Annotated in this window: 103 protein-coding genes and 1 tRNA gene (1 of these 104 running past the window's edge); 55 read left to right on the plus strand and 49 right to left on the minus strand. The window is 32.5% G+C overall.

All coding sequences use genetic code 11. The annotated features are described in order from the left end of the window. The 7 genes from AST99_RS02030 to AST99_RS02060 form a co-directional block, all read left to right on the plus strand. The coding region (locus AST99_RS02030; RefSeq protein ID WP_057778613.1) for a redoxin domain-containing protein at positions 1–1,054 on the plus strand (1,054 nt) is incomplete at its 5' end. A 131-nt stretch (positions 1,055–1,185) separates the two neighbouring features. Then, a complete protein-coding gene (locus tag AST99_RS02035; RefSeq protein WP_157486277.1) occupies positions 1,186–2,355 on the plus strand; it encodes a DUF6438 domain-containing protein in 1,170 nt (389 codons plus the stop codon). 216 nt (positions 2,356–2,571) lie between these two features. Beyond that, entirely contained in the window at positions 2,572–3,717 is a 1,146-nt protein-coding gene (locus AST99_RS02040; RefSeq protein ID WP_057778617.1) for an SMI1/KNR4 family protein, read from the plus strand. Positions 3,718–4,071: 354 nt separating this feature from the next. Continuing rightward, entirely contained in the window at positions 4,072–4,734 is a 663-nt protein-coding gene (gene ribB / locus AST99_RS02045; protein ID WP_057778619.1) for a 3,4-dihydroxy-2-butanone-4-phosphate synthase, read from the plus strand. Then, positions 4,735–5,316, plus strand: a complete 582-nt coding sequence (locus AST99_RS02050) for a Crp/Fnr family transcriptional regulator (RefSeq protein WP_057778621.1) — start codon at positions 4,735–4,737, stop codon at positions 5,314–5,316. 357 nt (positions 5,317–5,673) lie between these two features. Beyond that, positions 5,674–5,880, plus strand: a complete 207-nt coding sequence (locus AST99_RS02055) for a hypothetical protein (protein WP_057778623.1) — start codon at positions 5,674–5,676, stop codon at positions 5,878–5,880. Between the two features lie 3 nt (positions 5,881–5,883). Continuing rightward, a complete protein-coding gene (locus AST99_RS02060; RefSeq protein WP_157486278.1) occupies positions 5,884–6,621 on the plus strand; it encodes a hypothetical protein in 738 nt (245 codons plus the stop codon). Between the two features lie 52 nt (positions 6,622–6,673). On the opposite strand, the gene AST99_RS02065 is transcribed toward AST99_RS02060, so the two are convergent. Next, positions 6,674–7,618: an IS110 family RNA-guided transposase gene (locus AST99_RS02065; RefSeq protein WP_057778628.1), complete on the minus strand. Its 945-nt coding sequence runs from the start codon at positions 7,616–7,618 to the stop codon at positions 6,674–6,676. A 662-nt stretch (positions 7,619–8,280) separates the two neighbouring features. Here AST99_RS02065 and AST99_RS02075 point away from each other — a divergent pair. The 6 genes from AST99_RS02075 (at position 8,281) to AST99_RS02105 (ending at position 15,761) form a co-directional block, all read left to right on the plus strand. Then, complete coding sequence (locus AST99_RS02075; RefSeq protein WP_057778630.1) at positions 8,281–8,790, plus strand: CPBP family intramembrane glutamic endopeptidase; 510 nt, start codon at positions 8,281–8,283, stop codon at positions 8,788–8,790. Between the two features lie 933 nt (positions 8,791–9,723). Further along, a complete protein-coding gene (locus AST99_RS02085; RefSeq protein WP_057778634.1) occupies positions 9,724–10,746 on the plus strand; it encodes a hypothetical protein in 1,023 nt (340 codons plus the stop codon). Between the two features lie 15 nt (positions 10,747–10,761). Then, entirely contained in the window at positions 10,762–11,367 is a 606-nt protein-coding gene (locus AST99_RS02090) for a YbhB/YbcL family Raf kinase inhibitor-like protein (RefSeq protein ID WP_057778636.1), read from the plus strand. Between the two features lie 7 nt (positions 11,368–11,374). Continuing rightward, a complete protein-coding gene (locus AST99_RS02095; protein WP_057778639.1) occupies positions 11,375–12,679 on the plus strand; it encodes a YHYH protein in 1,305 nt (434 codons plus the stop codon). A 218-nt stretch (positions 12,680–12,897) separates the two neighbouring features. Continuing rightward, positions 12,898–14,694: an AMP-dependent synthetase/ligase gene (locus AST99_RS02100; protein ID WP_057778641.1), complete on the plus strand. Its 1,797-nt coding sequence runs from the start codon at positions 12,898–12,900 to the stop codon at positions 14,692–14,694. Positions 14,695–14,861: 167 nt separating this feature from the next. After that, entirely contained in the window at positions 14,862–15,761 is a 900-nt protein-coding gene (locus tag AST99_RS02105) for a DUF6892 domain-containing protein (protein ID WP_057778643.1), read from the plus strand. 170 nt (positions 15,762–15,931) lie between these two features. Here AST99_RS02105 and AST99_RS02110 read toward each other — a convergent pair whose 3' ends face one another. The 3 genes from AST99_RS02110 to AST99_RS02120 all read right to left on the minus strand — a co-directional run bounded on the left by AST99_RS02110 (position 15,932) and on the right by AST99_RS02120 (position 17,720). Then, complete coding sequence (locus tag AST99_RS02110) at positions 15,932–16,261, minus strand: hypothetical protein (protein WP_069727787.1); 330 nt, start codon at positions 16,259–16,261, stop codon at positions 15,932–15,934. A 10-nt stretch (positions 16,262–16,271) separates the two neighbouring features. Continuing rightward, positions 16,272–17,279: a permease gene (locus AST99_RS02115; protein ID WP_057778647.1), complete on the minus strand. Its 1,008-nt coding sequence runs from the start codon at positions 17,277–17,279 to the stop codon at positions 16,272–16,274. A gap of 105 nt (positions 17,280–17,384) precedes the next feature. Further along, positions 17,385–17,720, minus strand: a complete 336-nt coding sequence (locus tag AST99_RS02120; protein ID WP_057778902.1) for an ArsR/SmtB family transcription factor — start codon at positions 17,718–17,720, stop codon at positions 17,385–17,387. 346 nt (positions 17,721–18,066) lie between these two features. On the opposite strand from AST99_RS02120, the gene AST99_RS02125 reads away from it, so the two are divergent. The 4 genes from AST99_RS02125 to AST99_RS02140 all read left to right on the plus strand — a co-directional run bounded on the left by AST99_RS02125 (position 18,067) and on the right by AST99_RS02140 (position 23,778). Then, a complete protein-coding gene (locus AST99_RS02125; RefSeq protein WP_057778649.1) occupies positions 18,067–18,804 on the plus strand; it encodes a DUF3667 domain-containing protein in 738 nt (245 codons plus the stop codon). Between the two features lie 209 nt (positions 18,805–19,013). Continuing rightward, positions 19,014–19,937 (plus strand): hypothetical protein, encoded by a 924-nt coding sequence (locus AST99_RS02130; RefSeq protein ID WP_057778651.1) that lies wholly within the window; start codon positions 19,014–19,016, stop codon positions 19,935–19,937. A gap of 222 nt (positions 19,938–20,159) precedes the next feature. Next, the gene (locus AST99_RS02135; RefSeq protein WP_057778653.1) at positions 20,160–22,634 is read left to right on the plus strand and encodes a TonB-dependent receptor; all 2,475 of its coding nucleotides are present in this window, start codon (positions 20,160–20,162) and stop codon (positions 22,632–22,634) included. A 529-nt stretch (positions 22,635–23,163) separates the two neighbouring features. Beyond that, positions 23,164–23,778, plus strand: coding sequence for an ATP-binding cassette domain-containing protein (locus tag AST99_RS02140; protein ID WP_232301564.1), 615 nt, complete (start codon positions 23,164–23,166; stop codon positions 23,776–23,778). A 406-nt stretch (positions 23,779–24,184) separates the two neighbouring features. On the opposite strand, the gene AST99_RS02145 is transcribed toward AST99_RS02140, so the two are convergent. From AST99_RS02145 to AST99_RS02165, 5 genes are all read right to left on the minus strand, one after another. Further along, positions 24,185–25,027 (minus strand): hypothetical protein, encoded by an 843-nt coding sequence (locus AST99_RS02145; RefSeq protein WP_057778658.1) that lies wholly within the window; start codon positions 25,025–25,027, stop codon positions 24,185–24,187. A 44-nt stretch (positions 25,028–25,071) separates the two neighbouring features. Next, entirely contained in the window at positions 25,072–25,992 is a 921-nt protein-coding gene (locus tag AST99_RS02150) for a 1-phosphofructokinase family hexose kinase (protein ID WP_057778660.1), read from the minus strand. 83 nt (positions 25,993–26,075) lie between these two features. After that, a complete protein-coding gene (locus tag AST99_RS02155; RefSeq protein WP_057778662.1) occupies positions 26,076–26,366 on the minus strand; it encodes an antibiotic biosynthesis monooxygenase family protein in 291 nt (96 codons plus the stop codon). A gap of 1 nt (position 26,367) precedes the next feature. Continuing rightward, positions 26,368–26,562, minus strand: coding sequence for a hypothetical protein (locus AST99_RS02160; protein WP_057778664.1), 195 nt, complete (start codon positions 26,560–26,562; stop codon positions 26,368–26,370). Further along, positions 26,562–27,770, minus strand: coding sequence for a retropepsin-like aspartic protease (locus AST99_RS02165; RefSeq protein ID WP_057778665.1), 1,209 nt, complete (start codon positions 27,768–27,770; stop codon positions 26,562–26,564). The genes AST99_RS02160 and AST99_RS02165 overlap by 1 nt, the downstream gene beginning before the upstream one ends. 129 nt (positions 27,771–27,899) lie before the next feature. Between AST99_RS02165 and AST99_RS02170 the strand changes: the two genes are divergently transcribed. Then, positions 27,900–28,559 carry a class I SAM-dependent methyltransferase gene (locus AST99_RS02170; RefSeq protein WP_057778667.1) on the plus strand — a complete coding sequence of 220 codons (660 nt, stop codon included), beginning with the start codon at positions 27,900–27,902 and terminating at the stop codon, positions 28,557–28,559. Positions 28,560–28,569: 10 nt separating this feature from the next. Here AST99_RS02170 and AST99_RS02175 read toward each other — a convergent pair whose 3' ends face one another. From AST99_RS02175 to AST99_RS02215, 9 genes are all read right to left on the minus strand, one after another. Further along, the gene (locus AST99_RS02175) at positions 28,570–28,938 is read right to left on the minus strand and encodes an SdpI family protein (protein ID WP_069727782.1); all 369 of its coding nucleotides are present in this window, start codon (positions 28,936–28,938) and stop codon (positions 28,570–28,572) included. A gap of 115 nt (positions 28,939–29,053) precedes the next feature. Continuing rightward, positions 29,054–29,761, minus strand: coding sequence for a hypothetical protein (locus AST99_RS02180; RefSeq protein WP_057778669.1), 708 nt, complete (start codon positions 29,759–29,761; stop codon positions 29,054–29,056). 113 nt (positions 29,762–29,874) lie between these two features. Continuing rightward, a complete protein-coding gene (locus AST99_RS02185; protein ID WP_232301565.1) occupies positions 29,875–30,333 on the minus strand; it encodes a GNAT family N-acetyltransferase in 459 nt (152 codons plus the stop codon). 143 nt (positions 30,334–30,476) lie between these two features. Further along, positions 30,477–31,226: a YoaK family protein gene (locus AST99_RS02190; protein ID WP_057778671.1), complete on the minus strand. Its 750-nt coding sequence runs from the start codon at positions 31,224–31,226 to the stop codon at positions 30,477–30,479. A gap of 89 nt (positions 31,227–31,315) precedes the next feature. Beyond that, on the minus strand, positions 31,316–31,678 hold the full coding sequence (locus tag AST99_RS02195) for a methylglyoxal synthase (RefSeq protein WP_057778673.1): 363 nt from the start codon (positions 31,676–31,678) through the stop codon (positions 31,316–31,318). Continuing rightward, complete coding sequence (locus AST99_RS02200) at positions 31,678–32,544, minus strand: N-acetylglucosamine kinase (RefSeq protein WP_057778675.1); 867 nt, start codon at positions 32,542–32,544, stop codon at positions 31,678–31,680. Before AST99_RS02200 ends, AST99_RS02195 begins: the two co-directional genes overlap by 1 nt. Before the next feature lie 85 nt (positions 32,545–32,629). Further along, on the minus strand, positions 32,630–33,634 hold the full coding sequence (gene gap / locus AST99_RS02205) for a type I glyceraldehyde-3-phosphate dehydrogenase (protein ID WP_057778677.1): 1,005 nt from the start codon (positions 33,632–33,634) through the stop codon (positions 32,630–32,632). A gap of 22 nt (positions 33,635–33,656) precedes the next feature. Further along, complete coding sequence (pfkA, locus tag AST99_RS02210) at positions 33,657–34,643, minus strand: 6-phosphofructokinase (protein WP_057778679.1); 987 nt, start codon at positions 34,641–34,643, stop codon at positions 33,657–33,659. 155 nt (positions 34,644–34,798) lie between these two features. After that, positions 34,799–39,196: a translocation/assembly module TamB domain-containing protein gene (locus AST99_RS02215; RefSeq protein WP_232301566.1), complete on the minus strand. Its 4,398-nt coding sequence runs from the start codon at positions 39,194–39,196 to the stop codon at positions 34,799–34,801. Between the two features lie 100 nt (positions 39,197–39,296). Between AST99_RS02215 and tsaD the strand changes: the two genes are divergently transcribed. From tsaD to AST99_RS02255, 8 genes are all read left to right on the plus strand, one after another. Then, positions 39,297–40,319 (plus strand): tRNA (adenosine(37)-N6)-threonylcarbamoyltransferase complex transferase subunit TsaD, encoded by a 1,023-nt coding sequence (gene tsaD, locus AST99_RS02220; protein ID WP_057778681.1) that lies wholly within the window; start codon positions 39,297–39,299, stop codon positions 40,317–40,319. 85 nt (positions 40,320–40,404) lie between these two features. Next, positions 40,405–41,046 carry a peptidylprolyl isomerase gene (locus AST99_RS02225; RefSeq protein WP_057778683.1) on the plus strand — a complete coding sequence of 214 codons (642 nt, stop codon included), beginning with the start codon at positions 40,405–40,407 and terminating at the stop codon, positions 41,044–41,046. Positions 41,047–41,049: 3 nt separating this feature from the next. Further along, the gene (locus tag AST99_RS02230) at positions 41,050–41,754 is read left to right on the plus strand and encodes a 16S rRNA (uracil(1498)-N(3))-methyltransferase (protein ID WP_057778685.1); all 705 of its coding nucleotides are present in this window, start codon (positions 41,050–41,052) and stop codon (positions 41,752–41,754) included. 6 nt (positions 41,755–41,760) lie between these two features. Next, positions 41,761–42,402, plus strand: coding sequence for a DUF4159 domain-containing protein (locus AST99_RS02235; protein ID WP_057778688.1), 642 nt, complete (start codon positions 41,761–41,763; stop codon positions 42,400–42,402). A 7-nt stretch (positions 42,403–42,409) separates the two neighbouring features. Next, a complete protein-coding gene (locus tag AST99_RS02240) occupies positions 42,410–42,913 on the plus strand; it encodes a TrmH family RNA methyltransferase (RefSeq protein ID WP_057778690.1) in 504 nt (167 codons plus the stop codon). Between the two features lie 21 nt (positions 42,914–42,934). Next, positions 42,935–44,020: an AI-2E family transporter gene (locus AST99_RS02245; protein WP_057778692.1), complete on the plus strand. Its 1,086-nt coding sequence runs from the start codon at positions 42,935–42,937 to the stop codon at positions 44,018–44,020. 4 nt (positions 44,021–44,024) lie between these two features. After that, positions 44,025–45,206, plus strand: coding sequence for a THUMP-like domain-containing protein (locus tag AST99_RS02250; protein WP_057778694.1), 1,182 nt, complete (start codon positions 44,025–44,027; stop codon positions 45,204–45,206). A 69-nt stretch (positions 45,207–45,275) separates the two neighbouring features. Further along, the gene (locus AST99_RS02255; RefSeq protein WP_057778696.1) at positions 45,276–45,686 is read left to right on the plus strand and encodes a DM13 domain-containing protein; all 411 of its coding nucleotides are present in this window, start codon (positions 45,276–45,278) and stop codon (positions 45,684–45,686) included. A gap of 8 nt (positions 45,687–45,694) precedes the next feature. On the opposite strand, the gene AST99_RS02260 is transcribed toward AST99_RS02255, so the two are convergent. After that, on the minus strand, positions 45,695–46,078 hold the full coding sequence (locus tag AST99_RS02260; protein WP_057778698.1) for a YchJ family protein: 384 nt from the start codon (positions 46,076–46,078) through the stop codon (positions 45,695–45,697). Positions 46,079–46,083: 5 nt separating this feature from the next. Next, positions 46,084–46,242, minus strand: a complete 159-nt coding sequence (locus tag AST99_RS18675; protein ID WP_172441721.1) for a hypothetical protein — start codon at positions 46,240–46,242, stop codon at positions 46,084–46,086. A 136-nt stretch (positions 46,243–46,378) separates the two neighbouring features. Between AST99_RS18675 and AST99_RS02265 the strand changes: the two genes are divergently transcribed. Continuing rightward, the gene (locus AST99_RS02265; RefSeq protein WP_057778699.1) at positions 46,379–47,041 is read left to right on the plus strand and encodes an HAD family hydrolase; all 663 of its coding nucleotides are present in this window, start codon (positions 46,379–46,381) and stop codon (positions 47,039–47,041) included. A 3-nt stretch (positions 47,042–47,044) separates the two neighbouring features. On the opposite strand, the gene AST99_RS02270 is transcribed toward AST99_RS02265, so the two are convergent. Together AST99_RS02270 and AST99_RS02275 are read right to left on the minus strand one after the other, a co-directional pair. Continuing rightward, complete coding sequence (locus AST99_RS02270) at positions 47,045–47,821, minus strand: GH25 family lysozyme (protein WP_083495569.1); 777 nt, start codon at positions 47,819–47,821, stop codon at positions 47,045–47,047. A gap of 253 nt (positions 47,822–48,074) precedes the next feature. Beyond that, positions 48,075–49,979: a T9SS type A sorting domain-containing protein gene (locus AST99_RS02275; protein WP_057778701.1), complete on the minus strand. Its 1,905-nt coding sequence runs from the start codon at positions 49,977–49,979 to the stop codon at positions 48,075–48,077. Between the two features lie 131 nt (positions 49,980–50,110). On the opposite strand from AST99_RS02275, the gene AST99_RS02280 reads away from it, so the two are divergent. Continuing rightward, on the plus strand, positions 50,111–52,552 hold the full coding sequence (locus AST99_RS02280; RefSeq protein ID WP_057778703.1) for an ATP-binding response regulator: 2,442 nt from the start codon (positions 50,111–50,113) through the stop codon (positions 52,550–52,552). On the opposite strand, the gene AST99_RS02285 is transcribed toward AST99_RS02280, so the two are convergent. From AST99_RS02285 to AST99_RS02305, 5 genes are all read right to left on the minus strand, one after another. Next, the gene (locus tag AST99_RS02285; protein WP_057778705.1) at positions 52,542–53,891 is read right to left on the minus strand and encodes a sigma-54-dependent transcriptional regulator; all 1,350 of its coding nucleotides are present in this window, start codon (positions 53,889–53,891) and stop codon (positions 52,542–52,544) included. The two genes, AST99_RS02280 and AST99_RS02285, sit on opposite strands and share 11 nt — an antisense overlap. 89 nt (positions 53,892–53,980) lie before the next feature. Beyond that, positions 53,981–54,319 (minus strand): hypothetical protein, encoded by a 339-nt coding sequence (locus tag AST99_RS02290; RefSeq protein ID WP_146035181.1) that lies wholly within the window; start codon positions 54,317–54,319, stop codon positions 53,981–53,983. Positions 54,320–54,341: 22 nt separating this feature from the next. Continuing rightward, complete coding sequence (locus AST99_RS02295) at positions 54,342–54,647, minus strand: hypothetical protein (RefSeq protein ID WP_057778709.1); 306 nt, start codon at positions 54,645–54,647, stop codon at positions 54,342–54,344. A 218-nt stretch (positions 54,648–54,865) separates the two neighbouring features. Next, a complete protein-coding gene (locus AST99_RS02300) occupies positions 54,866–55,171 on the minus strand; it encodes a hypothetical protein (RefSeq protein WP_057778711.1) in 306 nt (101 codons plus the stop codon). Positions 55,172–55,500: 329 nt separating this feature from the next. Then, a complete protein-coding gene (locus tag AST99_RS02305) occupies positions 55,501–56,040 on the minus strand; it encodes an acyl-CoA thioesterase (RefSeq protein ID WP_057778713.1) in 540 nt (179 codons plus the stop codon). 342 nt (positions 56,041–56,382) lie between these two features. Here AST99_RS02305 and AST99_RS02310 point away from each other — a divergent pair, with 342 nt between their 5' ends. Continuing rightward, on the plus strand, positions 56,383–57,252 hold the full coding sequence (locus tag AST99_RS02310) for a DUF808 domain-containing protein (RefSeq protein WP_057778715.1): 870 nt from the start codon (positions 56,383–56,385) through the stop codon (positions 57,250–57,252). A 30-nt stretch (positions 57,253–57,282) separates the two neighbouring features. Here the strand turns inward: AST99_RS02310 and AST99_RS02315 are convergent, their stop codons facing one another. After that, a complete protein-coding gene (locus tag AST99_RS02315) occupies positions 57,283–60,030 on the minus strand; it encodes a T9SS type B sorting domain-containing protein (RefSeq protein ID WP_057778717.1) in 2,748 nt (915 codons plus the stop codon). 362 nt (positions 60,031–60,392) lie between these two features. Here AST99_RS02315 and AST99_RS02320 point away from each other — a divergent pair, with 362 nt between their 5' ends. After that, positions 60,393–61,346, plus strand: a complete 954-nt coding sequence (locus AST99_RS02320; protein ID WP_057778718.1) for an MBL fold metallo-hydrolase — start codon at positions 60,393–60,395, stop codon at positions 61,344–61,346. A gap of 58 nt (positions 61,347–61,404) precedes the next feature. On the opposite strand, the gene AST99_RS02325 is transcribed toward AST99_RS02320, so the two are convergent. The 5 genes from AST99_RS02325 to mscL form a co-directional block, all read right to left on the minus strand. After that, a tRNA-His gene (locus tag AST99_RS02325) sits at positions 61,405–61,480 on the minus strand. Between the two features lie 77 nt (positions 61,481–61,557). Continuing rightward, positions 61,558–62,274: a bacillithiol biosynthesis deacetylase BshB1 gene (gene bshB1, locus AST99_RS02330; protein WP_057778720.1), complete on the minus strand. Its 717-nt coding sequence runs from the start codon at positions 62,272–62,274 to the stop codon at positions 61,558–61,560. 41 nt (positions 62,275–62,315) lie between these two features. Beyond that, a complete protein-coding gene (locus AST99_RS02335) occupies positions 62,316–63,488 on the minus strand; it encodes a trans-sulfuration enzyme family protein (protein WP_370875283.1) in 1,173 nt (390 codons plus the stop codon). Between the two features lies 1 nt (position 63,489). Beyond that, entirely contained in the window at positions 63,490–64,095 is a 606-nt protein-coding gene (locus AST99_RS02340) for a glutathione peroxidase (RefSeq protein WP_057778724.1), read from the minus strand. Positions 64,096–64,363: 268 nt separating this feature from the next. Further along, entirely contained in the window at positions 64,364–64,810 is a 447-nt protein-coding gene (mscL, locus tag AST99_RS02345; protein WP_057778726.1) for a large conductance mechanosensitive channel protein MscL, read from the minus strand. Between the two features lie 193 nt (positions 64,811–65,003). On the opposite strand from mscL, the gene AST99_RS02350 reads away from it, so the two are divergent. Continuing rightward, the gene (locus AST99_RS02350) at positions 65,004–65,600 is read left to right on the plus strand and encodes a hypothetical protein (protein ID WP_057778728.1); all 597 of its coding nucleotides are present in this window, start codon (positions 65,004–65,006) and stop codon (positions 65,598–65,600) included. Further along, the gene (locus tag AST99_RS02355) at positions 65,597–66,310 is read left to right on the plus strand and encodes a DUF3307 domain-containing protein (RefSeq protein WP_057778730.1); all 714 of its coding nucleotides are present in this window, start codon (positions 65,597–65,599) and stop codon (positions 66,308–66,310) included. The genes AST99_RS02350 and AST99_RS02355 overlap by 4 nt, the downstream gene beginning before the upstream one ends. A 6-nt stretch (positions 66,311–66,316) precedes the next feature. On the opposite strand, the gene AST99_RS02360 is transcribed toward AST99_RS02355, so the two are convergent. Both AST99_RS02360 and AST99_RS02365 read right to left on the minus strand, forming a co-directional pair. Continuing rightward, positions 66,317–69,511, minus strand: coding sequence for a cytochrome c biogenesis protein CcsA (locus AST99_RS02360; protein ID WP_057778732.1), 3,195 nt, complete (start codon positions 69,509–69,511; stop codon positions 66,317–66,319). Between the two features lie 112 nt (positions 69,512–69,623). Further along, entirely contained in the window at positions 69,624–70,025 is a 402-nt protein-coding gene (locus tag AST99_RS02365) for a group III truncated hemoglobin (RefSeq protein WP_244973274.1), read from the minus strand. A 136-nt stretch (positions 70,026–70,161) separates the two neighbouring features. On the opposite strand from AST99_RS02365, the gene AST99_RS02370 reads away from it, so the two are divergent. The 9 genes from AST99_RS02370 (at position 70,162) to AST99_RS02410 (ending at position 80,082) form a co-directional block, all read left to right on the plus strand. Beyond that, entirely contained in the window at positions 70,162–70,929 is a 768-nt protein-coding gene (locus tag AST99_RS02370) for a Rossmann-like and DUF2520 domain-containing protein (protein ID WP_057778734.1), read from the plus strand. Then, complete coding sequence (locus tag AST99_RS02375) at positions 70,910–71,440, plus strand: KdsC family phosphatase (RefSeq protein ID WP_057778736.1); 531 nt, start codon at positions 70,910–70,912, stop codon at positions 71,438–71,440. Before AST99_RS02370 ends, AST99_RS02375 begins: the two co-directional genes overlap by 20 nt. A 1-nt stretch (position 71,441) precedes the next feature. Beyond that, entirely contained in the window at positions 71,442–72,350 is a 909-nt protein-coding gene (locus AST99_RS02380; RefSeq protein ID WP_057778738.1) for a geranylgeranylglycerol-phosphate geranylgeranyltransferase, read from the plus strand. 2 nt (positions 72,351–72,352) lie between these two features. Beyond that, entirely contained in the window at positions 72,353–72,940 is a 588-nt protein-coding gene (locus AST99_RS02385; protein WP_057778740.1) for a Maf-like protein, read from the plus strand. Positions 72,941–73,023: 83 nt separating this feature from the next. Continuing rightward, positions 73,024–73,554 (plus strand): mechanosensitive ion channel domain-containing protein, encoded by a 531-nt coding sequence (locus tag AST99_RS02390; RefSeq protein WP_057778742.1) that lies wholly within the window; start codon positions 73,024–73,026, stop codon positions 73,552–73,554. A 17-nt stretch (positions 73,555–73,571) separates the two neighbouring features. Then, complete coding sequence (gene corA, locus AST99_RS02395) at positions 73,572–74,648, plus strand: magnesium/cobalt transporter CorA (protein WP_057778744.1); 1,077 nt, start codon at positions 73,572–73,574, stop codon at positions 74,646–74,648. 136 nt (positions 74,649–74,784) lie between these two features. Beyond that, positions 74,785–77,310 carry a PIG-L family deacetylase gene (locus AST99_RS02400; RefSeq protein WP_057778747.1) on the plus strand — a complete coding sequence of 842 codons (2,526 nt, stop codon included), beginning with the start codon at positions 74,785–74,787 and terminating at the stop codon, positions 77,308–77,310. A gap of 113 nt (positions 77,311–77,423) precedes the next feature. Beyond that, positions 77,424–79,118 (plus strand): sodium:solute symporter family protein, encoded by a 1,695-nt coding sequence (locus AST99_RS02405; protein WP_057778749.1) that lies wholly within the window; start codon positions 77,424–77,426, stop codon positions 79,116–79,118. Continuing rightward, positions 79,099–80,082 (plus strand): Gfo/Idh/MocA family protein, encoded by a 984-nt coding sequence (locus AST99_RS02410; protein ID WP_057778751.1) that lies wholly within the window; start codon positions 79,099–79,101, stop codon positions 80,080–80,082. Before AST99_RS02405 ends, AST99_RS02410 begins: the two co-directional genes overlap by 20 nt. Before the next feature lie 57 nt (positions 80,083–80,139). Here the strand turns inward: AST99_RS02410 and AST99_RS02415 are convergent, their stop codons facing one another. Then, entirely contained in the window at positions 80,140–80,985 is an 846-nt protein-coding gene (locus AST99_RS02415; RefSeq protein WP_057778753.1) for a DUF2911 domain-containing protein, read from the minus strand. Between the two features lie 542 nt (positions 80,986–81,527). Here AST99_RS02415 and AST99_RS02420 point away from each other — a divergent pair. The 6 genes from AST99_RS02420 (at position 81,528) to AST99_RS02445 (ending at position 86,488) form a co-directional block, all read left to right on the plus strand. Beyond that, on the plus strand, positions 81,528–82,394 hold the full coding sequence (locus AST99_RS02420) for a DUF4412 domain-containing protein (RefSeq protein ID WP_057778755.1): 867 nt from the start codon (positions 81,528–81,530) through the stop codon (positions 82,392–82,394). 198 nt (positions 82,395–82,592) lie between these two features. Next, positions 82,593–83,366, plus strand: a complete 774-nt coding sequence (locus AST99_RS02425) for a M90 family metallopeptidase (protein ID WP_057778757.1) — start codon at positions 82,593–82,595, stop codon at positions 83,364–83,366. Between the two features lie 17 nt (positions 83,367–83,383). Beyond that, complete coding sequence (locus AST99_RS02430) at positions 83,384–84,418, plus strand: alpha/beta hydrolase (protein ID WP_083495570.1); 1,035 nt, start codon at positions 83,384–83,386, stop codon at positions 84,416–84,418. A gap of 80 nt (positions 84,419–84,498) precedes the next feature. Next, the gene (locus tag AST99_RS02435; protein ID WP_057778761.1) at positions 84,499–85,401 is read left to right on the plus strand and encodes a DnaJ C-terminal domain-containing protein; all 903 of its coding nucleotides are present in this window, start codon (positions 84,499–84,501) and stop codon (positions 85,399–85,401) included. Position 85,402: 1 nt separating this feature from the next. Then, positions 85,403–85,696: a chaperone modulator CbpM gene (locus AST99_RS02440; RefSeq protein ID WP_057778763.1), complete on the plus strand. Its 294-nt coding sequence runs from the start codon at positions 85,403–85,405 to the stop codon at positions 85,694–85,696. Positions 85,697–85,771: 75 nt separating this feature from the next. Continuing rightward, complete coding sequence (locus AST99_RS02445) at positions 85,772–86,488, plus strand: M15 family metallopeptidase (RefSeq protein WP_083495571.1); 717 nt, start codon at positions 85,772–85,774, stop codon at positions 86,486–86,488. 60 nt (positions 86,489–86,548) lie between these two features. Here the strand turns inward: AST99_RS02445 and AST99_RS02450 are convergent, their stop codons facing one another. After that, a complete protein-coding gene (locus AST99_RS02450; protein ID WP_057778914.1) occupies positions 86,549–87,124 on the minus strand; it encodes a DJ-1/PfpI family protein in 576 nt (191 codons plus the stop codon). A 197-nt stretch (positions 87,125–87,321) separates the two neighbouring features. Between AST99_RS02450 and AST99_RS02455 the strand changes: the two genes are divergently transcribed. Next, the gene (locus AST99_RS02455) at positions 87,322–87,870 is read left to right on the plus strand and encodes a hypothetical protein (protein ID WP_069727784.1); all 549 of its coding nucleotides are present in this window, start codon (positions 87,322–87,324) and stop codon (positions 87,868–87,870) included. 65 nt (positions 87,871–87,935) lie between these two features. Here the strand turns inward: AST99_RS02455 and AST99_RS02460 are convergent, their stop codons facing one another. Further along, a complete protein-coding gene (locus AST99_RS02460; RefSeq protein WP_057778767.1) occupies positions 87,936–89,567 on the minus strand; it encodes an ABC-F family ATP-binding cassette domain-containing protein in 1,632 nt (543 codons plus the stop codon). Positions 89,568–89,824: 257 nt separating this feature from the next. Between AST99_RS02460 and AST99_RS02465 the strand changes: the two genes are divergently transcribed. Then, entirely contained in the window at positions 89,825–90,634 is an 810-nt protein-coding gene (locus AST99_RS02465; protein WP_057778769.1) for an EcsC family protein, read from the plus strand. Between the two features lie 51 nt (positions 90,635–90,685). Here the strand turns inward: AST99_RS02465 and AST99_RS02470 are convergent, their stop codons facing one another. The 4 genes from AST99_RS02470 to AST99_RS02485 all read right to left on the minus strand — a co-directional run bounded on the left by AST99_RS02470 (position 90,686) and on the right by AST99_RS02485 (position 95,302). Then, a complete protein-coding gene (locus AST99_RS02470) occupies positions 90,686–91,576 on the minus strand; it encodes a fructose bisphosphate aldolase (protein WP_057778770.1) in 891 nt (296 codons plus the stop codon). A 102-nt stretch (positions 91,577–91,678) separates the two neighbouring features. Then, positions 91,679–92,656 carry a bile acid:sodium symporter family protein gene (locus AST99_RS02475; RefSeq protein WP_057778771.1) on the minus strand — a complete coding sequence of 326 codons (978 nt, stop codon included), beginning with the start codon at positions 92,654–92,656 and terminating at the stop codon, positions 91,679–91,681. Between the two features lie 144 nt (positions 92,657–92,800). Continuing rightward, positions 92,801–94,306 (minus strand): aminotransferase class V-fold PLP-dependent enzyme, encoded by a 1,506-nt coding sequence (locus tag AST99_RS02480; protein WP_057778774.1) that lies wholly within the window; start codon positions 94,304–94,306, stop codon positions 92,801–92,803. Between the two features lie 228 nt (positions 94,307–94,534). After that, positions 94,535–95,302 (minus strand): universal stress protein, encoded by a 768-nt coding sequence (locus tag AST99_RS02485; RefSeq protein ID WP_172441806.1) that lies wholly within the window; start codon positions 95,300–95,302, stop codon positions 94,535–94,537. 180 nt (positions 95,303–95,482) lie between these two features. Between AST99_RS02485 and AST99_RS02490 the strand changes: the two genes are divergently transcribed. Then, positions 95,483–96,847, plus strand: coding sequence for a porin (locus tag AST99_RS02490; RefSeq protein ID WP_157486280.1), 1,365 nt, complete (start codon positions 95,483–95,485; stop codon positions 96,845–96,847). A 634-nt stretch (positions 96,848–97,481) separates the two neighbouring features. Here the strand turns inward: AST99_RS02490 and AST99_RS02495 are convergent. Next, complete coding sequence (locus AST99_RS02495; RefSeq protein WP_057778780.1) at positions 97,482–99,800, minus strand: chondroitinase-B domain-containing protein; 2,319 nt, start codon at positions 99,798–99,800, stop codon at positions 97,482–97,484. A gap of 324 nt (positions 99,801–100,124) precedes the next feature. Between AST99_RS02495 and AST99_RS02500 the strand changes: the two genes are divergently transcribed. The 5 genes from AST99_RS02500 (at position 100,125) to AST99_RS02520 (ending at position 106,114) form a co-directional block, all read left to right on the plus strand. Beyond that, on the plus strand, positions 100,125–101,708 hold the full coding sequence (locus AST99_RS02500; RefSeq protein ID WP_057778782.1) for a sulfatase: 1,584 nt from the start codon (positions 100,125–100,127) through the stop codon (positions 101,706–101,708). Positions 101,709–101,717: 9 nt separating this feature from the next. After that, on the plus strand, positions 101,718–103,457 hold the full coding sequence (locus AST99_RS02505) for an amidohydrolase family protein (RefSeq protein WP_157486281.1): 1,740 nt from the start codon (positions 101,718–101,720) through the stop codon (positions 103,455–103,457). 428 nt (positions 103,458–103,885) lie between these two features. After that, positions 103,886–104,494: a hypothetical protein gene (locus AST99_RS02510; RefSeq protein WP_069727785.1), complete on the plus strand. Its 609-nt coding sequence runs from the start codon at positions 103,886–103,888 to the stop codon at positions 104,492–104,494. After that, positions 104,491–104,937, plus strand: a complete 447-nt coding sequence (locus AST99_RS02515) for a hypothetical protein (protein WP_057778787.1) — start codon at positions 104,491–104,493, stop codon at positions 104,935–104,937. Before AST99_RS02510 ends, AST99_RS02515 begins: the two co-directional genes overlap by 4 nt. Before the next feature lie 58 nt (positions 104,938–104,995). Continuing rightward, positions 104,996–106,114: a peptidoglycan DD-metalloendopeptidase family protein gene (locus AST99_RS02520; RefSeq protein WP_057778789.1), complete on the plus strand. Its 1,119-nt coding sequence runs from the start codon at positions 104,996–104,998 to the stop codon at positions 106,112–106,114. A gap of 42 nt (positions 106,115–106,156) precedes the next feature. Here the strand turns inward: AST99_RS02520 and AST99_RS02525 are convergent, their stop codons facing one another. The 6 genes in view from AST99_RS02525 to AST99_RS02550 are tightly spaced (at most 52 nt apart) and all read right to left on the minus strand, a layout consistent with a single transcriptional unit that may run on beyond the window. Beyond that, positions 106,157–107,074: a glycoside hydrolase family 17 protein gene (locus tag AST99_RS02525; RefSeq protein ID WP_057778791.1), complete on the minus strand. Its 918-nt coding sequence runs from the start codon at positions 107,072–107,074 to the stop codon at positions 106,157–106,159. A 5-nt stretch (positions 107,075–107,079) separates the two neighbouring features. Beyond that, positions 107,080–108,501 (minus strand): MFS transporter, encoded by a 1,422-nt coding sequence (locus AST99_RS02530; RefSeq protein ID WP_057778793.1) that lies wholly within the window; start codon positions 108,499–108,501, stop codon positions 107,080–107,082. A 51-nt stretch (positions 108,502–108,552) separates the two neighbouring features. Continuing rightward, positions 108,553–110,061, minus strand: coding sequence for a glycoside hydrolase family 30 protein (locus tag AST99_RS02535; RefSeq protein ID WP_057778795.1), 1,509 nt, complete (start codon positions 110,059–110,061; stop codon positions 108,553–108,555). A 7-nt stretch (positions 110,062–110,068) separates the two neighbouring features. After that, positions 110,069–111,073, minus strand: coding sequence for a glycoside hydrolase family 2 TIM barrel-domain containing protein (locus AST99_RS02540; RefSeq protein WP_057778797.1), 1,005 nt, complete (start codon positions 111,071–111,073; stop codon positions 110,069–110,071). Between the two features lie 5 nt (positions 111,074–111,078). Then, positions 111,079–112,287, minus strand: a complete 1,209-nt coding sequence (locus tag AST99_RS02545; RefSeq protein ID WP_157486285.1) for a glycoside hydrolase family 17 protein — start codon at positions 112,285–112,287, stop codon at positions 111,079–111,081. A gap of 52 nt (positions 112,288–112,339) precedes the next feature. Continuing rightward, a protein-coding gene (locus AST99_RS02550; RefSeq protein ID WP_057778920.1) for a hypothetical protein crosses the window boundary here: on the minus strand, positions 112,340–115,343 show its 3' portion. Its footprint extends 443 nt past the window's final position; only the last 3,004 of its 3,447 coding nucleotides appear in the window; its start codon lies off the right edge, out of view; its stop codon occupies positions 112,340–112,342.

Consider the following 115,343-nt stretch of genomic DNA (forward strand, 5'->3'; position numbering starts at 1 on the left):
GGCTAACTTAAGATACACAATCACGTTAACAACAAGCAAACAAAAATCCGTGAGAGCATTAAAGTTTTTAATAATAATAATAATATTCATTTTGACTTCTTGTAATCAAGAAAAAAAGTCTGAATTCTCAATAAATGGAACTACCAACAAATTGAAAAATGGAACAGTCTTGTATCTGTTTGACACTTCAAAAGAGAAAATTATTGATTCTGTAACGTTGCAGAACAATAAATTCAATTTTACAACCAATTTGCAAAACTATCCTTTTCTTGCTGTTTTAAGAAACAAGGATAATTCGCTATACAAAAGGCTTTGGTTAGAAAATAGGCCAATGATATTTAATGCGTCAAACCGAAATTTCAAAAATGCCGAGATTCTTGGTTCTGATTCTGAAACAGAGTATAATAATCTATATAAAGCAGTTGACACGCTTCCAAGAAAGGAACGTGAAAAATTATTAACAGAATTTATAAAAAGTAATTCTGACAACATTTTAGGTTCTTACGTTCTTGCTGAATGGTATATTTCGTGGAAAAAAGAACGAACAGAACCATTATTCAATCAGTTCTCTGAAAAGAATAAGAATTCGATTTACGGCAAAGAAATTCGAAAATATATTGAGTCAACCCAAAATCCAAAAATTGGAGAAAAATATGTGGATTTTGAAAGTACGGACCAATATGGCAAAAAAAACAAACTTTCAGAAATTAAAGGGAAATTAACTCTTTTAGAATTTTGGGCAAGTTGGTGCGCACCTTGTAGAAAGGATAATAAAAATTTAGTTGATTATTACAATGAATATAACTCTTTAGGATTTGAAATTTTTCAAGTATCATTGGATGACAGTAATGAAAAATGGTCAGAGGCTATAAAACAAGATAGTCTTCAATGGACTAATGTGAGCGAATTGAAAGGGTGGAAAAATAACGGTGCAATGATTTACGGTATAAATTTACTTCCAACCAATTATTTGATTGACGAAAAAGGAATTATAATTAGCAAAGATTTACGAGGAGAAAAACTGAAACAAAAAATAATAGAAATTCTTGAATAATGCCAGTTGCTATCACCATATAAAATTTATTGCTAGTCCTCACAGACTTTATATTCGGTTTGTATTTGCTAAATTAGTTGCTGAAACACGCAACAAACCATATACAAACACGTTACCACCAATTACAAAATATGACGAAACTGAAATTCATATATCTTTTTTTTATTCTATTAATTTTAGGTTGTGAAACCGAGAAAAAAAACACCCAAAATAACCTAATCGGAAAATGGAGTAAAATTGAAAAAGTAGAGGATAATGATTATCCACCACCACCAGGTTTTAACAGACCTTTTGGTATTGGGTTTACAGAAGATAAAATTGAATTATTTAATGGATTTCAAAGATATGACCAAGATTCGGTTACAGGAAAACGACAACTGAATTACAAAGGAACATTTACTGACTATAAAGTTAAAAACGATAGTATTTTCATTCTAAATCCATTTAATGAAAATTGGGAGTTTAAATGGAAGATTAAAGGGCAATTAAACGATACATTAATTCTTACAAAAAATAACACGACTTTCATTAAACTTCAAAGAATAAAAGAGAAAAAGAGCAACTCATTTGACCAAATTATATTCTCAAGTTCTGGTTGTTATGGTTCTTGCCCGATAATCGACATTTCAATAAATAATAAAAACAAAATATATTTTCAAGGAGAAGGCTATGTAAAACCATTAGGATTTTACGAATCCTTAATTGATAGTATTAAAACTGATTACATATTTTCAAAGTTTGCGAAAGCAAATATTGACAGTTTAAAAAATGAATATGCAGTTGGACATACAGATGATGAAAGTATTACAACAACATTTGTGAAAAATGGACAAATAATCAAGACGATTCACGATTATGGAAAAGCAGGTCCTAAAGAATTAATTTGGGCTTATGTTCCAATCCAAAATTTACATACAGAAATTGAACTAGATAGTATAGAAAATGATGAACCTTTTTACCCTAAACTACATTACTACACTTTCGTAAAAGATTCGAAAATATTACGATTAGAAAAATCAGAAAGCTTCTTTTTATGGACAGAAATAAAAGACTCTAAAATAGTTAACACAAAATTTAATTCTAAATATTCTATTGGCTTTAGAGGCAACTATACGTATTGGGGAGCTGACCCAAACGAAAAAAGAAAACACCTGTATGAATTGGATAAAATTGAATCTGATGGGAAATTATTTAAGTTTTCATTCAAAGACCAAAAATCAATAACATATGATTTAGATTACGATTTTATCGAAAGAAATTATAAAGAAACTGATTTTAAGAATAAAACGAAATTCGATTAAAAACAGGTGTTAACACCATATAAAATTTATTACTACTGCAAGCCTATTTACAAAAGTCCTCACAGATTTTATATTCGGTTTGTATTTGCTAACTTAGTTGCTTAACCATACAACTATTCTCACTCCATACCATTAAGTATAATTAGAGCAACTCATATAATGAAATATTGGACATTTATAATCATAATTCTCTTCACTACAAATTGCACAAATAAAATGAACCTACAATCTATTCCATATAACAATCAATTAAAAAAGGTGAAGTTTAAAGATATTGCATTCCATATCGTTTCATTTGAAGAAATTCCTAAACCGTATTTTAAAGATAATTCTCATCATAAAAGTGCAACAGCAAGACACTACAAATCTTATGACACAATGGGGTTTAGAGACCTTTTATTGGACCAACTATCAAGCTCCTTAAAAAATAAGGTTTTAAAATTATTCATTATTACACCAAAAAGCGAAGGATTACCTTATGATGCTTTCGCCTATTTATCTAATAAGGAAATAGTTGGCATACAGTTCGAAAATAAAGGAAATTTCAAATTATGGATGGATTTAATATTCGAGAAACAATATCAAAAACTTGAAGAATATAAAAATAATGGTCAATTTGAAAAACAGGCGGAACTCAATCCAAATCCACAGTTTATGCTTACTCTAGGAAAAGGTCAATTTTCCCAAAACTGGGTAAATTCAGGGATGTTAATAGATATAAAACCTTATGAAAATACTGGAGCATTTTTACACAAAGAAGCACCCAAGCAATACAATGAAGTAAAAATTGCTAAAGAGAAGCAAAACTATCTTAAAAAATACATTAAAACCAATAGCGACCATCTTGATGAAGATCATTTACAGAAATTGTTTGTCGAATATATTGATAAAAAAAATCTAAAACCAAACGCACCTAAAAATAACGAGAACATTTATAAGGATTTTGAATCCTTAGCTAACTATAAATTTCCCCAAGAATTAAAAACACTTCTCACTACTCACAATGGTATCGAAAACTCAGGTTTTTTAACTGCTGAACACATAGTAACGGAATGGAAAAATTGGAAAGAAATTTATGATGATGTTAATTGGATGCTTATTGATTTAACAGGCAACAGCCAACCAGATGGGAGAAAAACCGTTGGTATGTATACTAATCCTTATTGGGTTCCTTTTTACAGTACCGGTGAGGGGAACTTCATTGCTATAGATTATGCACCAGGAAGTAAAGGAAAATCTGGGCAAATCATCGCTTTTGGGGCTGACGAAACTAAAATTAGGTTTATAGCTGAGAATATGATTGATTTTTTACAGCAACTTACAGCAGGAAATGATGTTTTGAATAACGGATTTGAAAAATAACTTTGCCCATACGGCATATTAGAAAGAGCGGTTTTAAGTCTAAACTAAAGTATAAACATAAAACTAAGGTCTCTGTTTTTATAAAAATTAGTATTTCAAAATCCGCTACTACTCCTATACTAGACCATAAGCTTTAATATCTAAAAAATTAACCATACATAAAGCACTGCTATTAATTACACCTCATTCTCTCTACACTCATTTCTCTTACTAATAACACTCTATCCTTTTATAACGTATAAATAAAGGTTCTCTTAAGAGTATATTAAATAAATTAATTTATTGACTTACGTCAAATAATTTGGTTTAAAACAGTATTAATTTTGCTTATCAAAAAACTAAAACAATTTTAAAATGCAATTAGCAGAATTACATACAATACAAACAATTAATACCGAAAGTCAACAACTGTTAGAAAAAGCCCTACTACACCTTCAAAACGGAAATGGAATCATTTTAATGGATGACGAAGACAGAGAAAATGAAGGCGATTTAATCTTCTCTGCACATAGCATGACTATAAACCAAATGGCACTTATGATTAGAAAATGCAGTGGAATTGTTTGTCTTTGTTTACCAAATACTAAAGCAGATGCATTAGAATTACCTTATATGGTAGAAGAAAATACCAGTAGTTACCAAACCCCTTTTACCATTTCAATAGAAGCAAAGGAAGGTGTTACTACAGGGGTTTCTGCTAAAGATAGACTAACAACCATTATAGCGGCTTGTAAAGAAAATGCCCATAGTAGCGATTTAGCAAAACCAGGTCATGTCTTTCCTTTAAGAGCAAAAAACAATGGTGTTTTTGAAAGAAAAGGACATACGGAAGGTAGTGTAGATATAATGAAATTAGCAGGTTTAAAACCAGAAGCTGTACTGTGTGAATTAATGAATGATGATGGAACAATGGCAAAAATGGACACCATTTTAGACTTTGCAGATGAGCATAATTTGATAGTGTTATCTATACAGGATATTATTCATTATCGTAAATTTGTAAGAGACTACAAATAGATGACAGATACTCTAGCACTCACTAATTTTATAAAAAAGAATATAAATATTGATGATGAAGATTTAAAAATCGTGTTGTCTTATTTTAAAACAATTAAAAAAAATAAAAACGACATTTTACTGTCCCATGGAAAGAATAGTCAGGTGAGTTATTTCGTAAAAAAAGGCTGTCTAAGACTATTTTACATTAATGAGGAAGGAAAAGACGTCACACGTTACATCGCCTTCGAGAATCAATTTGCAACAGAACTAGTGAGTTTTATCACCAATGAACCTGCACAAGAAACAATTCAGGTTATTGAAAACAGTGAACTTCTATACATCACTCACGATGATTTTAGACATCTTATGACCATTGTCCCAAAATGGAAAGATTTTTATAGCATCTATTTAGAAAAAGCTTATGTCAATAATGCGAAGAGATTAATCTCTTTTACTACACTAGATGCATCAGAAAGATACAAGCAATTATTCAAGATAAATCCAAATATTGTAAAGCGTTTACCTAACAAAATTGTAGCTTCTTATATTAATATATCACATGAAACATTAAGTAGGATAAAGTCTAAAATCTTATACTAAAAAATAAAAATATGCAGTTAAAAAACAAAAGTAAACCGCTCTAGTTTTATACAAAAACAGATCTTTAAGAAACAGCATATATCAACCTTAATTGAGATTTGGTAACTCCTAACACTGCATATCGCCTACTCTAAATCATTTAATTACGGCTTTCCAGTAATTACATTACAATAAATTATCTTACTTTTAAGATTATAACACTAACAAATAGTCTTTACGGGATAAACACATGTTTATTTCGTATAAAAGGAGTTGTGTGTAATGTAAGAGAAACTTTATGCTCACAAAATAAAAAATGAATAAAATTGAATTTGGAATAAAATTTGTATTATATTAGACACACTAAAACTTCTCATTATGACTACTATATTTGAAAGAAAACCTAAAAAAGAAACTGACTTTGATAAAATCAAGGTTACTTCTAATGGAACTTTTTTTATGAAAAGTGGAGATATTTTTGATGATAAAGACAAATCTTTGAAGTTAATAGCTAAATTGAGAAATTCAGTAAAAGTTCATAATAAAAGACCTGGAGCTGTTGTCAGAGTATCAAAACGCAAATAATAAATGCCAAAATTTGACTTACTCTTATTACCATTACTAGGAGGCTATATATTTTTAATAACATTTTTTCTTACAAGATTTTATCATCAAAGAATAGAAAGACAAAGGCTGATATTTAATTCTTCGATTTTAGCAGTTGCTTTGTCCTTATTAATGTTAGGAGTAGACGAATTTATTTTAAAAAAGTTTTTTCTTAATTTCAGAGAGACAATCGGTAAAATCAATCCTATTGAGTATGAAGGGTTGAATCAATCCTTATTCATCTTTTTATCTTCATTCCCTTTAGCTAAACTTCTAAATTTTTTATTACCAAAAAAACTTGCTTTAAAATACGTTGTAAACAAATGGGGCAGTGATTTTGAAAAACTTTTTTGGACTTCATTACAATCTAAGGATGATGAAGACAAGCTTCTAATGGTAACTACTAAAAGTAATAAGGTCTATGTTGGTTATGTCAATCAAATTTCAGAACCTATTGGCAGTTCTTATATAACTATAATCCCAAACTTTAGTGGTTATAGAGATAAAGAAACTCAGGAGTTTACAGTTACTACAGATTATTTAAATGTTTTAGAACATTATATAAACATCGGACAGCAAAACCAAATCGACAAAAAAATGGGAATCATAATTCCATTAACTGAAATTTGTATGGTTTCTAAATTTATTTCGGAAATTTTTGACAGATTTAATTATAATGAAAATGATGAAGATATTGCTGAAAATGAAAATACAGAATAAATAAAACACTACACACAACAAAGTACTGTGGTAAAAAACAAGTAAAACTACATTAATTTTTCACTAAAGTACTTCTATGTGAATCATCATAAACTAACCCAGATTTTGCTATGGCAAATGCTTGTTTTAATAGCTTATTACAGACTGCAATTAATGCGAGTTTTTTACTCTTTCCCTTAGCCACTATTCGCTCATAAATTTCTCTGCATGCTTTGTTATATTTACATGCATTAAAACTGCACATAAATAACAAGCTCCGTAGCTTTTGGTTCCCTATTTTACTAATCCGTGGACGACCAGTTACACTGCTTCCACTCTTCCTAATCACAGGTGTTAATCCGGCATAACTACATAATTCACTGCCGCTTGTAAAACGTTCAAACCCGTCTGTTAATACCACCAACATCAAAGAGGTTTTTGCTCCAATTCCTGGTATACTTTTTAAACGTGTTAAGACATCTTGATGCACTTCTTTTACTAATATAATAAGTTTGTCTTCTAAGGTTTTAATCTCTTTCTGAACTTGCTTTAAACTTCGTTTTAGAGAACTTACAACCACTTTACTTGGATTACCTAAAACAGCTTCTCCATGTAATTTATTTTTCAACATAGTCGTCTGTTTTGTATACACAGCAAGGAGTCTGGTCATTTGTAGACATTCTGTTTGATGTTTAGAATTACCCTTCCACAGCTTTAATTCTACTTGTTTGGCGTATTCACAGATAAGTTTAGAATCGCTCTTATCGGTCTTGATCTTAGACAACTTCATCTGTATAAATCGCTTCACTGATAAGGGATTTTCTACGGAGACTTTTATCCCTGATTCCAATAAATAATAGGCCAATTGATAATGATAATACCCTGTGGCTTCCATCACACAATAGCTATCACTTCCTAGAAGTTTTACAAACTTTCTAAAACCTGAAATCGTGTTTTTAAATTGGTAATAATTACCATCGGAATCTGTGACATCGAAAACCAAATGGCTTATGTCAATTTATTCATGTTTTATTATTTTTTTAATAGGTATTCATGATGTGCTTCGCAGTTCAAAATATTTAATATCTTTATTCATAATAAAATATGTTTTGAAAGTACCACTACGCGAGTTTCAACGACTTAAAATCGAGGTCTTATAGCCTCATAGAACTGTTCGAAATCTGTGTAGAAAAAGAGAGGGGATTTTCAATGTTGACGAGATCTGTAGTCTCTGCGTATATATTAACCTTACTCCTCTCTTTTGTGCTTTCTTTTTATAGATCTTAATTTAGTACTTTTTATTAAAATGCTAACTTAAGACGTATATAATTTATTGCTAGTTCTAGCCTACTTACCAAAATCCTCGCGGATTTTATATTCGGTTTTTATTTGCTAAATTAGGTGCTTAAAACACGCAACAAACCATATACAACAACGTTAGCAGTTATTAAAAAAAAACGAACCGAATTTGGAATAAGTAACACAAATCAGAATATAATAATGAAATTAAAAAATAAAGTTTGGAAAGTATTATCAATTATTATTGGCTTTCCAATATTGTATATTCTATTTGGAAAAACCTCAATTGCAATAGAACTTTTTGCAAATAAAAATTTGGATTATTATATTCCATTTTGAGGAGGAATTATAATACTTCATTGGCTTTCGGTATTAGTAGTTGTGAAATATCTGAAAAGTCAGAAAAAAACGCTTGTTGATATTGGATATAAACTTTCGAATAAAAAAACGTTATACCTAGTAGGTAGCTATCTTTTAGTTGCCCTTCGAATGCTAGTTGGTGTTGAAATAATGCTAAATAAAATAGAAATAGACACTTCAAGATTTGGTACTATTTCAGGATTAATTCCCAAAACAACTTCACATAGAATATTTTTCATTCTTCTTGTTTTTTCAACAGGTTTTTGTGAAGAAATCGTTTATCGAGGTTTTGCGATTACGCAACTGAATGAAATTGGTCTGAATAAATGGATTGCACTAATAGTTGCTGCTTTACTATTTATAGGAATTCACGGAATTAACGCATATACCAATCGCTTTTTCTTCTTATTTGGCGGAGGAATTATGTTTGGCATGACATTTCTATTAAGTAAAAGACTACTTCCTTCAATTCTAATACATTTAGTTATTAACTTATCGGCAATGATGGCAATAATGCAATTATCGGAATAAAGATTATGGAGCAATAACAAGAGATGTTCATCCATGCTATGTTTCAAAAACAAAGGCTACTTTATTTAGATATCTTATATTTAGCTCATGAAAAAATTCGACCCTTATATAAAAATTTCCTGCTTACTGTATATTGCAATACTGTTATATTTCTTAATAAATAATAGTGGTTACAATTTTTATTATAACTATTCACCAATAATTTCTGGTATCTACTCAATTTTGTTTTTGATTTTAGTAGTTTATAATCTCATTAAAAAATCTAACTTTAAAACACTTCTAATCAATATTGTATTTTTAATACTACTAGGCTTTATTTTTATTTGCCATATATTAAATATTTAAATTCCATGTACGTATACGCCACGTGTAAAAGCTGTAAAAACGAAATCCGTATTTTTACGAATGCGAATACGCGTGTTGAATTTGCTATGCTAGACGGAGAACATAAAATACTTACCTGTAAACAGTGCGGAACCAAAACAAAATTCAGCGTTGATGAACTCTATGCAAAAAAATCTAAAAGGGCTCAGATTATAGCTGGTCTAGTGTTCTTTATTGGTACGCCACTTATGTAGTTTTTTGTAAGTCCGGTCTTTTTAAAAAGTAATGCTCATTATGTTATATATGCTGTAGGCGGATTTTTACTTGTTCCTGGATATATTTTCGGTATTATAAAAAAACAGGACCGTATTAGAGTAAACGCTTTTAATAGAATGACATTAAAAGGTTAAACGAATCACCCAAAACATTATGATTATATTAGGATTTACAGGTTGGTTTTAACAGTCAACCTTGGTAATTTTATCATTTACGATTACAAATTGTATAGCTATATAAGATAATATTTTAAACTTGGTCTTAAATATAATTACAGTACTGTATAACATACAATACACCACCCTTTGAAAACAAACTAAAAAATTGATAAGCATGAAAAAACTAAGTCTTCTAATTTTAATAACAGTATTAACCTTTAGCTGTGGGAATAAAAAATCTAAATCAGAATCTGAACCTGAAAATATAACTCAGGTTAATCCTGCTGAAAACTACTCTGGAACAGCTAGTATTACCCAAGGCATCGCAACCACTATAACCGAAGATATTTATACTTGCGACAGAGGACGCAAAACAGATGTTGGTGAAATATCTTCTACCGACGGAAAAACTTGGATTGTTCCTGCTAAAACGCATTATCTAAATAACGATTTCCCCTTCGCTACAGATTTACATAACAGCTGCGAAGGACTAAATTATGACACTGCAGAAGAGGCTTTAGCAAATTTTAACGCTGCTAATACAATTACTATAGACAACGATGGTGAAACGTACACAGCCTATATTTTTGCCGATAATTACTTTGAAATGTATGTGAATGGTGAGCCTGTAGGAAAAGATAAAGTACCATTTACCCAATTTAATTCTAGTGTAGTAAAGTTTAAAGTTAAGAAACCATTTACCATCGCTATGAAATTGGTAGATTGGGAAGAACACCTTGGCGTAGGTTGCGAGGAAAACAGAGGAAAATCCTTTCATGCTGGAGATGGCGGACTGGTAGCCGTTATTAAAGATGCACAAAACAATATTGTGAGTTCAACAAACGACACTTGGAAAGCACAAACCTTTTACACCGCGCCTATTGAAGATTTAAGCTGTGTCTCTGAAGAGGGAAATTACAGATATTCTAAAAACTGTAGTACTGAAGGCGGACAAGATGGTGCGAATTTTTATGCCTTGCATTGGGAAACCCCTACAGATTGGATGGCTACAGATTTTGATGATTCTAATTGGCCTAACGCAACCACTTTTACCAATAAAACCATTGGTGTAGATAATAAACCTGCTTATACAAATTTCACATCCATTTTTGATGATCCCGAACAAGATGCCAAATTTATATGGTCTACTAATGTGATATTAGATAACGAAGTTTTGCTGCGTTATACTGTTGAATAATTTTAATACATCTATATGAAAATAAACACAATCGTTCCAATAGCAATATGTGTGTTAGTACTTTTAAATTCTTGTGCTAAACCAACAAAAGATGTGCCTTATATGTATGATGATTATGAAACCAAGCATTCAGATTTTACAGTACAGAGCGAAGCCATTGTAAACGGAAATTTGTTAGATGCTTTTAAATGTGAAAAGAAAATTGATGATGTAGAACATTCTATCCCTTTATCGTGGTCTTATGTTCCGGAAGGCACAGGCTCTTTAGCCATAGTCATGTATCATTATCCCAAAAAAGAGCATCAATCAGAAATAAATTCATATCTATTATTGTGGGGAATTGAACCTACGGTTTCAGAAATCCCATATAAAATGGCCAACAGTTCCAAATGGTTTATGGGGTCAAATAAGGACGGAACTGCAGTCTCTTACACCTCGCCCTGTTCGCACGGTCCAGGAAAACACGAGTACATTATTAAAGTATTTGCGTTATCAGAAATGCCTGAATCGCTTCCAAAATCGAATAGTCTTGCTGTAGATTTAAATACGTTTATGTCTGCCATTTCTAAAGATAATATCATAGACATAACAAGCCTAATATTTACAGATACTAAAAACTAATAGGACTATGAGAATACTAATATGTTTACTTTTCGTTCAGCTGTTTACAGTGCAAACTTTTGCGCACGAAGGTGGCCACGGCACACCAACAAAACAGTGGCATTTTATAAATGATACGAAAACAATACAAGCCGATTTTATACAAAAGGATGGTGATAAAGTCTATTTAGCAGATGAAAATCACAACATTTTAACGTATAACTATGCCGATTTTATAGCTAAAGATCAGCAGTATATTTTAGAGACATCAGATTGGATTACCTATCAAAATACGCTTCTTGAAACACAAAACTCATCATCAGTAGATTATACACAACTTTACCTAATATTAGGTCTGGGATTACTTGTATTTGCGGGCTTTAGTTATTCATCTAAAACAAAAAATAGTAGGATAGCCTTTAGTGGTTTTGGTGTTATCTTATTAATTATGGGCTGTAAAAACTCAACTTCAACTTCTAGCTCAAAGATGGCAGCCAATAGCATTCCTTTCTTAGAAACTATTTTTGGTCGTTTTGACAAAGTGAATACACGACATGATGATACTTATTTTTATATTGAATCTAATGGAATTCCAGATCACGAGATGATGACTGGTATTAGCAATTGGCAACAACAAGTTCCTATTAATCATGACTATTCTGGTAACAATGCGTGGGCTATTCCGTTACAACCAGAATTGGCAGAACATCCACTATCTACAAAAGATAATTTTATGAAAGGTGCCATTGCCATTGCAGTTAACGGGATTCCTATATTTAATCCGTTAAACAATCGTGGCGAAGATGCCAATGCCATTGGAGAATTAGATCAATGGGGCGGACATTGCGGTCGTGCAGACGATTATCATTATCACTTACCGCCTACGCACTTACAAGCTCAGGTTGGTGCAGATAAACCCATTGCTTACGCCTTGGATGGTTTTCCTGTATATGGTGAAACCACTGAAGCACTCGACGAAAATTTAGGTCGTTTTACTTCAGACAGTACATATCAATATCATTTTGTAAAAACATATCCGTATTTTATTGCAGCCATGCGCGGAACTGTAAAGATAAATCCACAAACACAAGCACCAGAAAACGAAATTATGCCACAAGCAAAAACTCGAGGCGTAAGACCCGATTTAAGACCTTTACGCGGTGCAGAAATTGTTGATTTCTCAAACCCAAGTCCTAACCAATACAGTTTAACGTATACCGTAGATTCGCTTTCTCATAAAATAAATTATGGTTGGGACGCCGCAAATACTTATACTTTCGAATTTGTAAATCCGGATGGGACAAGTGAAACTGCAACATATACACGAAAATAAACACATTAACACATTCACAATAAACACATTAAACATAATCGTTTTATTATCAATCTTGTTATTTATCAAGGCAAAAAGAACGTTATACTCAATATAAATTAAGAGGACAATGTAATCTAAAACGTTCAACGTAAGCAATAAGAGGACAATTATTCGTAACTTTGTGCACTTTAATTTAAGCATGGCCTTAAATTAATCTTGAAACTAATAATAGTGTAATGAATTACAAACACTTAGTAGAAGAAATTAAAGAAAATAGTGAGCGTTTTAAAGATAAAAAGGCCATCTATTATAAAAATAATGAGCGTAATACTTGGGAAGGTATTTCTTGGTTAGATTTTGAATCTCGAATAGAAGTACTTGCTAAGGCCATTATTAATTACGGGATATCTGTGCAACAAAACGTTGCAATCTTTTCTGAAAACATGCCGAACTGGATCATTGCAGATATTGCAATTATGCGTGCTAGAGCTGTTACAATCCCTATTTATGCAACAAATTCTAAGAAAGAAGTTGAATATGTTATAGACGATGCAGAAATCAGTTTACTTTTTGTTGGCGATCAGAATGAATACGATAAAGCTTACGAACTTTTAAACACTTCTAAGTATTTAAAATTAATTGTAGCTTTAACCAAAACCATTACGCTGCATGATACTGAGAGATCTGTACATTTAGAAGATTTTATAACTTTTGAAGCTAGTGAACACGTAGAAACAGAACTTAAAAAACGTTACTACGAGTGCGATTACGAAGATACGGCAAGTATTATTTATACCTCAGGAACTACTGGAGAACCAAAAGGTGTGATGTTAGATTATACTAATTTTGGAGCATCTTTAGTGGCGCACGACTTCGAATTAGACGTGTCTGAACAAGATGTATCTTTAAGTTTTTTACCATTAAGTCATATTTACGAACGTAGCTGGGTATTCTTTTGTTTGAAAAAAGGTATTGAGGTCTATTTTAATCAAGATCCTAAAAAAATTGTGGATGTGATTAAAGAAGTAAAACCAACTGTAATGTGTACGGTACCACGAATTTTTGAAAAAATTTTTGCTGCCATTCAAGACAAAAGAAAAGAAGCTTCGCCTACTAAAATGAAATTGGCCAGTTGGGCTTTAGGTATTGGAAACAATTACTATAACAAACATAAACGTCTAGAAAAAGAAGTTCCAGCAATTTTAAAATTAAAATATAAAATAGCCGACAAATTAGTGCTTAGTAAATTACGAGACGTTTTTGGTGGACGTATAAAATTTATGCCTTGTGGTGGAGCGCCTTTAGCTTCAGATATGGTATCCTTTTTTCATTCGTTTGGCTTAAATATTAAATGCGGATACGGCTTAACAGAAACTACAGCTACTGCTACCCTATTTGGAGATACGCACTTCGAATTTAATTCTGCTGGAAAACCTATTGAAGGCACACAGATTAAAATAGGAGATAATAATGAGATTCTTATCAACGGTCCTGGTGTAATGAAAGGGTATTACAAAAAACCGGAGGCTACAGCAGCAGTTTTTGAAAATGGTTGGTTTAAAACTGGAGATGCTGGTAAAATAGACGCTAAAGGGAATCTAATTATTACCGATAGAATTAAGGATTTAATGAAAACCTCTGGCGGGAAATATATTGCTCCACAAAAATTAGAAAACGCATTAATTACCGATTCTTTTATTGAGCAAATCGCGGTTATCGGAGATCAACAAAAATATGTTACTGCATTAGCCGTTCCTAGTTTTGAGAACTTAAAAAAGTACGCAAAAGAACATAAGATTAACTTTAAAGATGTTGAAGATTTAATTACGAACTTGCAAGTAATAGATCTTTTTGAAAAACGCTTTGAAGAATTACAAAAGGAATTTTCGAAATTTGAAAAAATTAAAAAGTTCACCTTACTACCTAAAGAGTTTAGTATTGAAGCCGGAGAAATTACGGCGACTTTAAAACTTAAACGTAAGGTTATTCAGCAAAAACACAAAGCACTTATAGATAAAATGTATTCAGAATAGATACTTCATATCTTATACTTTTATTTTTTAACCATTATAAAACGCAGCTATATTTAAGTATTTAGCTGCGTTTTTTTTAGTAATGTTACTGTACAAAAAACACCCTATAAATTAAGCAAAAACATACCAATTTTAGACTTTACCTTCAATATTAAAATCTATAAAAAATGTTCAATTTATTTAAAAAGAAAGCAAACCCCACCCCTCCAATTGTAATTTTGTGTTCAACTACACACATCAAAATTAATGGGAAAGCGGTATCCTTTCCAATACATCTCAATACACTTATAGAACTTCTTGGAGAACCTTCTAAACAAGAACACGATGTATTATGGCGTGTAGTTTGGGACGATCTCGGCATTTACACAGAGTATGCAACTTGGGACAAGGTGTTCAATATCAATTGTCTGTTTTCAAAGCATCATAAATTAAAGCATCATCCAAAACGTTATTTTAAAGGTGAAATTAAGGTAAATGACCGAGACGTTTTAGACATCGATTTTATAAAGCAGGATTTAATAAAACATAGCGTTCAGAAATTAACTTATAAAGATCAGACAGCACCCTATGCCATTTCAATTGGTAAAAATTTCAACTATAAAGCAGTGATTCCTAAAGATAAATATGAAATAAAAGACTTAGGAGACGATTATATAACTTTTAGTGATTTTGGATTTAAATTAGCCGTAATTCAAGAATTAATGTATCATAAGGAATTCCTAACTCCAAAATTTGATTTGATTGAATTCATAGATTGGTATGATAAACGAACCATTGACCTTGAAGAAGAAGGATATACGCCCATACCTGAGGTTACCGAATATTTTAAAAATTTACAAATTCCTAAAGCATTAGCTACAGAACTTACAGAAATCTATCAAGATGGCGGTAATGATATTTATCTGCAACTTCTTAGATTTGGTGAGGGTTGGGAAGAATATTGGGACATTGAAACGACTCAAGACGCTGCCCAATTTCCGAATTTAAAAACAGCCACGATATGTTACGCTAAAGGTCATGTGGTAGACGAATTACAAGCTATGGGAATTCAAGCCAAATGGATATAATTCGAACACAAATACCTTAATACATTTTATTTCAATAACATATGAAATAAAAGATTTACACGTCTGATGTACCTTATAAAATCAAACGTGTAAACCTCTTGTTTATATTTCGGTTTATAATTTAAAAGAAAATCACCTGAAATAAGTGGAAATCTATAATACAATGGGTACTATTTCACTGTTCTGGTATGCATGTATAATATCAGATAATTTACACCGATAACGACCAGTCCTAAGCACACTATTATTCCTGAATGTATAACATTTAAGATGATAAAATCTGTACTAGCACCTGATAATACAGAAATCCATAGGAACGGACAAAATACTCCTACTAGTGCAATATTTCGTCCCATTTTCATGCCTTGCTTTATGGATTTTAGTTTAGGAGTAGATTGTTGTTTAGATTTCCCTTTTAGCACATCTTTACAGTGTTTTCCCATAAGGGTATACGGACAAGCTTGAATAAGTGATTTAAAAAAATGAATTAGTGTCTGCATCGTTTTTAATTTAGAAGAAAAAGTAAAAAATATATCCACCAGCAATAGCCATTGTCATAACAGCACATACAAATGCAAGTATGGCTTTAGGTTTTAACATAGAAGAAATAATGGCTATTTCTGGTAAACTGGCTCCTGTTCCTCCAATAATTAACGCCATCGCTGCCCCCATACTCATGCCTTTTACAATAAGAGCATTTAATATGGGAATTGCCATTTCAATTCGTAAATACAAGGGTACCCCAACAGTAGCTGCAATAGGAATGGCTAGCGGACTATCATTTCCGAGATATTTTTCTACCCAAGCATCAGGCACAAAAACTGCAGATACAGCACTGATTACTGCACCAAGCAAAACATAAGGAAATATGCGTTTAAATAGTGACCACCCAAAAGTAAAAGCTTCCGCTAGTTTAGTCTGAGAGTCTCGAGATTCTCCACAAGAACTGCTAGAACCAGCAGAGTTATGAGTTGTTGACTCTTGAACTACACCGCAAGAGTTTTTACTAGATTTTGCCACTTCACCACAACTTATAATTGGCTGAGCTGTACATGCATTTGTGGCGGTTTTAGACTTTAAATCTAAACGTTTCACACAGGTTTTTAAAGATGTTTGTCCCGCAATACTTCCAAAAAGTACTGAACCAATAAACACAATTAGAAAATAAACTACTGCGACTTTCCAACCGAACACACCAAATATAAAACCTACAACTACAAAATTTGCTAGTGGTGCAGAAAGTAAAAAAGAAAACACCATAGCAAATGGCGCCCCCATTTCTATCATTCCCATAGAAACAGGAACCATAGAAGCACTACAAAACGGTGTCGGAATACCTAACAAAGCGCCCATTAAGCCGCTATACTTTCCCGTTTTAGAAAGCCTTTTTTGAAGTTTCTCTTGAGGGATAAATGCCCGTATTAACCCCGTAATTACAGATACAAGTGCAATAATAAGTACCAATACAACACCCACGTGAATAAACTCGTTTAGTGCCAAATTTAATTTTTCATTCATAATAATTAATTTAATATTTGTATTTCATATGCGTAAAAACACATATGTTTTTATAAAAAAAACCAAGACTAATTATACTCTAAGTTTTTTTAAATCATGGATTGTTTATACTTCGCGGGCAGCTAATAATGCTTTACATGTATTAATTACAGATTGCATTTGAGATTCTGGAATCACTTGTATAGCCTCTTGAATATAGCGTCTAAATTCTGTAGTTACGGGTGTTAAATAATAGTACACCCACTTGCCTTCTTTAACTTCTTCAACAAGTTTGGCCGTTTTTAGTATTTTTAAATGACGGGATACATTATACTGGTATTCATCTAACACCTCTACAATTTCAGAAACACATATTTTGTCATCGATATTGGTGAGGAGCCAAATCATTTTTAATCGTGTAATATCAGATAAGGCTTTAAATATGGTTATGTGTTCTTCCATCTTAATAATAATTTTAACATATGTGATTTTACACATTTAATAACATTGGCAAATATATAAATTTTTTGTTTATGTCAACCAAATCATCGCAACAATCTATTAAACAAGTGTTTTACAAACTGTTACATCATATTAATTAGAAATCACAAGTCCTTTTAGGGTAAGTAGAATTATAAAATAGTCTATAATATAGGTTCAATCATCAATCAAATAGATTGTTTACATCCCATTATAAACCAAGGTATTGTAAACTACGGTTAATGTTATTTATATTATATTTAAAAACCATAATACAACACTTTAAAAAAACAAATCTTAAAAGTAGATTGGAATAACAACGTAAAGCATGACTAAAGCCATTAATAGTGAACCATGTAAAACCTGCGGTACAGAAATAGAATATCAATTTTGTAGTTCATGCGGATGCCCGAAAACATTAAAACGCATTAACGGTAGTTATATATTAACTGAAATAGTAAGCATCTTAAACTTCGACAAAGGTATTTTCTTCACTATAAAAGAGTTGGTTATACGACCTGGAGACAACGTGCATAAGTTTATTCACGAAGATAGAAATAGACTAGTAAAACCCCTACTCTTTGTAATTGTATGTTCCTTAGTGTATACCATAGCACAACAACTTCTTAAATTTGAAGACGGCTATGTAACTGCTAACGGTTTTGGAGATTCTGCCATAACTACTATTTATAAATGGATTGCACTTCACTACGGTTATGCCAACATCTTAATGTCCATTTTTATAGCATTTTGGATTAAACTTTTCTTTAAAACATACGACTATAACTTTTTTGAAATCATAATCTTATTATGTTTTATAATGGGAATAGGTATGCTAATATATACGGCTTTTGGAGTTTTTGAAAGCCTATTTAACGTCAGTATTTTGCAATTCGGAGGCATTCTTGGATTTATCTACACAGCTTGGGCCATCGGACAGTTTTTTGATAAAACTAAAAAACAGAATTACTTAAAAGGTTTAGTCGCCTATATTTTAGGGATGATAAGTTTTTACGGACTTGCTGTAGTTCTTGGTTTAGTAATAGATACAGTCGCTAAGAAGTAAAAAACATTAAGATGGCATTATAAACTGCAAAAATTCTTAAGGATTGGCAAGCTACATTAAAATAAATAGCTATGCATTAACTGATTATTATAAGCAGACAATTCAAATAAGAGTTCTGTATCAATTATTTATAATATCTTACAGTATAAATAATTGATATAGTTTAGACTAATACAAAATAAACTACACCTAACAATACCCCTTGACCAATGAAAAAACTACTCGGTTTATTAGTATGTATAACACTTTTATTGTCCTGTAAAAACAATGAGTCTGAAAAATCTGATAGTACAGTAAAAACAGATTACCAAGAAATTATCAAAGACGATTACGTATTAAACAAACCACTTAAAAACATTAAGGGCGTCTTAATACTTTTTGGTGGTTATCCAGAAGATGCTAAAGCTATAAAACAAGAATTTAAAATCCTTGAACAGGCTAAAGCAGAAAATGTTGCCGTCCTGTATATGAACTATAATCGTAAACTTTGGCTAGAACAAAAAGAACATGTTCTAATATCTGAACAAATTCAAAATATATTAAAAACAGAGCATTTACCTACAGAAAATATTTATGTAGGAGGCTTTTCAAGTGGTGGTAATGTTGCTCTTCTCATCAGTAATTTTATGACTCAAGAACACGCTTCTATCATTCCAAAAGGTGTGTTTATTGGCGATTCTCCTGTAGACTTAGCGGCCTTATATCATATCGCTAAAAAATGTGAAGCACGTAATATATCTAATTCTACTACAGAAGAATGTAAATGGTTAGTTCAAACTTTAGGTCAGGCATTTGGAACTCCAGAAAGTGATCTTGCTAACTATGAAGCGTATTCTGTTTTTACTTCTACGACAAATAATATTCAAAATATAAAAAACTTAAAACACACAAAAATAAGATTATATACAGAGCCAGATTCTCTTTGGTGGAAAACACATAACATGTCTACATATGAAGACATGAATGCTTACAGTATAAAAAAACTTTCTGATGTGTTACAACAAAACAATTTTGAACATGTAGAATATATTACAACAGTAAACAAAGGCTATCGTGCCAATGGAGACCGACATCCACATAGTTGGTCTATTATTGATGGAACTTCATTAATAAATTGGATGCTTAACAAATAAAAAAGACAATTATTTTACGCTACAAAAAATATGGTCGATATTGCATTCAAAATTAATTTTAAATGCAGTTCTAATTTTACATTTTTTTTAAATGACACACTAACCTTACCCCTTTAAAATTCAAAAAACGTTTCAGAAATTAGCCTATTAATTTTTTAAATGTCCGCAAATAATAACCTTGTTTAGGATAAATTTCAAGTTCTATATTTACTATTTAACACGATGAATAATTCAAAAAAAATAATAACCTTTTTATTAATAATAAGCAACTCTCTGTTTGCATTTTCACAAATCACTGGAAAAATTGTAGACGAGGCAAATCTTCCGCTAGAATATGCTACAGTTGCACTTTACAACCAAAATAACAAAACGTTAATTAGTGGGGTTATTACAGATAGTAAAGGTGATTTTGAATTTAAAAACATAAAGAAGGGCACGTTTTATATTGAGGCTTCATTTATTGGGTATGAAGTAAAAACAATTAATAATATTACGATTTTAAACACCCGTGAAACTAAAGATTTAGGGCAATTACTTTTAACACTCGGTACTAATTTAGATGAAGTTGTCATTCAAGGCGAGCGTTCAACAGTAGTTAACAAGATTGACCGTCAGGTATTCGATGCTGAAACATTTACGAGTGCCCAAGGCGGTTCTACTATAGATGTCATTCGTAATTTACCATCGGTGAGTATAGATGGACAAGGCGAAATAAGTGTTAGAGGAAGTTCTGGCTTTACGGTCTTATTAAACGGAAAACCTGTACAAAGCAATGCAAGTACAATCATGGCACAATTACCTGCTAATGCCGTAGAACGTGTAGAAGTTATTACCGCACCATCTGCTAAATATGATCCGGAGGGAAAGGCTGGTATTTTAAATATCATTACAAAAAAAGGCGCTTTAGATGGTGCCTTTGCGCAATTAAATATTAAAGGAGGCTTTCCTTCTATTGAAACTTATGGCAATGATAAAGCCCATCAACGCTATGGTATCGATGCCACATATAATGTGCGGAATGAGATTTGGAATGTATCCTTAAGTGCCAATTATCAACGTAATGATTTAGGAGGCAGACGAGAAGGTGATGCCTACACCATAATAGATGATGTAAAAACACAATTCCCCTCAACAGGAGAACGCAGTTTTGACGAGGTAAATTATAGCGGACGTTTTAGTGTAGACTTCACTCCAGATACAACCAATGTATTTTCATTAGGCCTTTTTGCAGGTAAACGCAGTAAGGAAAGATTAGCAGATATTGTGTATTACGATAATCATGCGGTTTCTCCTGCAGATAGTGATAATAGACTTTATACGTTTCAATATTACAATCACAATTTAAGAGAACGTAAAAGTGATTTTGCCTTAGGAAGTTTGGATTATACGTATACGTTTAAAAACACCTCCAAATTGTCTACCTCTGCCCTATATGAATATACGCTTTTGGGTGGTCCAACCGTGAATCAGAATCTTGGTTATCCTGATCACTCCATTCTGTATCAAGATGAATATAATACTAATGAAAACCCATTGCATGGCATTAGACTGCAACTAGATTATACCTTCAAACCTTTTACTTGGGGTGTGTTAGATATGGGATATCAATATAGGCATTTAGACCATACAGGAGATTTTGTTTATGAAAGACGAACAGATTTTGATGATGATTTTGAATTGGTTCCTGAGTTTTCCAGCGAAGTCGATTTAGAACGTACTATCCATGCGTTTTACACTCAGTTTTCAGGTAAAAGTGGCCTATGGAATTATGCCGCAGGTGCTAGAATTGAAGTCATGGACAGAACGCTAGATTTAAAAGACAAAGCCAATACGGTAGACGACACTTACGAATATGATATTACCAAACTCTATCCGTCGGCGTCTTTACAATATGAGATTACAGATAAAACCAATATAAAAGCGGCTTACAGTAAACGTGTAGAACGAACATCTACTTTTCAAATGAATCCGTTTCCAGAACGCGAACACTCCGAGACTTTAGAACAAGGAGATCCTGAACTAAAACCTGAATTTATAGATTTAGTAGAATTAGGTGTAACTAAAAAACTTAAAAACGGACAATCTGTTTTTGCTACAGCTTATTACAGAAATGTAAAAAATGTAGTTAACCGTGTAAATACTGTGTATAACGACACCATTTTAAATAGAATTTATTCTAATGTTGGCGATGCCAAAACGATTGGACTAGAATTAGGTGCCGAAATTAAACCGACTAAAAACTGGAACAATTTTATAGGTGCAAACATTTACAATTACAAGATTGATGGTGAATTTGACGATCAGCCCATTCATTCTGAAGCCACGCAGTATTCTATAAATTTTAATTCTACTTATAGTTTTTGGGAAAATGCATCTTTACAATTTACATTCAACTACCTTTCTGAGAGGGTGACGGCTCAAGGTGAAGACTCCAGATTTTATTCGCCCAACTTAACTTTTCAAAAATCGTTCTTAAACAACAGATTAACAGCTACTCTTCAGTGGCAAAATATAGATATGGGTCTTCTAGACACTAACGAACAGCGTATTACAACATACAGACCTAACGATTTTTATACAACAACAAATTATATTTATGAGGTCGATATGGTCTTACTAAACCTATCCTATACCTTTAAAAATGGTAAAAATAAATCGAAATTTATAAATAGTGAATTCGGTAAAAACGAGTTTTAAAAGCTTGTAAAGAAGTATAAGCGTAAAGATGTTCATAGCTATGATTAGAAAAATGGATTAATTTGGTACAGTCTATTAAGATTACGTCTATCTTTAAAATGTAACACAACAAATAAATTTATAAATTCACAATAGAAACCGTATAATCTATTTACAATTTTTAGAGTTTACATATAAAAACACAGCTTTTGAGAATATTAAAAAACATACTATTATTCCAACAAAAGATATTTTTTATATCCTATATCCTTTCCATTGCGATAGGCATTGTATTTGGTGGAAAACTTGCGATAATAGGGTTAAGTTTTCTGTGTATTGCACCTTGTACACACTATTTCTATTACAATATAAGACATAAAAACCAATATTATTATTACTACAATTTAGGCATTAGCGACCTCACGTTATGGGGATCTACATGCCTAACAGGATGCATTAACCTCTTAATCTTAATGGTTATATGACTAGTTTACATATAGATAGCGTGACTAAATCTTATAACAATAACGTGATATTAAGCGATATTTTTATGTCTTGTAAAAAGGGAGAAATAAAAGGTCTTATAGGTCGTAATGGCTCTGGAAAATCTACACTGCTAAAAATTGTATTTGGCACTGTTAAAGCCGAATCTAAGTTTGTTCGTATTGGCCATGCTGTAATTAAAACAGTATCAGATGGGCGACACTTAATCAACTATTTACCTCAAGACAATTTCCTTCCAAATCACATTTCCATACAAGCCATAATACATTTATTCCTTGACAAACAACATAGAGACCTAGTCTTGGAAAATGCTTATGTAAAATCCGTATTACATCTAAAAAATCAACAATTATCTGGCGGAGAACGGAGATTAATTGAAATCTTATTAATAATTCATTCTAATGCAACGTTTATTTTACTCGACGAACCTTTTAATGGACTCAGTCCGATAATGAAGGAGTATATTATAGAGTACATCAAAAAAATGAAAGCGAACAAAGGGTATATTATCACCGACCACAATTATGAAAATGTAATCCACTTAGCCGATAAATTAATGTATTTACAAAACGGCTATTTAAAAGAGATATCAGATAAAAGTGAATTAATTGCACTGGGCTATATAACTAAATCGACTTATTACAGCGTTTATAATAAATGAAAATAATGAATAGCGGTAGAATAAACATGCTGTATTAAACTATTAATACCTACCACAAGAGTTTGCTCCATTGTTTTGGCAAGACTAAAACTTCTAATATTTAAGATGTAAAATTAAAACGATACTATTCCTACAAGACAACTTAAACTACTATCTAGAAAAATAAAACATGATGGATACTGACTTCTATTCAAGATGGATTTAGCAGCTATTATGCGTAGGTCTCTAGTGAGATATTAAAAGATACCATATCATATTTTAAGGTTGCTGAAACTCATTTAAAATAGAAGATATGACAGTATTGATCTTTATATATTGAATCAAAAAATTATTCGACAAAGTCTAGAAGTAATCCTAAACTAAAAGCGAATCATTTCCTTTTAGGGCTATGATTCGCTTTCTAAATTTAGTCTACCAAATTACCTTTTAATGTTAATTCGGTTTGTTTGTAACCAATTTGTTTAACGTAATCGTTCGTAATGTCGTCGTATACAATATATCCTAAATTTTCATTAAAATATAGGCTAAATAATGCTGTTGATGCATAACTTCCTGCCACAGAACCATTCGTTGTAAACACGTTAATTTGCCCCTCTTCATTAGGATAAATCATGTCTGTTGATTTTGTTAGTGTGGTACTAAAAATATTTCCAGCTGCAGCTTCTGGCGCACTGATATCTTTATATTCAGTAGTTCTTAAAGTCAGTCTTATTGGATAATTTCCTACATTAGTCCAGGTATCGATTTCTAAACCATTATAAGTAGTATTGACTTGTGAATCTGGAATGGTAATTTCTGAATTATGAAGTAAAATAGGTTGTTCTGTATCTACAATAATTCTATAAATTGTAGATTCTGAATCGTCTGAATTAGAGATTTTAAAATCTAAAATATTTGGATAACTAAAATCTATTTGCTCCCCTACAGTAGCGTTATATGGATTGAAAGTTTCATTGTTTATTCTGTATTCAATATTAGACCCTTCAAAAGCCATGGTAGGTGTTATATTCGCATAATCTACTACCGATGTAAATAAACACACCACTAAAGAATCTACAGGTTGAATGTTAGCTTCCAATACAGAAAATGTATGGTTATTAGTTAGCATATTAAAACTAGTTAATGCTAATGGTTCCTCGGTTACGCCTTCCTCAACACCATCAGTATCAGAACCTGAGCTACAGCCCGTTAATAATACCACAGCTAATAGTAAGTAATAAAAATGTTGAACTCTTTTTAAGTGTCTCATTAAGTTTTTTTTTTTTTGAAAGATACAATCTTTTAATATTTTGCCTAAATCTGATCTAAAACTTTTTCAATATTATCTTTATGCGCCAAATCGGAGCCTTCACTTAAAGTAGCTGCAACACCGCAGGCCACACCCCATCGCAACATATTTCTAGGTGTTTTGTTTTGGGTAATGGCATATATTAATCCTGCAACCATACTATCTCCCGCTCCAATGGTACTGTTTACCGAAATAACGGGTGCAGAAACATATTCGATACCATTTTTATGTGCCATAAATGCACCATCTTTTCCTAAAGACACTACCACATATTGTGCTATATTATCAGCAACCATTTTTAAGGCAAAGTCTTCACGCTCGCTCTTAGTCAGACTATCTTTTCCTGCCAAGCGAGCCAATTCTTTTTGATTGGGTTTTATTAAAAACAACTCATTTTTAAGCACCTCATTAAACACAGGTCCAGAAGTATCTACAACAACTTTTACCTGTTTTGCTTTTAAATTTTGTATTAATTTAGAGTAATACTGTGTTGGTAATCCTACTGGTAAACTTCCGCTAATTACAAAAATATCACCTGTAGTAACATGAGTATTAATAAGCGCTTCTATTGGTTCTAATTCGGCTTCAGAAAATGGGCTTGTAGGCATCCCGAAACGGTATTGTAACTTCGTTTCTGTATTAAACACAGCAAAATTTTCTCTGGTTAGATTAGAAATTGGTGTTCCTATAACATGAACATGCTGTTCTTTTAAAAGCTCTACTAAATGCTCTCCGGTTTTACCTCCATATGGAAATAAACAATCACTTTCTACACCAAGTCGATGTAAAACTCTAGAAATATTAACACCTCCACCACCAGGATGATATGTTATATCGTAACATTCTAATTTATCAAAAGGTGTAATATCATTCACTTTTGCACTTTTATCTAAGGCCGGATTTATGGTAAGCGTAATTATTTTCATGTGGATTAAGTTCTAAAATTATGTTTAAATATAGTGCGTAGGAAATGAAATACTATTTTACATATCTTAAGCTTTAATTCGTATTAAATTATCGTTTTATAGTGTTCTACAGTTGGAAACGGATCGTAATAATGATGTAACAAAGCTTTCCATTTTAAATAAGCTTCTGACGTTCGGAACCCTATACGATGATCGTCTGCCGTTTCCCAATTCACTAGTAAAATGTATTTATGATTATCTTCTAGACATTGTTTCAAGGTATGACTAACATAACCTTTTATACTACTAATATACTGACCTGCTAATTCGAAATCGCTCTGGAATTGTGTGTTTAGACCAGGCTTTACATTTAAAATGGCAACTTCCAAAATCATCTTATTCTTTTATATTTTGTTTTGCTTTCCAAGCACTATAACCAAATCCAATACTAATAAATGTCCAAATTAGTCGATACATCCAGATATTCATTTCGAAACCTAAAATACGAGCTGTCTCATGATGATCTACAAAGCTATAAGCAACTTTAATTACCGCTATACACGTTAATAGAATGGTAATAATTCTGTTCATTAGGGATGTGTTAAAGTGAGTAATTTACTTTTGGTTAGCAGATGCTTTTCTACGGTAATATCGAACACATCACCTTTAAGTGGTTTAATTTTTAGTTCCATAAAAGGGTTTAAGTCCTCTTCTGTTGATTTATTAATTATATCACACAATACTATATCGGTATTGTTTATTTGCAGAATTTCGTCGCCGTAATTCAAAACTTTATGCAATTCTTCATCCCATACAAAACCAACAACCAACTTATTATCTTTTAATGTTTTACTAAAGCCGTATTCTGCTACTTCTACATTTATAGGATTATGTTCTGCCTTATAATAAAAACGTTTGTTTAAAAAATCTATAGTCATAACACCATATTTCAATAATTCCGAGCCTATTCTAGAGTTGCGATCGTTTGTTGTAATGGTGATTACGTTATTAAAATCATGGTCATTCACCTCTAATGTTGGTAAATGTAATCTGTAATGTGTTTCTACTGGAACGTCGCCAAATAAGCTAATTGCTGATGCTCCCTCACTTTCACCCAAGGCATTAAAAATAGATTGATCGGAAAACTTATTGTAATTACTTTTTGAAATATCGTATAATCCGCTTGCCCCTGTATCAATCAACACTTGTTCTTTTCCGCGTTTTTCACCTTTCAATTTCACCCAAACATACGGGCTACTTTGTGTACCAAAAAGCTTTATTTTACTCGAATTCTTCTTGTCTAGATCTAACAATTTTCGATTGTTGGTTAAGCGAATTTTTTTCTGTAGAACATCAATCTGTACAATCGAATTTCTTAACATATTACTCCCTATAAAACCATCTACACCAAAGCATTCAAAAACAGGATTTTTAGTTTTATCGAATACTAAAGTCGCCGTATTTTCAAAAACTACATTCGCAAATTTTAAAGATTTTACAGATACTACATCTAGATTTTCTTTTATACCGCTTGCGTCTGTAATGGGGATTGTGTTTAATAATTTTGGAGAAATTAAATCATGAATTTCTTTAGAAATTATATTTGGCGCTCCAGTATCTAAAATAAAATTATAGGTTACCCCTTCAATCTCTACGGGAACAATTATTTTTTCGGTTTGGAATTCAAAAGCGATAGTTTCAAAATAATCATCGGCAGACACTTCCCCAATATTTAAGTCAATTTTTTGAGCATAAATTTGAGCAACTAAAAAGAATAAAAGATAAGGTAGGTTTTTCATTTTGAGGTTTTGAGCACACTAAAAATACATGTTTTTATTTTAAAGAAATTTAAAATGTAATAATATAACTTCAATTTAAAATGATAATCCTTTATAAAACATATTTAACATTTAACTAATATTGTAAACATGACGCATAAATTAAAAACACCTTGGCCCACTAAGGCTGCTATGGAACAAGTTTACGACATGAAACTTTGGGGCGATAATCAAACTGAGTTTTATTCTGGAGAAGGCTCTCACGATCCTGAACTTGTTATTCCCTATACCAATGCAATAATTTCTTTTTTAAAACACTTCCCTACGCCTATTACTGTTTGCGATTTAGGTTGTGGCGATTTTAATGTAGGCAAACATTTAGTTATACATACCGCACATTATATTGCTGCAGATATTGTGACAGATCTTATTGCTTATAACACAAAAACATTTACTACGTATACCAACTTAGAATTTCAATGTTTGGATATTGCTGTAGACACTCTACCTTCTGGAGATTGTGCTATTTTAAGACAAGTTTTACAACATCTATCTAATAAAGAGATACAACATATCTTAAAAAAACTAACGGCATTTAAGTACGTAATAATTACAGAACATATTCCTGAAGGAGATATTACACCTAATGTAGATATTATTTCTGGCCAAGGTATTAGACTAAAAAAGAAAAGTGGTGTAAATGTTCTAGCACCTCCGTTTTATTTTAAGCCAAGCAATATAACAGAATTACTAAGAGTAACTCCAAAACAGAGTCCTGGTGTGATTGTGACCACTTGCTACACGCGTTAAGACTAGGAGACTACTGCGATTTGAATTTGCGCTCTAATGCGCGCTCTACATTATAAATTGCTAAAATAACGACAGCAAGTATTAATGCAGCACTCACAAGTTGTGCAGTATTTTGGTTAGGATGATAAATTAATCCTACAAAACTTAAACACGCTAACACAGCTCCAAATTTTATGAGTTGTTTGGCTGAATAGATTTGAGCAAAATCCCAACGTGCTTTAGACTTCATAGATCGAACCGTTTTATAACCGTAAATTATATTAATTTTTTTAGGAGGAAATTTATACAATATAAGCCCAACTAATATTAAAAGAAGACCAGCTGAAATAGTATGTGTGAATAATAAATTTTCTGTAGGAATTAATTCGGTGATTTGCATACTTAACTGGGGTTTAAATGAGCATTCTTATATTTAAATATAATGATTTTTGAAATAATAGTATAAAAATGCTACAAATAAGGTTGAAATCAAGCACTTAAACCCCGTGTTTACATTATTCCGTGTATTTGTAGAATGTCATGTCTTTATCGATTAAATTTAACTTTACAATACCTCCTCTTATCCCCATAATTACATGTTCGTTATCAAAAACGGCAAGAGAATTAGGATATAAACTTGACCAAAATGTGTTCTTAAAAATTAATTTTGATTTAAAATCTTCAACCACATAAAAATTTTGATGAGTTGCAATTAAAAACACATCATCATGTACTGTAAAAGCTTCTGGAGAATCTTTGAACTCCAAACGTTTTTCATAAGTAAATTGATTGCCATCTTGTTTCAGTTCATAAATTGCGCCTCCAGTATAAGTTAAATGTGAAAGGGCTTCTATAAAATAGATTTTTCCTTTAAATTTAAATAAGAATTTAATATTCCCCTTCTTAATCTCTATCTCTTTATTGTCTTTAGTATTTGACTTAAAGATTAGTTTACCATTCCATTCACCTTTACTTTCGCCAATTAAAGTACCTTGATCTAATTGCAATTCGGTATTATTACGTGCTTTAATTTTTTCGATAGTGAGCTCGTTATTAACATTATTAACTCTGAAGTCATTTGGAGAATGATTAAGAATGGCCCAATCTTCGGAAAATGCGACTGGGATTTTTGTTTCCACAAAATCTACTGGAATGTTCACTTGCACGTGTTTACAGTGCGTTAAACTTAAAAGTATAAAGCCGAGTAATACTATTTTTTTCATGTTAGTTTTGTTTATAAATCGTATAATTATTTGAAAACGGAGAAATCTTATAAAATATATTGCATGCAAAAGCATTGATTAGCGAGCAAACAACGTACTTAATGAGTTTAAAATTATTTATTTTTTAAGTACACTTTGGGGTTATGCTTTTCTAAATAAATTTCTGGTTTAGGTAAAGATGTAAAACCAAATTTTTTATAGAGCCAATCTGCTGTATCTGTTAATAAAATCCATCGCCTTAATCCCTGAAGGTTGGGATGCGCCATAATTTCTGTAATTAACCAAGTACTCAACCCCTTTCCTCTATATGCTGGTAACACATATACATCTCCTAAATATACAATTGTAGCATAGTCTGATATAACTCTAGCAAATCCTATTTGTTTTTCTTGATAGTAGAGTCCGAAATTAAGGGAGTTTGTAATAGACGTCGTTAAAGTCTCTAAAGGAATATTATAACTCCAATCTGTATCATTAGAAAGAAATTCGTGAATACTAGAAATGTCTAGTTTATTTATATCTGTAGAAATGGTGTATTCGTTTTTGTGAGCCTCTATAACTTTCAAGTCCATATTTTATTACTGTTTAAAAGTTTTTTAAACGCATTACTAAATTACTAAATTGTCCAGTAATTTCAAATACTTACAATTACACGCTTTAAGAATTAATTTCTAAGCGAAAGTAAACAAAAACAGGGTTTGAAATAGATTACACATTAAGAAGGTTTTACAATTGTACGCCGTGTGTATTTCCGTTTTGTTTTGATAATCTTAAATCTAAAATCGTCAAAAAACAAACTCAATAATAAAATAAGAGCCGCAAAAACTAAAGTATTTAATTTAATATTTAGCTCTGAATACAAAAAGCCTCCTACAAATCCACCCGAGAAAAAGAACAAAATTATAAATATTCGAAGTTTAATATTCGACTTTAATTTCTCTCTATTATGATGTAATTTGGGGAAAAATAATTGAGAAATATCGATACCTAAATCTGTAAACAGTCCCGTTAAATGTGTTGTTCTTACTACAGCGTTAGAGATTTTAGTTACAAAAGAATTTTGAATGCCCATTGCAAAAAGAAGTAAACAAATAATTAAGTCGGGGTAGTTAAAGACGAGAAAATTACTTAACAGGCCAATAGAAATTAGAATTATAGATTCCAAAATTGTAGGCAATACAAATACATTTAGCTGTCTGTTTGCTTTAAATTTTTCGATTAAAACACTGGATACAAAAGATCCGAATAGAAAAGAAAAAATATAAAGAAAATATACGGTGCCTTTCCAAAATTCAAAATTTTCAACATCATTAATAAATAATGCAAAGTGGCCAGTAACATTGGTTGTTAATTGCTTATAAGCCAAATACCCAGAAACATTAACAACGCCTGCAACAAAAGACAATATGGTTGCAATACGTAAATTGTGTTTTAATGTCCGACTTTTACCTTGATGTCTAAACATAGCATGTGGTATATTACAAGCGATTAATAAAAAAAGTGATTTAGATTAATGCAAAAAAAAACCTCTTTTTAGAGATTTTTTTTTGAATGTTATAAGCCTTTAATTAGCAAATTTGCTGTAGCAGGATTAGTTGCTAAGGGCACATCGTGCACATCGCAAATTCGCATAAGCATAAAGATATCTGGTTCATGTGGATGTTTCTCTAAAGGATCTCTAAAGAATAAAACCATATGACATAAACCTTCAGCTACACGAGCTGCTATTTGAGCATCTCCACCTAAAGGTCCAGATAAAAATGGCGTCACTTTAAATCCAGCTTTCTCTACTTTTGTACCAGTAGTTCCTGTAGATATTAAAGAAATTTGCTTTTGATCTAAAACTTCTCGGTGCTCGTTTAAAAACTGAACCATTTCAGCTTTCTTACCATCGTGAGCTATTATTGCTATCTCCATTATTCTTCTATGTTCTCTGTATGAAATTTCGCTAAACCTTCAATTGGGCGTCTTATAAAATTACCAACAGTAAAGTCTAACTCTTTTGCTACTTGCATAATTTCGTCTTTTGCAAAATAAGCTATAGAACCTGCAAAATGTACAGGTACTGTTTTTAATTCTTCTTTATATTGTAAAATCATATTTGTAGCAAACAATCTTACCCCTTGCTTAATTAAGTTCTGTATATATTCTGAATCTTTATTCAAGAACATAAACTCTGCAAATGATGCTAAAAATGCATTTGGATTAGGTTGCTTATATATGTTGTATTTAATATAATCTGCTTCTAAATTATATTTATCTGCCATGGCTACACGAATAGTTTCTGGCATTTTATTAAAATAGTAATCTCTTATTAATTGTTTACCGAAGTAATTTCCACTAGCATCATCCATTAAACTCCAACCTAGAGATTTAACGCGTTGATGTAATTTTTCTCCATCAAAGTAGCTACAGTTAGATCCTGTTCCTAAGATACATACTACAGCAGCTTCTGTTGGCGAATTTATTGTAGAAAACACAGCAGCCATAGTATCTTCATCGACACTAATTTCTGCATTTTCAAAAAACTCTTCTAAAATACCTTTTAATAGTTCTCTTGGTTTATCTGTTCCACAACCAGCGCCATAAAAGAATACGTGAGTAACCTCTTTTTTATGCTGCTTTAAGGCTTTACTCCCTTTAATAATTTTTCTTAATTTTTTTTCAGAAAGAATTGCTGGGTTTAATCCGTTTGTTCTAATTTTTTCGAGAAGTTGGTTCCCATTTTTATCTACTGCCATCCAATCGGATTTTGTAGAACCACTATCAACTATTAAAATCATAAGTTAGTTTTGAGATAAAAAAACTCCACAGAATACTGTGCTTGATACACAATAACTCTGTGGAGTTATTATTAATATTTACAAATTATTTTACAGATGCAATATGTTGTGCTAAGTCAACTAATTTAGTTGAATAACCAAATTCATTATCATACCAAGAAACTAATTTTACAAAGCCATCATTTAATGCCATACTTGCGTTAGCATCGAATGTACTTGTTTTTGGTTCAGATACGAAATCTTGAGATACAACACCTTCTTCAGTGTATCCTAAAATACCTTTTAATTCTCCTTCAGAAGCTTCTTTTAAAGCTGCTTTAATTTCAGCCCATGGAGCTGGTCTTTCTAAACGACAAGTTAAATCTACTACAGATACATCTACAGTTGGTACTCTAAATGCCATACCAGTTAATATTCCGTTTAATTCAGGAATTACTTTTCCTACAGCTTTAGCAGCTCCGGTTGAAGCAGGTACGATATTGTTTAAAGATGCACGACCTAATCTGTAATCTTTTTTAGATACACCATCTACAGTAGATTGTGTAGCTGTTGCAGCGTGTACAGTAGTCATTAATCCTTCTGCGATACCAAATTTATCGTGAATTACTTTAGCTAAAGGCGCTAAACAGTTTGTAGTACAAGACGCGTTAGATACAATTGTATCTGCTGCAGTAACATCTTTGTGGTTTACTCCCATTACAAACATAGGTGCATCTGCAGATGGTGCAGAAATTGCAACTTTCTTAGCTCCAGCAGTAATGTGTGCTTGTGCTTTTTCTAAAGTAGTAAAGATACCAGTACAATCTAAAACAACTTCAGCTTCTACAGCATCCCATTTTAAATCTTCTGGGTTACGTTCTGCAGTAATTCTGATTTCGTTTCCATTTACTACTAATTTTCCATCTTTAGTTTCAATTGTTCCATCAAATTGTCCGTGTACAGAATCGTATTTAAGTAAGTAAGCTAAATGCTCTACATCTAATAAATCATTAATTCCTACTATTTGTATATCAGGTCTCGCTACTGCTACTCTAAAAGCAATTCTACCTATTCTACCAAATCCGTTAATTCCAATTTTTAATTTTGACATATTCTTATTCTAAATTTAATGTTTAAGTGGTCATAATATCTGACACACGTAGTAATTCTAAGTTAATTTTTGATTGACCTTTTATAGCTTGTTCTAAAGGTGTTAATGACATGACATCGTTTAATAACCCCACCATGAAATTAGATTTACCTTCTAATAAGCTTTCTACTGCTTTTACTCCCATACGACTTGCCAATACTCGGTCAAAGCACGATGGTGAACCTCCACGTTGCATGTGCCCTAAAACAGATACACGTACTTCATATTCCGACATATGCTCATCAACATAGTCCTTTAATTCAAATACGTTTTTACCAATTTTATCGCCTTCTGCAACCACAACTATACTTGATGATTTTCCTGAAGCTTTACTTCTGTGTAATGATTCTAATAATCTATCTAATCCTAAATTTTCTTCTGGGATTAGAACTTCTTCAGCCCCACCAGCGACACCAACATTTAAGGCAATGTGCCCAGCATCTCGACCCATAACTTCTACAAAGAATAAACGGTCGTGAGAACTTGCAGTATCTCTAATTTTATCGATAACTTCTACCACTGTATTTAAAGCCGTATCGTATCCTAAAGTATGTGTTGTTCCAAAAATATCGTTATCAATGGTTCCAGGTATTCCCATAACAGGCATGTCGTACTCTGCACTAAAAACCATAGCTCCAGTAAAACTACCATCTCCTCCAATAACAACTAAAGCGTCTACACCTTCTTTTTTAAGCTGATCGTAAGCTACTTTACGACCTTCTTTAGTCATAAAATCTTTAGATCTTGCTGTTTTTAAAATGGTACCACCTTTATTGATGATTCCTTTTACACTACGTGCATCCATTGGAATAAATTCGCCTCGTATCATACCTTGGTATCCCTGAACAATTCCAACACACTCTATATTATGAAAAGCACATGTTCTAACAACTGAACGAATACCTGCATTCATTCCAGGAGCATCTCCTCCTGATGTTAAAACACCTATTTTTTTAATGGTTTCTGACATCTTGCATTGATTTATTAGCTAATTTACTAAAGAAAATCAATATACAAAACCTCTTTACATACTTTTTAACACCCGCTATGAAACTATAACGTTTGAATTAGAAATAAAGTTAAAAACTTATTTATTAATTGATTAAATGGGAATATTTAGATGAATTATTCGTCTGAATTTTCGGGTTTCACAAAAATCAGCTCTGGTTCTGTTGCGTTAGAACTTGGTGCTTCTTTTTCAGAATTTTCCTCCAATTTTTTAGTGGTCTCGCCGTGAAGAATTTTTTGAATTAATTCTTTAAATGTATCAAAATCGACATTATAAGAAATTCCCACACCTTGTGTGTATCCAATCTCTTCTCCAAAGTCTTGAATACTATTTTCGCGATTAAATACATTTGCAGTTAAGGTTCCTTCTTCATTTAATAGAAAATTGACCTCTATATCTCCTGCTATTACAGTTTGACTAACACTACCAACCGGGACATCTACGTTTCCGTTAATCATAACACGATCGCTAATTTGAGTTTGAAGTGTAACCCCAAAACGATCATCGGTTTCATAATCCGGATTATTTTCTCCCAATTCGTAATTCAGTCCGATATTTAATTTATTATCACTGTCTGAAAATAAGCCGTTCACAATACCATTTAAACGCTCTGTTAAAGTACCATATGGGTTTATTCCTGTTAAGCCACTAGAAAACGATCCTGTAGTTAATAAGTACAGAGCTTGGTTATCTCTATCTTCTTTAGACTCTAACCTATAATTAAGTTCCGATTTTACTGTAGAATTTACTGTAGGGAAAGCAAAACCGAAACTAATTTGTGGTTGCTCTAACTTTTCCGTTAGTTCTATTTCTACATTTACCGGTATACTTTGATTGATAGGATTATCTAAAAGCGGCGATGGATTGGCTTGTGTGGTATAAATCGCTTTAAGGTTTATTCTGGCTCCTAACGGATCTCCATCCCAAGCTAAAGTTCCTCCGGGTTGTACATTAAACTCTTTTTGTACTAAACCGCCATACATAAAATTATACACTCCCTTAAACACAGAAAAGTCACCATAGATATTAAATTTGCCATTGGTATTAATCTCGATTAACAACCCTCCTATTCCATGACCTTTAATTGTACTTCCGGAATCGCGATCCATTACAATTTCAATTTCGGCATCATTATTTACTTCTAAATCGAAATCTAACTCTAAGCCTCTAATATCTTTTATTGCCAGTTCCTTTCCTTCTAACTTAGCTTGCTTTTCTTCTGGAGTTAAAAAATGAATAAATGTATTGTCTCCAAACGATTCTGAATCGCTCATTGGGATTTTAAAAATAGTTCCCGTTTTAGTCTCTCCAATTACAGATATGACTAATTCTTCTGTTGGCCCATAAATGGTTGCACTACCACCAATAAAACCTGTACCATAATATAAAGCATCTTCAGAATCGTCTGTATTTAATACTAAAAGACGATCTGTTTTAAGATCCAGACCAAGTTCCCATTCCGAAAAATTATTATGCCTGATAAAACCACCAAGCACACCTTTAGTATTATAAACATTGTCTGTAATTTGAATGTCATTAAAAACGAAATCCTGATTTTTTAATATCACTTGAGAATTGTCTGCAAAATTATAATTGGTATTTAATAATGGAATTAACAAGCCGGCTTCACGCAAGCGTAAATCGCCTTCTATAGCCGGTTTTTTAGAATTCCCTATAACCTTAGCGTTTCCAGACACAAATCCTCTAATATCACTTATAACATCTTTTCCTAACGGACTAAAGGGTTTTAAGTTAAAATCGTCGAATTTTAAATCGATATCCAAATACGTTTCATTATTTATAGCATCAATATAACCAATGGCTAAAAACGAATTATGAATATCGTTTTTAATTTTAGAGTTCACATAAAAACGTGTTAGGTTCTCGTTTCCTGTAATATTCCCGCTAAACGAGCCGAGTTTAAATGCATTGACACTTAAGGAATCTATAGTTACATCTGCACTTGGTAAGTATTGTCCGTTTTGCTGAAATACATCTATTTTACCATTTAGTATACCTCCCAATTCTAAACTATCCAATTCAGGAGATACTTTTGCTAAATCGACATTTTTAAAATTCAGTTTTAAATCTTTTTGTGTAGAATCTTTTAAAAACCCAGATAATGAAATTTCTTCATCGTCTAGAGACATAACCAACTTATCGATATTTATTTCTTCAAAACCTTTAGAAATTTCAATTTTATTTAATGTATCTCTAGATTCATTAACCAACCACGTACTGTTTTTAAAGGTAACATCAGACTTTTTAAAACCAAACACAGAATTGTTTTCTGTATTTATAGTGTGGTAAAAGTTTAAATTAAAAACATCGTTATCTCGCACGCCTCCTTGAAATTCTGAACGCATAAACAAGGTATCGTTTATGGTTTTATTCACTAAATTAAATCGAGATAGACTATAAAATTTAGTTTTAATACTGTCTACTTCTATAAAGGTGTTAAATAACGGGTTGTTATTATCGACATCTATAGAGATATCGCTAGCAAAATAATCGAAGAGTCTAATTTCTGGCGACCTAAACATCAGATTGAATAACTGGTCGTTACTTTGTACATGTCCTTTTACAAAGGTATTTTTTCCTAGTTTAACATTAGGATAAAAGACTTCTACAATTTTATTATAGATGGTAAAGTTGAAATCTAAAAATTGGTTTTCTGGAACGTTAACAGGATCAAAGTTTCTGTAAATACTTCCTATGGCATTTTCAAACATGATTCCAACATCTCTAAATCTAAAGTTTCCATTCATTTCTCCTTCAATAATATCTGGAGAATTTACAGAAACATACCGAATAGAGTCTCTAAAAACAGAGGTTAACGTAAAATCGTCGAACACATAATTATCGTGTTCATTTTGATAATTAGCATTTGTAATGGCAAAAAGACCTTCTACATCGTTAATCGTGGTACCAATGGCATTTATTTCTACGACACCTTTAAATAAAGATAAGGTGTCGTTTTTTACAAAGTTTAATAATCTTAAATCGGCATACTTTACATCTGCCACAAAATCAACCTTATTCGTTTGTTTAGAAAAATCGGCTATACCATTAAACTCTAATTTAAAATTAGGATCGTTACTTACTAAGTTTCCGTTGTAAACACTACTTTTAAAATTCCCTAACACATCAATATCTTTATATGAATAGTTATTGAAATCCATATAAAATATTTCACCATTTACCTTTGTATTTACATTTTCTTCTTTAAAACCACTTCCATCTACATCGATGTCTAATGACGTTTTATTGAAATTGGAATTTTCTAAATACGTTCCTAAATCAAAATCTGTGACTACAATATTTCCTTTGTAGGTGGCTTTATCAATATTATCTATGTTAGTTAAAACCAAATCAGACTCTATTAAACCTAAAGATGTATTTATACGTAAATCAGCATTTATTTTAGATGTTGTTAATTCTGTAGTTCCTGTAATATTAAAGTTTCCAAACCTATCGAAATTAGAAGGGATGGTTTGCCCCAAAAGGTTAGGTAGTAAAGTAATTAAATCTTTGTATGTAGAAGACAATCTATTAAAACGTCCTTGCATATAAAACGTATTATCGCTTCTATTAAACAAGTTTTTAAAGTTAATATCGCCTATAATTCTGGATCCCCGATTGGTTGTTAAATTTAACGCACTCAGATTTAGATCGTTTAGAGTTCCCGTTAGTAAGACTGAAAAATCTGCACGTTGATTAACACCAAATTCATCATAAAAATAATTAAGATCGCTTAAGGCTAAATCTGCTGAAGTAATATTAGCGTTAACCTGTACTTTATCTGTAAAAGAACTCAAATCTTCTCTTTCAAATTCAAACTTAACATCGCCTTTTAAAGTAGATTCTGCCGTTTTTAAATCTAAGTTAGCAAACGTAATATCATGTAAAGTATAAGCAAAATTCGTACTCATATTGTCTACATGTAGTCCGTGACTATCTGTAAACTCTAAAGTATTTATACGGGAAGACACATTAGGCCCATGAATTAGGAAGTTAGAGGCATTAATGGTAAGCTCGTTAAACCGCATAACTTCTGGAGACTCTAAATTTTCATTTACAAATCTAAATCGTCCGTCGTATATGGAGACATCGCTAGAAGACAATAAGAAATTACTAGGTGTATTGTCGTTATGATCTTCATCAAATTTAGCGACAAAAACATCTAAATTGGTCTCTGTTTCTCCTTTATAAGTTTTAATATAAAAGTCTAATCCCGTTGCTGTAATGTCTGAAAACACCAACCTACCATTGTATAAATTCCTAAAGTTTACAATGTGAGTTTCTAGTAGTTTGGCATTAATTAAGGTATCTTGCTTATAATCTTCTATATAGACATTTTTAATTTGAACATCGCCATTAAAATGAAGCCCTACTGCACCAATATTTATATTGGTATGATAGGTTTCGTTTAATCTGGATGTCGCATATTTCCCCAATCGTGTTTGTACACCAGGAATGGCCAAAATCACAATTAAAATAATAAACAGTAGCAAAATTATAGCCACCAGTTTAGATAGTATTTTTAAAAATTTTTTGATACGTATTAAAGTTATAACTTTGAACCAAAAATAACAATACTTCTAATACATTCTAATGCATTCAGAAAATATTTACATTTTAGGAATTGAATCCTCTTGCGACGATACCGCTGCTTCGGTAATACACAACGGTAAAATACTAAGCAATATTGTTGCAAATCAGAGTATACACGAAGAATTTGGTGGTGTAGTTCCAGAATTAGCATCAAGAGCACACCAACAAAATATTGTTCCTGTTGTGCATCAAGCATTAGCAAAAGCAAACATTACTAAAGAGCAATTACATGCTATTGCCTTTACCCGGGGACCAGGACTAATGGGCTCTCTGCTTGTAGGAACTTCTTTTGCCAAATCTTTAGCTTACGGTTTAGACATTCCTTTAATAGATGTTAACCATATGCAAGGTCATATTCTTGCTCATTTTATAGATGTTGAAGGCTACAACAAACCTCCGTTTCCCTTTTTAGCCATGACTATTTCTGGCGGACATACACAAATTGTAAAAGTGAAGCATTATTTTGACATGGAAGTTATAGGCGAAACCATAGACGATGCTGTTGGTGAAGCGTATGATAAAAGCGGAAAAATTTTAGGTTTAGGGTATCCTGCAGGTCCAGAAATAGACAAACGTGCGCAATTAGGAAATCCGAAAGCTTTTAAATTTACCAAACCTAAAGTAGATGGATTAAACTTTAGTTTTTCAGGCTTAAAAACGGCCATTTTATATTTTATTCAAAAAGAGACAAAGGCAAATCCTAATTTTATAGATGAGCATTTAAACGATATTTGTGCGTCTATTCAATATACCATCATTGGTATTTTGATTGACAAATTAAAATTAGCAACCAAAGAAACCGGCATTAAGCACATTGCTATTGGTGGTGGTGTTTCTGCAAATTCAGGTATTAGAAAAGCACTTAAAGATGGGGAACAAAAATTTGGATGGACCACTTATGTTCCAAAATTTGAATTTACCACAGATAATGCAGCGATGATTGCCATTGTTGGGTATTTAAAATATTTAGATCAAGATTTTTCTGAATCTAACATCACTGCTTCTGCACGCTTAAAAATCTAATAAAAGCCCTTTATTTTTAACAAAAATGTAGTATAATTGTAGTCCAAACACAAATCAATTTTAACCCCAATTATTAACCTACCCTATGTTAAGAAACCTACTTCTTACAGGAGCTGTTATGAGCTCTGTATTATGCTATGCCCAAAAATCTATAGACAAGGCTTTAGAACAGATTACCTCTGAAGAACAAGCCAAAATGTTTATTAAAGAACACAAAGAACTTAAAGGGAAATATTTTGTTTTCAATAAAGAAAAACACAATACAACTTTAACGAAAGAACTTTTTGAGATGCCAATTGGCCGCTCTAAAGTCTACGAAAGCGAATATAATAAAACAACATATAAAGTATTAAACAAGCACGAAACCACGTATTATCGTGCAAGTTATATTTTTATAAATAGTGATGATATTAGCGAAGCAGATCTAAAACGATTAAAACAGACCATTCACTCTAAATTTAATCAAGGTGTAGATTTTAGTAATTTAATTAAACGTTACTCTATGGATATTAATGCTTCTAGAGGTGGCGATACCGGATGGTTTATTGAAGGTAAAATGCCTGTTGAAGTTGAAGATGAATTGATTAGAAATAATAAAAATCATTATTTAAATAAACTTTTTACTGTCGATATCCCTGAAAAAAATTGGCACTACATTATTTTAAAAACTGAAGAGCCAAAACCTATTGAAGAAATCGAGGTTTTAAAGATTACCGAAGCCATTTAAACTATGCAATTATTTTACAACCCAGACCTTACAGCACACACTACTCAACTTGCTTTTTCTAGAGAAGAAAGCAGACATTTAGTTAAAGTGTTACGGAAAAGTAGCGGAGATACTTTGTACGTTACTAATGGAAAAGGTTGGTTATTTACTGCTCAATTAAATTTAGCAGACATAAAAAATTGCCTAGCAACCATAACAGATAAAACATTTCAGGACGCCAGAAATTATAACATACATCTAGCGGTTGCTCCAACAAAAATGAACGACCGCTACGAGTGGTTTTTAGAAAAGGCTACAGAAATAGGTATAGATAGCATTACCCCTATTATTTGCGATCACAGTGAACGCAAAGTGGTAAAATTAGATCGTTACGAAAAAATTTTACAAGCGGCCATGAAACAATCTTTACATTATTATTTGCCTGTTTTAAACGCACCCGTTTCTTTTAAAACGTTTATAGAACAGGAACTCACAGGGGATTGTTTTATCGCACATTGTGAAGAAACAGATAAAAAATCGTTAAAACAGTTAATACAACCAAAAACAAATCTGACTATTTTAATTGGACCTGAAGGCGATTTTAGTATAAAAGAAATTGAATTGGCTCTTAAAAACAATTTCATTCCTGTAACTTTGGGACACACTAGATTGCGTACAGAAACAGCTGCAATAGTAGCTTGCCATACTGCAGCCTTAATAAACGAATAAGTAACTATGAAATGGTTTTGGGTTTTATCCTTCGTAATTACAACAACATCTATATCTGCACAAGACGTTGCTGTGTTACACTATAAAGGTGGTGGCGATTGGTACGGAAACCCAACGTCTATCCCTAATTTAGTTAAATATTGCAATACCCATATAAATACTAGAATTAATACAGATGTTCAATCTGTGGAAACTTCTAGCCCAGACATCTTTCAATTCCCTTTTGTACATATGACGGGACATGGAAATGTGTTTTTTGATGACGCAGATAAAGAGAATCTAAGGAACTATTTAATTTCTGGGGGTTTTCTTCATATAGACGATAATTATGGATTAAAACCCTACATTACAAAAGCACTTAAAGCTGTTTTTCCAAAGCAAGATTTAGTAGAACTTCCTGCCTCTCACGAGATATTTCAAACACCTAATCTTTTTCCTGAAGGTTTACCAAAAATTCATGAACATGATGGAAAACGCCCACAAGCTTTTGCACTGTTTTATGAAGGTAGAATGATAGTACTCTTTACTTTTGAAAGTGATTTAGGCGATGGTTGGGAAGATCCAGAAGTACATAACGACCCTGAAGATGTGCGTGAAAAAGCACTTAAAATGGGGGCAAATATTATATATTACGTTTTCAATCACTAAAATTTAGATGGCTCAACTCAATCATTATAATACGAATTTCAGTAAGAAAACATTTCCGATTACCTTAGTTTGCGATCATGTTACAAATGCGCCAAATATTGGAAGTTTATTTAGAACTGCAGATGCATTTGGAGTAGAAAAATTAATCCTTTGCGGATCTTATATTCCGCTTGGCAGAAAAATGACCAAAACATCTCGCGCTACAGAAAAAGTTGTTCCGTTTGAGGTAAAAGCAGATACTTCTGAAGTAATTGCTGAATTAAAATCTAAAGGCTATCAAATTATAGCTTTAGAAATTACAGACTCTAGTATTTCACTTCGCGAGGCCAAATTTTCAAGTCATCAGCCCATAGCTTTACTTATTGGAGATGAAAACTTTGGCGTTTCAGAAGCGTTATTAAAAGCATCCGATCTTGTGGTGCATATAGATATGTTTGGTCAAAACAGCAGCATGAATGTTGTTCAGGCCACAAATATTATTTTATACGAAATAACCAAACAAAGTATTTAAAGGTTTGTATATATTTGTTTCATGAATTCTAAAACTCTAGCAAACGGCATTTTAAGAGCAATATTTACGTTAGTATTTATAGCACTTTTTCTATACTTTTTATATCAAATACAGTCTGTAATTGTATATATCGTGATTTCGGCTGTAATTTCATTAACGGGCTCTCCGCTTGTTCAGTTATTTAGAAATCGGTTTAAATTAAACGATTCGCTCTCTGTTGTTTTAGCCATGTTGTTAATTGTAGGATCGCTATTCGGCTTAATTTTACTATTTATTCCTTTAGTTATAGAACAGGGACATAATCTGTCTCTTTTAAATATAGAAAAGCTTCAAGGTAATTTAAATAATGTATATGTAGATGTGGCTCGCTATTTAGAAAGTAGACACATTTATTTAGAAAGCTCTTTACAAGATTACCATTTATTATCTAAAATAAATTATTCTGCAATTCCAGATTTTTTAAACTCGATATTAAGTGGATTTGGAACTTTTAGTATTGCATTTTTCTCGGTACTGTTTATCTCTTTTTTCTTCTTAAAAGACAGAAGATTACTTGAAAATAGTTTCATGATAGTGATTCCTGAAACTAAAAAACATCGCGTTAAAAAGTCTATTTACACCATTAAACATTTGCTTTCAAGATATTTCCTTGGTTTACTAATTCAGATATTAATCTTATTTGTTATTTACGCCATTGTGTTATCTGTATTCGGAATTAAAAATTCAATAGTGATTGCTTTTCTATGTGCACTTTTAAATTTAATCCCATATATAGGGCCATTAATTAGTGCGGTATTAATGATTGTACTTACGCTCTCTAGCAATATGCATAACGATTTTAACGAGACTTTACCAACAACTATTTATGTCTTAATAGGGTTCTGTTTTGCACAATTAATTGATAATTTTTTCAGTCAGCCTATTATCTTCTCCAGAAGTGTAAAATCACATCCGTTAGAAATATTTTTAGTCATTATTATTACTGGAATCCTTTTTGGAATTATTGGTATGGTTATCGCCGTTCCTGCTTACACCGCTTTAAAAGTTATTCTGAAAGAATTCCTCTCAGAAAATAAAATTGTAAAACACTTAACCAAAGACCTCTAGTTTCTTGTTAAACACACTTATACTAAATACTGAAATTCAAAAATTTATAACGGATAACCTGAATTCCAACACAACCGCTATTCTTTTAAAAGGGACTGCTTTTAAAGGTGTTGAAACCCGAGCTATAGTAGAGCAAATTGAAGCTAAAAAGAAGTGTGAAACAAAGTTAAAAACATGGTACAATACACCAAACATTTACTATCCCAACAAATTAAATATTGAACAAACCTCTTCAGAACAGACAGCACACTACAAAGCGTCTTTAATTTCTGGAGAAACTCTAATTGATATTACCGGAGGATTTGGTGTCGATTGCTATGCCTTTTCAAAACACTTTAAACAGGTTACGCATTGTGAGATTAATAGTGATTTAAGTGAAATAGTAACCCATAATTATAAGCAGTTACAAATTGATAATATTGAAACCATTAATGAAGATGGTATTTCATATTTAAAGCAAACCCCACAAGTATTCGATTGGATTTATGTAGATCCTTCACGCAGACACGATAGTAAAGGGAAAGTCTTTTTTTTAAACGATTGTCTACCAAATGTTCCTGAACATTTAGAGTTACTCTTTAAACATGCCAATAACATTTTAGTTAAAACGTCTCCTCTACTCGATATTGCAATTGGAATTGATGAGTTAAAATACGTGAGTGCCTTGCATGTTATTGCACTTAATAACGATGTAAAAGAATTGTTATGGGTTTTAAATAAAAACGCTACAGACTCCTTTACAATACACACTGCAAATATTACAAAATCTAAAATTGAAACCTTTAATTTCCCTATGGCTGCAGAAGGGGCTTTATATACAGTATACAGTGAACCCTTAACCTATGTATACGAACCAAATTCGGCCATTTTAAAAGCAGGAGCATTCAATTCTATTGCAAATCAATTAGAGCTCTTTAAGCTTCAAAAACACTCTCATTTATATACATCAGACAATTATATCGCATTTCCAGGTCGTGTTTTTAAAATTGAAAAAGTAATACCGTTTAATAAAAAAGCCATACAAAAAGAACGCATAGACAAGGCTAATATTACGACCAGAAACTTTTCTGAATCTGTTTCTCAGCTTCGTAAAAAATTAAAAATTAAAGACGGCGGAGATATTTATTTGTTTTTTACAACAGATTTAAATGCACATAAAATTGTACTCATTTGCGCTAAGCTATAATACAAACTTAAAAATTTCATGTAAACTAATAAATCTTTAAACGACTGATTTTGAAACCAAAAACCCAATATGAAATTTAATTTTTTAATTCTACTACTTTGCACCTTTGTTTTAGGAAGTTGTTCGTCTAACGATGATAGCACTGAAATTATTCAAGAAGATATTATTGAAACTGAAGATGCTGCTCCAAATGGAATTTTTATAGATTTTGCACATCCTACTTCCGGAACGGCTACAGTAAACACAGATCAAACCGTATTAAACCTGACCGATTTTAAATCTGATGACGGTCCGCTTTTAGAGTTATATTTAACAACCGGTTTAGATGTACAAGATTATGTCTCTTTAGGTGTGTTAAAAGGTTTAGATGGCGATTATGCTTATACATTGCCTACAGATATCGATTTAAACACCTATAATCACATTGTGGTATGGTGTGTAGATTTTTCTGTAAATTTTGGTTATGCAATTTTAAAATAAAGATAAAATTATAGTGCATCAATATAATACCAACATCCATTGTCTTTAATAAAGCGCGAATTTTCATGTATCATTTGTAATTCGCCTCGCTCTTGAAACATCGCTTTAAACTCTACGGTTCCCTCTGTATCGTTTGCTAAACTTTTAGTTGTATTTAAAATATTTAACCTAATCCAATCTACAGATTTAGCCCATTTTACAATCGCTTTTTTCTCTTTAGTTGGACGTGTACTTTTATGATGACTTTTCATTAAATAATCACCGTTAGCAAGAACAAATGCAGAATATCTAGATCGCATTAAAGCTTCAGCCGTTTGTACTTGCAATATATCAAGATGTGCAAGTTCACAACAGGCCTCATAAGACTTACCACTACAACAGGGACATTTCATTTACTTTAGGAATTATCTTGGTTTTCTTGAGATTTCTTGACAATAGCCTGTAATCGTTCCTTTCGTAAGATTTTCTCTGAACGGGCTTTATTCTTTTTACGATCCATTAATTTGGAATGTTTTGCTTTATTCTTTGTATTCTTTTCTCTTCCTGTCTTAGCCATACAATCAAAATTTCTATTCAAAATTACAATATTAAAAAACTGTACATTCTAATTTACTAATAATTAATTCAAATTAATTTTAATGATTTCTTATCACCTATGCTAAAATGCTTTTATATCTTAGCAAAAAAAAGATATGTTAAAGGCAGTTTTATTCGATATGGATGGTGTTATAGTAAACACAGAACCGTTACACTATAAAGCGTATTACGATATGTTTAAAGCTGTAAATATTGAAGTCCCTTTAGAGCATTATCAGCGTTATACTGGCCGATCTACCATTAGTACATGTACTGGTATCTGTGACCATTTTGGATTAGAAAACGATCCTAAAGAATTGGTACAACTTAAACGTAAAGCCTTTCAGAAACTGTTTAAAGCAGATCCAGATTTAGACCTTTTACCTGGAGTTTTAGATTTAATAAAAAACTATTACAACAATGGTATCACATTAGTTTTGGCATCTTCTGCTTCACAAATCACAATTCACGATGTATTTACGCGTTTTGATTTAGATCAATACTTTAAAGGACGTATTTCTGGTGCAGATTTGGAAGCTTCTAAACCACATCCTGAAATATTTGAGCGCGCAGCAGAAATTGCGGGATATCACCCTTCTGAATGTATGGTTATTGAAGATTCTACAAGTGGACTAAAAGCATCTCATGCAGCGGGTATTTATTGTGTTGCTTATAAAAGTCCGCATTCTAAAAATCAGAGTTATGAATTAGCAAATAAAGTGATTTCAGATTTTAGTGAGATTACTTACGAAAACATTAAATCTGAATTTGAAGGTTAGCATTTATTGTATTAAAAACGATTTTAAATCTGGATACGTCCCATTATAAACATTTAAATCGATAAAGCCTTCTACGCCTTCAATTTGTCCTTGCTCTGTAAATTGCCAGATATTCCAAGGTTTTGTAAAAGGTTCATAATAATTTCCATAATTAGCAATCCAGATGGGATATTTATCAAATTCTTGTGTATTTAAATGCTTGCGATAAAAATGATCTCCGGTATAAATTATAGGGGTTACGCCATAATGAAACTCGATATCATCCAACCATTTTTTAATACCCAATTTTAAATTCTCGACCGTCTGTATGGTCGATAAATTTTCAATATCTAAAATTGGTGGTAAATCTCCAGGCCTAAGTTTAACCCGATTTTTAAATTGTTTTGCCTGACTTAAGGAATGCTGGTTAGGTCTGTAATAATGATAAGCACCACGTATAATCCCTTTACTTTTAATGGTTTCCCAGCGCGAAATATATTCACTATCTAATCCATCAATCCCCATAGTGGCTCTAACAATAATAAATGCAATAGGAATACTATCGTTAATATAGTTCACCGTTTTCCAATCTATTTTACCTTGATAATGAGATAAGTCTATACCGTATAAAAACCTTGGATACCTTTTAAAAATAGATTCATTTTTAATGTGTGCTGTCGTAGATTCTTGATTTAATCTATGGTATAAAATACTTAAATCTATTCTAAAATAATAAATAGCCAATACCAGTATAGAGCTAGACACTATGATAATAGATAAAATTATTTTTTTATAAATCATACACAAAGCTAATATTAAAAACAACTTAAAAAAAAAGACACACAGTAAAAACCGTGTGCCTAATTTGTATTACCGCTTAGTAATACCCCCTAATTAACTAATAGCTTTTACAAATATAAACCATACCTATTTAATAGAGTTACGGTTTTCACGTACTTTTGAAAGTATTTTTATAACTTACTGATTATCAATATATTTATTTTTAAATTTTAACATAATTATTATGTATTTATTACTATAGTATTATATACAACTATAATTTCATCAATTTCTTGGAGATTTCTCCCTGATCTGTTTTCACTTTTATGATGTATATCCCGGCAGATAAACCCGTAAGGTTTATACTTGCCTCTGGTTTATTAACTTGTTTTATGGATTTACCTAAAAGGTTATAAAAATTAATATGAGTGATTTGAGCACTAGAATTATTCTGAATTTTCAATATGTTAGAACTAACCGGGTTTGGATAAAATGAAATAGACTGATCTAGAAATTCTTCAACACCTAAAGTTTCCTTAACTTCTACAGTGGTTATTTCTCCTTCTAAAACATAATTTTCAATTTCTGTATCATATAATTCGTAACTATAATCTCCGCTGTCACTGTATTGAGCATTAGAGATTATATATGTATTATTCACAGCTCCAGCAATAGATACACCATCTTTAAACCATTGATAAGTTTCTGCACGTCTTGAACTTTCTGTACCTGGCACACTTAAGGTAACATCACTACCAATTAAAATTTCTTTATATACAGGCTCTGTTCGTGTACGTTGAGGCGAATAGTAATAAGATGTATTCCAACTCCTTTCTAAGGTTAAATAATACTCAAATTGATCTGCAAAATCACTTGCTAAAAAGAAATTATTAGAAATATTTAAATATAAAAGTTTTGGTAAAGTAGAAAAGTCTGGAAGTTTTCCATAAAAACTATTTTGCGCAAAATCTAGATAAATAAGATTTTCTAGGTTACGAAAATATTCAGGAACATTACCTGTTAATTGATTACCATACAACCAAAACCCATTTAATTTTGTTAAATTTTCAAAGCTTTCAGGGATTTCTCCTGCAAAATTATTTTCTTCAAAACTGACCACTCTAAGTTCTGTAAGATTGCCGATTTCGGTTGGTAATGTTCCTTCAATTGCATTACTCCAAAAACTAAGAAACTCTAAATACTCTAAATCTCCTATTTCTGAAGGTAGCGAACCTGTTAAATTGTTAAAAGATAAGTCTACTTCAACCACCTTATTACCCGATACTTTAACTCCATACCAATTCCTTATGGGTTCTTCTGTTAACCAATTGGTATTATTTATCCAATCATCACCATTAGTAGCGTTATAAAGTGCAATTAAAGCTAATTTTTCTGTTTCGGAAACTGATCCTGTCAATTCAAAAGTTGGGCTCCAAATTTCAAAACCAGGTATACTTTCACTAGTTGCCACACAAATATAAGTATCTAAATCATCCTCTGTAATATTAGAGAGGATTAACTCAGTTGATGTTTCATTTGGAATAATTTCATTCGTATTTTCATAAGAAAATCCCTTTTTTAATATATACCATTGGTAATCTACTTGTTCACCATCAACTTCAGAAGCTTTAAAGGTATAGGTTTCACCCATAACACCTTCTATCAACTCATCTGCACCTGTAGATTTTTGGGGTGATAATTGAAGTCTAGAAATCTCAGAAAGACTTTCATAATTGGGCACTAAGTCTACAAAACTGTAATTGTTATAAGATAAATACAAATCCACTAATGAGGTAAGCGCACTCATATCTAATAAAACACCTGAAAGCATATTAGAACCGGCATAAAAGTAAGTTACTCTATCTAATTCATTGATAGATTCTGGCAAAGTCCCTACTAAGTTGTTCGAATTCAATCTAACACCAACCACGTGCTCATCTTCTACAGCTATCCCATACCATTCAGAAACTGGCGCATCACTTAACCAATTGGTATTATTAATCCAATTCGCACCACCTGTGGCGTTATATAAATCTATTAAAGCTTGTTTTTCTTCATCGGGTACTGCTGGCAATACATCTGTTTCTAAATTCACATTTGAGTCTTCCGAAAGTATTGAAAATGCTTGCGCACTAATACCAGAAATAAGTAACAATATAATACAGGTAAAATTTCTCATAACTTTTTATTTTAAAATTATGACGTTTACTTAGAGTGTGAAATACCTAAAAGTGGGTATTTTGATACCGTAATTTTACGATATAAAAAATAGTATACTTTATATCGCTTACATTTTACTAATTTTACTTTATGGAAAATTCGAGCAGAAAAATAACCTTAAAAGTCATTATTGGCTATATTATTTTAGCAGTTGTTGCAGTAACTACAACCTTTTTAGTGTTTTCGGAAATAAAAAACTTCTTGAATTTAAAACAAGACGATGTTAACGACAGGAATAAGGTTATAACTGTAGGGAATTTAATTGCCGATATTTATGAAAATGAAAGTTTTGCAAGAGCTGCAATACAAAGCGGATCTCAAGAACAATTTGATTTATATGTTGTAAAGAACGAAACTCTAAATAACGATATTGATAGTTTAAAAATAACGCTTGAACATACACATCAGGCTCAATTATTAGACAGTGTTAAACAACTTATTGCAGTTAAATTTGAAAATATTAAAGCTTTAAAACGCATTAAAGAAGATGATATTTCTGAAAAATCTATTGAAACTGCGCTAAAGAAAATTAATACTATTGAGAGTTCTGTAGGCCGTCTAACTATTGCCGATTTTGCCGAAGATCCCAATGCTTTAACTCCAGAATATAGACGCTCTATTGAAGAATACATCTCTATTTTAAATAAATACCGTCCGAAGGAACAAGATGAAAATAAAAGCGAAAAACGCCTAGATTCTATTGTTATTGCCGCTCGAGAAATGCTAAAACAGGTAAAACAAGATGCGTTAACCCAAAAAAACAATCTATCTAATAAAGAAATTTCCATTTTAAAAAGTGATTTAAATGTGTCTCAAAGTTTAAGAAAACTTCTGTTTAACTTGGAACATGAAATTATAGACTATTCTAAAAAAATAAACGAAGAACGTGATGCGGCGTTAAATAGAAGTACTCGAATTTTAAGTTTTTCTACCATAATAGGTACACTTTTAATTATTTTATTTTCGTTTATAATTCTAAACGACTTCTGGAAAAGTCAGAAATACAGAAAAGAACTAGAAAAAGCAAATGCCTTTACCTCTTCCCTACTTCAAAGTCGCGAACAGTTAATTAGTATGGTGAGTCACGATTTAAGAACACCTTTAAGTACCGTAACAGGATACAGTGATTTATTGGCGAAGATGACTCCTGATACAAAATCTAAGCACTATATCGATCGTATTTCGAAGGCTTCAAAATACATGAAAAATTTGGTAGATGATTTATTAGAATTTTCAAAATTAGAACGCGGCAAAATCACCATAGAAAACATTCCCTTTGTTTTAAATCCTATTATAGATGAAGTGGTAACTAGTGTAAAATCTGTGTATGCAGATAAAGACATCAAACTAGAGATAAAACACAATGTTAATACCGAAAAATCTATACTCGGAGATCCATTTAGAATCAGACAAATCTTGTATAATTTGGTTGGTAATGCTTACAAATTTACGGAGTCTGGAAAAATCACTATTGAAACGAAAACGTTTAAAAACCTAGAGAGAAAACCTATGCTTCAAATACGAGTAACCGATACTGGTATTGGGATTCCGATTGAAAAACAATCAATAATATTTGAAGAGTTTACGCAAATTGAAGGTGAAAACGAAAAAAAATATGATGGTTTTGGATTAGGTTTAACCATTTCTAAAAAGCTTTCTAATTTACTTGGAGGCGAATTATCCTTTATAAGTGAAGCACAACAAGGAAGCACCTTTACATTAATTCTTCCGGTGGTTTACAGTGTAAAACCCGTTGCTAAATTAAAACCTCAAAAACAAATTACAGCCACCAATATAGAGGTATTTGTAATAGACGACGACGCGTCTTTAAGACAATTATTAACAGATATACTTCAGGATCAGAATTTAAATGTTACAGCTTTTGAAACTGCTAAAAAAGCACTCAAAGCCATGAAGAATAGACATTTTGATTTAGTAATTACTGATATTCAATTACCTAAAATGAATGGATTTCATTTTATGGAAACTTTAAAAGCATCAGATTTTTATAACAATCAGCCTATTATTGCCTCTACAGGACGAAAAGATTTAAAAGGCAATGTGTATAAAGAAAGTGGATTTGCCGATATTATTTTCAAGCCTTTTGGAGCAGACGATTTAATACAAACAGTAAACAAATGGTTACCTAGTGCCAATTTAAAATCGAATGTATCTTCTAAAACATCGGACATTCCAAACTTCGAACATTTTAATTTAACACCTATTAGCTCTTTTTTAAATAACGATATCGAATCTTTAAAAGACACGTTACACTTATTTATAGAAGAAACAGAAACCAACTTGAAAACCTTAGAAACTGGGGTTCTTACTAAAGATCTAGAGATTATACATGCAACCAGTCATAAAATGCTGACCATGTTTAAACAATTAGAAATAAAAAAAGTGATTCCGCTTTTAACGTATTTTGATACCTTGAAAGATATAGAACATGAACACTTAGAGACTACTTACAACACACTAGTAACACAAACCCAATTAACCATTGTAGAAATGGAACAGTTTATAGACTAATATTGTATTCTTTAATTTTGTTATACAGTGTTTTTCGTGTAACGTTTAACAATTTAGCAGCCTGAGTTTTATTATTATTGGCTTGTTCTAAAGCACGAATAATAAGATCTTTTTCGTTGTCTTTAGTTGAAAAACTTTTAGTTGAAGTCGGACGTTCCGCAGTTACTGCGCCTTGTGTCAATTCGGCTGGCAATACATTTATTTGAATAAAATCGCCTGACGTTAAAAGTGTCGCGCGTTTTATTACATTTCCAAATTCTCTTAAGTTTCCTGGCCATGTATAATTATGAAAAACCTTTAAAACATCGTCTGAAAACCCGATAACATTCTTATTTAATTTTTCATTGGCTTTACTTAAAAAATAATCTGCAAAAATAATAAGGTCGTCTTTACGCTCATGTAAGTTTGGAATTTTAATGGTAAACTCGTTCAGTCTATGATATAGATCTTCACGGAAATCTCCATTGTCTACCGCCTTCATTAAATCTTCATTTGTAGCAGTAATTAATCTAATATCTACTTCAATTTCATCACTACTTCCTATAGGTTTTATACGACGCTCTTGAAGTGCACGAAGCAATTGAATCTGATTTTCGTAAGATAAATTTCCAACTTCATCCAGAAATAAAGTCCCGTGATTTGCCGATTCAAAATGTCCTTTTTTATCATTTATAGCCCCTGTAAACGATCCTTTTTTATGACCAAAAAATTCACTAGCAGCAATTTCTTTTGGAATAGCTCCACAATCTACTGCAACAAAAGGTTTATTTTTTCTTAAACTTAATTTATGAATAGATTTTGCTACCACTTCTTTTCCTGTCCCACTTTCTCCTGTAATTAAAACAGACATATCTGTTGGACCAACTAAATGTATATATTCGTTTAATTTTTTAGAAGATGAACTAATTCCTGTTACAAAATCGGCATTTGGATCTGTAACTTTACTTTCTACTTTTTTGGCTGGAGCCTTAACTACCGGCGCAGAATTCAAAGCATTATTTATAACATGTAATACTTCGTCTTGATTAAAGGGTTTAGAAATGTAATCTATAGCGCCCTGTTTCATGGCTTTTACAGCAGTAGAGACTTCGGCATAACCTGTCATTAAAATTACAGGCGTTTTTTCTTTATGCTTTTTTACTATTTCTAAAAGGGTTAATCCATCGCCATCTGGTAATCTTAAGTCTGTAAAGATTAAATCAAAATCTTCTTTTAAAATAATAGCTTTAGCATCTTCAAAGCCGTAGCTTATAGATACATTGTAGTTGTGTTTTTCTAAAAAACGCTTAAGCATACTAGAAAAAGCAACATCATCTTCTATTAAAAGTATAGACTTCATATTAGGGCTTGAGGGATTAAGCTATAAAATTAATCAAAAAAAGAGGGCGTTAAAATAAAACGTCCTCTTTTATGGATATGATTTTGAAATTATTTACTTATCCAAATACCTATTGCTGTAATATAAACAGTTTTAATACTTGAATTCACATTTAATTCTAACTTATAATCTTCATCATAAGTTACATAAGCTTTAGATATTGTGGCTGCTTTAAAATCTTTTTTTACAGCTTGTGTTACTGCTGTTGGTAATACAGCAACATCTATATCTTTATGCTCATCTTGAATGGCTTTTACGAAATGTTTTTCGCTACTCTCCAACTTGCTGGTCATTTTAAAAATGAACAAGCTACCCATGACTAACATTAAAGTTAGAATAGTGTTTTTAATAATTTCATGCTTGGGATTAATGGCTAATATATAGTTCAAAATAATGGTTAATTGGTTTTAACTATTTAGAAATCCATTGTCCCATAGCGTTTGCATATACTGTAGTCGATAAACCTTCTTTTACTAAGTTTAATTTATATTCTTTAGCTTCATTTACATAAGCTTTAGAAATTTGTGCTTCTGGAAAATATTTGGATACAGATTCTTTTACGGCACTTGGAAGTGTTGCCATTTCTATTTCTTTAAAATCATCTTGTAATACAAATACACCATCTTGCATAGTTACTTTAATAGGAGATGCTGCATAAAAAGATATACTACTAAATATGATCCCCATAAATACTGATGTTAATAATAAATTTCTCATGATTTTTTTAATTTAAATGTTTATTGTCTGGTTACTCTAATATGATTTGGCTGCTCTCCAATTGATAGGATACAAACCTTATTTTTTTATGTTTAAAATTATTTAACTAATATTATAAGCATTAGGTTCTACTCTCTTCTTGCTACCTTCAACTTATATTACTTGTCTTACTTATCACTTTAGCAATGCTGTTATTTTAAATAACTTAAAGAGCACAATTACTTGGTAATCCAATGTCCATTTTCATCTGTGTATACCGTTTGAAGTTCGCGATCTAATCGAAATTCAATTTTATACTCCTTTAATTCATTGTAAAACACGTTTACAATATTTTCTTCTCCATACGTTTTATCTACTGCTTCTAAAACAGCTACAGGTAAACGGTTTAATTCTAAAGGCGTAAAATCTTCCTGAAACACGATGTCCATAATACCATCATGAAAAAACATGGTTTGAAAAGATGTTGTAAAATTTGAAAGACCGCTTCCTAATGTTAATGCCGACGCTAATGCTATATTTTTCATGACCTTGTAATTAAAGTGACTTGACAATTAATAAGAAATAAACATGCCAAGACTAAAACGTATCAAACAAAATTTAACCAATGCACTAAACATCATGGTTTTAAATTAAAAACAATATATCCTGATTTTAATCGTCTATCTTATAGGTGTGTAAAATGTAACACAACCGTAAAAAAATTACACACTTTTTACACAATAATGCATTACACAGTTAAAACAGCAACATTAATCGTGTTTATTTAGGTCTATTAAATTCAAAAAAAGTGGACATAAAAAAAGCAGACCACTCAATTTGAGTGGTCTGCTTTGGTATTTATTGTACTGTGTATTTACAGTTCTATTCTAACATTATGAGATTTTACTTCTTCAATGTATTCATCAATTTTAAAATCTTCTGGACTAAAATTCTCACTACGTTTTCGTGCTTGCTTTTGTCGTTTAATACTTCTAGCAAATCGTCTAATACTGTCTTCTGTTTCTAAAATTAATCCCGGAACTTCTACACTATTATATTCTTTATCTTTTGCAACCATAGTAAAGTAAGACGAGTTACAATGTTTTATAATACCAGTATGTATATCTTCAGACTCTACGCGTAAACCAACCACCATAGAGGTTCTTCCCGTATAATTAATAGATGCTTTTAAGGTTACTAGTTCGCCTACAGCGATAGCATTTAAAAAATCTACCTTATTTACAGATGCTGTTACCGAATAATGCCCTGAATGTTTAGACGCGCAGGCAAAAGCGATTTGATCCATTAAATTTAAAATAAATCCACCATGAATGTTACCTCTAAAATTAGAATGCGACGGTAACATTAATTGCGTCATGGTTATTTGAGATTCTTCAATATGCTTAAATGTCATAATTTTTAATTATTGTATAATATTTAAATGTAATTATTTTTAATCAAACCCAAAACTTTTAGTTCTATAACTAATTAATTCCGAAGTATATTAACGTTAACACCATAGTAATTCATTATAAAAGTCTAAAAACTCAAATAAATTAATAATAAATAGTTCTTGTTTTACATTGAAAGCTTTGATTGAAACTCTAAAAGATGAAGATATTTCAAAATAATTATTTTTATTTTGAAATGAGACCAACTGTAACCCATAAACATATTATTTTAGCATTTGTTTTTATCGTTAACTTTAATTGATGGCGGTTTAAAAACGTTATAACCAATATAAAAACACATTTCAATGGCTTCAGGTTTTTTTGCATTATTAGACGATATCGCTGCACTTATGGACGACGTTGCAACTATGGGAAAATTAGCAACTAAAAAAACAGCTGGTATTTTAGGTGACGATTTAGCTGTTAACGCCGAAAAAGCATCCGGGTTTGTATCTTCTAGAGAAATCCCCGTATTGTGGGCCATTACTAAAGGCTCTCTTAAAAACAAGGCCATCATCCTGCCCTTTGCTTTTATATTGAGTGCGTTTTTACCCATATCTATTCCCATTATTTTAACTCTCGGTGGATTTTATCTGGCTTATGAAGGTGCTGAAAAAATTTATGAATATTTTTTCCCTCACGAACACCATGTAGAAGCTACTGTTGAAGTAAAAACAGAAGCAGATATTCTTGAACTTGAAAAAGAAAAAATTAAAGCCGCTATTGTTACCGATTTTATTCTTTCTGTTGAAATTGTAATCATTGCTTTAGGTACGGTTGTCGAACACCCTTTAATGACCCAAATTATTGTGGTCTCTGTCGTGGCCTTAATTGCCACTGTTGGTGTGTACGGTATAGTTGCACTTATTGTACGTATGGACGATTTTGGTTTAAAACTGATTAATTTAAACGAACAAGACGATAGCTTCTCAGATAAAATAGGAAAGGTTTTAGTGAACGCTTTACCATGGGTTATTAAAAGTCTTGGCTTTATAGGAACCATCGCTTTATTATTAGTTTCAGGAGGTATTTTTATACATAATATTCCTTATTTACACGACTTATTTCATGCATTACCAAGTATGTTAGCAGAATTAATTTCAGGAACTGTAATTGGATTTGCTGTGCTTCTTCTAATTAATGTATTTAAAAAGTTGAAACCTAAGAAAGCGTAACGTTTAAATAATTAGCCCGAAATAAAGCAATTATCTTTTTAGTGTAAAATGACCAGAATATTTTCTTCCGTCTGGTAAAGCAAAACGGTACCAATAATCGTCTGTAGCAAGTTCTACGCCTTTACGTGTACCATCCCAGCCATTGGATTCTAGAGGATTAAAAACAGCAAGTACTTTACCATATCTATCAAAAATATAAACATTGATAGGAGATGTGAATTTTGAAGGCTCTATACCCAAAACATTCCACGTATCGTTTATACCATCTCCGTTAGGTGTAAAAAACTGAGGCAGACCAAAAACATAAAAGGTTTGCTCTACAATATTACATCTAAAAATATCTCTAGCATATAAAACATGTTCTCCTGCCTCTAAATTTGTAAAAACATTACTGCTCTGAAAACCATTTAAATAATCAACTGCGAATTCAAAATCAGTACTCGGGTTATTAAGAATCACGGTTAATTTATAATCTTCTACAACCAACATATTAATATCTGGACTAGGATATTCTATAACACTTACTTGTATGGTGGTTTCACAATTTAAAACCTCATCGTAAATCGTCACAAAATAATCTCCAGCCTGATACACTTCTAATTGATCGTTTACACTTTGTTGCCCATCTACTACTGTCACCGAACTATCCCAACTATAAGTATACGTACCATTATCGTACAAAGTTCCTTTAATACCTGAATCTATGGTAATAGGAAATTCTGAAGGACAAACATTGTAAACACGATTGTCTATAATAGGAAAAGCATTTACCGTTAGGGCGACTTCTCCAACATCATAACATGCATCGCTACTTTCAGCTTTTATGAAAATTGTAGTATCAGAAGATTCATAAACCGATGCAATAGGATTTGTTCCATTTTGTGCAGATTCTCGAGTCTCGTAAAATGAAATGGCTACATCGTCTGGAAAATTTAACTTCGTTCGAATTTCACTTTTAAAATCTGATGACAAATCGAAATCAGCAATGCCTAGCGTTTGTATGGCACAGGCATTACGCGTAAAACTACCAATCGCAATCGGATCTTTAGTCGTTAGCTTTACTTGTACAATCTGGTAGCAGTCTGAGTTATTGGCATACACTTTAGCATATACAATTTGATCTTTTACCGTATTATAAAACGAGCTATTTATAGCGTTAAGATGAGTCGTATCGGCATTGGCTTCCGCTAATGTTTCATAATAATACACCTGTACTAAATCTGTAGTAAAAATAGAATTTGCACTACTTAAATTCTGAAGATTGAAAAAGGTTAAACCATCATTAGCATCGGCATCAAAAGCATCGCAAGATATCAATTCATACGCGCCATCTAAAGTTGGCGGACTCGCAATATTAATGGTTTTCTTATAGGATTGAACTTCGTTATTAATAGTTAATTCCATTACAATATCATAATCGCCAGGCACATCATAAAAATGAGTGGTACTTGTTGTAGATGTTGTTCCATCTCCAAAATCCCAAAACATGGTAAAATCTGGATCTTCTTCTGACGGATCAGGTAAAATACTAAAAGTCGTTTCGAAACCAGAGCCAGAACAGACGTAAGTATAATTAAACCTATATTTAAATATGGATTGCACAAACGGTGGTAATCCCAATTTTACCAACCCATGATCTATTTTTATTTTAGCATGCTGATAATCATTATCTGTACCCAGCACATTAGGTTTACCAATATAAGACAAGGTATTTAAACCAGACAATCCTGTATATCCCGCACGATAAATACGTCCGTCTATAGCCAATTGTAAAGCTCCAGCATAATAATTTGATTTGTTAATCAATACTTCCGACCCAGCAATATCGTCACTAAACAAATCGTATTGATATAAATAACCTTCTATAAAGACATCATCACTCCCATAATTTCCAACTGTAGCATACAGTAATTTAGAATTAGGCGAAAACTCTAAACCATAAGGGTAAAACCCGTTTTTTAGTAAGCGCTCGTTAGTGACAGTACCATTAATATTATCAAAATCGTATAAGAAAATTTTTCCGCTATTTTTTGTTCCCGTTCTAGGGCTTCCTAAAGCTGTAGAACTATGAGCAATCGCTATTTTTTTTCCGTTTGGAGAAACCTTTAAATACCCTATAGCAGATAGATTTATACCATCTGAAGTTACTCTAGGTGGTACTTCTGTGGGAACCTTAGAGGTTACTGGTGTTTCATTAACACCCATTTCATCTATTAAAAAGGTGTAAAATGTATCGCCTAATTGAGTTATAACCCATATGGAAATTTCATCGTCATGCGTAACTGCAGTGATCTTTTCTGTAGACTTGTATTCAAGCTCTGTAGCATCATTAACATCGTAAGTAATTAACGGATTGTTTTTAGACACCACATCTCCATAACCACTATTTAAAGTCATATCAACTTCGGTATAATTTACACCGTTAATAAAACCATCATCTAAATCGTCATTAGATATTCCGGGCTCGTCAATCGTAAACACATAATACCTATTAATAGTACCAGGTTTAGGGATAATTAAAGCCGACATGGTACTCGATTTATGACCAAACAACCCTGTTCCGTTTGGCATTTCTCGGTTTCTTTTATCCCAAATAGATACACCGTCTGTATAAAATAATAAATTTCCTTGAGCGTCAGAAATCGTGGCACTTCCCTCGTGTGTGAACAATACACTTCCCGATAAAGACACTGGTGTTCCACTATTAAAATCTAATGCTGCTGTTTCTCCAAAATACCAATTTGCAGATTCTTTTTGAGCTTGAATTTGTATTACCATAAAAAAGGTTGCAAAACAGAATATGTATTTAAAGAGGAAATTCAATGATTAATTTTTTAGGACTAATTAATTTTCAATAAATATAAAACTTATTTGTTACATCCTTTTTTTTTACTAACTACAATTAGACTTGAATAAACATGTTTTAATCGAATTTGTCAAAACCATAAAAATGAGTATCCATTGTAATAAATTACTATTTTAAACCTTATTTACTATTAATAATGTATTGAATTTACTCAAGAACACATACTGCTTAAAGTCTCTAAGCATTGTAATATAAAATACTCTGTAAAAGCATGCTGTTATAATGAAGAAGCTTTTAAATTTGTGAATTAAGATTAAAACAAAGACTTTTAAGAATGAAACATACAGTCATATTTTTAGTTTGTATACTAACAATTACAACTTCGCTTTTTGCGCAAGATAAATCTGCTTTTCAATTGGTTCCGCTTGGAGTTAAAGGAGGCTTAGACGAAACCAACTTATCTGCTTATTTGGTAGCCCCTACACACAGCAATGCTTTTGTATGTTTAGATGCTGGCACTATAAATGCAGGAATAACAAAAGCTATTGAAAATAATGTTTTTAAAGCATCTTCTACCGAAGTTTTACAGCAATATATAAAAGGGTATTTAATCTCCCATGCCCATTTAGATCATGTGTCTGGGCTTATTATTAATTCTCCTGCAGATGCATCAAAAACAGTATATGCAACAAATGCCTGCATGACCATGATGCAAAATCATTATTTTAATGGAGAAACTTGGGCTAATTTTGGAGATGAAGGGCCAGGATATCAAATTAAACGTTATCATTTTCAGACTTTAAAGTTGAAGCAAGAAATCCCTTTATCCAACACAGATATGATGGTGACGGCGTTTCCTTTGAGTCATGTAAATCCTTTTGAAAGTACTGCCTTTTTAATCCGTCACGATGAAGATTACATTCTTTATTTAGGAGATACAGGTCCAGATACTATTGAAAACAGTGACGATTTAAAACAATTATGGACTGCTATTGCGCCTTTAATTAAATCTAAAAAATTACGAGCCATGCTAATTGAAGTTTCTTTCCCTAATGAACAAGCAGATACCGCTTTGTTTGGACACCTAACTACAGATTGGTTTTATAAAGAGATGAAAGTTTTACAAGAGCTGACAGGTGAAAAAGCATTAACAGGATTTAAAACCATAATTACACACCAAAAGCCACCTATTGAAAATATGATAAAAATTAAGACGCAACTAGAAGCACAAAACAGTTTAGGTTTAGACTTAATTTTCCCGGAACAAGGCGTGAAATTAGAATTATAAATTACGAACTTATAGACACAAAAAAAGCCTTTCGAAAATCGAAAGGCTTTTACTTTTTGGGTGGAAGACCGGATTCGAACCGGCGACCCTTGGTACCACAAACCAATGCTCTAACCAACTGAGCTACAACCACCATGTAACTGCATTTTTGTAATGCGTGTGCAAATTTAAACGAAATTACAGATATACCAAATTATTTTTCAAAAAAATATCATTTTAAATCAAATAAATTTTCGACAGCAATATAACGTTCTGATGTAAAGCCTTCTGCAAATTCTACTCCTATTATGCGTCCTAAATCTTTTGCGCGATAATTTACACTATCTGTGAAATTCTTACTCGAAATAGGTGTTTCTGGCTCTTTACTATTCGGATCGAAAAACTGAGTTTTATAGGCTAAAACAGCTTTTTCTTTAATATTTATATACCCTGTAACATCTACAACAAAATCTGGTTCAATATTTTTCCATTGAATGTAATGGTACACATGCTTTGGTCTCCATTGTATTTGTTGCTCTCCTCCTATTTCTGTTTCTATTTTTTTTAAGCCGCTTAAAAAACAGGCATCACTTACCAATTTGCTTCCCTTACCATGATCAATATGCCTATCGTCTATCGCATTACAAAGCACAACATCTGGTTGGTACTTTCTAATCATTTCTATAACGGCTAACTGGTGCGATTTATCGTTTACAAAAAACGCATCTGCAAACCCTAAATTTTCTCGGACAGTAACGCCCAAAATTTTAGCAGCCTCTTTAGCTTCTGCATCTCGGGTTTCTGCCGTGCCTCGTGTTCCTAATTCCCCACGTGTTAAATCTATAATACCAACTGTTTTCCCGTTAGCTATTTCTTTTGCAATTGTAGCCCCACACCCTAATTCTACATCGTCTGGATGTGCACCTATTGCAAGTATATCTAATTTCATGTGTTTTACTTTAATACTTTTAAAAAGCTTAATCTTCTTTATTAAGCTTCAGTTTTTATTAATTTTTTAGTTGTCTTTAGCGCCTGTTTTATATCCCGGATTAAATCGGCTTTAGATTCTATTCCTAAAGAAAAACGAATTAATCCATTTGTAATCCCAATACGGTCGCGTTCCTCTTGCGATAACGATCCGTGAGAAGTCATGTAAGGTGATAACATCGTACTTTCTACACCGGCTAAACTCATTGTTGCTTTTATAAGTTTTAATTCCTTTTGAAAGATTAAAGCATCTAAGTCGTTATTTAATTCAAAAGATAACATTCCTCCCAAGCCTCGCATCTGAGATTTTGCTAATTTATATTCCGGATGACTTTTTAAGCCTGGATAATATACCTTTTTAACATCTGGATGAGCCTCTAAAAACTTTGCTAAAGCCTTTGCATTTTTATTCTGTGCTTTTACACGTAACACTAACGTTTTCATACTACGTTCTAGCATCCAAACTGTGAAATCGCTTAAATTTCCTCCTAAATTGGCTGCTTTTTTCCAAATGGCATGCATATGTTCATCAGAACAGGCTACAGCTCCAGCCATAATATCACTATGTCCGCCTAAATATTTTGTTGCAGAATGTACTACAATATCAATTCCAAAATCTATTGGATTCTGATTTATTGGACTCGCAAATGTATTGTCTATTATAGATAGTAATCCTTTACTTTTTACCAAAGCAGAAACGGCTTTTATATCGGTAATTGTGAGTAAGGGATTAGATGGTGTTTCTATGTACACCACCTTAGTGTTTTCTTGTATTGCAGCTTCAAAATCTTTGACGTCGTACCCATTAGTAAATGTAAATTCTATACCGTATTTAGGAAACTCTTCACGAATAAAATTACTTGTACCACCATATAACGTGTTTTGCACCACCATATGATCTCCCGATTTTAAAAACGCTAATAAGGTTGTGCTAATTGCTGCCATTCCAGAACTAAAAATCATTCCTGCTTCGGCATGCTCTAATGCTGCAATTTTTTTAGATAGACTCTCTTGGTTAGGCGTATTATAATTACGCGGATATCGCCTTACTTCGACATCAGTAAATTGGTAAGACGTAGACATAAATATGGGAGACACTGCGCCCTTAAATTGTTCGTCTTTTACCTCTCCAACATGTACACATACAGTATCTAATCCTAATTTTTTCGCCATGATTTTATTGTTTTATCCAAGTAATTATTGAGTCGTCTGTTGGTACTGTTTTTGGAGACACCACGCGAACGACAAACCCTTCTTCATCTATTAAATACTTTTGAAAGTTCCACTCCACTTCAGAGTCTTGTAATCCATTTCTACTTTTTTTGGTTAAAAATGCATACACATCATCCATATCTTTTCCTTTTACCGAAATCTTGCTCATCATAGGAAATGTTACACCATAATTTTCTGTGCAAAATGCAGCAATTTCTGTATTCGTTCCTGGCTCTTGTGCTAAAAAGTTATTTGCAGGAAAACCAACAATTACAAACCCTTCATCTTTATAAGTTTCATATAACTCTTGTAATTGTTCGTATTGTGGTGTTAATCCGCATTTACTAGCTGTGTTCACAACCATTATTTTTTTTCCTTTTAATGTTGAAAAATCAAATGGGTTTCCGCTTAAATCCTCAACCTTAAATTGATAAATTGTTTCTTTAGCCATGGATTGCTGCGCTTTAAGTTCTGGTTTTACATTGTTATTTGCTATAACTGCTGAATCTTTTGTGTTTTGTTTGCAACTTAAAAATACGATAGCAAACACGAGAAGTAATGTTGTTTTCATAAACTAAAGGTATGGATTATACATAAACTAAAAATTAATGTATTCTTAAAAATTATACAATTGATTAGAATTTGACTTTCAAACATTAAAAATCACTGAAATCTGGTATTTCACCATTATTAATTAATCCTTAATTTTGAAAACAGAATTAAACTATACTATGTAATCTTTAATACCTTGTTTTTTAAAGATAACATATATAAGAGTGCTATTAATTTATTTTCTAAAAGGCTATTATAATACATTGTGATTATAGTAGTCTTTTTTATTACTTCGCTTTGGTTTTTAACAATGCATTTTGTTCTTCTAACAAATTTGTAATCCCCGATAATAATTGAATGTCTTTAGGCGTTACAACTGTTTTATCTTTTGGATCTTGAGATCTATTCCTTAGTCTATTCATAAACTTTACCACAAGAAATACGGTAAACCCAATAATAATAAAATCTAAAAGCGCTTCTATTAAAGCACCATAACCTACAGCTATTTGAGGCTGTAATACTGTTCCAGAAGCATCATTTACAGCCTCCCGTAATATCCAAACTTTATCCTGAAAATGAATGCCTTCAGATAATAATGATAATGGCGGCATAAACACTTGTTTAACCATAACATCGATAACCTTATTAAACGATGCGCCAATTATAATACCAACAGCCATATCTATCATGTTTCCTTTTACAGCAAACTCCTTAAATTCTTGTATTAATTTCATAATGCACTTTTTTAACAAATATATTTTTAATCTTTAGCTTCTCAAAGCGATTTTTAAACATCTTATTATAATCTTTTAAGCTTATAAAATAAAATATTAGCTAATTAGATTATAATTTTAAATATTAGTTTTTAAACTAATAATTTTGATGTTTTAAGAATTTCAGATATATTTGATATAAAGCAAAATACAAATGACAAGTATTCTTACGGGAGATATTATTAATTCTAGAGCACATGATGCAAAAGATTGGCTTACACATTTAAAAGCCGAACTTAATTTGTATGGACAAAGTCCGAAGCAATGGGAAATTTATAGAGGCGATAGTTTTCAAGTAGAAATAAACCCTAAACACGCCTTAAAAGCGGCCATTTTAATAAAAGCAAGCTTAAAGCAATTTAAGAGTATAGATGTAAGAATAGCCATTGGCTTAGGAGAAAAAACGTATGATGCAAACACCATTACCGAGTCTAACGGAAGTGCTTTTATAAATTCAGGCGAGTGTTTTGAACAATTGAAAAAAACAAATTTGGCCATAAAATCAGATGATACAACTTTTGATACCTCAATAAATATCATGCTAGAATTGGCTTTACTCACTATGAATACATGGACACCAACCACAGCTGCTCTAGTAAAATTAGCACTAACCCACCCTGAAGCAAATCAAAAGGATTTAGCTGCAGAAACACAAAGCACTCAAGGCAATATTAGTCAAGGCTTAAAACGCGCTGGTTACGACGAGATTCTTAAAATGATACAATTCTATTCTAAACACGTAAACGTATGATTGCGCTATATATAAAATTACTCCTCGCTCATTTGATTGGCGATTTTCTGTTACAACCTACAAAGTGGGTTAAAAACAAAGAAAAATATAAATTAAAATCGAAATTTTTATATGCACATGTAGCCATACATCTCCTTGCTTTACTACTTGTGCTACAATTTAATTTGGATTACATCTGGGGAATACTACTTATTGTTGCCTCTCATTTTGGTATAGATGTGATTAAACTTTATTTAAATACAAAAGTGAATTCCCGTTGGTTGTTTGCACTAGATCAAATTGCACATCTCTTAATACTGCTACTTGTAGTAAGCATGTACGTCCCTTTTACTTTGTCTATAGATTTTCTTTACGACACCCGCCTATTATTAGCGCTTTGCTGCATCCTTTTTGTAACAGTAGTTTCATCTATAATCATGAAGGTTTTAATCTCTAAATGGCAGTTAAAAGACACAAACAAGGCTTCGCTTAAAGATGCTGGAGCTTATATTGGAATGTTAGAACGTTTATTTGTATTTGCGTTTATTACCATGAATTATTGGGAAGGTATAGGCTTTTTAATTACGGCTAAATCTGTGTTTCGCTTTGGAGATTTATCGAAAGCAAAAGACCGAAAATTAACAGAATACATTTTAATTGGTACCCTATTAAGTTTCGGTCTTGCTATAAGTTGCGGATTGATATTTAAATTAATATTCCCGCTTATTTAAAATTATTTATTTACTCTTCTTATAAAATTTAGCATATTTAACATAAGCAAGAACAGCTATAACCGCTACAATTCCTAAAGTTATAAAAATGAATTTTACACTTACAATTTGATCTCCACTCGCGTAAGAGTGTAATCCTGCTAAGTAAAAATTCACTCCAAAATACGTCATCATAATACTAGAAAAAGCTAAAATAGAAGCTAAATTGAATCCGAATCGGCCACGTAAACCTGGCACTAAACGCATATGGATTACAAATGCATATACCATAATACTAATTAAGGCCCAAGTTTCTTTTGGATCCCATCCCCAGTAACGTCCCCAACTTTCGTTAGCCCACATTCCTCCAAGAAAGTTTCCAATGGTTAACATCACTAAACCAACAGTTAATGCCATCTCATTAATAATGGTTAACTCTTTAATATTAATTAGCATTTTAGCTTTGTTCTCTTTATTAGTGAAAATCATAAGGAATAACACCGTTAACCCTAAAATCATTCCTAAAGTAAACGGTCCATAACTTCCCACAATAACAGCAACATGAATCATTAACCAATAACTATCTAAAACAGGTTGTAAGTTTGCAATTGCAGGGTCCATCCAATTCCAATGGGCTACCATTAAAATCATAGAAGTTACAAAAGCAGTTGCAGCTATAGTCAAATCACTTTTTCTTCCAAAAAGTAATCCAAATAACATCGTTGCCCAAGCCACATAAATCATAGATTCGTAGGCATCACTCCAAGGTGCATGTCCAGAGATATACCAACGTGCTATTAAGCCTAAAGTATGCAGTGCAAACAATCCTATAACAATCCATTTAAATACAGAAGCACTAATGTTGATTGCTTTATTATTACTCTTAAATATTTGAACTATTAACACAATAAACATTAAAGTTCCCGCATACATATACCAACTAAATAAGCTTTTAAAGATGTCGTAGTGGTTGTATAAAATTTCGGTTTTTATTTTTTCATCAGAAAGCATAACATCGCTTCCATATTGCAATTGTGTTTTATGAAAAGCTTCTAACAACTTATTTGCATCTGTAAAATCGCCTGTTTGCTTGGCCTGATTTAAAGTCATTAAATAAGCTGAAAACCCACTATTTATAAAGTTTTCATACAGAGAATCTTCAACTTTAATGTTTCCAGTTTTATATTCTATAGAAGAAATCCATTTATTGTTATCATCTTCTGGAATAGGAAAAATTCGTAACGAACGTCCTTCAATTGTATTGTATAATAAATTTACGTGCTGATCTGTTTCTTTAAATTCCTTCTGAAATCCGTTAGGAATTGGAGCTTTATACGCTTCCTCTAAATAAGGTCCTAACTTATATGCACCACGATCTGTAAAGAAATCGGCTAAGGTTGCAAATTTCTGATCTTTTGGAATTCCTATTATGGAACGAATGGAATCGGCTTTCTTATATTTTAAAAATACAACCGGCACATTGTACCACAACAGCGGACTCTCGTGCATGGATAAAAATACCTGATCGGCATCTAAACCTGCATACGTATCGGTTTTAGATAATTTACGTAATAATTCTGATGCATACGTGTTAACAGGCATCATACGTCCTCCAATATCTTGAATAACCATATGCCCAAACTTATCTGCATGTTCTAAAGGAACTTTATTCGCAACTAAAATAGAATCTATTTGTGCTTTTGTAGGTTTATTACCATGTGCATGTCCGTCGTGTTCTGTATGCTCTTGGGCAAAACCATTAAAGGCGAAACACAATAATACTACAGATAGTATTTTGGCTTTTTTAGCTTTAAGCTGATTTAATTTTTTACGTAAATCTCCAAAACGCGTGCCTTTAGCAACTAAAGTCCATAGGAGACCGAAATACAATAAAAAGTACCCGATATAGGTTAATAACGTTCCATAATAATCATGGTTTACAGAAAGGATAGTACCTTGCTCGTCAGGATCGAAACCCGATTGAAAAAAGCGGTATCCACGATGATCTAAAATATGATTCATAAATATTTTATAATCAAAATCACCTTCTTCTTCGTCTAACACTGTCACTTGACTAGAGTATGCTGAATATCTATTCTCAGTTCCAGGGTAACGTTCTGCTTCAAAATCATTTAATTTTACACTAAACGGAAGCTCCATAACTTTAGAACCATATTTAAATGCAAAATCTAATCCGCCAATTTTAACTTGTTTAAAATCGCCATTTGTACCTTTTCCACCAAGTATTCCAACGCGTTTTGTTTCTCCATTTGTAGTTACTTTTAAAACCACTCCATCTTCATCGTTTTTCAGAAACTCTGCTTTTTTCACGATATCGAATTTTCCTTTAACTACAGGTTTTGGAAATACAAATTGCATGTTAGAAATAACATATCCTGAACGTAATATTAAAGGCTGTAAACTATCTTTTACGAGTTTACCTTTAGCCATAGTTGCCATAGTTGTATACTCTCCTTCAAACGGTGAATTGATAAAAATACCATCATCATTAGATGTAATATTAATTGCTCCAGGTGTTTCTTTATTTAAAGCAATTAATACATTATGAATACTTTGAACTTCACCTGCCTTTAAAAAGTGATTATGAGGTCTTCCTTCGCTTGCTTCAACAATTTTTAAATATTCTTCGCCTGTTTCATCTGGAATAATATCTTCTTCTGCTCCACCAATAAACGATTCTAACTCAATACTTATTGGTTGCTGATCGTATTTTGTTTCAATACTAAATTCGTTTTCCAAACGTGTAGAGAAATCAACTTCTTCTTCTAAAGGTAAGCGTTGTGGCACGCCATCAATCATATAATCCCCATCAATAAAAGCTGTAATGTATGTTTTCTGAGATAAGAACGTATTTTCTGTAGCCCCTTCTCGGATGGCCATCATCCCTTCAAAACCAATATATCGAGTTATAAATGCTCCAATTAAAATAAATATAAAAGATAAGTGCAATACTAAAGAGGCCCATTTTTCTTTTTTGTAAAGTTGGTAGCGTTTAATATTTCCAACAAAATTTATAACAAACACAACCATTATGGCTTCAAACCACCACGTACTGTAAATTAAAGTTCTAGAATATGGAGTTGGAGATGTATCTTGACCTGCATCCATAAACGTACCTATAGCCATAGCGGCCGCAAAAGCAATGAATAAAACAGATGTTAAACGCGTAGAAAAAAGAATTTTGGCAAGTTTATTTTGCATGATGGTTTCTCTAAATTTTAAGTGCGCAAATTTAGCTTATTTTGTTCAGTTGAAGGTTACGCTTAAATCTAAAGTCTGTTAAAATTAACCTAATTTTAAGAAAAGAACAGGCCTACGCTTTGTTTTGTCTTGCTTGAAAAATATTTATGTATAAAAAAGTCCCCATTTTTCTAGCGCGTTGTTTGGCATTATTTGCAATATCGCCTTCAAAAAGCTCGTCTACGGTTTGTACCCAAAAATTTAACCATGCTCCAAAATGTTTATCAGTAATACTATTATTGTGTTCTTCGTCTACCTTAATATGCACCTCTAACGGATTACCATAATATTTAGTTTTTAAAAACAAACTCGATTCCCAAAAGGAAGTTAAGCGTTCTATATGCGCTGGCCAATCGGTAATTAATCGATTAAAAAATGGGCCTAATGCATCATCTTTTCTAATTTTATCGTAGAACGTAGACACGAGTAAAAACACATCGTCTCTATTTTTTAAATCTGATTTTATAGGGTTCATTTTAAACTATGTATGTATTCATTTTATAACCATACAAATATAGTGTTCTGTATTTTAAAGCAGGTAAAAACAGTATTTAACTACAAAAAAGCATAAGCTAGTAAACATATATTCTTAAAAACTGTATTTTAGCAAGATGATTTCAGTAGTATTAATTGGCGCAGGAAATGTGGCCACACATTTTTATAAAGTGTTCCAGAATGCAGATAACATTTTGGTTACACAATGGTATAACAGACAACTAAATAATATTTCGACGTATAAAAATAACGTTGACATTACAGATGATTTAAACGCTTTAAAACCTGCAGATGTTTACATTATTGCTGTAAGCGATGATGCCATTTCTGAAGTCTCCAAAGCTTTACCATTTCAAGACCGCTTTGTCGTGCATACATCTGGTGCGGCAAGTCTTTACGATATAGATAAAAAACACAGACGTGGTGTATTTTATCCCTTACAAACATTTACCAAAGATGCCGACGTCGATTTTAGCAAGGTTCCGCTTTGTATTGAAGCTTTAGTTAAGGAAGACCTAAAACTATTAGTAACTTTGGCCGAAACCATAAACAGTACTTGGTATAAAATATCGACAGAACAGCGAAAAACGTTGCATATTGCAGCTGTATTCGCTAATAATTTTACCAATCAGTTATATCGTATTTCTCATGAGATTACGGAATCTGATCAAATTGAATTTGATGTTTTAAAACCATTAATTTTAGAAACCGCAAAAAAAATCCAGAACATGTCACCATACATGGCACAAACTGGACCAGCCGTTCGTGGCGATAAAAAAACCGTAAGAAAGCATTTAAAACGTATTAAAAACCCACAGCATAAAGCACTATACAAGCTATTAACCGATTCAATTACAGATACTCATGGAAGAAAAAAGCTATAAAGAATATTTAGAACACATTACTACGTTTATTTTTGATGTAGACGGTGTATTAACAGACGGCACAGTTACTGTAACGACATCTGGTGAAATGTTAAGGGTAATGAATGTGAAAGATGGTTATGCTATTAAAACAGCGATAGATGCCGGGTATAAAATTTGTATTATTTCTGGAGGCTCTAATGAAGGAGTTCGTAAACGTTTAGAAGGCTTAGGCATTACAGATATTTTTCTGGGAGCACACAATAAAATTGATCAATTAGACGCGTATGTGCAAAAACAAAATATAAAAACAGAAAACATATTATATATGGGAGATGATATTCCAGACTTTCCCGTTATGTTAATCGTAGGTTTACCAACTTGCCCGCAAGATGCTGTTCCAGAAATAAAAAACATTTCTAAATACGTGTCTCATAAAAACGGAGGAAAAGGTGCTGTGAGAGATGTTATAGAACAAGTTCTAAAAGTACAAGGTAAATGGAGTGGAAATTTTGATGCACAATATGATTAGTATGAAGGTGTTAAACCTATTGCGTTGGAAAAATTTATTACTTATTATTCTTGTTCAAACTTTAATTAAATACGCACTATTTCCTGTTTTTCAGGTCGATACAGCTTTACAAGATTGGCAATTTGTATTACTTGTTTTGGCAACAATTTGTTTAGCATCTGCAGGAAACATTATAAACGATATTTACGATGTCGAGACCGATAGTATTAACAAACCCGATCGGGTAATTATTGGTAAATACATCTCTGAAAAGACAGGATACAGCATCTTTATTACACTAAATGTCATTGGAGTTGCTATTGGATTTTATTTATCGCATGCCGTAAATAAAAGCGGTTTTTTTGCCCTTTTTGTAATCATTTCTGTGTTACTCTATTTGTATGCTAGTTATTTAAAACGCACCTTTTTAATAGGAAATATAACCATTTCGGTATTAGTCTCACTTAGTCTTATTATTGTGGGTTTATACGATTTAATTCCAGTAATAACCTTTGAAAATCAAGACAATCAGCGTTTGGTATTTAAGCTGCTTTTAGAATATGCAGGTATGGCTTTTGTATTAAATTTTATTAGAGAAATTATAAAAGACATTGAAGATATTGATGGCGATCATGCTTCTGGCATGCAGACTTTACCTGTAATAATTGGGAGGTCTCGTGCTTCTAAAATTGCATTTATATTATCCTTTTTGCCCTTAGGTATTTTGGTGTATTATGTTATTATGGTTTTATACAACAAACCCTTAGAAGTAGGCTATTTCACCTTTCTAATTATTGGGCCGTTAGTGTATGTAATTATAGAATTGTTTAGTGCTAAGACAAAGAAAGAGCATCGTAAAATTAGTAATGCTTTAAAATTAGTCATGCTTACCGGTGTTTTATCGTTACTCTTATATCCTATAATGCTATAACTATGCTACATAAAAACATCTCGAACTATAACATTATTTTGGCTTCTGGCTCTCCAAGACGTCAACAATTTTTTAAAGATCTGGGATTAGATTTTTCAATTGAATTAAAACCTGTTGATGAAGTTTACCCTCCTCGATTACATCATTTTGAAATCAGTGATTATCTGGCTCAACTTAAAGCGCTTCCGTTTAAGGATAAATTAAAACCAAAAGACATTTTAATTACTAGCGACACTATTGTCTGGCACAACCAAATTGCTTTAGGAAAACCAAAAACACCTGAAGAAGCGTTTCAAATGCTAAAATCATTAAGCAACACCACACACGAGGTCATTACTTCTGTATGTTTTACGACGGTTGACTTCGAAAAAACTGTAAATTCGGTAACAAAAGTGACCTTTAAAGCCCTTACAGACAACGAAATTAACTACTATATTACAACATATAAACCTTTCGATAAGGCTGGCGGATACGGTATTCAGGAATGGATTGGTTATATTGGAGTCACTAAATTAGAAGGTTCTTATTTTAATGTTATGGGTTTACCAACAGATGTTGTGTATCGCGTTTTAAATGATATTGTATCTTAAAAATCTGCTGATAACTTATATTAAAGTTAACGAAATTATAGATTCCTTCTTTTATATTTGTGATACTAATTTATGTTAATTTTATGTTTTTAGAATCACATTTTAAAGTTATAGTATCCTGTATCATATTACTAGTTGTACTGCTTATTATACGTGCTATTACATTAGTATTGATAAAAAAAATAGGTAGAAAAAGTGGTATTAATGAAGCTCGAATTCAGCTTATACAACGCTACTCTACCGTAACTTTATTTTTAATTGGTTTATTATTTCTATCGGTAATTTTAGGCGCCCAACCTGAAGATTTAGCTTTAGTATTTTCATCTGTTTTTGCAGTGATTGGAATTGCTTTATTTGCGATTTGGTCTATTTTAAGCAATATTACTTCTGGTGTTATTATGTTTTTCTCATTCCCTTACAAGGTTGGAGATAAGATTAGTATTCATGATAAAGATTTCCCTATTGAAGCCATTATTGAAGATATTCGTGCCTTTCAATTGCATTTAAGATTAGATAATGGCAACTTAGTCACCTATCCAAATAACTTAATCTTACAAAAAGCTGTAACTTTAGTACAAAAAGATGCCATTGATGATGGTCACGATAGCATTTAATATAAGCGATTTAAAACATGCCTAAAAAACCAAGAACAAAACGAAATAAACAAAAAACAGGGTTATCTCCGGGAACTATTGTTTATACTGGGCAAAAACAAACGCAACAGTTATTTATTGAGGTTTTTAATTATAGTCCTACGCATGTGCATGAAAAAGAGCTTCCTAAAATTGAAGACTCTTATGTTTATAAATCTGATTCTAAAGACGAAGTAACTTGGATTAATATTAATGGTTTAAATCACACCAATGCGATAGAAAACATTGGAGCTCTATTTAATATCCATCCGCTTATATTAGAAGATATTGCCAATATTTCTCAGCGTCCAAAAATTGATGAATTTGATGATTATTTGTCTCTAAGTATGAAAATGCTGTATTACGATACAGATCAAGGATTAATATCTGAACAAATCACTTTAGTATTGGGGCACAATTATGTACTCACATTTCAAGAATCTGAAGGCGATGTTTTTGATGAGTTACGAGAACGCATCAGGCACGGCAAAGGACGTTTAAGAACTCTAGGCTCCGATTACTTATTTTATGCTTTAATAGATAATATTGTCGATCATTATTTTGTGGTTGTAGAACGTTTGGGTGATAAAATTGAAGATTTAGAAGACGATCTTTTTAATGGTATTACTCAAGGGAATTTATCGAATCAGATTCAAGATTTAAAACGGGAAATTTTAAGAATTAGACGTGCCATTTATCCTGTTCGAGATATTATTAATCGCATAGAAAAAAGCGAACATAAATTAATAGATAACAAAACCCTACCCTTTTTTCAAGATGTATACGACCATACCATACAAGTAAACGAAAACACAGAAGTCTATCGCGAAATGGTTTGGGGTCTCATGGATATGTATATGACAGGGATTAGCAATAAAATGAACGAAGTCATGAAGGTGCTAACTATTATATCTACTATATTTATTCCGCTAACTTTTATTGCGGGAATTTACGGTATGAATTTCGATAACATGCCAGAACTACACCATCCATACAGCTATCCCGTACTTTTACTAATTATGGTAATTATGGTCGGAATAATGATCTATTATTTTAAGCGAAAAAAATGGCTGTAAAAATTTAACATTCCTCTTCTGAAATTATTTTAATGTTTGTGCGTCTATTTTTAAAGTTAAAGAAACCTTAAAACACTTTAAAAGCCATAGGTACTTTCTATATTTGAGATTAAAGCCTAAACACACTTACATTTTAATGAAAAAACTTATACTCTTCCTTTGTATTATAGCTTTGGCAATGCCTAATAGCTATGCCCAACAACCTAAAAAACCCAATGCTGCAGAAATTCATGAATCTATAAAAAAATTAAGCTTTTTAGGTTCTGTATTGTACTTAGCAGCACACCCAGACGATGAAAATACAAAGCTAATTTCTTATATGGCCAATAATGTTAAAGCCAGAACAGCGTATTTATCTTTAACTCGTGGTGATGGCGGACAAAATTTAATTGGTCCAGAAATTAGAGAACTTTTAGGTGTAATTCGTACAGAAGAGTTATTAGCAGCAAGACGAACAGATGGCGGAGAGCAATTTTTTACACGCGCCAACGATTTCGGATATTCTAAACATCCAGACGAAACCTTAACCATCTGGGATAAAGATGAAGTTCTAAGCGATGTGGTTTTAGCAATTAGAAACTTTCAGCCCGATGTTATTATCAATCGGTTCGACCACAGAACTCCGGGAACAACTCATGGTCATCACACCAGTTCTGCAATGTTAAGTGTAGAAGCTTTTAACTTAACAAACGATGCTTCTAAATATCCAGATCAACTTAAAAACACTTCAACCTGGCAACCAAAACGTATGTTTTTAAACACATCTTGGCGATTTTATGGTTCTGAAGAAAATTTTGAAGCAGCAGACAAAAGCAAGTTAATGGAGATTGATACCGGTGTCTTTTTTCCGTCAAGCGGATTATCAAATACAGAGATATCAGCCTTAAGTCGCAGTCAGCATAAATCTCAAGGCTTCGGAAATACAGGAACACGTGGATCTAGTTTAGAATATGTTGAATTGATTAAAGGTGATATGCCTAAAGATCCTACTAATATTTTTGATGGAATTGATACCAGTTGGAATCGTGTTAAAGGCGGAAAAGCGATTGGAAACATATTAGCTCAAATTGAAGCAGAATACGATTTTAAAAATCCGTCTGCAAGTATTCCTAAATTAGTTAAGGCCTACACACTTATTCAAAAATTAGAAGATACGCATTGGAAAACCCTAAAAACAGAAGATATTAAAAATGTAATTGCTGCATGTGCTGGTTTATATATGGAAGCTGCTGCTACACATAATTGGGGTACGGCAAACGAAGCCATTCAATTACAAATTGAGGTTATTAATAGAAGTAACGCACTTATTACTTTAGAGAGTATAACCAATCCAAATCATGTTACTATTTCTAAAAACATCAATTTAAACAATAACATTAAGTTTAATTTCAAGGAAACATATACCATTAATACAGATACCAAAATTACAACGCCGTATTGGTTAACAGAACCAAATAGTTTAGGAATGTATACGGTAAAAGAAAAATCTTTAATAGGTAAACCAGAAACACCAAGAAGTCAAAATATAACCTTCAATTTGGTTATGCAAAACATATCGATTCCGTTTACAAAACCTATTATTTATAAAAGTAACGATCCTGTTAAAGGCGAATTGTATAAGCCTTTCGAAATTGTTCCTGTTGTCGCCTCTCAACTTGTAGAACCTGTACTAATTTTTGAAAACGATACACCAAAACAAGTGGCTGTAAAAGTCACTGCTGGTCAAGATCAAATTGAAGGCACAGTAAGTTTAAATACACCTAAAGGTTGGACTATCTCTCCTAAAACATTACCCGTTTCTGTAGCACATCGCGGAGAAACCAAAACGGTTTATTTTACTGTAACGCCTCCAAAAAATCAAAGCGAAGTTCAAATAACATCAACAGTAACTGTAAACGGAACGGCTTACAACAAAGCCTTAATAGAAATTGATTACGATCACATTCCTTTTCAAACAATTGTACTACCTAAGGTGAGTAAATTTGTGCGTTTAGATATTATTAAAAAAGGAGAAAACATTGGGTATATTCAAGGTGCCGGAGATGTTGTTCCTGAAAGTTTAAGACAAATCGGATATCATGTTGCGGTTATCAATCCTGACGATATTACGGCTACAAACTTAAAACGTTTTGATGCGATTGTAATCGGAATTAGAGCCTATAATACTGTTGAAGATTTAGCATATAAACAAAACACATTATTTGACTATGTTAAACAAGGCGGAAATTTAATTGTACAATACAATACCAATCGTGGTTTAAAAGTTGACACTTTAGCGCCTTACACCTTAGAATTATCTAGAGATCGTGTTACAGACGAACATGCAGAAGTTACCTTTTTAAATCCAAAACATGAGCTGTTAAACACTCCAAATACAATAACGCCTGAAGATTTTAAAGGATGGACTCAAGAACGCGGGTTATATTTTCCAAATAAATGGGGTAAAGAGTTTACGCCAATCTTAGGCATGCACGATAAAAATGAAACTGAAAAAAGCGGAAGCTTATTAGTTGCTAAATATGGTAAAGGTTATTATATGTACACAGGTTTAAGTTTCTTTAGAGAATTCCCTGCTGGTGTTTCTGGTGCTTACAGATTATTTGCCAACATGCTTTCTATAGGAAAAGAAAATATTTCAACTCAACCTGAATTACACGATTAATATGGCAGAAAACAATACTATAAAACAGACTTGGAAACGCTCATACACTTGGGTTTTAATAGCTAATGCCATTTACATTATTTTGTTTTACATCATAATGAAAGCCTTTTAATATGGAAACTTTAGACTGGATTATATTAATAGGTACGCTACTCACCATTGTTGGATACGGTACATGGAAAACTCGAGGTAGCCAAAATGTACAAGATTATATTCGTGGTGGTAATCAGGCACAATGGTGGACAATTGGTCTCTCGGTAATGGCCACACAAGCAAGCGCCATCACCTTTTTATCTACGCCCGGACAAGCCTTTAATGATGGTATGGGCTTTGTGCAATTTTACTTCGGATTACCTATTGCAATGATTATTATTTGCATGGTATTTATTCCTCTGTATCATCGCTTAAAAGTATACACCGCTTACGAATTTTTAGAAAACAGATTCGATTTAAAAACCCGTAGTCTAACCGCTGGATTATTTTTAGTACAACGCGGATTAGCAGCAGGAATTACCATTTATGCACCGGCCATTATACTTTCCGCCGTATTGGGTTGGTCTTTAAATCAGTTAAACATCATTATAGGTGTACTCGTTATAATTTACACCGTTTCTGGTGGTACTAAAGCAGTGAGCGTAACGCAAAAGCATCAAATGACTGTTATTTTTACAGGAATGTTTATTGCTTTCTTTTTAATTTTAAGTTATTTACCTGAAAATATAAACTTCTCTAATGCCTTAGAAATTGCAGCAGTAAACAATAAAATGAATATTCTAGATTTCTCTTTCGATTTTGAAAATAGATATACATTTTGGAGTGGAATTATTGGAGGTACATTTTTAATGCTCTCCTACTTTGGTACAGACCAAAGTCAAGTGCAACGGTATCTTTCAGGAAAATCGTTACGAGAAATGCAATTGGGTTTAATTTTTAACGGACTCCTTAAAGTGCCTATGCAGTTTTTTATTCTGCTTGTGGGTGTTATGGTTTTTGTCTTTTATCAATATAACGAATCACCAATACATTTTAATCCGCATGCGCAGGACGTTGTTGCAGCATCATCATATTCTGATGAATTTAAAGCTCTTGAAGCGGAACAACATGAGCTTTTCGAGAATAAAAAAATGCTATTAAACGCATATGTTTCAGCACCAAATGATGGATTAAAAAAGCAAATCTCTAAAGTAAATACAGCAGAAAAATCAAATCGCGATCAGGCCAAATTAGTGCTTGAAAAAGCAGCCAATGAACATCAAACAAAAATTGAAACAAACGATAAAGATTACGTTTTTATCCACTTTATTTTAAATAATTTACCACGCGGATTAATCGGACTTTTACTTGCTGTTATACTTAGTGCAGCCATGTCTAGTACCGCTAGTGAATTAAATGCTTTGGCGTCTACTACAAGTATAGATATTTACAAACGAAGCATAGCTGCAAATAAAGACGATATGCATTATGTAAAAGCCACCAAATGGTTTACGCTAGGATGGGGGATTTTGGCCATATGCATTGCCTGTTTTGCGTCGTTATTTGATAATTTAATTCAATTAGTAAATATCATCGGATCTGTGTTTTATGGTAATGTATTAGGAATATTTTTGCTCGCTTTTTTCTTTAAACATGTAAAAGCAAATGCCGTTTTTATAGCTGCAATTATAACTCAAGCGATAGTTATTTATGGCTGGTATTTTGATTGGATGCCCTATTTGTGGCTTAATCTTTTTGGTTGTACCTTAGTCATAATAATCGCATTATGTATTCAACTTTTTATACCTAAATCAGATGTCATTACAACCTCATAAAACCATAAAATGGGGAATTATTGGGCTTGGTAATATTGCTCATAAATTCGCCAAAGATTTATTAACTATAGAAGATGCACAGTTACAAGCTGTAGCTTCTAGATCTTTAGATAAAGCAGAAGAATTTGCAAAAACATTTCAATCTGTAAAAGCATACAATAGTTATGAAGCTTTAGCAAAAGATCCAGATGTAGATGCTGTTTATATTGCAACACCTCATAGTTTTCATAAAGCACATGCCATGCTCTGTTTAGAACACGGTAAAGCTGTGTTGTGTGAAAAACCTTTTGCTATGAATTTAGAAGAGGTTGAAGAGATGATTGCGTTGGCAAAGGAAAAAAAAGTCCTCTTAATGGAAGCATTATGGACTTATTTTTTACCACATTATCAGTTTGCTTTACAAGCTTTAAAAGATGAAACCTACGGAAAATTATTAAAGGTTGAAGCCGATTTTGGATTTACAAGACCTTTTGATGAAGCTTCAAGGTTATTTGATAAAGCTGTTGGAGGAGGCAGTTTATTAGATATTGGCATCTACCCTATTTTCGCAACACTCTCTACTTTAGGAGAACCTGACCATATACAAGCAGACTGTACACATTTTGATAATGGTGCAGATTCTTCTTGCGATATGCGATTTATCTATAAAAATAATACCGAAGCCGTTTTAAAAAGTTCTTTAATAGAACAAACACCTACTGCCTGCACTTTTATTTGCGAAAACGGCACTATAACTTTAAATACTCAGTTTCATACCCCAACAACGGTTACTATTTTACAAAACGGAGCCGAAAAAATATTAGATTATACGGGAAATACGATTGGTTATAATTTTGAAACACTTCATTTTAATCAGTTAATTAGAGACGGTAAAACGGAAAGTGATATTATGACCTTCGATTTTAGTCTAAAACTCATTAAAACTCTAGATAAAGTTCGGTCTATCATTAAACTAGAATATTAAAAAAAAGCCACTAACATATTATTTTGCTAGTGGCTTTTACATAGTATCATATCCTATTTATAATGCTCCCCATTCTTCTAATGAAGCTGTATTCATCTTAATATAATCCGTATTTCCAGCAATTTTAGCTGCTTCTAGAGATTTTTTAGCTGCGGCTATAGCACCTTCTTTGTCTCCTGCTTTAGCATAAATTAAAGACTGTTTACGTAATTGATAAAAGGCTGGGTTTTCTGTCATGCTTATACACGTATCAATCCAAGTTTTAGCTTGATCAATATCTTTTCCAGATTCAAAATAATATACTGCAGCAGCATAATAATCGTTGGCTGTTGTACCACTCATAGCACGCTCAATATCTTTCATGACAATGTCGTCTGTAGGAACTTCAATTTTAAAAGAAGCAAATCGCAATCCCCAAGATAAACGCATTACAGCAGAATCGTTCGTTAAATCTGCAAAAGAAATAGTAAACGTTTCTAAAGATACTGGATTTGGATAAACTTCAGATTTTGTTTCTAGAGCGACTTGGCTAGCGTCCCAAGTTTTAGGCAATCCCCAATTATCTGATGCTTTGTAAAAGATAATATCCCAAGCTATTTTGTCAGGTTTTGTGTAAAGTGCATAAGTACCAGCTTTCAAGGGTTTACCACCAATAACAACATCATCAGAAAAAGTCACTTTTGTATTCGCATTAGCGCCAGTTCTCCATAATTCTCCATAAGGTAAAAGGTAACCATAAAGATGTCTACCGCGTAAACTAGGTCTTGAATATTCTACTGCGATCTGGGTTAATCCAACCGTTTGTTCAATTTTACTTGTTGGACTGGGTTGTGGTGTTTTTACTTGTGCTTGAAGGCTAAAAGTAGCTATTAATACCACCAAACCTAACATTACGTGTTTCATAATTTTTGTTTAATTATTGTTGAAAAGTAAAATTACATATTCAGACTTCTTTACAATGTTAACAAAACCTTAATTCGCCCCATTCGCATGTTACTTCATTAATAATTTTATATCAATTCTTAAAAAACTTAAAATTTGTTTCATTTTTTAACTATATTTACAACTGATAATCAATAGATTACACTAGGATCTCCCTACATAGACCTAATTGATAGATTTTAACTCAAAATCTAAATAGGTTGTTATTCGTGAAATTATCTGATTTACATAGACGTATTAAATGTATTCTTTGCCTTGGAATACTAGGCTCATGCTATGTTTTATTGCATGTATTAGAATTATTTTTTCCTGAAATTAACGCCACTTTTCAACCTTTCATTTTAAAAAGTCTTAAAATAAATGAGTTACATATCATTTATTTTTCTTTAGCTACAATCAATGTTACGCTCCTTACTATTTTTTTTACTCGACCTAAGAAATCAAAAACGTTTTTTATAAATCACAAAAACGCGTCAGATGTATAATCATTAAAATACAGTATTATGAAATTAAAACATATTGCACTCATTGTTGCATTAGTCTTTTCAGGAACACAAATGCATGGTCAATTTTTAAAAAAATTAAAAAACAAATTACAAGAAGTCACTGAAGATATTGTAATAGATAAAACGTCTCAAAAAGTAGAACAGAGCTTAGGAAAACGATTAGATAGTTTATTTGGAATAGATGGCGATTACAAGTTTGGAGGCATAAACATGGGAGGGTTTTCTTTGTTAAATGATTCCATTCTACCAGAGACCTATTATTTTGAATGGAAATACATACTACGTATTGAAAGTCCTGAAGATGATCCTATAGATATTGCATATTACCTAAAAGCAGAAGAAAAATATTTTGGCATGCAACCGACTTTAGATGATCTCAAAAAGAACGATGATGTATTTATTGTCATGGACACAGAGCATAACACCAATGCTATATTTATGACTAATAACAATAAAAAAACAGGCATGGTTATGAAAATGAATCTTGATCTTGAAAATATAGAATCTGATCCGTATTTAGAAAATGATTTTACTTTTGAAGAGCTTGATGATAAAGTTATTAATGGTAAGAACTGTAAAGGATTCAAAATGGAAAATGATGATGCCATTATGATTATGTATAACGCAATGGATGCGCCTGTAAGTTTTTCAAGCATATTTGGAATTAACACAAAAAATGTGCCTAAGGGATTTAATCCAAAATGGTTAAATCAAGCTGAAAACAGTTTAATCATGGAAGCAACATATACAGATAAATCTAATAATAAATCGACTACCATGCAGTGCATAGATTTAGCTGCACACGATTTACAAATTCATAAACAGGATTACGATTTTACATCTCTAGGGAATTATTCAAATTAAATCACAAACACATTACAGCTATTAATCAACGTATTACACACTTAAAATGCCACTTCATTTTTTTATAAATTGCCTGATTTTAAAAGCATTTTTGAAATACATTTCAAAAATGCTTTTTTTCAGGATATCAAAAATTTAAAATCATGTAAAACCCACTCTTTTTTATCTTAACTTGTAAAAAGATAAAAACTACATTCTATGATTTTTACGGGCATAGCCTTTTTCATTCTTATAGCTTTCGCAGCCTTTGCATTAAGTAAATTAAAAACAAAAAAAGCAAATAATTTTCCAAAAAACTGGCATAATCTTATGCTCAAGCATGTATTGTTTTACAAGGAATTACCTAAAGCAAAACAACTCCAATTTCAGAAACGCATGATGGTATTTCTAAGCGAAGTCCATATTGAAGGCGTACAATTAGAACTAGTAGATTTAGATAAAATATTAATTGCAGCTAGTGCTGTAATTCCTGTATTTGGGTTTTCAGAATGGCATTATACCAACTTAAGTGGTATATTATTATACCCAGATAATTTTAATACAGATTACGAATTTAGTCATAATAACGAAAATAGAATTATTGCTGGTATGGTGGGTACTGGACGTTTAGAAAAACAAATGATTCTTTCTAAAAAAGCTCTTTATCATGGTTTTGCAAACAGTAATGACAAGAGTAATACAGCCATTCACGAGTTTGTACATTTAATAGATAAAATGGACGGCGATACAGATGGAGTTCCCGAATATATTATGAAAAATGCCTACACAATTCCGTGGTTAAAATTAATTCATAAAGAAATGCAAGCCATACATAATAACAAATCAGACATTAGGGATTACGGTGGCACCAATCAAGCAGAATTCTTTGCCGTGGCTTCAGAATATTTTTTTGAAAACCCTAAGCTCATGCAAAAGAAGCATCCCGACTTGTACCATATACTTGAACAATCCTTTCAAATTTCACCTAATTAATTTTTATCCTGTAACAAATGAAATTAAAATGTATAATTCTCTCTTTAAGTTTCATTATGCTGGGTGTATATTTTACCCAAGCACAAGGTTTTAGAATGCGATTAAAAGTCCCAAGTCAAGCCCTTAAAAACAATTTAATTAACGATCCATCTACTCGTGATATTACAGTGTATTTACCACCATCCTATCAAACAAAACTCGATAAAAACTACCCGGTGTTATATCTTTTACATGGTTTTGATGACACCGATAGTAAATGGTTTGGTTGGGAACACCATTGGATAAATATGAACAACATTCTGAACACTTGCATGAGTAATGGAAGTTGTAAAGAAATGATTGTAGTTATGCCCAATGCATATACCACATACAAAGGCAGTTTTTATGGGAATTCTGAAACTATGGGTGATTGGGAAACCTTTATTACAGAAGAACTCGTGTCGTTTATAGATTTAAAATTTAGAACTTTAGATCAAGCAACTAGTCGTGGATTGGCAGGACATTCTATGGGTGGTTATGGCACCTTAAGACTAGCCATGAAACACCCAGACATCTATTCTTCAATATATGTATTAAGTAGCTCTAGCTTAGAGATCGGACGTTTGCCTAACGTAGAAAACATAAAAAATATGGAGGCGGTACACTCTAAATCTGATGTTGCAAATTTATCTTTTATAGAGAGTCTACATATGGCATTTTCGGCAGCTTGGGCTTCTAACCCTAAAAAGTTTCCGCTATATATAGATTTAGCCTATAAAGATGGAAAGCCTATCCCGGAAATACTTCAAAAGTTTAAAGACAATCAGATTTTAAATATGATTGATCAATACATTCCAAATTTAAAGACATTAACAGCTATTGCTATTGATGCAGGAACAGATGATATCGATATTTACAAAGCCTCTATGAAGCTGGACCAAACGCTATCAAATTATGGAGTGTCACATACTTTTGAAGCTTATAAAGGCGATCATATCAATAAAATCCCTGAACGTATGGCTGAAAAAACATTGCCATTTTTTTCTAAATATTTAAAATTTGAGTCGGAATAATACTTTGAATACTCTTATTATTTTCCGATATTTATAGTAGTTAAAAGCGTAGATTTTAATTGTAATAACACCTCTTAGTTATGAATTTTATTGATTATTATAAAATTTTAGGAATTGACAAAAATGCATCTGAAAGCGATATAAAAAAAGCGTACCGCAAGTTAGCTAGAAAGTATCATCCCGATTTAAATCCAAATGATAAAGAGGCCGAAAAGAACTTCAAAAATATAAATGAAGCAAACGAAGTTTTATCTAATCCAGAGCATCGTAAAAAATATGATAAACACGGAAAAGATTGGCAACATGCAGACGATATAGAACGTGCTCAGAAACAACACAATTCGAGTCGCCAACAAGGCTATCAAAGTTATTCTGGCCAGTCACATACAGAAGATGATTTTTCAGATTTCTTCGAATCCATGTTTGGTGGTCAACGCACTTCTGGTTCTAGACAAAGTCATAACCAAGTACAATTTAAAGGACAAGATTTTAATGCCGAACTACAACTAAATCTTACCGATGTTTACACTAACGAATCTCAAATTCTAACCGTAAACGGTAAAAAAATCAGGTTGACAATTCCTGCAGGGATAGAAAATGAACAAGTTATAAAAATATCAGGTAAAGGTGGTCCTGGTGTTAATGGCGGTCCGAATGGTGATTTGTATATCACATTTAATATTGTAAATAATACAAAATTTAAACGGTATGGTAATAACTTACATGCAAATGTAGATTTAGATTTATACACCTCGCTTTTAGGTGGAGATATTATGGTAGATACATTTTCAGGAAAAGTTAAACTAAAAGTTGCTCCAGAAACACAGAATGAAACCAAAGTTAAATTAAAAGGCAAAGGATTTCCTATATATAAAAAAGAGGGCGAATTTGGAGACTTTATAATTACCTACCACATACAAACACCAAAAAATCTTACAGATAAAGAAAAAGAATTGTTTACCACATTACAAAAACTAAGATAACATGGCTGAGAATCATTATATATTAGTAAAAACGATTTGTGTACAATACAATGTAGAACCTGTGTTTTTAGATGACTTACACAGCATGGGGTTATTGGAACTTATTACCGTAGAAAACAATAAATGTTTACATCAAGATACATTAAGCGATCTTGAAAAAATGATACGGTTGCACAACGAATTACATGTCAATTTAGAAGGCATAGATGTCGTTTTTAATTTGCTTAAAAAAGTAGATTATTTACAAAATCAGTTAGTCAAAACAAAAAACAAATTAGAATTTTACGAGAAGTAATACCTATATTTGAAGTTGAGAACACTATTATATCATCTTCACTGTTCTAAATATGACACATTGTAAATCGACTTTATGAAATTCTCCTTTATTCGCATGCCTTTATTTTTTATTATATTATTTTCATCAATAACACATGCGCAAGACACTAGCAAAGCCATTACTAAAGACTTTGTACTTGGTAAATTCGATTTCAAAACAGATGCTTGTTTTGTTAAAGTAGCACCAGAATTATCTAACAAGACTATTTATCTTCAGCAGGAAGTATATAATTCATTTTTAAACATGATTGCTGCTGCTAAGCAAAGTGGCATACAATTTACAGTCGTATCAGGGACACGAAATTTCAATTATCAAAAATCTATTTGGGATCGAAAATGGAAAGCAAATGGCAACCTCTCTCCTATTGAAAATGCTAAAAAAATATTACGCTATAGTTCCATGCCAAGCACATCAAGACATCATTGGGGAACCGACCTCGATTTAAATAATTTATCTAATTCTTATTTTGAAAGTGGTAAAGGTTTAAAAGAATATACTTGGTTACTTGAGCATGCACATGAATATGGTTTTTACCAAGTGTACACCTCTAAAGAAAACGGACGTACAGGATATAATGAAGAAAAATGGCACTGGTCTTACATGCCATTATCTAGTAAATACTTAACATTTTATAACGCGCATATTACAGATGCTGACATTACTGGATTTGAAGGCTCTGAGCTCGCTTCAGAATTACACATGATCTCAAATTACGTGAATGGAATTTCCAAGGCTACAAAAGCCATGTAAAAATAAAATTCCAAGTAACAAATTAGTCGCTGCTACTTGGAAATTTTAAATTCAACATGTTTATAACGTGATTTTTGCTCCCAAGAGGTCTAAAAATGCTTTTATAAAAGCAGGATGTCCTGGCCATGCTGGCGATGTTACCAAATTGCCATCTACATACGCTTTATCTGCAGCAATATCACGAAACTCGCCACCAGCAAGTCTGACTTCAGGTCCTACAGCTGGATATGCTGTTAAGGTTCTACCTTTTACTACATTGGCAGCCGTAAGTATTTGTATACCATGACAGATCGCAGCCACTGGTAAATTTTCTTTAAAGAAATACTGAACCATCCCCAAAAGCGTGGCGTTTAATCTTAAATATTCTGGAGCACGACCTCCGGCAATAACTAAACCGTCGTAATCTGTTACATTTACGTCGTCAAAAGTATAGTTTAGCACAAAATTATGCCCTGGTTTTTCTGTATACGTTTGGTCGCCTTCAAAATCGTGTATTGCCGTTTTAATTATATCGCCTTTCTTTTTGTCTGGACAAACCGTATGCACTTCGTAGCCCACCATTTCTAACATTTGAAAAGGCACCATAGTTTCATAATCTTCAGTAAAATCGCCGGTAAGGAAAAGTATTTTTTTCATTGTTTTAAAATTTAAAGTCAAAAATTCGTTTTGTGTTTGTCTCTTAAATTTACAATGAAATATTATCACACTAGAAATCATGATGTTAAAAAAATGATAATCTTATAGAGTAAGTCAGTATCAAAATAAGAGACTACAATACATCAGACCTTACTAGCGTTATAATTACACTATATTTACGTTTTAAATTAAAACTTATGAAAAACTTGAACGCACATATAAAATCTATATTCTATCTTTTAATCGTACTTGTAACTGTGTCTTGCGACAATTTAGATGATTTTACAAAATTTGATATTACTTACGACGAATCTGTTACCATTCCTGCAACCGTGCCAATAGATATCCCTTTTACAATAAGTACGCCTGAAATTGAAACCAATTCGGAGTCTACTTTTAGTATTAACGATACATCTGAAGATTTAATTGAAGACATAACACTTTCAGAATTTAGACTGACCTTAACAAGTCCGAGTGATGAAGATTTTAGCTTCTTAGAAACAATAGAAATTTACATTGCTGCCGATGGTTTGGAAGACACGAAACTTGCATGGAACACAACGCCTATAGAAAATGGTACTCACGTGATGTATTTAGAGACGTCTGACGAGGATTTAAAAAATTATATTTTTCAGGATTCATTTTATTTGAAAATTGAAACGGGTATAGATGAAGTGTTAACCGAAGATTACGACATCGATATTAAAACCGTTTTTGCGGTAGATGCTAAAATTCTTGGAATTTAATTCTATAAAAAATGCCTTGCAACACTACGTTACAAGGCATTTTTTTAATATAACTTATACGACATCTATTTTTCAATATCTCGCATGCTTTCCATTTTCTTAAGCTTTAAGAATCCATTAATATCTTCAAAATGTTCTTTAACGCGTTTATTTCCAAATTCAAATACTTTGGTCGCTAAACCGTCTAAGAAATCTCTATCGTGAGACACCAAAATTAAAGTCCCATCAAAATCTTTTAAAGCATCTTTAATAATGTCTTTTGTTTTCATATCTAAATGATTAGTAGGCTCATCCAGAATTAGCACATTTACAGGTTCCAGCAATAGCTTTATCATGGCTAAACGTGTTTTTTCTCCTCCAGATAACACCTTTACTTTTTTAGTAGAAATATCGCCACCAAACATAAATGCACCTAACAAATCTTTAATTTTATTTCTAATATCACCAACTGCAATGCGGTCGATCGTTTCAAAAATGGTTAAATCTCCATCCAGTAACGAAGCCTGATTTTGGGCAAAATATCCAATTTGAGCATTATGTCCTAATTCCATGCTTCCCTCAAATTCAATTTCGTTCATGATAGCCTTTACCATAGTCGATTTTCCTTCACCGTTCTTCCCTACAAAAGCAACTTTTTGGCCACGTTCAATCACTAAATTTGCATTATTAAATACAACATGATCATCATAAGATTTAGATAATTCATTAACAACAACTGGATATTGCCCAGATCTTGGTGATGGTGGAAATTTTAATTTTAAAGCCGCTGTATCTACTTCATCTACTTCAATTGGTGTTAATTTCTCAAGCATTTTAACACGTGATTGTACTTGAAGTGTCTTAGAATACGTGCCTTTAAAACGATCTATAAATTCCTGATTATCGGCGATCATTTTTTGTTGCTCATCGTATGCTTTTTGCTGATGTGCACGACGATCTTTTCGCAACTCTAAATAATGAGAATATTTAGCTTTGTAATCGTAAATACGTCCCATAGTGACTTCTATAGTTCGCGTAGTAATATTATCTACAAATGCCCTATCGTGAGAAATCACTACAACAGCTTTAGCTTGTGTAATCAAGAAATCTTCTAACCACTGTATACTTTCAATATCCATATGGTTTGTAGGCTCATCTAATAGAATTAAATCTGGTTTTTGAAGTAGAATTTTCGCCAATTCTATTCGCATACGCCATCCACCGCTAAACTCTGAAGTCGGTCTACTAAAATCTGAACGCACGAAACCAAGTCCAATTAATATCTTTTCGACTTCAGATTCGTAGTTAATTTCTTCTATAGAATAGAATTTTTCGCTTAATTCTGAAACCTTTTCAATCAGTTTCATATAGCCATCACTTTCATAATCTGTACGTACCGTTAATTCTTCATTAATGGCATCAATTTCAGATTTCATTTTAAAAACAGAAGCAAACGCTTTAGAAGCTTCTTCCATCACCGTACAGTCATCCTCTGTGAGTAAATGTTGTGGTAAATACGAAATCACATAATCTTTAGGCGAAGACACATTACCGCGTGTTGGCTTGCTTTTTCCTGCTATAATTTTTAATAATGTAGATTTTCCTGCTCCATTTTTACCCATTAAGGCAATCTTGTCATTTTCATTAATGGAAAAAGATACATCGCTAAACAATGTGGTTCCTCCAAATTCTACTGCAATCCCGTCTATTGAAATCATTTAAATGTATTTTATAAGTCGGCAAATATAAGTGTTATGACTAAATGCCAACTTATGAATTTCAACAAATTTAAAACTTAACAATTGAACGATAGCACAATCAAACTTACATGTAAAGATGACTTAAAAAAAACCAAAAAAACAGGGTATATTCTGCTCAATAAAAAAATAAATGAACATCTTAAGATAACTTTAAAAGTACTCTGGTATAGATTTTGTATTTTTAAATTATTCATCAATCAAAATAAAACACACTTATGGAAACATCCTTAAGCGATATTCATATACAAGAATTAACAACCGCTGTAGAATTATTAGAAAACCCTAGTATTGCAGCCAAAATAACCAATGTTATAGGTATGCCTATTGAAAAAGCTATCGATTTTCTTCCTGAAAATTGGCAAGCTAATATTGGTAAAATCACCCAAAAATCTTTAATAAAAGCTACAGAAGCTGCCATTTGGTCGTTAGATGACATTGAAGTAGAACACCCTTCTAACGCCTGGCACAAATTTGGCGCAGCACTTTCTGGTGGTGTTGGCGGATTTTTTGGACTTGCAGGATTGGCCTTAGAACTTCCTGTATCGACCACCATTATGTTGCGTTCTATAGCAGATATTGCACGCTCGCAAGGAGAATCATTAAGTGACTATGAAACCAAATTGGCTTGTATGGAGGTCTTTGCTTTAGGTGGTGAAAGCACAGCTGATGACGATGCTGAAAGCGGATATTTTATAGTGCGTGCGGCATTAGCAAATTCAATCACTGAAGCCTCTAGATATGTAGCTACCAAAAAAATATCTGAAGAAAGTGCGCCAGCACTTGTTAAATTTATAGTTAATGTAGCAACCCGATTTAATGTTATTGTAACAGAAAAAGCGGCTGCGCAAGCCATTCCAGCCATTGGTGCCATTGGTGGAGGAATAATAAATACCTTATTTATAGATCACTTTCAAGATGTTGCTAAAGGTCATTTTATTGTTAGACGCTTAGAACGTATTTATGGCCCAGAAGTTATTCAGGCTTGGTACACAGCTGTTATGGATCTTAAAACACAGGAAGCATAAAAAAAACCGGTACTTATGGTACCGGTTTTTTTTACTAAAATATTAATACTCTTAGGTTATGGATGCTTTATAGATGCTATCTATAGCACCTGCTAATGCCGTAGAAAATTCGGTTTCACTCTGCTGAAATTTTAGATCGTTTAAAAGCGCTCTAGAAAAACTAGCGATGACCCCTTTATTTTTAGTTAGTAAAGTATTTGCAGTATCTATATCATACCCTCCAGAAAGCGCAAAAACCCGAACCACTTTAGCATGATTAACTAAGTCTTTATAAAAATCTGGGACTGTTGGTAATGTCAATTTTAAAATGACAGATTGATCTGCTTTTAACTTATCTAATTCTAAAAGAATGTGTTTTTTAAGAATGGCTTCTATTTCAGGTTTATCTTCAGCATGAATATCTACTTCGGGTTCTAAAATAGGCACAAGACCAGAAGCAATAATTTCTGCTCCGACAGCAAACTGTTGTTTTACAATGTCTGAAATACCTTTTATGTTATCTTCATAAATCACAGAACGCATTTTTGTACCAAATATACCTAGTCCTTTAGCTTCAGATAATCGAGACTCTAAATTGGGGATGGGTTTCATTAACTTTACACCATCTTTTAGATCTTCTAATCCTTTATCAATCTTTAAAAAAGGGACAATATGCTTTTCTAATAAGTACGATGGTACCGCTTCGTTAGCAATTAATCCTTTCATGGTTTTTTCAAAAAGGATGACTCCTAAGATTTTATCTTGTGAAAAATTTTTATCTGAAATAACACGAGTACGCATGTTATGAATTAACTGAAACATCTCTGTTTCATCTTTATATTGATTATCTGTAACACCGTATCCTAATAATGCTTTTGGAGTACTTCCGCCACTCTGATCTAAAGCCGCAATAAAGCCTTTTCCGTCTTTAATACGTTCTAATTGTTCTTGAAATGTATACATGAGATTGTGATTTTAATATTAAAAAAAAGTCTTAAAACTCACATAAAGGTGCAAAAAGTTAAACCGTTCAACAATTAAATACACATAAAAATGCGTTAAAGTTTATTTTAAATTTTCAGACTCTCTTTTCGCAAATTTTGATGCTATTATACTAATAATGAATATTTGAGACGCATGAAAAATCATGAGTGGTAATAAAATTAAACTTGAAGCTGCTGAATTATTAAACAGTATTTTATAAAAAATAGTCCCGTGTACTAAAGATTTTTTTGTACCACAAAACTGAGCCGTAATTTTGTCTTCTGTACTAAACTTTAATTTTGTAGCAATAAAGCCAACACAATAAAAAACCGTAAAAAATATGGCGATTACAATTAGAAACAATATGAAAAAGTCTAATAGTTTTACACTACTAAAAATGTCATTATAAAACGACTCGGCAAAGCTTTTATAAATAACCAATAGAATTACAGATTTATCGAAAAGGGTAAGTTGTTTACTATATTTTAAGGCTAAGGCATGACCATATCTTTGAAGCGAAAGTCCTAAAATAACAGGTAAGATGATTCCAATAATCAGATTAATATATATTGACGTATAATCGAATTCTGTACCCGATTTTTCTAGAAACAATCCCACCCAAAGCGGTGTGATTACAATTCCTATAATTCCAGAAATACTGGCATTAAATATAGCCGCAGGCACATTTCCTCTTGCTACAGAAACCATTACGACTGAAGATGAAACGGTAGATGGTAATGCTGCCATAAATAAAAGGGCTAACCAAAAACTATGTTGTTCTTGCGTTTGTACAAACGGATAACACATTAAAATTAGCAACGGAAAAAATAGAAATGTGGATAACTGAACCAAAACATGCAATTTCCAATTGTATAAGCCTGACTTAATTTGTTGCGGACTCAATTTTAAGCCGTAGAAGAAAAATATTAAAAAGAAACCAATAGAACTGATTGTTGATATTGGAAAACCACTGTCTTCAATCCCGTATTGTGGTACATTATACGCAAAAATGATAACTGCAATAATTGCAAGGATGAAGCGGTCTATTTTAAATTTCATAGATTAAGATTTAACTGCAAATTTAATTGAACTTATTTTCTAAAATGCACTCAAATCATTTTTAAAACAAAAAACTTCATCGTAAATTATCGATGAAGTTTTTGGCACTGTTTTATATATGCTTAACGTTTGTAATTTCTACTTTTAAATTACAAACCAATTTTTTGTTTTTTCAATGATATCTGCATCTTTGGTTGCATCTTCAAACTCATTATTAGATTTATTATAAACATAGTCTGCGCTCCATGCTTCATGGTTTTCGGCCACTTGTTTTATGGCATCACAAATAAATTCCATTTCTGCATTTGTAGTTACAGGATGAAGCGATACACGAACCCAACCTGGTTTATTGGTTAAGTTTTTAGCGTTTAAATTATCAACCATTTCTAATGATCTGTTTTCATCATAATCAAATAAATAATGGCCATAGGTGCTGGCACAAGACCATCCTCCACGTACTTGTATCCCAAAGCGATCGTTTAGTAATCGTACTATTAAATTATAATGTACATCTGTAATTCCAAAAGACACGCAACCTATTCGCTTAACAGCTGTATTACCTAAAATAAAAACATTTGGAATTTGCTTTAATCTATCAAAACAATACGATAACAATTCTTCTTCGCGTTTCGCGATTAAAGCTGTATTCATCTTGTCTTTTAAACGCATTGCTAATGCTGTACGCATTACTTGTAAAAATCCAGGAGTTCCGCCATCTTCACGAACTTCAATATCGTTAAAATAGGCATAATCTCCCCAAGGATTTGTCCATTGCACATTTCCTCCGCCTGGCACATCCGGACAATTAGCTTTATATAAACTTTTATTAAAAACTAACACTCCACAAGTTCCTGGTCCGCCTAAAAATTTATGAGGTGAAAAGAAAATAGCATCTAAGCGCGCATCTTCATCTTCAGGATGCATATCAATATCGACATAAGGTGCAGATGCTGCGAAATCTACAAAACAATATCCGCCATATTTATGCATCATTTTTGCCAAATCTGTATATGGCGAAATAATTCCTGTTACGTTAGAACACGCTGTAAACGATCCGATTTTGGTCGTTCTATCTTTATACTCTATTAAGGCGGCTTCTAATTGTTTAGGACAAATTAATTTCTCGTCGTTACATTTTACAATGACCACATCTGCAATGGTTTCTAGCCATGGCACATGATTAGAATGATGTTCCATATGAGAAATAAAAACTACTGGTCTGTCCTGTTCTGCCAATTGATTTTTCTTCAATTTAGCATCTGGAAAACGCAAGCCCATTACACGTTGTAATACAGACAAAACGCCTGTCATTCCTGTATTAGCTGTAACTAACACATCATTGTCATTTGCATTTACATGTTGTTTAATAATGGTACGCGCATGTTTATAAGCATACGTAGAGGCTTTTCCGGTTTCACTAGAAAACGAATGCGTATTAGCAACCATTGGACCAATTTGCTCTTGCATAATTTTTTCTATAGGCGCATATAAACGTCCGCTAGCAATCCAATCTGCATACAGCACTTGCTGTTCTCCGAATATACTTTTGAACGTATATTTATCTCCAATAACACCATCTTTAAACGTTTGAAAGTAAGTTTCTAAATTTAAATCTGTTAAAGTGCTATCGACATCTAAAGGTGTACTCATATTAAACTATTTTCTATTATGTGTTAGGGGATTAGAATGTAGACCATTCTTGCAACTGAGCGCTAATTTACTATTATATGACACAATCTGAAAAGAATTTTAGATTTGATATAATTATTTATCCACACCACAACAATTCTACTAAAAAAAGACCACCTTTCTGGGTGGTCTTACATAATCAAACAGAATTAAATTACAATATTCATCGCAATTAATTACATCTTTATATTAATCGATAACTAGTAAGGGCACTTTAGACATTTCTGATAAGACTTTAGTTAAAGCCCCTTTAGAAGAGGTCTCTCCTACTTCATGATTTCTTGGTAAAATACTAATTAAGTCTATGTTTTTATCTTCAGCATATTTAAAAATACTTTTAGGAATATCTGGACCGTCTATAAAAACGTGTCCGGAATAGAAGTTTTCTAAATAATATGAAATAACATTCTCATTCTTTTCATCGGCAGTTGTATAACCATATTCTGCTTCTCCTCTTTTAACCGTAAGGACTTCAACTTTAGCAGAAAATCGTCTCGCCACAATTAAAAGCGTTTCTAACAACTTACTGTTATGAATTAAATCTTCTCCTATTACCAAGGCTATTTTTTTAATTTGAAATTCTTCATACCCTTTAGGAATTACAATAACAGGACAATCGGCAGAAAGTACAAATGTAGACGTATTTGTAATTAATTTGTCTTTATTAATTAATCCTGTACCTATAAAAACTAAATCTGAGGCCTCTGCTTTAACAACCTCTAGTAAAGCCGATTGAAACTCGCCTTTAACCACTAAGGTCCTTACTTTACTAATGGCATGCGACTCAAAATCTGCTTTAACAGCTTCTAATTTATTAACGGCATCAGTGTCTTCACTCTCATCTACATAGACAAATACTATTTCAGTATCTTCATCGTAACCTACAAATTTTTTAACGTAACTTAGTGCGTTTTCTGCAGTTTCTGTAAAATCAAATGGAACTAAAATTTTCAGCATTGTTTTCATATGTACAATATAATTTACACGATTTGTAATATATAAAGTTACGAATAAATATACGATTAAACATGACATAAGTCATTGTACACACTGCATTGAATACCGAATTTTGCACTCTTAAAAACTAACCTTAGAAATCATTATTTAAAATCCGATTTCGATAGAAATAATATGGTAATGCTAACAAAACAATTACATAGTTTTATACGTTGGAGTCCTCTATTTTTGCTTACTTTATTATTGTGCCCTTCAAAAACCTACAGTCAGATTAAAGACACTGTTATATCTAAAGTCGATAAATCTAAGTTTGAATACACTTTATTTAAAAATCCCGATTTAAAATTAAAATTAGGAGGTTATATACAAGCCAGAGCACAATATACCGAGTGGAACCCTGGAAGTACAGATAAAGATGGAAATTATAAAAATGATGATTTTGGAGTTGCTGTAAGACGTTTAAGATTAGGAGGAAACTTAACGTACAAGGATAAATTTAAATTTCGTTTTGCTGTAGGTGAAAATAATTTTAATAAAAAAGGAAAAGATTTTCCATATCTAAAAATTTTAGATTTATACGGAACTTATAATATTTATAAACCATTTGCTGTATCGTTTGGGAAATCTACTTACGACGGATTATCGCGTTTTGCTGCGCCTTCTACATCGACCATGATGCAAACCGATTTAAACGTTATTACACAACCAACCTTAAATTACACCGATGATATTACTCGAGAACTGAGTTTAGTGTTTTTAGGAGATATCGGACAATTAAATTACCGTATGGTTTTTATTAAACCTTTTAGTTTTGATTATACGGGTGCAAATCCTGCCACGCCAAATGAAGGAGTTGCACAGTTTACAGATAAGTACAGCAATATACAATACACGTCTTATATAAAATACGATTTTCTGGAAAAGGAAAACAACCGTGGTCCTAATTTTATTGGCACTTATTTAGGGAAAAAAAATTATTTATCTATTGGTATAGGTGCTAAATACCAACATGATGCTTTATACTCAGAAACCAATAGCTTAATTTCTTATCATGATATGAAACTTTGGTCTGCAGATATTTTTTGGGATCAAGCAGTTAGTAGTATATGGATTTCTGCTGTGAATGCCTATGTGGGATATTTTGATTATGATTTGGGTCCGAACTACATCAGAAACGTAGGTATAAACAGTCCCGCTTTTGGATTTGATAATACCGATAATTTAGTTAATACAGGAGGAAATTCGTATCCATTTTTGGGTAGCGGACAAACGTTTTACGGACACTTCGGATTACTCTTTAATCAAATGGGTAAGCAAACAGATTGGGGACAATTAGAACCTTATGTGGTGCTACAATCTAGTGATTTTGATGCTTTAGAAGAAGATATGATAGTAGGTAGCGTCGGACTAAATTGGTATTTAAATGGACACTATTCTAAATTAAGTTTAGACATACAAAACAGACCGTTGTTTTCTGAAATAGATTTAAAAGAAACTGACAGAAAATACATGTGTGTTTTACAGTATTGTTACATTATACATTAAAACAAGGTGAGGTAGTTTTTTTCAGTTTTCCATCTCATTCTTGTCAGAAGCGGCTTTGTATATACGAAGCCGCTTTTTTCATGAAAAATTGTAAGCACATAATCACTAAAGTAAAATTGGAGTTAGCCTAAATTCTAAATGTTAAGAATCGTATTTAATAAGAGTTTAAATTAAAATTCTAAATCTGTAACATCTTTATTATTAGCCTTTCTCTTTCTGCCGCATTTAACAAACAGATGCAATCACTATTTTACAATTGTAAGAAGGAATTACAGTCCGACTATAAGAACTAGTTTTTTGATTGAGTGTATTATTGAAATAAATGAATACCCTTAAAAGACTGCCTGTATCCAATTTTAAAAGTCTTAATAGTAAGACTTCTATATGAATTATATATTAAAACATTATACCACAGTAATTAAAGTCAGTCCGATTATTAAATACATTAGGGGATAAAATTCAGCGCATTTATAGTCTAAGTTTGTAGCTATAACATCTAAAATTATATAATTATATTTCTATGTGAGAATTAGATAGAAAAACGATCTCGCTTATAAACATAAAAAAAGAGCTTACAACATTACATTGCAAGCTCTTTATAAATTGAAATTTTAGTAGAATTACTTAGAATAAATTAATACATCAATTTCATTTTTAAATTCTGTTCTGTTTTAACTTCTCCAGAATTTTCTAAAGTGTTGTTAACAGATTCTTGTCCTTTTTCTCCCCAAAGTACAATAACAAAAGGTGTTGGGTTATCTTTAAATGTGTTTCCGCTAAAGTCTAGATTTACAATACCTCTAGTTTGTAATAAAATTTTACTGTCTTCTTTAGATCCACTTTCTTTAACTGTATTGTTTTTAAAGACTAATGTTCCTCCAACTGTAGATTCATCGTAACCTCCTCTATAGTAGTTTAACACATTTTTATCTACATTTTCGAATATACTATTTTCTATAGTAACATATTCTGCGTTATAATCTCCTTTATCATCGTCTTCTCCAGCCAATTGAATTCCGTTAGCACAGTCTGAAATTTCAGTGTTTTTAAATACAATATCATCTGCAAACGAGCCTTTATAACTCATTAACACATTGTTGAAGTTAGAAATTTCACTGTTTGTTACTTTTAAGTTGTAAGCGATAGACATGTTTTTCTCTAATGTTGAAAAAGCGTCTTGTGTGTCATTTCCTTTTAAAGCAACATTATCTAAAACTAAGTTTCCTTTTGGTAACATTAAGAATAACGCTGTTCCTTTAGCTCCTGTATATTCAATTTTAACTTGACGTTTACTAGATGACTTAATAGTAATGGTTTTGTCTATGTTTAAAGATTCTGAAATTTTATAAGATCCAGATTTTACTTCTAACACATCTCCAGAATTAGCTGTACCTAAAGCAGTCATTAAAGCTGCAGCAGATGTTACTTTAATTGTTTTAGATTTTTTAGCCACTTCGGCTTTGTACCAAGATGGTCCGTATTCAGATTTGTTTATATTAACAATTCCTCCAGTTTCATATGGAAATGTTACTGCTCCAATTGCATTGTTTTTAGTTCTGTCTGATCCTAAAATATCTTTGTCTATCGTTTCAAATTCAAAGCCATTGTACACATCGCTAAATGCTTTTGTAGGCGCATAGAACCAATCAGAAACTTTTTTCATTTCAATAGATTGTTGTGTTAATCCACCGTTTGTATCAACATCACCTTCAACCTTATTGTTTGTAATGTTGTTTTTAAATGTCACACCATCAACTTCATTATATCCTAAAACTTGAGTTGTTTCACTCGCATCTTCATTATAAATTAAGTTGTTTGCGACTACAGTACGAATTGGTCTAGCAGAACGAATTTCGCTTGCTGGTAACACATCACTTTTATCTACGTTAGTCCCAACACTAAATTGTAATGGCGTTATGTTATCTATAAATGTATTGTAAGCAATTACAACATCTGTAACTTGGTTGTAACGGTTTAATGGTGATTTTGGAATACCATTCATAACTGCAATAGCACTTCTAAATTCGTTTCCTCTAATTTTATAGAAATAGTTATTTGTAATCCAGTGTCCTGTATTTACAACACGCACACCTCCAATTGCTGTAGAATTATCGTTACCAATAAATACATTTCCATCTACTTTCGCATAGTTACCGTGACGTAACACTAAAGATCCTTCACATTCGAAAAAGATGTTATTTTTAAATTCATTGAAGTTAGATTTACTTGAAATAATTTCAATTTCACCATTACATTTTTCGAATAAGTTATTTTCTACTTCTGTATAAGATGGCGTCATAGACGTATAACTGTCTCCAATTTGTAACGTTTCTCCGTGAGGTCCTCCTAATCTTGGACGTTCTCCAAAGTAGTTATTTACAATTCTGTGGTGGTTGTAAATACTTTCGTTACCTCCTAAGAATACACGAATTGTTGGTCCTGGGTTAGATTTACCAGTGATGAAACAGTTACTTAATTCGTTATGTCTTCCGTAAAGTTGAACCCAGTGATCTTTAAAATCACGATCTGGTTGTGTAAATCCATCAATCACACAATTAGTCACTTTACTATAATTAGCAACATTATCTTCATCTGTTCTAAAATCGATAACTGTATTTTTTGGTGTATATCCGTTTCTAAAATATAATCCTGAAACTTCTAAATAATCACCACCTAATCTTAATGTAGATTGTCCTTCTATAAATACTTGTCCAGGAGTTTCTGCTTCAAGAACAATAGGTTGTTCTTTGGTTCCTTCACCTTTAAATTTTATAACAACATCGGTCCAAACACCATTTGCCATTACAATATGGCTACCTGGTTTTGCACTCTTAATAGCAAGATCTAATTCTTGCGCGTTTTTAACAACTGTCTTTAAAGCCTGAGCACTCACTTGGGCTGTAAAGAGAATTGAAAGAAATAGGATTGAAATTGTACTTTTAGTTATGTTCATTTGCTTATGTTTTTTAAACTGGTTAACCAATTTGGTAAACCAAAAATACGAATTATTGCACTTTAAATCAAAAGAATTAATAAAATAATTTTTGAAGCCTTTTTTTGAGGTTACAACAATATAAGATTGTTTTAAAAGTAGATTTTTATCAATACTGAAATAAACTTCAATATTCGCACTTTAAAATTTTATGAATCTAAGCTCACACCTTTATACATCTAGCATTATTAGACCAAGAAACTAAAAATAGAATCTAAAAAACCATGTGCTTTTTATCATTTATTAGTAGTTTAGGACATAAATTACAACTCTTTACCTATTACTATGAAAAATACGCCCTTAACGTATGCCCTATTTTTAATGGCTTCTTTAGTCCTGCAAAGCTGCGACACGACCCAAAAAGAACCTACAAAACCTCAAAAACGTCCAAATGTATTATTTATTTCTGTAGACGATTTAAGACCTACTTTAGGTGCTTATGGAGACTCTACAGCAATAACTCCTAATATTGATAAATTGGCTGAAGATGGAATGACCTTTAGACAGACTTTTTCTCAAGTAGCCGTTTGTGCGCCATCTCGTGCAAGTTTAATGACAGGGATAAGACCCGATTCTACGCGAGTATGGCATCTTGGAGATGAGTTTAGAAAAATCAATCCCAATACTGTTACCATGCCGCAGTACTTTTCTAAGAACGGATATCACACTGTAAATCTTGGTAAAATTTTTCATAATTACATGCCGGATTCTATTTCTTGGGATGAGCCAGATATACGTCCAGAAAAATATTTACGTAAAGATTGGTTAAACCGCGATGGTGAGACCTATTATATTAGTGAAGCCGTTAATGCATCGCAAGCCATTAAAAGAGATTCGCTTTTAAAACTAAGACCTGTACGTTACGCCGATGGTTGGAATACAGGACCTGCTTGGGAAGCTGCCGATGTGAATGACACCATGTATTATGATGGCGCACAAACAGAATTAGCCATAAAAACATTATCGCGTTTGTCTGAAAGTGACACACCCTTTTATATTGGCTTAGGATTCTTTAGACCACACTTGCCTTTTGCTGCTCCTAAAAAATATTGGGATTTATACGATCCAGAAACGATACCCTTAGCGAACAACCCAAATGTGTCTAAAAATGCTCCGAATTACACCATGAATTCCATGTACGAATTAAGACATTACGATGGATTTAATCACATCGGACATCCGCAATCAGATTATCGAATGAGTGAAGACACTACACGCATTTTAAAACATGGCTATTATGCAAGTGTAAGTTATGTAGATGCCCTCGTTGGGAAACTAATTGCACATATGAAAGCGATCGGAATTTACGACAATACCATCATTATCCTATGGGGTGATCATGGTTGGAAATTAGGCGATCATAACAGTTGGGGAAAAATGACGAATTATAATATAGATTTACAAGTCCCTATGATTGTTCGTTATCCAAATCAAGAAAACAGAGGAAAGCAAACTTTTGAAATTACAGAACTTGTAGATATGTTCCCGTCGCTTTGTGAAATTGCAGGTATAGATGTCCCAGATTATATGCAAGGCACAAGTTTTGTTCCTTTAATTAAAGACCCTAATCGCGAATGGAAAACAGCTGCATTTAGTCAGTTTCATCGCAGACCAAGACATACAGCAGATGGAAGCCGCAATATGGGCTATTCTATAAATACCAAATCGTATCATTATATAGAATGGTATGATTGGGATAATACTACAGGAACTCGTGGAGCTTTTAAAAATGCAGAATTATATGATCGCATAAACGATCCATACGAAACAGTAAATATAGCAGACGAAGCTACGCAAAGCGCATTAGTAAAACAATTATCTGCTCAACTTGCAGAAGGTTGGAAAAAAGCAAAACCTAAAAATATCTAATAGCCTATTATGAATATAAAATTTGCTTTAGCCATCAGTTTTTTGGTCTCGACTATTTCTGTTTGCGGACAAACATATATTACCAATGTCACGGTTTTAGATGTTGAAAAACAAAAATTGATAACACATCAAACTATCGAAATTACCGATGATGTAATTTCAAACATAAAAAAAAGTAGCGCCCTAAACATACCAAAAGATGCCGTAATTATTGATGGCACTAATAAATATGTCGTTCCTGGTTTGGTTGACTCACATATCCACTTTTTTCAGAATGGCGGATTATACACACGTCCAGATGCCATCGATTTACAAAAATATTGGAGCTATACAGATGAAATTGCTTTAGCAAAATTAGAGATGGAAACCACATTAAAGCGCTATCTTAAGCATGGCATTACAACTTTAATAGATGTTGGTGCAACGTATAACTTCTTAGAACAGCGCAAAAGTTATAGTGATAAAGCTTATGCGCCAGAGATTCTTATGACGGGGCCACTTTTAACCACTTACGAACCCGAAGTGTATTCCAATTTAGGTAAAGACGAACCCTTTATCTTAACTCAGACTATAGAAGATGGTATTAATGGTGTAAAGGCACAATTACCGTATAGTCCAGATTTTATTAAAATATGGTATATCGCCGGAAGAGATGGTTTAAGCATAGAAGCAAGTGCTCAGAAAAATTTACCCATTATTAAAGCGATTATAGACGAAGCTCATAAACATCATCTAAAAGTTGCAGTACATGCGGTACAACAAGTTACAGCAAAATTAGCTGTAGAACATGGTGCAGATTTTTTAGTGCATAGTATTAAAGATGAACTTTTATCGCCAGAATTTGTCACATTATTAAAGACAAATAAAACCGTTTTATCGCCAACACTTCAGGTTCATGGAGCTTATAGAAACACATTCGGACAACGCCTTGAAATGAGTAATTATGAATTGGCAGAATCAGATCCATATCAATTAGGAAGCTTATTAGATTTAAAACATTTATCAGATACCATTTTAATTGAAAACTATAAAACACGGACTAACACAGCTAAAAGTATAGCCGATTTAAAAAAAGCGGATGCTATTAGTATGGCAAATCTTAAAATACTTTCAGATGCTGGTGTATTAATAGCAACCGGAACAGATGCTGGAAATATTGGAACGTTACACGCTTCTTCATATTTAAAAGAACTCCAACTGATGCAAGACAGCGGAATGAATAATTGGCAAATTTTACAAGCATCGACTATAAATGGGGCTAAAATATTCGATAAAGAGAACGAATTTGGTACTGTAAGTATCGGTAAAAAAGCAAATCTCTTACTGTTAGATGCCAATCCTATTGATGCCATAGAAAACCTAACTGCAATACATAGCGTTATAAATAAAGGCACTGTCTTTACGCCTAATGAATTATTACCAGACACTCCAGCAGATTTAGCACAACGCCAATTAAACGCTTATAATTTCAGAAATATTGAAGCCTTTTTAGAACCTTATGCAGATGATGTTGAAGTGTATACATTTCCTAACACTTTAAAATACAAAGGCAAGGCTACCATGAGAGAAATTTATGGTAACATGTTTAAAAACATCCCTAATTTACATTGCGAATTAGAAGGGCGAATTATTAAAGGGAATACAGTCATAGATAAAGAACGTGTTCAGGTTGGCGATAAAATAAAAGAAGCAATTGCCATATATCACATAGAAAACAATAAAATACAGAAGGTTTATTTTGTAAAATAACCAACTATAATTCATCCAAACTTCAAAATTAGCAATCTGTTATTCCTTTAGAAATAAAGAGAAATAGATTGCTAGTTTTTTTATTAATACAATCTATTTAACGTCACCTTTTATTTTTTTATAACTTTGTAAAAAAAAGAATAAAGCATTAATTACAAGTAAAACGTGTTGAAACATTTAGCCAGTGTGTATCTTATTTATCTAACTCGATATGAAACATTTTCTTTATAATGTGTTATAATCAGTTGCAATAAAAAAGATTAAAAATGCCGTCTTACCCTTACAATATCATCATTTAAATTATACTTTAATACTGTTATAATTAGTCAATATTACTTGATTTATAGTAATATACTCTATCGTAGTATTTCCTTGGATATCGTTTAAATTTTGACATTGAAACGTAATGATATGCTTAAAAGCATAAGATGATCAAACCATCAACACGATTAAAAACTACAAAGAAAACACACAAAGCGCTCCAAGTATTCTCCAAATTTGCAATCATGTGCGTATTGACTATTTTTTCAATCATGATTGTTTTAGAAAAATTTGAAACACATGCGCTTGAATCTGGAGTCATTATATTTATAATAACTATTATTATGTGGTTAGGTTATAAATATCTGGACGTTCACCTTGACCATTATACTTACGAAGAATTTCTTGTGGTTGTTTGGGTGCCTATAGGTGCCATCTTGTGCTATATGTTAAATATCTATGGTGGATTAGGCGGTGTATTATCAACTGCGATCACAGGAACTATAGCTTCCTTCCTACCCGTTTTAAATAAAAAATCTGAATATCTAAAAAAATTACCACCGGCTATTTATTGCGGTTCTTTTATTGGCATGTCTAGTATAGAAATTGCGCCTTCTATAAATTTTGTTATCATTGCTGGAATTTTAGCTGGACTCTTTTTACTCATGTCTAAAAGCATCTTTTTAGGAGTTGGCGGAAAGCTTGGAATGGTAGCCTTTGGAGGTGTGCTTATGGTCTCTTTTGTGTATTGGTGTTATGTCTGGTTAGGGTTATGAATACAATAATTATAATCATAACAGGAATATTAGGCGCAACTTCTACTTACTACGTCAATGAACACTTAAAACAAGGTGCAGTTCGCGCATCTGCAGTATTATCATTAATAGTCAGTTTGGCTTTTTATTGTTTTCCGGACGTTTTAGATCCATATTTAACTCAAAATATTCCGGCCGCATTTATAGGAGCTTCATTTGTTGGCATGGTATCCTCTAAAGCTATTCATCATTACAGGTGGCTAATTATTGCAGGTATAATATTTAGTGTTATTTACCTTAATAAAAGCACTTTTTTTAGAGGTTATGGAGGTGCGTTAGGAACTTCAGCTTTTATAGCCATTTTAGCTACGATGGCCATTCCTGTCGTTTTTTCAAAAAAGAAAAACATAACTAATGGAATTTTAATATTCCGAAAATGGCTTTTTAGAGATAAAGACGAATAAACTCGCGATGTATTGTTTCATATTAAATTATGGTATGATTTATGTTTAAATAGATCACATGAAGCACATTACAATCATTCTTTTTACACTTTTAGCTATAACATCTTGTAAACAAACACAGCAAATTGCAGATGCAATTGCTACTCCCACGGCTAAAACTGTTTTTGAACGCACTTTTGAAAACGATAGTTTGTTTCAGCTTTATGAACAACAATATATAGAAGCCAAACATAATAAACTATACATAGAAACCCCTTCTTTAATACATTCTAAAACAAATGTTTCGAAATTAAATATACTAGCCTATACAGTAAATTTAGAACAAGGTGAACGTTTAAAAATAACATCCGATATCCATACAGATAGTTTACAATTAGTTATGGATGTGTATGCTTATAAAAGCGACTCTTTAATATCTACTAAACCGGAAGCCTCCAATGTAATTGCATCTAACACTCTTGAGTATAATGTACCAACAAATGGGTTATACAAAATCGTGATTTTACCCTACGCTGCACGTAGTAGCAATTTTAGTATAACACTGAATACAGCACCTACGTTAGCGTTTCCTGTAAGTGGTAAAGACAATACAGCCATTCAAAGCTTTTGGGGCGCAACACGCAGTGGTGGAAAACGTTCGCATGAAGGTATAGATATTTTTGCTAAACGTGGGACTCCCGTTATTGTTGCTACAGCGGGTTATATAACAAATACAGGAAATCGTGGTTTAGGAGGTAAACAGGTTTGGTTACGAGATGGAATATTTGGCGCATCATTATATTATGCCCACTTAGACAGTATTGCTGTATCTAGAGGACACAAAGTACACGTTGGAGATACTTTAGGGTTTGTTGGTAATACAGGTAATGCTAAGACCACAAGTCCACATTTACACTTCGGAATATACACGAGTAACGGTGCTATAAATCCATTACCCTTTGTTAAATTAACTGAAGATGTTGAATATACGGAAACTGACTTTTCAGAATTTAATGAAGCAGAAACACGTTTACAAAAAAATGAACTTAGAATTAGTCCGAATGTCAAGGCTGAAAAAATAACTGATTTAAACATAAAAACTCCTGTTGAACTTTTAGGAAAATCACAACGCTGGTATCATATTCGTGTAAACGATTCTCTAGAAGGTTTTATGCATGAAAGTTTAATTCAAAACTAAAATTAAAAACCTGATTTTATGTGTTAATGAGGCGCTTAACAACTATTTTTTAAGTTTTAAGAATGGCAATTTACTATAATATTTAGGTTTTTCGTTTTTATCCCAAATTCCCCAATAAGCACCAACATCGCCTTCTGTACCTACTTTCCAAGATTCATCAAACGAGGAAAAGTAAAACAAATCTATATTGTCTGATTTTGACCACTCTTGGGCATTAATAAAGTATTTAATCGCATGTTCTCGAGACGGTTTTGCACCATGTAATCCTAAGCCTTCACTTGGCCAACCCGTTTCTGTAATCACCACTTTCTTGCCGTTAGCAGCTTTAAGTGCACGATTATACATGTCTTTCATATAAATTAAAGCATATTCTTGAGAGCAACCTTCCCAATACGGATAACAATTGGCTAAAATGATATCGCAAACTTCTGTGATTTTCGGACGATCGGTAAATTCATAATATGCATCAACATAACCTACTGGTATTTCAGGAATTAATCGTTTCACGCTTTTAATATATGTGATTAATGCTGTTTCAGATAAATCTCCGCGATACATCACTTCATTTCCTACGGCAGCAATATCTACGCATCCTTTTTCGGCAAGTCTAACAAGTCCTTCAATTTCTTTTTCATTTATAGAGCGATCTTCACCTAGCCATGCTCCTACAAGTGTTTTCATACCTAGTTCTTTAGCCATTTCAGGAATTAATTCATTACCATCTGTGCAAGAAAATGTACGCACCCATTTTGTATAAGGTTTTAAAATTTTTAACCGTCTTCTTATTTGTGCAGCACTAAGTTTATCCCCTGCTTTTTGTCCCTCTTCATAAGCACTAAAACAAATACCATGTATACCACTTTTTAAAACCCGACGAAACGTATTTTCTAGTCCTAATATGGTTTTGTCCTCTTGAATTCCGCCAGTTAGCGATAAAATATTTTCCTTTCTAAAAGACATAACAATTAACTTTTAATATTAGTATTTGAATTACGTTGTTCTAATTTAGCTCGGATTTCATTCGCTTTTTCTTCTGTAAGATCGTAGCTTCTCATTACCAATATGGCTATAAATGTTCCTAAAATAGGTAAGCCCGAAAAGAATAAACGCAAACCAAAAATTGCACCATCTGTTTGTGTTGCCGCATCTGCATCAAACCCAATCATGGATAGTATGAGTCCGCTTAATAATCCCGCAATAGCAAATCCGAATTTTACCATCCACCAATAAATGGCACCAAACACACCTTCTCTTCGTAGTCCTGTGTTTAATTCATCTAAATCAATAACATCTGCAGTCATAGACATCATAAGTGTAAATAAACTCCCTATTCCAAAAGAAAAGAATGGCAAGGCAATAATAAACATATACGGTTTTCCTGGTATAAAAAGAAACCATAATAAGATGTATCCTAAGATTGAAATACTCTGAGATGCTAAAAACGCATTTTTCTTACCCAATACTTTAGATAATTTAGCGACAATAGGAATTACCAAAAAGGTGGTTGCCACCGCTCCTAAACTCCCAAAAAGCGTAGGCCATATTCCTGCTGCACCAGCATCTCCGTTAAATAAATAATACACCACAATAAAAAACGTAAAGGCCGCTACGGTATTAAAAGCATTAAATACTAAAAACGTCGCTATACATAATTTTCTGAATGGTTTACTTTTAAAGGCCTCTTTAAATCCATCGATAATACCATTAAAACTATTCCCTATATTTTTCATATTTAAGGGCGCATAATTTTCATTAAGTGTCGATTTACTTTTAATAAAAATGGCTGGAACCATAGCAAAAATCATACAAATTACGCCTACCCAGACTGCAATGGTTCTGGTCGCAACATCGGCAGATTCAAACCAACCTTGATCGTACATAATGACCCAAAACCATGGTGCAATAACCCATGCCCATTGTCCGATCCATTGTGCTACAGCCATAATATTGGTACGTTCATGAAAATCGTCGCTCATTTCATAGCCCATAGCTACATAAGGCACGCTAAATATGGTTAAGCCTAAATAAAAAATAAAAGACCAAATCATAAAATAGATAAAGTTATAATCAATACCATCTTCTCGATGTAATTGCCATAGAACGGAGAATGAAATCCCCATTATTATCGCTCCAATAAAAACATACTGTCTCCGTCTTCCCCATTTAGATTTTGTATTATCGGAAATGAATCCCATAATAGGATCTGTAATAGAATCAAAAATTCGAGGAAGAAAAAAGATAACACCCCACATCCAACCGGGGAAACCCAAATCTTGTACTAAGACCACCATGAAAATACCCATTGCGGCTGGAAACATTTGATTTGCAAGCATTCCAATTCCGAATGCTACTTTTTGAGCAAAAGGGACTTTTGTTAGATTTGACATCGTAGAAGTTTGTTTTTAGTTAATTTTAAAAAATACAGAACTGTAAATGGTTTATTCTGTAATCATTACGGTTTGAATGGCTTGTGCGTCTATTGAAAATGTTACGGTCTTTTCGTGTAATGTTATGCTGATACTTTTTGGTGTTTCAGTTTCATTAAACAGCACTACAGCTATAGATCCATCAGGATTTTTAACGGATGACACCATAAGTGATTCATCAGAATTATCTACTCCAATCACCTCTGCTCCTGGACGCATATATTTACTAAAATGTGCCATGGTATAATAAAGTGGTGTAAAGTAAACCTCATCTGCATCGGGATCTACAATTACCGGAGCCACACACCAGTTTTCGAACCAGTTTGGTCCACCTTGGCGGTCTAATACCATATTCCAATCTACCCAACCGTCTACCCAATTGTTTAGGCAACCAATTATATCTCTAGCATATCTATTTACAGGTGCATATTTTGGGTGTAAATGTTTATCTTCTGGTGGTGCCCAATCATAACCCCAATCTGTAGCTTCTTTTTTCCAATACCAAGCATCGTCTTGCCATACAGGAACTTGAGAATCGATACATCCTTCTGTTTCAATTAAAAGTTTATTTGGTGCTTTATTATGTGCATATTGTAACGCTTCTGGGAAAAAATCATACGTACTTTCGTACCAATGAATTGCTGTCCCATCAAAGTATTTAGACGATGATTCGCTTCTATACATTTCGTCTACCCATTCATCTAAACCTGCTCTATTCTGGTCGTAACCTAAAATAATTTTATCGCCATAACCGTCTTTCTCTAATTTCGGACCTAAGTGAAATTCTACAAAATCGGTCATTTCTTTAGGAGAATAATGCATACTTTCCCAGTTGTTACCATTTCCATGAGGTTCGTTTTCTACTGTGAATCCCCAAATATCAATCCCTTCTGCTTTATAAGCATCTAAGTATTTTGAAAAGAATAAAGACCAGGTATCATAATATTCTGGCAGTAATTTACCACCCACCCATTTCTTATTATCTTTCATCCACGGTGCGGCTGTCCAAGGCGAAGCGAATATTTTAAACCCATCTTCAGACACCTCTATCGCATCTTTTATCATCGGAATTAAATCATCCATATCTTCTTCAATGGTGAAATGCTCTAAGTTTGTATCCCCTTCTACTGGAGAATAAGAGTAGTTAGTCAGTGAAAAATCGCACGAATTCATATGTGTTCGCGTTAATGAATAATTTGCACCGTCTTTAGCGAAATAAGCTTGTAAAATGGTATCGCGATTGGCCGGACTTAATTTGTTTAATAAATAGGCCGAAGACTCAGTAAAAGCTCCTCCAAATCCTGTTATGGTTTGGAATTTTTCGTCTGGTGATAGTTTAATACGAACCGTATCTTTATTCGACTTAAAGTCCTCTAATTTAGTCAGACTATTGCCTTTGGCAGAGGTTTCATAAACTTCAAATGTCATGTCGTTTTTGACTGTTTGTTCTTTCTGTTCGGTTTTACAACTGGATAATGCAATCATCATTAAACAGATGGTTACTACATTTAGTTTGTTCATATCTTAATTATTTTATCTGATTGTATTTGGCTTTAATAACCGCGAATGTTTCTTTCTTGTTTCTATTGATATCTACTATGCCCCAATATTCTTCATTCGGAGATCCATCGTAAGGCACACCGCTGCTTTTTGGTGCCCAGCCTCCAATATCTTGTTGTCCTGGGTTACCTGCTTTCCACCAACCATCGGTAAATGAAAACATGGTCACACCTGCACATAACTCTTGATTTTCGATTATTTTATCTAAAATTCGAGCATTGGCTTGGGCTTGTGCATCCTGATTTTCACCTTGTTTAAAGCCGTCACTTTCAATAGTCATATAACTGTCGCCTCCAGCTTCAGAGATATACATGGGTTTATCACTTTTCGCCGCCCATTGTTGAAAAATCTCTTCTGGGTTATCCCAACGGTAAACATTCATTCCCCAAACATCTATATTCGGAGATAGAGAAAGTGCTACATCATCTGGTAATTCTCCATGTGCAGTTGACACCGGATGATTGGTATCGTTGTCATGAATTAAAGCCGCAGCCGCATTCATGTCTTTATACCAATTATTCACATCGCCATCAAACCATTCTGGATGATAGTTGTACTCGTTACCCAATTCCCACATGAGAATAGCTGGATGATTTTTATAAGTATTTACATAGTCTATAAAGCTTCCTGAATACACATCGAAAAACCCTTTTTGATCGTAACCAAACCCGATAATGACTTTAATACCTGCTTCAGCGATTTCATCTAAAACCGCTTTATCATCTATTGGCGCATAAGTTCTAATGGTATTTATCCCCGCCTCTTGCATTAAAGCCAAATCTTGACTTAAGGTTTTAAAATCTCTATGTTCCGCCCCTTCTGGTACAGGATGATAGCAAATGCCTTTTATAAAATACGCCTCATCATTCACCAATACATGTCGGCTAGATACAGAAACATTTGTAGTTTCTGTTTGCTGTTTACACGAACTAAACGTGCTTAAAATGAAGAGTAAAATACATATATGTTTCATAAGCTTTAGTCTTTAATTGGTGGTACTGGAACGGTTTGCATTAAAGCCTCCTTATCGCCTCCAAATGTTTTTGTAATGGGTTTACCATTTCGGGTTAAACCGTCGAACACACCTTGATCTACTAAATTCCACAAGGCATATTTTGCTTCACCTTTTAAGTTTATTAGTCCAAAATAATTTTCAGAACCTAAAGGATTATCGGCGTCTTTCCATTGCTCGTCGAATGCTTCAAAATAAAAACACGACATGCCTGCTTTATTCGTCCACTCCCGCATATTTTTATAATACAAGGCTTCTTTATACTCGTCTGTTGCCTTAGAACCTGATGTGCCATATAATGCATTAGACATGCTCGCCCAACCTGTTTCTCCAATATGAATTGGTTTTTTCACACCTAAACTCGTCATGTAATTATATACACTATCGTATTGCGAAATTGCATAGGATTTAGCACGAGCCATAGCCGCATCAATTTTTTCGATATCCGACAACGCTGCTTCTTCGCCCTCAACACCCCAAAATACAGGATGGTAATGGGTATCGTGCATCGGGTAGGTATGCATAGAAATATAGTCGACAGCTTTTATTAATTCATTTAAATCTTCTGTATGATATTCTGCTTCACCTCCACCCCAAGACGCAAAATTATCTGAGCTTGTGATCCATAAATCTGGGGGCAAGTCTCCAGACTGTTTTAAGTCTTGTAAATGATTTACCCATTTTAAAATCACAGCAGGTTGTACATAATAACTCGTTGCCCATTTTACCATAGCTTCATTTCCCACCGCTATAATTTTTACGATGTCGGGATATGTTTGTGTTAAACGGATAGCCGTTTCAATCTCTACAGCATTGCGTTCGCTTTCTGCATTATGATCAGGTTGTTTATTAAAATCGAATGCATCTTTACAATCTATCCATGCACCCAGCATTACGTACATTTCAAAACTTTCATCTTCAGTTTTTAATTCTCTAATCGCTTTTAAAAGATTAGAAGCTTGAGCTAAATGCACATTATACGTTCTTAGTATTTTTATCCCCATTGCAGAAAGTATTTTCATATCTTCCTTTAATTCAAGAATAGTAGGTTGTACATCTCTCGTGTTTTCACGATAGCCACCATAAGAAATCGCTAAATACTTTGGATTTCCTAAAATATCTGCTGCCGATTTTTCTTGTACAGCCTGAGGTTTGTCGTTACATCCTAACATCATGAATGCGATAAAAAGTGTTATATAGATTTTTAAATGACTCATAATTTAAGTCCTATTTATTTACAGAAACTATTAAGGTATTGACATGTCCTTGACGTTCAAAAATAGATTTTGAAACGGCTTCATCTAAAGTATAACCTTCAAATACAAGCTTTGTATTATCGTTAAATTCAACCTCTATTTGAGCTACTGAAGCACGTTTATAAATCACAGGAACTTGACAATACGTAAATCCTAGTTCACCGGCTTCAAGAGCAAGGGTTTGAGTTTCTTTCTGGATATTATTTATAGTGAACACTGCTGGTGCGTTTAAAAACTCTGTGGTTTGTAATAATCGCGGGTTAAATACAATTTTACCTGATTCTACAGACACCCCTAATTCTCCAGCTCTACTTAATACATCTTCCTTAACTTGTCCAGTCATTCCTGGTTGTTGAGCCCCTTTGGTTGCTGGTGTATGCGAATATGGATCTGTTGGAAATGCACCATATAACTCTGGTGATTTATGTACCCCAATTCCCGCATTGATTTCATAATAATGCTCTAAAAGACGACCGATAACTTCATCCGACTCTTGGTGTTTAATGGCCAATAAGCAATTCTCCTGAACCGCTAATAATAATTTAGATACCATATGCCAGTAAATAGACCCTAAACCTTCGTAACCAAAGAAAGTTCCAGAGCGTCCTGTAAAAGATTTATGATCGAAAATTGATTCAAATAGTTGCAATACTTCCGCCTGATCGGCTTCAACCAACTCGTTATATTTATCGTCTAAGTTTGCTAATGCTACTTTTAAACTATTGGCATTATTAAAACTGCCGTTAAAATGATAATTTCCTAAGAAATCTTGTTCAACAACATGTCTGTTACCGTCTTTAACTAAGGTTTTTAATAAGTTAGATTGTTCTACCTGATCTGAAGGAATATTGTTTTTTTGATCGAATCTTGGTAACTCTTTATTCGGATATAAAATGTAACTGTATTGATCTTCTCTAAACAATGCACTATGCTTTAAGCCATCAAGTAAGCTTAAGGCTTGCGTAGCCGAAAGATACTTAGAACTTAACACGGCAACTTGACCTTCTAACATTTCCGACAGGTAAGAAATAGAGACCTCATCGTCGTTTTTAATGGTCATTAAATTGTAAGCATGATACATATTATCTTCGCGTTTATTCGCATCGATACTATGCTCTAAATATGTGGTTGTAATGGTAATAAAGTCTAATAATTCCGATTTAGATACTGATGCTTTCTGACTTGAAAAACTAGCGTTATAAATGGTTTCTCTATACGTACTTCCTGCTTTACCTAAACCGTCTAAAACTGTTTTTCTTTTTTTATCTGTTACACCATCGGTAAGCATATTTTTGTTTGCCTCTAAAGTGGATACTACAGCTTTAAAGCACGCTACTAATTCTTCAGAAATTTGAGTCTGTTCTACGTCAGATTGTTCTACTAAGTCTTTAAAAAATCCTAAGAAACGTCTCAAGTAATATAACGTAACCATAGATACACCGTTTCCAACTAAAGCATTATTGGCATCGTTCCATTCTGGACGTTGTGTATTTAACCAAATTCCTCCTTCTGGAATAAAGTTAGAGACTTTTGCTAGTACGGTAGCGAGTAATTTTTCTATTAAATTCACTCGATAAATATTCGCGTTCTGGTCTGTTAATAAAGCGCCATCTGCACCTAATTCGGCACGTTTTTCATCTATAGTTGCATTTAATTTATAATCGAAATCTATGGTGTCTTTCGGGTTCTCTAAAATATCTGAATACGACTTGATTTTATAAGGCACGTTAGCATACACAAACACATCTTGATTGAAGCGTTTTGCTAAAGTTCCTGGGTAATAATCTTCAATAAATTCTAAGAATTTTAGCAAGTAAATAATTTGGTGATCTCCCCAATATCCGATGTAAGACCATGGATCGTCTTCTTCAATCACTTCCCAATCAAAACCACCTTTAGTCACTCGATACGGATTATACCCTTCGAAAGTTGTGGCATTTAAGAATTTATGAATCATGCCTTCAATAAACTCTGGGTACGCATGCGCTAAGGCTTCCCAATTCTGGAAGATGTCTCGCCAGTTTCCTTCGTAATCTAATATTTTAGAGCCGTCTACTTCACTTTGTGTGTTAATTGAAAATTTATTCCAAGGTCTGCTTGGATCTCCATGTCTTCGACTAAATTTAAGTGGTAAATATTCTAAGCACAGGCGTTTAAAATCGTAATCAGTACTAGATTCTGCTATATGTTTTATGTCGTCCAGAAGAAATACTTCTGGTAAATCTTTGATAATGCTTTCGTTTTGTATGAAAACATTTTTATTTGCTTTAGATAGATAGGTAATAAAATCTGCTTTCTCTATCTGGTAATTATCATCGAAAATTCCACCACGCATAATATTAAAAAGCGTGTTAGAAAAATGTCTCATATTAATAAGCGGATCCGCAGTGACTTGAAGTCCGTCTGCGGCTCCAGACAATGCAATTAAACGTTGCGTTCCCGCATCGATATCCTCTTGAATAATACTTGCAATGTTTGGTTCATGTTTTAAAAGTTCAGAAACTTTAACAACATCTGAGATGGTTTGATTTACATTGGCTACAAACATCCAGTTTTCTGTTGTATTGGATTCTAAAACTAAATCAGATGAAATGAAGTATGCGCCTTTTTCGGCTTTTACATCTATTTCTTCTGTAATAGGTTGGTGTGTTCTAAAGGCATTTAATTGCCTTGAAGACAACAAGTGCGTTGCATTGCTAATCCCTGAAGACCATACAATATTCGCTTTTAAAGCTTCACTTGGTTCTGCTTTATCTACAATGACTGCGCTTAAGGCGAAAATTCCTAAACCTACTTCGGTTTGCAATTCGCTTTTCTTGTAGGCATCAACTAAGTTACTACTACTGTTTTGTAATGCTGAAGTCACTCCCGATGGCAATAGGTTTTGAAGTCCATCTAAAACGGTGACTTTAATTTTATTTTTTGAATGATTTTCTAGTGTCGATTTTTTTACAAATCCGTACACATGACTAGAA

Source organism: Formosa algae, from assembly GCF_001439665.1.
Taxonomy (GTDB): Bacteria; Bacteroidota; Bacteroidia; order Flavobacteriales; family Flavobacteriaceae; genus Formosa; species Formosa algae.

Coding starts and splice junctions, on each gene's coding strand:
- AST99_RS02035 (WP_157486277.1), top strand. CDS start 1,186: ATGACGAAACTGAAATTCATATATCTTTTTTTTATTCTATTAATTTTA.
- AST99_RS02040 (WP_057778617.1), top strand. CDS start 2,572: ATGAACCTACAATCTATTCCATATAACAATCAATTAAAAAAGGTGAAG.
- ribB (WP_057778619.1), top strand. CDS start 4,072: ATGCAATTAGCAGAATTACATACAATACAAACAATTAATACCGAAAGT.
- AST99_RS02050 (WP_057778621.1), top strand. CDS start 4,735: ATGACAGATACTCTAGCACTCACTAATTTTATAAAAAAGAATATAAAT.
- AST99_RS02055 (WP_057778623.1), top strand. CDS start 5,674: ATGACTACTATATTTGAAAGAAAACCTAAAAAAGAAACTGACTTTGAT.
- AST99_RS02060 (WP_157486278.1), top strand. CDS start 5,884: ATGCCAAAATTTGACTTACTCTTATTACCATTACTAGGAGGCTATATA.
- AST99_RS02085 (WP_057778634.1), top strand. CDS start 9,724: ATGAAAAAACTAAGTCTTCTAATTTTAATAACAGTATTAACCTTTAGC.
- AST99_RS02090 (WP_057778636.1), top strand. CDS start 10,762: ATGAAAATAAACACAATCGTTCCAATAGCAATATGTGTGTTAGTACTT.
- AST99_RS02095 (WP_057778639.1), top strand. CDS start 11,375: ATGAGAATACTAATATGTTTACTTTTCGTTCAGCTGTTTACAGTGCAA.
- AST99_RS02100 (WP_057778641.1), top strand. CDS start 12,898: ATGAATTACAAACACTTAGTAGAAGAAATTAAAGAAAATAGTGAGCGT.
- AST99_RS02105 (WP_057778643.1), top strand. CDS start 14,862: ATGTTCAATTTATTTAAAAAGAAAGCAAACCCCACCCCTCCAATTGTA.
- AST99_RS02110 (WP_069727787.1), bottom strand. CDS start 16,261: ATGCAGACACTAATTCATTTTTTTAAATCACTTATTCAAGCTTGTCCG.
- AST99_RS02115 (WP_057778647.1), bottom strand. CDS start 17,279: ATGAATGAAAAATTAAATTTGGCACTAAACGAGTTTATTCACGTGGGT.
- AST99_RS02120 (WP_057778902.1), bottom strand. CDS start 17,720: ATGGAAGAACACATAACCATATTTAAAGCCTTATCTGATATTACACGA.
- AST99_RS02125 (WP_057778649.1), top strand. CDS start 18,067: ATGACTAAAGCCATTAATAGTGAACCATGTAAAACCTGCGGTACAGAA.
- AST99_RS02130 (WP_057778651.1), top strand. CDS start 19,014: ATGAAAAAACTACTCGGTTTATTAGTATGTATAACACTTTTATTGTCC.
- AST99_RS02135 (WP_057778653.1), top strand. CDS start 20,160: ATGAATAATTCAAAAAAAATAATAACCTTTTTATTAATAATAAGCAAC.
- AST99_RS02140 (WP_232301564.1), top strand. CDS start 23,164: ATGTCTTGTAAAAAGGGAGAAATAAAAGGTCTTATAGGTCGTAATGGC.
- AST99_RS02145 (WP_057778658.1), bottom strand. CDS start 25,027: ATGAGACACTTAAAAAGAGTTCAACATTTTTATTACTTACTATTAGCT.
- AST99_RS02150 (WP_057778660.1), bottom strand. CDS start 25,992: ATGAAAATAATTACGCTTACCATAAATCCGGCCTTAGATAAAAGTGCA.
- AST99_RS02155 (WP_057778662.1), bottom strand. CDS start 26,366: ATGATTTTGGAAGTTGCCATTTTAAATGTAAAGCCTGGTCTAAACACA.
- AST99_RS02160 (WP_057778664.1), bottom strand. CDS start 26,562: ATGAACAGAATTATTACCATTCTATTAACGTGTATAGCGGTAATTAAA.
- AST99_RS02165 (WP_057778665.1), bottom strand. CDS start 27,770: ATGAAAAACCTACCTTATCTTTTATTCTTTTTAGTTGCTCAAATTTAT.
- AST99_RS02170 (WP_057778667.1), top strand. CDS start 27,900: ATGACGCATAAATTAAAAACACCTTGGCCCACTAAGGCTGCTATGGAA.
- AST99_RS02175 (WP_069727782.1), bottom strand. CDS start 28,938: ATGCAAATCACCGAATTAATTCCTACAGAAAATTTATTATTCACACAT.
- AST99_RS02180 (WP_057778669.1), bottom strand. CDS start 29,761: ATGAAAAAAATAGTATTACTCGGCTTTATACTTTTAAGTTTAACGCAC.
- AST99_RS02185 (WP_232301565.1), bottom strand. CDS start 30,333: ATGGACTTGAAAGTTATAGAGGCTCACAAAAACGAATACACCATTTCT.
- AST99_RS02190 (WP_057778671.1), bottom strand. CDS start 31,226: ATGTTTAGACATCAAGGTAAAAGTCGGACATTAAAACACAATTTACGT.
- AST99_RS02195 (WP_057778673.1), bottom strand. CDS start 31,678: ATGGAGATAGCAATAATAGCTCACGATGGTAAGAAAGCTGAAATGGTT.
- AST99_RS02200 (WP_057778675.1), bottom strand. CDS start 32,544: ATGATTTTAATAGTTGATAGTGGTTCTACAAAATCCGATTGGATGGCA.
- gap (WP_057778677.1), bottom strand. CDS start 33,634: ATGTCAAAATTAAAAATTGGAATTAACGGATTTGGTAGAATAGGTAGA.
- pfkA (WP_057778679.1), bottom strand. CDS start 34,643: ATGTCAGAAACCATTAAAAAAATAGGTGTTTTAACATCAGGAGGAGAT.
- tsaD (WP_057778681.1), top strand. CDS start 39,297: ATGCATTCAGAAAATATTTACATTTTAGGAATTGAATCCTCTTGCGAC.
- AST99_RS02225 (WP_057778683.1), top strand. CDS start 40,405: ATGTTAAGAAACCTACTTCTTACAGGAGCTGTTATGAGCTCTGTATTA.
- AST99_RS02230 (WP_057778685.1), top strand. CDS start 41,050: ATGCAATTATTTTACAACCCAGACCTTACAGCACACACTACTCAACTT.
- AST99_RS02235 (WP_057778688.1), top strand. CDS start 41,761: ATGAAATGGTTTTGGGTTTTATCCTTCGTAATTACAACAACATCTATA.
- AST99_RS02240 (WP_057778690.1), top strand. CDS start 42,410: ATGGCTCAACTCAATCATTATAATACGAATTTCAGTAAGAAAACATTT.
- AST99_RS02245 (WP_057778692.1), top strand. CDS start 42,935: ATGAATTCTAAAACTCTAGCAAACGGCATTTTAAGAGCAATATTTACG.
- AST99_RS02255 (WP_057778696.1), top strand. CDS start 45,276: ATGAAATTTAATTTTTTAATTCTACTACTTTGCACCTTTGTTTTAGGA.
- AST99_RS02260 (WP_057778698.1), bottom strand. CDS start 46,078: ATGAAATGTCCCTGTTGTAGTGGTAAGTCTTATGAGGCCTGTTGTGAA.
- AST99_RS18675 (WP_172441721.1), bottom strand. CDS start 46,242: ATGGCTAAGACAGGAAGAGAAAAGAATACAAAGAATAAAGCAAAACAT.
- AST99_RS02265 (WP_057778699.1), top strand. CDS start 46,379: ATGTTAAAGGCAGTTTTATTCGATATGGATGGTGTTATAGTAAACACA.
- AST99_RS02270 (WP_083495569.1), bottom strand. CDS start 47,821: ATGATTTATAAAAAAATAATTTTATCTATTATCATAGTGTCTAGCTCT.
- AST99_RS02275 (WP_057778701.1), bottom strand. CDS start 49,979: ATGAGAAATTTTACCTGTATTATATTGTTACTTATTTCTGGTATTAGT.
- AST99_RS02280 (WP_057778703.1), top strand. CDS start 50,111: ATGGAAAATTCGAGCAGAAAAATAACCTTAAAAGTCATTATTGGCTAT.
- AST99_RS02285 (WP_057778705.1), bottom strand. CDS start 53,891: ATGAAGTCTATACTTTTAATAGAAGATGATGTTGCTTTTTCTAGTATG.
- AST99_RS02295 (WP_057778709.1), bottom strand. CDS start 54,647: ATGAGAAATTTATTATTAACATCAGTATTTATGGGGATCATATTTAGT.
- AST99_RS02300 (WP_057778711.1), bottom strand. CDS start 55,171: ATGAAAAATATAGCATTAGCGTCGGCATTAACATTAGGAAGCGGTCTT.
- AST99_RS02305 (WP_057778713.1), bottom strand. CDS start 56,040: ATGACATTTAAGCATATTGAAGAATCTCAAATAACCATGACGCAATTA.
- AST99_RS02310 (WP_057778715.1), top strand. CDS start 56,383: ATGGCTTCAGGTTTTTTTGCATTATTAGACGATATCGCTGCACTTATG.
- AST99_RS02315 (WP_057778717.1), bottom strand. CDS start 60,030: ATGGTAATACAAATTCAAGCTCAAAAAGAATCTGCAAATTGGTATTTT.
- AST99_RS02320 (WP_057778718.1), top strand. CDS start 60,393: ATGAAACATACAGTCATATTTTTAGTTTGTATACTAACAATTACAACT.
- bshB1 (WP_057778720.1), bottom strand. CDS start 62,274: ATGAAATTAGATATACTTGCAATAGGTGCACATCCAGACGATGTAGAA.
- AST99_RS02340 (WP_057778724.1), bottom strand. CDS start 64,095: ATGAAAACAACATTACTTCTCGTGTTTGCTATCGTATTTTTAAGTTGC.
- mscL (WP_057778726.1), bottom strand. CDS start 64,810: ATGAAATTAATACAAGAATTTAAGGAGTTTGCTGTAAAAGGAAACATG.
- AST99_RS02350 (WP_057778728.1), top strand. CDS start 65,004: ATGACAAGTATTCTTACGGGAGATATTATTAATTCTAGAGCACATGAT.
- AST99_RS02355 (WP_057778730.1), top strand. CDS start 65,597: ATGATTGCGCTATATATAAAATTACTCCTCGCTCATTTGATTGGCGAT.
- AST99_RS02360 (WP_057778732.1), bottom strand. CDS start 69,511: ATGCAAAATAAACTTGCCAAAATTCTTTTTTCTACGCGTTTAACATCT.
- AST99_RS02365 (WP_244973274.1), bottom strand. CDS start 70,025: ATGAACCCTATAAAATCAGATTTAAAAAATAGAGACGATGTGTTTTTA.
- AST99_RS02370 (WP_057778734.1), top strand. CDS start 70,162: ATGATTTCAGTAGTATTAATTGGCGCAGGAAATGTGGCCACACATTTT.
- AST99_RS02375 (WP_057778736.1), top strand. CDS start 70,910: ATGGAAGAAAAAAGCTATAAAGAATATTTAGAACACATTACTACGTTT.
- AST99_RS02380 (WP_057778738.1), top strand. CDS start 71,442: ATGAAGGTGTTAAACCTATTGCGTTGGAAAAATTTATTACTTATTATT.
- AST99_RS02385 (WP_057778740.1), top strand. CDS start 72,353: ATGCTACATAAAAACATCTCGAACTATAACATTATTTTGGCTTCTGGC.
- AST99_RS02390 (WP_057778742.1), top strand. CDS start 73,024: ATGTTTTTAGAATCACATTTTAAAGTTATAGTATCCTGTATCATATTA.
- corA (WP_057778744.1), top strand. CDS start 73,572: ATGCCTAAAAAACCAAGAACAAAACGAAATAAACAAAAAACAGGGTTA.
- AST99_RS02400 (WP_057778747.1), top strand. CDS start 74,785: ATGAAAAAACTTATACTCTTCCTTTGTATTATAGCTTTGGCAATGCCT.
- AST99_RS02405 (WP_057778749.1), top strand. CDS start 77,424: ATGGAAACTTTAGACTGGATTATATTAATAGGTACGCTACTCACCATT.
- AST99_RS02410 (WP_057778751.1), top strand. CDS start 79,099: ATGTCATTACAACCTCATAAAACCATAAAATGGGGAATTATTGGGCTT.
- AST99_RS02415 (WP_057778753.1), bottom strand. CDS start 80,985: ATGAAACACGTAATGTTAGGTTTGGTGGTATTAATAGCTACTTTTAGC.
- AST99_RS02420 (WP_057778755.1), top strand. CDS start 81,528: ATGAAATTAAAACATATTGCACTCATTGTTGCATTAGTCTTTTCAGGA.
- AST99_RS02425 (WP_057778757.1), top strand. CDS start 82,593: ATGATTTTTACGGGCATAGCCTTTTTCATTCTTATAGCTTTCGCAGCC.
- AST99_RS02430 (WP_083495570.1), top strand. CDS start 83,384: ATGAAATTAAAATGTATAATTCTCTCTTTAAGTTTCATTATGCTGGGT.
- AST99_RS02435 (WP_057778761.1), top strand. CDS start 84,499: ATGAATTTTATTGATTATTATAAAATTTTAGGAATTGACAAAAATGCA.
- AST99_RS02440 (WP_057778763.1), top strand. CDS start 85,403: ATGGCTGAGAATCATTATATATTAGTAAAAACGATTTGTGTACAATAC.
- AST99_RS02445 (WP_083495571.1), top strand. CDS start 85,772: ATGAAATTCTCCTTTATTCGCATGCCTTTATTTTTTATTATATTATTT.
- AST99_RS02450 (WP_057778914.1), bottom strand. CDS start 87,124: ATGAAAAAAATACTTTTCCTTACCGGCGATTTTACTGAAGATTATGAA.
- AST99_RS02455 (WP_069727784.1), top strand. CDS start 87,322: ATGAAAAACTTGAACGCACATATAAAATCTATATTCTATCTTTTAATC.
- AST99_RS02460 (WP_057778767.1), bottom strand. CDS start 89,567: ATGATTTCAATAGACGGGATTGCAGTAGAATTTGGAGGAACCACATTG.
- AST99_RS02465 (WP_057778769.1), top strand. CDS start 89,825: ATGGAAACATCCTTAAGCGATATTCATATACAAGAATTAACAACCGCT.
- AST99_RS02470 (WP_057778770.1), bottom strand. CDS start 91,576: ATGTATACATTTCAAGAACAATTAGAACGTATTAAAGACGGAAAAGGC.
- AST99_RS02475 (WP_057778771.1), bottom strand. CDS start 92,656: ATGAAATTTAAAATAGACCGCTTCATCCTTGCAATTATTGCAGTTATC.
- AST99_RS02480 (WP_057778774.1), bottom strand. CDS start 94,306: ATGAGTACACCTTTAGATGTCGATAGCACTTTAACAGATTTAAATTTA.
- AST99_RS02485 (WP_172441806.1), bottom strand. CDS start 95,302: ATGCTGAAAATTTTAGTTCCATTTGATTTTACAGAAACTGCAGAAAAC.
- AST99_RS02490 (WP_157486280.1), top strand. CDS start 95,483: ATGCTAACAAAACAATTACATAGTTTTATACGTTGGAGTCCTCTATTT.
- AST99_RS02495 (WP_057778780.1), bottom strand. CDS start 99,800: ATGAACATAACTAAAAGTACAATTTCAATCCTATTTCTTTCAATTCTC.
- AST99_RS02500 (WP_057778782.1), top strand. CDS start 100,125: ATGAAAAATACGCCCTTAACGTATGCCCTATTTTTAATGGCTTCTTTA.
- AST99_RS02505 (WP_157486281.1), top strand. CDS start 101,718: ATGAATATAAAATTTGCTTTAGCCATCAGTTTTTTGGTCTCGACTATT.
- AST99_RS02510 (WP_069727785.1), top strand. CDS start 103,886: ATGATCAAACCATCAACACGATTAAAAACTACAAAGAAAACACACAAA.
- AST99_RS02515 (WP_057778787.1), top strand. CDS start 104,491: ATGAATACAATAATTATAATCATAACAGGAATATTAGGCGCAACTTCT.
- AST99_RS02520 (WP_057778789.1), top strand. CDS start 104,996: ATGAAGCACATTACAATCATTCTTTTTACACTTTTAGCTATAACATCT.
- AST99_RS02525 (WP_057778791.1), bottom strand. CDS start 107,074: ATGTCTTTTAGAAAGGAAAATATTTTATCGCTAACTGGCGGAATTCAA.
- AST99_RS02530 (WP_057778793.1), bottom strand. CDS start 108,501: ATGTCAAATCTAACAAAAGTCCCTTTTGCTCAAAAAGTAGCATTCGGA.
- AST99_RS02535 (WP_057778795.1), bottom strand. CDS start 110,061: ATGAACAAACTAAATGTAGTAACCATCTGTTTAATGATGATTGCATTA.
- AST99_RS02540 (WP_057778797.1), bottom strand. CDS start 111,073: ATGAAACATATATGTATTTTACTCTTCATTTTAAGCACGTTTAGTTCG.
- AST99_RS02545 (WP_157486285.1), bottom strand. CDS start 112,287: ATGATGTTAGGATGTAACGACAAACCTCAGGCTGTACAAGAAAAATCG.